The 82844-nt window shown below is 71.0% G+C and carries 75 protein-coding genes, 1 tRNA gene and 4 pseudogenes; 51 read left to right on the top strand and 29 right to left on the bottom strand.

Going from position 1 to position 82844, the window contains the following annotated elements; translation table 11 throughout:
* The first annotated feature begins 108 nt into the window (after window positions 1-108).
* The 5 genes and pseudogenes from AB4039_RS12230 to AB4039_RS12210 all read left to right on the top strand — a co-directional run bounded on the left by AB4039_RS12230 (window position 109) and on the right by AB4039_RS12210 (window position 4783).
* Window positions 109-1644 carry an alpha/beta hydrolase gene (locus tag AB4039_RS12230; protein ID WP_442270700.1) on the top strand — a complete coding sequence of 512 codons (1536 nt, stop codon included), beginning with the start codon at window positions 109-111 and terminating at the stop codon, window positions 1642-1644.
* A 104-nt stretch (window positions 1645-1748) separates the two neighbouring features.
* Window positions 1749-1822 (top strand) — tRNA-Thr (locus AB4039_RS12225).
* A 65-nt stretch (window positions 1823-1887) separates the two neighbouring features.
* Window positions 1888-2567 (top strand): annotated as a pseudogene (locus AB4039_RS12220) (DUF2637 domain-containing protein); the annotation flags it as partial.
* Between the two features lie 444 nt (window positions 2568-3011).
* Window positions 3012-4070 (top strand): annotated as a pseudogene (locus tag AB4039_RS12215) (mobilization protein); the annotation flags it as partial.
* Window positions 4071-4270: 200 nt separating this feature from the next.
* Window positions 4271-4783, top strand: a complete 513-nt coding sequence (locus AB4039_RS12210) for a hypothetical protein (RefSeq protein ID WP_442270699.1) — start codon at window positions 4271-4273, stop codon at window positions 4781-4783.
* Here the strand turns inward: AB4039_RS12210 and AB4039_RS12205 are convergent.
* Genes AB4039_RS12205 through AB4039_RS12195 form a run of 3 tightly spaced genes read right to left on the bottom strand, consistent with a single transcriptional unit; the run spans window position 4750 to window position 7419 of the window.
* Window positions 4750-5223 carry an NUDIX hydrolase gene (locus AB4039_RS12205; RefSeq protein WP_442270698.1) on the bottom strand — a complete coding sequence of 158 codons (474 nt, stop codon included), beginning with the start codon at window positions 5221-5223 and terminating at the stop codon, window positions 4750-4752. The two genes, AB4039_RS12210 and AB4039_RS12205, sit on opposite strands and share 34 nt — an antisense overlap.
* A complete protein-coding gene (locus tag AB4039_RS12200) occupies window positions 5216-6055 on the bottom strand; it encodes a DUF1932 domain-containing protein (RefSeq protein ID WP_442270697.1) in 840 nt (279 codons plus the stop codon). The genes AB4039_RS12205 and AB4039_RS12200 overlap by 8 nt, the downstream gene beginning before the upstream one ends.
* Window positions 6052-7419, bottom strand: a complete 1368-nt coding sequence (locus AB4039_RS12195) for a hypothetical protein (protein ID WP_442270696.1) — start codon at window positions 7417-7419, stop codon at window positions 6052-6054. The genes AB4039_RS12200 and AB4039_RS12195 overlap by 4 nt, the downstream gene beginning before the upstream one ends.
* Before the next feature lie 266 nt (window positions 7420-7685).
* Here AB4039_RS12195 and AB4039_RS12190 point away from each other — a divergent pair, with 266 nt between their 5' ends.
* The 12 genes and pseudogenes from AB4039_RS12190 to AB4039_RS12135 all read left to right on the top strand — a co-directional run bounded on the left by AB4039_RS12190 (window position 7686) and on the right by AB4039_RS12135 (window position 18046).
* Complete coding sequence (locus AB4039_RS12190; protein WP_442270695.1) at window positions 7686-8090, top strand: ATP-binding protein; 405 nt, start codon at window positions 7686-7688, stop codon at window positions 8088-8090.
* Between the two features lie 346 nt (window positions 8091-8436).
* The gene (locus tag AB4039_RS12185; protein ID WP_442270694.1) at window positions 8437-8871 is read left to right on the top strand and encodes an NUDIX hydrolase; all 435 of its coding nucleotides are present in this window, start codon (window positions 8437-8439) and stop codon (window positions 8869-8871) included.
* Window positions 8872-8910: 39 nt separating this feature from the next.
* Entirely contained in the window at window positions 8911-10803 is a 1893-nt protein-coding gene (locus AB4039_RS12180; RefSeq protein ID WP_442270693.1) for a radical SAM protein, read from the top strand.
* Complete coding sequence (locus AB4039_RS12175) at window positions 10800-11432, top strand: hypothetical protein (RefSeq protein ID WP_442270692.1); 633 nt, start codon at window positions 10800-10802, stop codon at window positions 11430-11432. Before AB4039_RS12180 ends, AB4039_RS12175 begins: the two co-directional genes overlap by 4 nt.
* Window positions 11429-12163, top strand: a complete 735-nt coding sequence (locus tag AB4039_RS12170; protein ID WP_442270691.1) for a hypothetical protein — start codon at window positions 11429-11431, stop codon at window positions 12161-12163. The genes AB4039_RS12175 and AB4039_RS12170 overlap by 4 nt, the downstream gene beginning before the upstream one ends.
* A gap of 4 nt (window positions 12164-12167) precedes the next feature.
* Window positions 12168-12815, top strand: a complete 648-nt coding sequence (locus AB4039_RS12165; protein WP_442270690.1) for a hypothetical protein — start codon at window positions 12168-12170, stop codon at window positions 12813-12815.
* Window positions 12812-13678, top strand: a complete 867-nt coding sequence (locus AB4039_RS12160; RefSeq protein ID WP_442270689.1) for a protein kinase domain-containing protein — start codon at window positions 12812-12814, stop codon at window positions 13676-13678. The genes AB4039_RS12165 and AB4039_RS12160 overlap by 4 nt, the downstream gene beginning before the upstream one ends.
* A gap of 113 nt (window positions 13679-13791) precedes the next feature.
* Entirely contained in the window at window positions 13792-13935 is a 144-nt protein-coding gene (locus AB4039_RS12155) for a hypothetical protein (protein WP_194292688.1), read from the top strand.
* A gap of 111 nt (window positions 13936-14046) precedes the next feature.
* Window positions 14047-14958 carry an aKG-HExxH-type peptide beta-hydroxylase gene (locus tag AB4039_RS12150; RefSeq protein ID WP_442270688.1) on the top strand — a complete coding sequence of 304 codons (912 nt, stop codon included), beginning with the start codon at window positions 14047-14049 and terminating at the stop codon, window positions 14956-14958.
* Complete coding sequence (locus AB4039_RS12145; RefSeq protein WP_442270687.1) at window positions 14955-16250, top strand: serine hydrolase domain-containing protein; 1296 nt, start codon at window positions 14955-14957, stop codon at window positions 16248-16250. Before AB4039_RS12150 ends, AB4039_RS12145 begins: the two co-directional genes overlap by 4 nt.
* Window positions 16251-17013: 763 nt before the next feature.
* Entirely contained in the window at window positions 17014-17496 is a 483-nt protein-coding gene (locus AB4039_RS12140) for an NUDIX domain-containing protein (RefSeq protein ID WP_442270686.1), read from the top strand.
* Window positions 17497-17580: 84 nt separating this feature from the next.
* Window positions 17581-18046, top strand: a pseudogene (locus tag AB4039_RS12135) (NUDIX domain-containing protein).
* Between the two features lie 138 nt (window positions 18047-18184).
* Here AB4039_RS12135 and AB4039_RS12130 read toward each other — a convergent pair.
* Window positions 18185-19057, bottom strand: a complete 873-nt coding sequence (locus AB4039_RS12130) for a GIY-YIG nuclease family protein (RefSeq protein WP_442270685.1) — start codon at window positions 19055-19057, stop codon at window positions 18185-18187.
* Window positions 19058-19181: 124 nt separating this feature from the next.
* Here AB4039_RS12130 and AB4039_RS12125 point away from each other — a divergent pair, with 124 nt between their 5' ends.
* The 5 genes from AB4039_RS12125 to AB4039_RS12105 all read left to right on the top strand — a co-directional run bounded on the left by AB4039_RS12125 (window position 19182) and on the right by AB4039_RS12105 (window position 26120).
* Window positions 19182-20498 carry a DNA cytosine methyltransferase gene (locus tag AB4039_RS12125; RefSeq protein ID WP_442270684.1) on the top strand — a complete coding sequence of 439 codons (1317 nt, stop codon included), beginning with the start codon at window positions 19182-19184 and terminating at the stop codon, window positions 20496-20498.
* Between the two features lie 35 nt (window positions 20499-20533).
* Window positions 20534-21271: a very short patch repair endonuclease gene (locus tag AB4039_RS12120; RefSeq protein WP_442270683.1), complete on the top strand. Its 738-nt coding sequence runs from the start codon at window positions 20534-20536 to the stop codon at window positions 21269-21271.
* Window positions 21272-21457: 186 nt separating this feature from the next.
* Window positions 21458-23845, top strand: a complete 2388-nt coding sequence (locus AB4039_RS12115; protein WP_442270682.1) for an ATP-binding protein — start codon at window positions 21458-21460, stop codon at window positions 23843-23845.
* Between the two features lie 3 nt (window positions 23846-23848).
* On the top strand, window positions 23849-25522 hold the full coding sequence (locus tag AB4039_RS12110) for a DEAD/DEAH box helicase family protein (protein WP_442270681.1): 1674 nt from the start codon (window positions 23849-23851) through the stop codon (window positions 25520-25522).
* Window positions 25523-25529: 7 nt separating this feature from the next.
* The gene (locus tag AB4039_RS12105; RefSeq protein ID WP_442270680.1) at window positions 25530-26120 is read left to right on the top strand and encodes a hypothetical protein; all 591 of its coding nucleotides are present in this window, start codon (window positions 25530-25532) and stop codon (window positions 26118-26120) included.
* Between the two features lie 400 nt (window positions 26121-26520).
* Here the strand turns inward: AB4039_RS12105 and AB4039_RS12100 are convergent, their stop codons facing one another.
* The 11 genes from AB4039_RS12100 to AB4039_RS12050 form a co-directional block, all read right to left on the bottom strand.
* Window positions 26521-27420, bottom strand: coding sequence for a hypothetical protein (locus AB4039_RS12100; protein ID WP_266839944.1), 900 nt, complete (start codon window positions 27418-27420; stop codon window positions 26521-26523).
* Entirely contained in the window at window positions 27410-28039 is a 630-nt protein-coding gene (locus AB4039_RS12095) for a flavoprotein (RefSeq protein ID WP_266839942.1), read from the bottom strand. The genes AB4039_RS12100 and AB4039_RS12095 overlap by 11 nt, the downstream gene beginning before the upstream one ends.
* Window positions 28036-29358, bottom strand: coding sequence for a M16 family metallopeptidase (locus AB4039_RS12090; RefSeq protein ID WP_442270679.1), 1323 nt, complete (start codon window positions 29356-29358; stop codon window positions 28036-28038). The genes AB4039_RS12095 and AB4039_RS12090 overlap by 4 nt, the downstream gene beginning before the upstream one ends.
* Window positions 29355-30644, bottom strand: coding sequence for a M16 family metallopeptidase (locus AB4039_RS12085; protein ID WP_442270678.1), 1290 nt, complete (start codon window positions 30642-30644; stop codon window positions 29355-29357). The genes AB4039_RS12090 and AB4039_RS12085 overlap by 4 nt, the downstream gene beginning before the upstream one ends.
* Before the next feature lie 84 nt (window positions 30645-30728).
* On the bottom strand, window positions 30729-30878 hold the full coding sequence (locus AB4039_RS12080; RefSeq protein ID WP_266839938.1) for an LxmA leader domain family RiPP: 150 nt from the start codon (window positions 30876-30878) through the stop codon (window positions 30729-30731).
* A gap of 177 nt (window positions 30879-31055) precedes the next feature.
* Complete coding sequence (locus tag AB4039_RS12075; RefSeq protein WP_442270677.1) at window positions 31056-31958, bottom strand: T3SS effector HopA1 family protein; 903 nt, start codon at window positions 31956-31958, stop codon at window positions 31056-31058.
* A 1-nt stretch (window position 31959) separates the two neighbouring features.
* Entirely contained in the window at window positions 31960-33048 is a 1089-nt protein-coding gene (lxmK, locus tag AB4039_RS12070) for a class V lanthionine synthetase subunit LxmK (protein WP_442270676.1), read from the bottom strand.
* Window positions 33045-34748: a DUF6297 family protein gene (locus tag AB4039_RS12065; protein ID WP_266839935.1), complete on the bottom strand. Its 1704-nt coding sequence runs from the start codon at window positions 34746-34748 to the stop codon at window positions 33045-33047. Before AB4039_RS12065 ends, lxmK begins: the two co-directional genes overlap by 4 nt.
* Window positions 34748-35428 carry an ABC transporter ATP-binding protein gene (locus tag AB4039_RS12060; protein WP_442270675.1) on the bottom strand — a complete coding sequence of 227 codons (681 nt, stop codon included), beginning with the start codon at window positions 35426-35428 and terminating at the stop codon, window positions 34748-34750. The genes AB4039_RS12065 and AB4039_RS12060 overlap by 1 nt, the downstream gene beginning before the upstream one ends.
* A gap of 9 nt (window positions 35429-35437) precedes the next feature.
* On the bottom strand, window positions 35438-36181 hold the full coding sequence (locus AB4039_RS12055; protein ID WP_030228493.1) for a class I SAM-dependent methyltransferase: 744 nt from the start codon (window positions 36179-36181) through the stop codon (window positions 35438-35440).
* Window positions 36182-36270: 89 nt separating this feature from the next.
* Window positions 36271-37281: an IS701 family transposase gene (locus tag AB4039_RS12050; protein WP_442270674.1), complete on the bottom strand. Its 1011-nt coding sequence runs from the start codon at window positions 37279-37281 to the stop codon at window positions 36271-36273.
* Window positions 37282-37568: 287 nt separating this feature from the next.
* On the opposite strand from AB4039_RS12050, the gene AB4039_RS12045 reads away from it, so the two are divergent.
* Complete coding sequence (locus AB4039_RS12045) at window positions 37569-38186, top strand: TetR family transcriptional regulator (RefSeq protein WP_442270673.1); 618 nt, start codon at window positions 37569-37571, stop codon at window positions 38184-38186.
* On the opposite strand, the gene AB4039_RS12040 is transcribed toward AB4039_RS12045, so the two are convergent.
* Together AB4039_RS12040 and AB4039_RS12035 are read right to left on the bottom strand one after the other, a co-directional pair.
* Window positions 38161-39135, bottom strand: a complete 975-nt coding sequence (locus tag AB4039_RS12040) for an NAD-dependent epimerase/dehydratase family protein (protein WP_442270672.1) — start codon at window positions 39133-39135, stop codon at window positions 38161-38163. The genes AB4039_RS12045 and AB4039_RS12040 overlap by 26 nt on opposite strands.
* Window positions 39132-39761, bottom strand: a complete 630-nt coding sequence (locus tag AB4039_RS12035) for a ScbR family autoregulator-binding transcription factor (protein ID WP_266839928.1) — start codon at window positions 39759-39761, stop codon at window positions 39132-39134. The genes AB4039_RS12040 and AB4039_RS12035 overlap by 4 nt, the downstream gene beginning before the upstream one ends.
* Before the next feature lie 120 nt (window positions 39762-39881).
* Here AB4039_RS12035 and AB4039_RS12030 point away from each other — a divergent pair, with 120 nt between their 5' ends.
* The 9 genes from AB4039_RS12030 to AB4039_RS11990 all read left to right on the top strand — a co-directional run bounded on the left by AB4039_RS12030 (window position 39882) and on the right by AB4039_RS11990 (window position 50153).
* Window positions 39882-40856, top strand: a complete 975-nt coding sequence (locus tag AB4039_RS12030; protein WP_266839927.1) for a ScbA/BarX family gamma-butyrolactone biosynthesis protein — start codon at window positions 39882-39884, stop codon at window positions 40854-40856.
* Window positions 40857-41115: 259 nt separating this feature from the next.
* The gene (locus AB4039_RS12025; protein WP_266839926.1) at window positions 41116-41682 is read left to right on the top strand and encodes an NADPH-dependent FMN reductase; all 567 of its coding nucleotides are present in this window, start codon (window positions 41116-41118) and stop codon (window positions 41680-41682) included.
* Window positions 41682-42293 (top strand): serine O-acetyltransferase EpsC, encoded by a 612-nt coding sequence (gene epsC / locus AB4039_RS12020; RefSeq protein ID WP_266839925.1) that lies wholly within the window; start codon window positions 41682-41684, stop codon window positions 42291-42293. The genes AB4039_RS12025 and epsC overlap by 1 nt, the downstream gene beginning before the upstream one ends.
* A gap of 91 nt (window positions 42294-42384) precedes the next feature.
* Window positions 42385-43455, top strand: coding sequence for a PLP-dependent cysteine synthase family protein (locus tag AB4039_RS12015; protein ID WP_442270671.1), 1071 nt, complete (start codon window positions 42385-42387; stop codon window positions 43453-43455).
* A gap of 144 nt (window positions 43456-43599) precedes the next feature.
* Window positions 43600-44931: an MFS transporter gene (locus AB4039_RS12010; protein WP_266839923.1), complete on the top strand. Its 1332-nt coding sequence runs from the start codon at window positions 43600-43602 to the stop codon at window positions 44929-44931.
* The gene (locus tag AB4039_RS12005) at window positions 44928-46163 is read left to right on the top strand and encodes an ATP-grasp domain-containing protein (RefSeq protein ID WP_266839922.1); all 1236 of its coding nucleotides are present in this window, start codon (window positions 44928-44930) and stop codon (window positions 46161-46163) included. Before AB4039_RS12010 ends, AB4039_RS12005 begins: the two co-directional genes overlap by 4 nt.
* Complete coding sequence (locus AB4039_RS12000) at window positions 46163-47494, top strand: ATP-grasp domain-containing protein (protein WP_266839920.1); 1332 nt, start codon at window positions 46163-46165, stop codon at window positions 47492-47494. The genes AB4039_RS12005 and AB4039_RS12000 overlap by 1 nt, the downstream gene beginning before the upstream one ends.
* Entirely contained in the window at window positions 47491-48753 is a 1263-nt protein-coding gene (locus AB4039_RS11995) for an ATP-binding protein (protein ID WP_442270670.1), read from the top strand. The genes AB4039_RS12000 and AB4039_RS11995 overlap by 4 nt, the downstream gene beginning before the upstream one ends.
* A 149-nt stretch (window positions 48754-48902) precedes the next feature.
* The gene (locus tag AB4039_RS11990) at window positions 48903-50153 is read left to right on the top strand and encodes a serine hydrolase domain-containing protein (RefSeq protein ID WP_266839916.1); all 1251 of its coding nucleotides are present in this window, start codon (window positions 48903-48905) and stop codon (window positions 50151-50153) included.
* 63 nt (window positions 50154-50216) lie between these two features.
* On the opposite strand, the gene AB4039_RS11985 is transcribed toward AB4039_RS11990, so the two are convergent.
* On the bottom strand, window positions 50217-51944 hold the full coding sequence (locus tag AB4039_RS11985) for a bifunctional 3'-5' exonuclease/DNA polymerase (protein WP_442270669.1): 1728 nt from the start codon (window positions 51942-51944) through the stop codon (window positions 50217-50219).
* 121 nt (window positions 51945-52065) lie between these two features.
* Here AB4039_RS11985 and AB4039_RS11980 point away from each other — a divergent pair, with 121 nt between their 5' ends.
* Window positions 52066-53238: a DUF2786 domain-containing protein gene (locus AB4039_RS11980; RefSeq protein ID WP_266839915.1), complete on the top strand. Its 1173-nt coding sequence runs from the start codon at window positions 52066-52068 to the stop codon at window positions 53236-53238.
* A gap of 57 nt (window positions 53239-53295) precedes the next feature.
* Here the strand turns inward: AB4039_RS11980 and tatA are convergent, their stop codons facing one another.
* Complete coding sequence (tatA, locus tag AB4039_RS11975) at window positions 53296-53493, bottom strand: Sec-independent protein translocase subunit TatA (RefSeq protein WP_266839913.1); 198 nt, start codon at window positions 53491-53493, stop codon at window positions 53296-53298.
* A gap of 140 nt (window positions 53494-53633) precedes the next feature.
* Here tatA and AB4039_RS11970 point away from each other — a divergent pair, with 140 nt between their 5' ends.
* Window positions 53634-55691, top strand: coding sequence for an FUSC family protein (locus AB4039_RS11970; protein WP_266839912.1), 2058 nt, complete (start codon window positions 53634-53636; stop codon window positions 55689-55691).
* Between the two features lie 118 nt (window positions 55692-55809).
* Entirely contained in the window at window positions 55810-56055 is a 246-nt protein-coding gene (locus tag AB4039_RS11965; RefSeq protein ID WP_030228447.1) for a DUF397 domain-containing protein, read from the top strand.
* A gap of 124 nt (window positions 56056-56179) precedes the next feature.
* On the opposite strand, the gene AB4039_RS11960 is transcribed toward AB4039_RS11965, so the two are convergent.
* Entirely contained in the window at window positions 56180-56689 is a 510-nt protein-coding gene (locus tag AB4039_RS11960) for an ATP-binding protein (protein ID WP_266839910.1), read from the bottom strand.
* 327 nt (window positions 56690-57016) lie between these two features.
* On the opposite strand from AB4039_RS11960, the gene AB4039_RS11955 reads away from it, so the two are divergent.
* The 5 genes from AB4039_RS11955 (at window position 57017) to AB4039_RS11935 (ending at window position 61801) form a co-directional block, all read left to right on the top strand.
* Window positions 57017-57895: a helix-turn-helix domain-containing protein gene (locus AB4039_RS11955; protein ID WP_266839908.1), complete on the top strand. Its 879-nt coding sequence runs from the start codon at window positions 57017-57019 to the stop codon at window positions 57893-57895.
* A gap of 90 nt (window positions 57896-57985) precedes the next feature.
* A complete protein-coding gene (locus tag AB4039_RS11950; protein WP_266839907.1) occupies window positions 57986-59443 on the top strand; it encodes an aldehyde dehydrogenase family protein in 1458 nt (485 codons plus the stop codon).
* 107 nt (window positions 59444-59550) lie between these two features.
* Window positions 59551-60060, top strand: a complete 510-nt coding sequence (locus AB4039_RS11945; RefSeq protein ID WP_266839905.1) for a DinB family protein — start codon at window positions 59551-59553, stop codon at window positions 60058-60060.
* Window positions 60061-60143: 83 nt separating this feature from the next.
* Entirely contained in the window at window positions 60144-60902 is a 759-nt protein-coding gene (locus AB4039_RS11940; RefSeq protein ID WP_266839903.1) for a MerR family transcriptional regulator, read from the top strand.
* A gap of 152 nt (window positions 60903-61054) precedes the next feature.
* Entirely contained in the window at window positions 61055-61801 is a 747-nt protein-coding gene (locus tag AB4039_RS11935) for a DedA family protein (protein ID WP_442270701.1), read from the top strand.
* Between the two features lie 96 nt (window positions 61802-61897).
* Here AB4039_RS11935 and AB4039_RS11930 read toward each other — a convergent pair whose 3' ends face one another.
* Window positions 61898-63535, bottom strand: coding sequence for a threonine/serine exporter family protein (locus tag AB4039_RS11930; RefSeq protein ID WP_266839901.1), 1638 nt, complete (start codon window positions 63533-63535; stop codon window positions 61898-61900).
* 223 nt (window positions 63536-63758) lie between these two features.
* Window positions 63759-64253, bottom strand: a complete 495-nt coding sequence (locus tag AB4039_RS11925) for an inorganic diphosphatase (RefSeq protein ID WP_007264878.1) — start codon at window positions 64251-64253, stop codon at window positions 63759-63761.
* Between the two features lie 183 nt (window positions 64254-64436).
* Here AB4039_RS11925 and dacB point away from each other — a divergent pair, with 183 nt between their 5' ends.
* The 6 genes from dacB to folE all read left to right on the top strand — a co-directional run bounded on the left by dacB (window position 64437) and on the right by folE (window position 71879).
* Window positions 64437-65858 carry a D-alanyl-D-alanine carboxypeptidase/D-alanyl-D-alanine endopeptidase gene (dacB, locus tag AB4039_RS11920; protein WP_442270668.1) on the top strand — a complete coding sequence of 474 codons (1422 nt, stop codon included), beginning with the start codon at window positions 64437-64439 and terminating at the stop codon, window positions 65856-65858.
* Window positions 65859-65897: 39 nt separating this feature from the next.
* The gene (locus tag AB4039_RS11915) at window positions 65898-67043 is read left to right on the top strand and encodes a zinc-dependent metalloprotease (protein WP_266839897.1); all 1146 of its coding nucleotides are present in this window, start codon (window positions 65898-65900) and stop codon (window positions 67041-67043) included.
* A gap of 194 nt (window positions 67044-67237) precedes the next feature.
* A complete protein-coding gene (tilS, locus tag AB4039_RS11910; RefSeq protein ID WP_266839896.1) occupies window positions 67238-68296 on the top strand; it encodes a tRNA lysidine(34) synthetase TilS in 1059 nt (352 codons plus the stop codon).
* Window positions 68297-68363: 67 nt separating this feature from the next.
* The gene (gene hpt / locus AB4039_RS11905; RefSeq protein ID WP_030228417.1) at window positions 68364-68924 is read left to right on the top strand and encodes a hypoxanthine phosphoribosyltransferase; all 561 of its coding nucleotides are present in this window, start codon (window positions 68364-68366) and stop codon (window positions 68922-68924) included.
* Between the two features lie 216 nt (window positions 68925-69140).
* Window positions 69141-71174: an ATP-dependent zinc metalloprotease FtsH gene (gene ftsH / locus AB4039_RS11900; protein WP_266839895.1), complete on the top strand. Its 2034-nt coding sequence runs from the start codon at window positions 69141-69143 to the stop codon at window positions 71172-71174.
* Between the two features lie 96 nt (window positions 71175-71270).
* Window positions 71271-71879 carry a GTP cyclohydrolase I FolE gene (gene folE, locus AB4039_RS11895; RefSeq protein ID WP_266839893.1) on the top strand — a complete coding sequence of 203 codons (609 nt, stop codon included), beginning with the start codon at window positions 71271-71273 and terminating at the stop codon, window positions 71877-71879.
* Window positions 71880-71968: 89 nt separating this feature from the next.
* Here folE and AB4039_RS11890 read toward each other — a convergent pair whose 3' ends face one another.
* From AB4039_RS11890 to AB4039_RS11865, 6 genes are all read right to left on the bottom strand, one after another.
* Entirely contained in the window at window positions 71969-72454 is a 486-nt protein-coding gene (locus AB4039_RS11890; RefSeq protein WP_266839892.1) for a DUF3180 domain-containing protein, read from the bottom strand.
* 58 nt (window positions 72455-72512) lie between these two features.
* Entirely contained in the window at window positions 72513-73121 is a 609-nt protein-coding gene (gene folK / locus AB4039_RS11885; RefSeq protein WP_266839891.1) for a 2-amino-4-hydroxy-6-hydroxymethyldihydropteridine diphosphokinase, read from the bottom strand.
* Complete coding sequence (gene folB / locus AB4039_RS11880) at window positions 73118-73477, bottom strand: dihydroneopterin aldolase (protein ID WP_266839889.1); 360 nt, start codon at window positions 73475-73477, stop codon at window positions 73118-73120. The genes folK and folB overlap by 4 nt, the downstream gene beginning before the upstream one ends.
* Before the next feature lie 131 nt (window positions 73478-73608).
* Window positions 73609-74052 carry a nuclear transport factor 2 family protein gene (locus AB4039_RS11875; protein WP_266839888.1) on the bottom strand — a complete coding sequence of 148 codons (444 nt, stop codon included), beginning with the start codon at window positions 74050-74052 and terminating at the stop codon, window positions 73609-73611.
* A gap of 28 nt (window positions 74053-74080) precedes the next feature.
* On the bottom strand, window positions 74081-74953 hold the full coding sequence (folP, locus tag AB4039_RS11870; protein WP_442270667.1) for a dihydropteroate synthase: 873 nt from the start codon (window positions 74951-74953) through the stop codon (window positions 74081-74083).
* Between the two features lie 412 nt (window positions 74954-75365).
* Window positions 75366-77213 (bottom strand): phosphatidylglycerol lysyltransferase domain-containing protein, encoded by a 1848-nt coding sequence (locus AB4039_RS11865; protein ID WP_266839886.1) that lies wholly within the window; start codon window positions 77211-77213, stop codon window positions 75366-75368.
* Window positions 77214-77365: 152 nt separating this feature from the next.
* Between AB4039_RS11865 and AB4039_RS11860 the strand changes: the two genes are divergently transcribed.
* Window positions 77366-78475, top strand: coding sequence for an alpha/beta hydrolase-fold protein (locus AB4039_RS11860; protein ID WP_266839885.1), 1110 nt, complete (start codon window positions 77366-77368; stop codon window positions 78473-78475).
* Window positions 78476-78554: 79 nt separating this feature from the next.
* Here the strand turns inward: AB4039_RS11860 and AB4039_RS11855 are convergent, their stop codons facing one another.
* A complete protein-coding gene (locus tag AB4039_RS11855) occupies window positions 78555-79526 on the bottom strand; it encodes an ATP-binding cassette domain-containing protein (RefSeq protein ID WP_266839884.1) in 972 nt (323 codons plus the stop codon).
* 151 nt (window positions 79527-79677) lie between these two features.
* Here AB4039_RS11855 and AB4039_RS11850 point away from each other — a divergent pair, with 151 nt between their 5' ends.
* From AB4039_RS11850 to AB4039_RS11835, 4 genes and pseudogenes are all read left to right on the top strand, one after another.
* A complete protein-coding gene (locus AB4039_RS11850; RefSeq protein WP_266839883.1) occupies window positions 79678-80364 on the top strand; it encodes an ABC transporter permease in 687 nt (228 codons plus the stop codon).
* Window positions 80365-80368: 4 nt separating this feature from the next.
* The gene (locus AB4039_RS11845; protein WP_266839881.1) at window positions 80369-81034 is read left to right on the top strand and encodes an ABC transporter permease; all 666 of its coding nucleotides are present in this window, start codon (window positions 80369-80371) and stop codon (window positions 81032-81034) included.
* 40 nt (window positions 81035-81074) lie between these two features.
* The gene (locus AB4039_RS11840; protein ID WP_266839879.1) at window positions 81075-82058 is read left to right on the top strand and encodes an ABC transporter substrate-binding protein; all 984 of its coding nucleotides are present in this window, start codon (window positions 81075-81077) and stop codon (window positions 82056-82058) included.
* Between the two features lie 98 nt (window positions 82059-82156).
* Window positions 82157-82844 (top strand): annotated as a pseudogene (locus AB4039_RS11835) (hypothetical protein); the annotation flags it as partial.

The following is an 82844-nucleotide window of genomic DNA, read 5'->3' as shown; positions in this document are numbered from 1 at the left end:
CGGCACGGGCGTGGCGGCGGGGCCGCCCCCGGTCGGCGGACGGCCGCCCGCCCCGCGGCCGCCGCGCGGGCGCCGACACGGACGGCGGGCAGCACGTAGGCTCGCGCCATGGACACCAGGCGTCTGCTGCGTACCACCGGAACCGTGATCGCAGCCGCCGGGCTGCTCCTCTCCGGCTGCACCTCCGGCGGCTCGGACGCGGCCTCGGCCTCGGCGGTGCCGACCGCGGTCCCGGCCGCGCTGCGCCCGTACTACGAGCAGAAGCTGACCTGGCGCGACTGCGGCGTCCCCGGCTTCCAGTGCTCCACCATGAAGGCGCCGCTGGACTACGCGAACCCCGGCTCCGGGCAGGACATCGACCTCGCCGTGGCGCGCCGCGCGGCCACGGGCCCGGGCAAACGGCTGGGCTCCCTGCTGGTCAACCCGGGCGGGCCGGGCGGTTCGGGCATCGGATACCTCCAGGCGTATGCGGGCATCGGCTACCCGGCCGCCGTGCGCGCCCAGTACGACATGGTCTCCTTCGACCCGCGCGGGGTCGCCCGCAGCAGCCCCGTCGAGTGCCTGACCGGCCACGGCATGGACCGGTTCACCCAGGTGGACCAGACCCCGGACGACGCCGCGGAGCGCGCCGAACTGGTGACCTCGTTCAAGGAACTCGCGGCGGCCTGCCAGGCGCGCTCGGGGCGCGTCCTGCCGCACGTCTCCACGGTGGAGGCCGCCCGTGACATGGACGTGCTGCGCGCGGTGCTGGGCGACGAGAAGCTGAACTACGTCGGGGCGTCGTACGGCACCTTCCTCGGGGCGACCTACGCCGACCTCTTCCCGGCCCGCGTCGGGAGGCTGGTCCTGGACGGGGCCATGGACCCCACGCGGCCCGCGCTGGAGCTGAACCGCGACCAGACGGAAGGCTTCGAGACCGCCTTCCGCTCCTTTGCGAAGGACTGCGCGAAGCAGCCGCAATGCCCGCTGGGGCGGGGCAACCCCGACGCGGTGGCACAGAACCTCAAGGACTTCTTCCGCAAACTCGACGCCCAGCCGGTCCCCTCGGGCGACCCGAACCGCCCGCTGGGCGAGTCCCTCGCGACGACCGGTGTGATCGCGGCGCTGTACGACGAGAGCGCGTGGCCGCAGCTGCGCACGGGCCTCACGGACGCGATGAACGGCGACGGGTCCGGGCTGCTGGCCCTCGCCGACAGCTACTACGAACGCGACGCGGACGGCACGTACGCGAACCTGATGTCCGCCAACGCCGCCGTGAACTGTCTCGACCTGCCGCCGGCCTTCAACGGCCCGGAGGGCGTCCAGTCCGCACTGCCGTCCTTCGAGAAGGCCTCGCCGGTCTTCGGCGCGGGCCTGGCGTGGGCCTCGCTGAACTGCACGTACTGGCCGGTGAAGGCCACGGGCACGGCGAGGCCGCTGACGGCCAAGGGGGCGGCGCCGATCGTGGTGGTCGGCACGACGCGCGACCCGGCGACCCCGTACAAGTGGGCCAAGGCCCTGGCCGGTCAGCTCGACTCGGGCACCCTCCTGACGTACGACGGCGACGGCCACACGGCGTACGGACGCGGCAGCGACTGCATCGACACCGCGATCAACCGCTACCTCCTCCAGGGCCAGCCCCCCGCTGCGGGCAAGCGCTGCTGACCTCCCGGCCATCGCGGTACGGGGCACCCCGTTCGACCCTGTAGACTTGGCGCCGCTGCTGATGAGAGCGTCCCTCAGGGGAAATCTTCTTGTCTTACAGCGGTGCCGCCTTAGCTCAGTTGGCCAGAGCAACGCACTCGTAATGCGTAGGTCTCGGGTTCGAATCCCGAAGGCGGCTCTGTAGAAGCCCCAGGACTCACTCGCCGTGACCTGGGGCTTTTGCTACTTCTGGGATCGGCCGGCGCATGGCCCGCGACCCTGGACGCGTTCATCGTCGCCGGCGAGCTCCTGATGCTCCGCGCAGGATTGCGCCGCGTCACCGACTGGTGGGCGATCGCCCTCACCACCACCGGTTCCCTCGGCTCCATCGCCCCCACGTCGCGGGCGTCAGCGGCACCCGGGGCACCACCACGGTGCCGCTGCTGGACTACGTGGTCGCGGCTGTACCCCCAGCCGCTGCTCTCCTGGCCTTCGGCGTCCTCATGCGCCAGATTCACGAACACGTCGCCTCACCCGCCACCCCACGCCGCGCGGATGCCCGCAATCGCCCAACGGCGCTCTCCGTCCTACTCCCGGAGGCCGAGGGGAGTGCCTTCGACGGTCGACCCGAACCCATGGGGGACGAGCCAGAGGGACCAGGTGCCATCGGCGCCGAGACTGCCGCGGAGCCGGATGATGACCCCCGCGAGGCTGCCGCACCCGCGGCCCCGTCCCGGAAGATCGGGCGACCGACAACCGGTGACCTGGACGACTTCCTCGCGATTGAAGAGAGGCTGGAAGGGGAGCCGACGCTGAAGCAGATGCGGGCGGCCATCGAGGGCGAGGGCCACTCGATCAGCAACGAGCGCCTGGGGAAGGTCAAGAGGGAGCTTGCGGACCTCCGCAAGCAGCAAGCCCTGACCGGAACCACGCCCGGATACTGACCGATATTCACCGCAGGTCAACGCCGGTAAGGCAGGACGGGGACCGTGGCTGGTGACGGCCGCGGTCGGTCCCCGTCGATCACCACGCGATCCCCGTCCCCTCGCCACCGACCCGGTCCCCAGCCCGCGAGCTGTGCTCAACGTTCTCTGCGCCGTGGCAGCCATCCTCCGAATTTCGGGGACCGGCGGCCATCCGGTCAGCTCTCGCTGCCGCGCGCCGCAACTCGTGCCAACACCATGGGCGCCCGCCCTCCGACCCCGTTTGTCCCGCACTGTCAGCCCACCCTCCGCATCGGAGAAGCACCCTGTGACGCTCGACCCGAACGACCCCGATTCCACGCCCTCGCTGAACTCGAAGCAGCCTGGGCAGAAGGCCCATTGGCGGACCGCGTTCGGGATGACGGCCCCTGGCGGAGCCAGTAGCACCCCGAGTCCGACTCAAGGTCGGCCGAGGAACTCCTCGCCTACCTCGAAGCCGACGGCATCACTGTCAAGGCCCGGCGTGGCCCATCCGGAGACCTACTCGGCTACGCCGCCGGCCGCCCCGGCGACCTCAACAAGGACGGCGAACAGATCTTCCACTCCGGCGGGAAGATCGCCCTCGACCTCACCCTCCCCAAACTCCAAGCCCGCCTCGAAGCCGGCCATCCCGAGGAACACCCCACCGCGTGCCGCAACCGGCCCGCCACCGCCTGGCACCAGGCCGCCGAAGCCCTCGACACCTTCCGCACCGACCTCACCGACGACACCCACGCCCAGGCACACATCACCGCCCTCGGCGAACTCCTCGAAGCCACCGCCCAGAAAGCCCCCAACCACCTCCGCACCGAACTGCAGTCCGCATCACAGGCGTTCGCACGGGCCCAGCGCTCGCAGATCCGGGCGGAAGACCGCGCCGCCCACGCCATCCGCAACGCGGCCCGCGACATCGTCCACACCGCCACAGGCCCAGACGGCAGCGCCCTCGCCGCCCTCCTGTGGGCCGGAATCATCGCCGGCCGCTGGCACGAGGCCAATGGGCACGCCCACCAGGCCGACGCCGCCCGCCAGGCCCTCCACCATCTACAGGCAGYCGCCGAGCAAGCCCTCACACCCACGCTCGTCGTACTCGAACAGCGTCAGCCGAGGGAGGAAACCCGCCGCACCCTCGCCCACGACGTACGCGCCGCCATCCCTGACCAGGCCGACCGGGTCCTCACCGACCCCAGCTGGCCCGCCCTCGCCGCCCTTTTGGCCGACGCCGAAGCCCGCGGCCACCCACCCCACCGGCTCCTGAAGGAGGCCGCAGCTCAGCGCGAACTGGGCACAGCCCGCCAACCCGCCCGCGTCCTGATCACCCGCCTCCAGCACACCAGCCGCAACCCTGCCCCCAACCGCCGCGCCGATGCAGCCTGTCGACGCTCGACCTCCACGGGCACCCAGACTCCCACTCACATGGCCAGTAGCCGTCAGCCCGCGGTACCTACGCCTCCTGCGAGCCAGCAACACCAACACCGCCGATAGCCGCGGTCGCAGCCGCCGGGAGCGGCTTCACAGTGCGCCCCGGCGGTTCGCGGAGGCACAGCCGAACAGAGGAGCAGCACCCGATCGGCTTTGACTGAACCCAAGTAGTCGACCGACCAACGCGCGCAAGTCTTGTCATTAGGCGAAAGGGAACAGGCTCTTCCCCTGCTGTCCGACCCTCTGCGGTTACGGTGCCGCCCATGCGCGAGGTCGAATACAAGAGCCACGGCGTCCCACTTGAGGACTACCAGCTCACGCGACGTGACCACCGATGGCAGAAGGAGCTGGAGGGGCTCTGTGACCTTGCCAGACGACAGGTCGATGAACACCTTGCCGAGGTGCGGTCGAATCCCGAAATGGCGGTGCGCCAGCGGGAGCACCTGGAGGAGGTCTGGAAGCTGATGCTGTCGTTCAAGACACCGGAGCACCTGATCATGCGGTGGCGGGTTCGGCTCTACTGCGGGCACATCGCCGAGACCTCGCGTCACTGCGAGAACGCCGAACCCAGCCGCAAGATTCGCTGCCCGGAATGCGGGAAGAATCCCTCGACGATCCTGGCCTTCGAACCCCTAGGACTCGCCGGCGAACCACCCACCCCATCGAGGGCAGAGCCGCCTGCGCCGACAAGACGCACTCGGGCTGATCTAGAACGCCGCGTGGCTGCGCTGGAGAAGGAGAATCAACTCCTGCGGACGGAACGAGGTAAGGGCTGACAGGCCTCCGGTGACCCGATCACAGCGTCGAGGTGCTGTTGCACCGGCTCGAAGAGTCCGTACGGGACGTAGCGCGGGATCTCCGCGAGGGTTGCCCAGGCGACCTCGGCTATCTCGTCAGCGTCCGCAACGTGCGCCGTTCCGCCCACCACCGCGCACGCTGTGTATGACATCAGCCGACCGGTGACGGGGCGGACGCGCTCACCTAGCAGCGTCACCGCGGTTACATCCAGGCCGGTCTCCTCCTTCGTCTCCCGCACAGCGGCAGCTTGCCCCGTTTCACCAGCCTCGACCTTGCCTGCCGGGAACTGCCAGGAGAGTCGTCCCTCCGCCACGCGGCGTCGCACCAGCAGCACCTGCCCCTCGTGGACGACCACGGCAGCAGCGACGGCTTGCTGCTGGACTTCGTCCGGGGAGAGGACTGGTCGCTGCTCACTCACCCTGGCTCCGTAGGTGGGACAAGACGTCGGTGAGCTCTAGGTCGTACCGGTCCTTGTCTCCTTCCCAGCGCGACATCACCGCCACCGCGGCCTCGGCCATGTCTGCTGGTAGACCCGCCGCGCGGAGGGTCTCAGCGATGTCCTCCATCTCCGCTGCCCAACGCCAGGCTCGTGCGGCCACGCTGGGCAGGTATCCGGGGTCAGCGAGGATGTTGGACGCCATCACCTGCGCTTCGGCTGTGAGCTCGTCGCCGACGCCGTGAACATCTGCCAGCGCGTGGGCCACGCCAGCGAGGGTTCGGGCGGCCTTCTGGTAGCTGGCGAACGCCATCTTCAGTGCGGAGGCGGAGCCGCCGCCGCCGCTCGCGCGGCGGACGTGCAACGCGGTGTCCTTGAACACAGGCTGCACCGTGTCCACGGCCTGGGCTTCGCCGGCGAGGTAGAGGCGAGCAGTCCGCTGGCCACCGGGCGGCGGTCCAAAGATCGCCCCGTCGAGGACCGTGGCGCCCGGCCTGATCTCCTCCGCGATTCGCAGCATGCGCTGGGGGTTGATCGCGTTGGCATCCACGTACACCCCGGCGAAGGCGTGGCTGGCGACCGTGGTCGCCACGTCTTCGGCGGCCTGCGGCGGACAGACCGACAAGACGATCTCGCTGCGCTCCAGCGCCTCGCCGAGCGAGTCACACGCGGTGGCACCGGCTTCCTTCGCGCGCCGGTGGGTTGCCTCGCTGCGGCCTTCCGGCACCCACAGCACCTCGTGGCCTGCCGCGACGGCCTGGGCGGCAACGGCCGCGCCCATGGCGCCGGGGTGCAAGAGGGTCACGGTCGTCACTGGCTGCCTCCTGGGGGGAGCTGAGCGGGCATGCGTTCCTGATGAGCAATGATCACCTCACGAAGCCCAATCGCGGCAGGCGATCCGGCCCCGGGGTGCAGCGCGAGCTGACGGCTGAAGTGGCCGATCCGGCGGTCCACGCTCTCGGTGCGACGCCGGGCACTGACCCCGAGGACCGCGTGGATCTGCGTCGCCGCTCCGTCGATGTCCCCTCGGCCCAGCCGAGCCATCGCCAGGTCCATACGAGCCAGGGACATCTCACCGAGACGCTGCTGCTCCGGAGGCGCGGACTGGAAAATCTCCACCGCTTCGTCGGAGCGAGCTTCGGCGTCGCTGAGATGCTGCGTGCCCGCCAGCCACAAGTGCGTGCTACTGGAGTAGAACAGCTGCTTCTCGACGGGAAAGGCCATCATTCCGCCGGGCAACTCGTCACCTTCGACGAGGCGGTCTCGTAGGCGGTCGGCGGCACTGAGGGACGCCAGGGCATCGCTGGCCCGGTTGAGCTGGCCCAAGGCACGCGCCTTGATGCTCTCCAGCCGGATCTGCGCCGTACCGGATTCCGGGGTGAACGCGCTTCCCGAGTCGGCGAGGCGTACGGCGTCTACCGGGCGGCCGTCCCAGTACGCGATGAGCGCCTGGAGTCCGCGAACCCAGGAGCGCAGTCCGTTGTGGCCCGCGAGCTCGCCGAAGAGGAAGGCGGTGCGGGCCTGTGTCTCGGCCGCGTCGTAGCGGCCCAGGTCGAAGCTCGCATTGGCCAGTACGCCACACAGGACGCCGGCGCCTACGTAGAGGTCACTGGTGTACCGCGGTGGCTGACGCCCTTCGAGGAGTTCGAAGGCGCGATCGCGCAGGGCCCGCACCTCGCGGAACAGGGGCCCGACGGGCCGGTTGGGGTACGTGACGACGAGGCGGCGGATATCAGCTTCCAGCTGCTCCAGCGTGTGCGGTCCCACGTTGCTGCTCTCTGCCCTGGCCGCGAACCGCGCCGACTCGTTCGCCGCCGCCATGACCACGTCTTCAAGGCCGTACTCGGATGGATCCACGGCATTACGGTCGTCAGCCGCTGGGTGGTGCGGCGAGGCCGTCGGCTTGGGCTCCGCAGGTTCGAGGAGTCGGGCGGACGGGATGCCAGGGAACATGAACTCCAGGACGCGGCGGGCGACGGTCTGCGGGGTGCGGACCTCCCCGTGCGCGTACCGGAAGAACTGCCGCTTCTCGATCGTCGCGGTCGCGATCGACGGCGGTCCCTCCAGCTCGGCTAACTGCTTGGCCGCCTGCTCGTAGCGCCGTTTGAAGACCTGGTAGTCCTGCCAGCCCCGCTGGTTGATCAGGGTCTGGAAGAGGGTCGGTCCTGATGGCTCCACAGCCGCTCCCTCGTGCCGGGGTCCTTGTCCGGTCTCCACGCTAGACATCAACAGCCATCGATCGAAGATCTGTTGTCGAGAAATCCCGAGTGGACAGCGAATAGACATCGGTTAGGCGCGAAAGGGTGGCGTTCGGCTGCGTTCAGGGCCTCGTTCAGTCACGAGCCACCGGGAACACTTCGTCTTCGCCCCGGCAAGACAGCGGTCCTGCGAGTCCGAGTCTCCGCCGTGGTTACGCAAAGTCAGGCAGCCCAGGAGGCCCGCTCATGGCAGCGCACCACCAGCTCACGTTCACCGTCGCCCGCACGGCTGTCGCCGCCCAGCAGGCACGGCACCACGTCATCGCCGGCATCCGTTCCTGGGGCATACGGCTTGGCGCGGAGGCACTGGACGAGATCGAGCTGGCGGCTGGTGAACTGATCACGAACGCCGTTTGCCACACCGCGTCGGGGCCGATCACCGTCAACGCCTGCCAGGAGGGCCCGGTGCTCGTGGTCGAGGTGCACGACGCGGCGAAGGTCCTGCCGCGGCCGGAACCCCTTGAGCGGGAGCGCCGAGTCTGGCCGTGGCCTGTATCTCGTATCCGTCCTGGCCAACCGGCACGGTGCCGATCTGACGGCCACGGGCAAGCGCTGCTGGGCGGAGTTCGATCTGCCCCAGAGCGCAGGTGATCAAAGGTCGGATCAGGACAGTGGTCGGGTTCGACGCTTGCCCTCCGGTCATGCCAGCGAAGTGTCCAAGCGGGTGGCGGCGAGGGCTCGTACATCGGCAGCAGGCTCGGTATCGCACACCCGAACGAGGGCCAGGCGCCGGACCGCAGCTGCAGCAGTCAGGCGGCCCTTTACAGGCCGACGCATCGACTGAATAACGCTGATTCGACAGCAAGTTGGAGCCCTAGACTCGTGGGCTTCCCCGCGACACCGACCAGCCACAGGCGGCCGGGGGACAAGTAGTTCCCCGGCCCTCTGCTGGGCCGGGCCCACGAATCAGCTCCTGTACCAAGTGGAGGTTGTTGCTATGCCCGAGAAGGTCACGAAGGAGAAAGTCCTCGTCTACGTCGTGCGCGACGGGCGCCTGCTGGTGTTCCGCCACACCGACTACTCCTACGAGGAGGTCGGCATCCAGGTCCCCGCGGGCAGCATCCGACCCGGTGAGACCCCGGATGCCGCCGCTCTGCGTGAGGCCCGTGAGGAGACCGGCCTGTCGGACTTCAAGATCGTCCGCAAGCTTGGTGAGACCGAGTACGACATCAGCCCGTATCGGTTCGAGATCCAGCGCCGGCACGTCTTCCACCTGGAGCTCACCGAGCCGACCCCGGAGCGGTGGATGAGCCAGGAGGACCACGACGGCGAGCAGGAGCCGACTCACTTCGAGTGCTTCTGGATCCCGCTGGAGGCCGCGCACATTCTCCAGTCCGGCCAGGGCGCCCTGCTGGGGCGTTTGTCCGACTAGCCAGTCGTCCGGTCACGGCAGCATAGGAGGGGGCAGCCGATGAACCTCAGCACAGAACAGCGCCACACGATCGACGGGCTCTACCGGAGCCTGGACGCCGATGACGCCGGCACCGCGGTGTCGGTCATCGTCAAGACGCGCGGCGAGACGTGCGACATCGACTGCCTCTACTGCTACGAGAAACGCAAGGAGGCCCCTGGGGGTGCCCGGGTCAGCGCCGACCAGACCAGGCGCCTGGCCGACATCTTCAAGGGCCGCAAGCTCGCCGTCGAACTCCACGGCGGCGAGCCCCTGACGGCGGGGCGGGAGCACATCGGCGAGATCCTCGCGGAGCTGGCCGGCCTGCCGCAGGTCGTCCGCGTCAGCCTGCAGACCAACGGTGTCCTGCTCGACGCCGACTGGCTCGACATGTTCGACACCCTCTGCCCCGACCTCAGGATCGGTATCTCCCTCGACGGTGACGCCCAGGGCAATGCCTGGCGCGTCGGCTACGACGGCAAGCCCGTGTATCCGCGCGTCGCCGCCGCCCTGAGCCTACTGGCGGAGCGGGGCCGGAGTGTCGGTGTGATCGCCGCGGTGACCCCGGCGGTGCTGGGCCGCGCCGAGGAGGTGCTGGACCACCTCGCCGGCTTCGGTTCGGTCAAAGCGATCAGCTTCGTCCCCTGCTTCGACTCCACGATCCGCCGCTCCACGGCCCTGCCGAGCAGGCGCAAGTCGGCCAGCCGACTGCTTCAGCAGGCTGCCGTGAACGAAGCCGATGGCCCGGCCTGGGCGATCCATCCCGACGAGTACGCCCAGTTCGTCCTTGCCGCCACCGCCCATTGGATCACCGCCGGCCACTTCGCCCGCATCAAGCTGGAACCGGCCGTCTCCACGATCCGGCGATTACGAGGTCTGACGACAGGGTTCTGTCACTTCTCCGACCTCAAGTGCGACCACGTCTTCACCCTCTACCCCGATGGCCGCCTCGGAAGCTGCGACGAACTGCCCTGGCCCCAGGCCCGCCTCACCCAGCTGGAGTCCACGGCCGACGAGAACGAGGTGGTCAGCGCCCAGCAGGACTCCCTCCTCCTGGATCAGGGCAAAGCCCTGATGGACAAGTGCACGACCTGCGACTACCGCACCACCTGCGGCGGAGGTTGCATCGCCACCCGCTGGCGCCAGGACCCGGCCGCCGATCACGACGCGTACTGCGACTACCGAATGCGGATGATCGACGGCGTCGCCGCGCTGCTGGCCCAGCCCGGCCATCCCGCTGGCGCCTGGTGCCAGAGCGTGCGCTGGCACCCGCGCACCCCGAACAGCATGCGCAACGTGAACGCCTTCCTGACCAGCTGGGACGCTCCCGACCTCGCCCGAGGCGAAGTGAGGCTGCACACCAGTGAGCACGGAAACATCAACACCGTGGGCCTCGCCGGCGTCCACGAGGCCGACGATCTCACCCCGGCCCACCCGATGTGGCAGGCGGCCATCGAACCCGGCGTCTGGCCGTTGGTCGACACGGTCACCCGAGCGTGGGGGCTCGTCACGTACGACAGCTGCCAGGCCCACCAGTACACCGGCACGAACCTGGCCCCCACGGAGCTGCGCATCGGTCTCCTCGCCCGCGATCGCCAGGAGTACGCCCGTGCTGCTGCGGCCCTGTGCCGGGCCGCCACCTTGGCAAACGCCCTCATGCCCGCAGGCATCGAGGTCAACGTCAGCCGCTCGGAGCTCACCTGCGAGAGCACGGGTACCACGACTCCGGTCCTCGACCTGAGCTTGGACCCCGGCCCGGGTCAGGGATGGGACGGCTACTTCGCCCGCTTGCACGAGGCCGCCGCTGTGCTGGCCGTAGCCCTCGACGCCGAGCGCCCGACGGGCGGCACCACGTGCGCCTGCCCGCTGCCGGTGCCGGTGCCGACGGAAGTCGCTGAAGAGGTGTTGCGGTGAAGCCCGGCGACGCGGTCACCCTCCACCAGTTCCTGGGACGGATCGCCTACTTCCACACCCTGTTCATCGAACCCGCCCTCACCTCCAGCAGGCAGCCCGGAGCGGGCGAGCCGTGCTGCAACCACAAGGACACCGCAGGGGACGGGCGCTCTGACGTTGGCTCGATGCTGGCCAATACCGCTTGGGCAGTCCTGGACGAGATCGCAGCCACCCTCGGCGAGTACCTCCTCCTCTGTCCGGACGCAGGCCACCGGTGCTGCGCGATCTGCCGCGTCGCCGCCGCCAGCGCTGCCATCGCCCAGGCATGGACCGTCACCGAACACCTCGCGTACGACCGGCCGCTGCCCGCAACCGCCCTTCTGCGGGCCTGCCGCACCGCAGCCGCGACCCGTCTCACCCTCGTCTTCGCCAAGCAGCATGGCACCGCGTGCGGCGCTCTGCCCCAGGCCGAGACGGCTGACGCGGGCCTACTACCCGACAGCGACGACCTGCCGTTGATGGGAGAACTCCTCGCCCTGTGGCAGGACCCGTTGGCCGCCACCCGCATCCCGGTCGTCAGCTGGCTCAACCACTGCACGGACCTGAACGACATCCACCGCGTGCTCCAGCAAGGGGGAACAACGAAGTGATCCACATAGCCGAGACCGTCGGCGTCGGAAGCATTGAGAACTTCCTCAGCGACGCCGAGCGGGCCCACCTCGCCGACCTGATGAACGACGTCCTGACCAGCGGCGGCACCAGCCGCTTCGGTGACGAGCGCCGCACCTCCATCCACGAAATCCCCGGCCACAGCCCCGAACAGGCCATGGCCGTCTACGAGCCGGCCGGACGCGTCGAGATCCCCTCGATCCCCGAGGCAGCGGAAGAGCTCCTGGGCGACGCCTTCGAACGCGCCCGGCCGGCGCTCTCTCGCGTCATGCCCTCGATCACCGTGTGCCGTCCGTGGACGTACGTCGAGTACGGCATGGGCCAGCACATCACCAGCCACCTCGACGGCATCGCGCCCGACCCGCTCGCCTGGCCGCGCCAGATCGCCGGCATCAGCGTCGTGATCACCCAGGCCGACGCCGGAGGCGACTTCTACGTCGAGACCGCCTCCAGCGACCGGCTATGGAACGGCAAGGCCCCCGACGCCGCCTCGAACGGCTACGCGGAGGGCATGTGGCTGACCCACGACGGAGCCGACAACTCCGCGACCTGGTTCCAGCAGATGCCCCGCACCCGATGGAGCGTCGCCCCAGCCCCCGGAACGGCCCTGCTGTACGGCTCCCAGCTCGCGCACGGAACCCTCCCGGTCACTGCCGGCCGGGTCGCCAAGTTCATCAGCTGGCTCATCGCCGAGCCCACCGCGGCCGGGTGAGCGCGTGCTCCTGGCCCTGGAAGGCATAGCCGGCGCCGGAAAAAGCACCCTCCGAGACCGGCTCCTGGCCACTGCCCACGCCGAGGGCATCCCCCTCAGCCACATCGGCCAGTTCTCCTGGCTCTCCCACCCGGCCACGCGCACGCTGGTCCGCCTGCGGGCCGGGCACGGGGGCGACGAGCAGGAGGCCATCGAGGCCGCCGCCCAGGACTTGGCCCTGCACTCCCGCTTCAACATCGCCGTCGCCCTCACCGAAGGCCCGGTCCTCGCCGACCGGTTCACCCTCTCCACCGCCTGCCTGCTCGCCCTGCTCCACCGGCAGCCCGTCGGCGCGTACGTCGAGCGCCTCGCCGAGCAAACCCAGGCCCGTCCGCAGCTGACCGTTCTGCTGACCACCGAGCCCGACATCTGCCACACCCGCCTCACTCGACGCCCGACAGAACGCCGCTTTACCGAACACCCTGAGGCCGCCGCCCGGCTGGCCGACCTCTACAACGAGGCCGCCGACGCCTGGACCAAGGCCACTGGCCTTCCAGTGCTGAAGCACCCCTGCACGACGCATACCGACCTCGAAGCCCTGGTCGACGCCTGCATGGAGGACCTCCGCTCGGCCGACAGTCCCACGGCCTCGAACAAGGAAGCGAGCCGATGAACCTGCACCCGATGCATCCCGCAGCCTGGGTCCTCGATCAGCTCCGCACGGACGGCTGGCACGTCAAAGACCTCCTCGCATTCACGCGGGCCAGCACCCTGGTCAAAGCGGGCCGCCCCGGCCAGGAGGACGTCGTACTGAAGGCGGGCTTCGGCAGCAACCACGTCTTGGCCGAGCTCGACCTCAGTGAGAAGCCCGCCGCGTACGGCTTCTACTGGTACGCGCAGATGACCGAGACCGAACGCGCCCTCACCCGCGAAGATTTTCGCCACGAGGCGGAGCTGACCGCAGTCGCCGGAGGAACCGATCACATCGTCCCGCTGCTGGAACAGGGCAGCTCGGAGCGGTTCGACTGGTACACCATGCCGCACTGCGGCGGCGGGAACTTCCGGGCCTTCATGACCTCATCGAAAGACACCGGCAAGGGCCTCAGCATCCTCGCCGACGTCGCCGACGGCCTGGACAACCTGCACCAGCGCGGAATCGTCCACCGCGACGTCTACCAGGAGAACATCCTCATCGACCAGGACCGGGGCCTGATCACCGACCTCGGAGCCGCCCGCCGCCTGTCCACCCCGCGCGGGCCGGAACACCGCGGCCCCGAGGTCCACTGGCCGCCGGAGTACCTCACCGGCTACCACGAGGCCACCCCGGCAGCCGATGTCTTCAGCCTCGCCGTCCTCGTCTACCGCTACCTGTGCGCGGACATCCCCCGCCTGGCCGGCCACACGAACCTGCCTCTCATCCCGGAGCCTCTGCGCAGCGTCGTCGCCACCGCGCTCTCCGACGACGCGAGAGACCGGCCCGCTATGAACGACCTGCACACCGCGCTCCGCAGCGCGGGCGACCTCCACCAGCGCTGACCGACGCGAGGGAGCCCCTCATGCCCAGGGCGAGAGCACCGCCCCGCATCCGGCACCACAGCAGGGCAAGCGCAACGAGCCGAAACCAACGAGACCGAAAGGCGGAACACCCCATGAGCCAGGACCGCATCGCCGACTTCCTCGCCAACGTCGAGGACCTGCGCGGCGAGGACGAGACCGTCCGTACCACCGCCCACACCTCCAGCGTCTCGGCCGAGGGATGGCCGGCGGCCGAGGCGGAGACCACCACCGCCTGAACACCCACAGCCGCCCGGCGCTCTGAGCGCCGCCGGTGAACACACCCGGGGCCGGGCCGCCAGCACCTGCGGCTCGGCCCCGGGCCCACCACCGAACAGGAGAGCCGTCTCATGCACACCCTCGCCGACCTCTTCGACCTCCCGCCGATCAGCCGTCTGCACCACGAGCGGACGCAGCGCATCCACGCGGTCATCCGCCCCGGAGCCCAGCCGCCGCAGCCCAGCACCAGCACGGCGGCCGACTACTGCCTGGCCCACCACTCCCTCGAAGGAGCCGAAGCAGCCGCCCGCGCCAGCGATGCCGCGACCTTCGACTGGTACGTCGTCCACCCCGACGCTGGCGCCACCACCAGCTCCATCCCCACTGCGGTCGGCACACGCGTGGTCGTGGCACCCACACTCTCCGACCTGCCCCGATCCGCGATCTCCGAGACGCCCTACTACGTCCTGGGCCCCGGCGCCGAGGCCGCCCAGCCCCACCTGCGCGGCCTCGCGGCAGACGCGTACGCCAGCGCCGCACGAGCGGGCTTCGGCGATCTGCTCGCCGCGCACGCCGTCGTCCTGTGCCTTCTGCGGACGAAGAACCTCGGCGAGACCCTCGACAGCTGGACGATCAGCCGCCTGCCCGGCACCGTCTTCATGGACCACGTCGACGACCCGGTCGTCCTGGCCCGCGACCTCATCCATGAGGCCGGGCACAACTGGCTGAACGACGCGCTCGCGGCCACGGGATGCATGATCAGCGACACCGCGGACTTCCACTCCCCGTGGAAGCAGACAACGCGGCCGGCGTTCGGCTTCCTCCACGCCTGCTGGGCGTTCCCGCTCACCATGCTGTTCACCGCCCACGCGCTGAACAGCACCACGGGAGACCTGCACCGGTTCCTGGCCGCCTACCTCGACCAGCAGCGAAGCCTCCTCGCCGGCACCGCGCCCGATCATGCCCTCGCTCTGGAGCTGATCAGCGACGATGGTCTCCGCGACCGCCTCGCTGCCGCCCACCACCAAGCCCTCGCCCTGTGAACGCGGGCCGTGACGAGGAGCCCGGCCTGTCCCTGCTGGTCCACCGGCCAGGCGAAGAGCCCACCCTCCTGCACACCGGTCTGGCCAGCCTCGAACACAGACTGCCCATTGGACCGGACACCACCTTCAACGTCGGCTCGGTCGCGAAGCAGATCACCGCCCACCTGATCCTGCTCGCCGCGCGTGACAACCTCTTGCACCTGGACCAGCAGGCCGCGGACCTGCTTCCCCGGCTCAAGATCAGCGATGTCACCGTCGCGGACCTGGTCACCCACCGATCGGGCATACGCGATGCCGAGTCCCTGCTCTCCCTCGCCGGCTTCCGGGACCTCGACCACTACACGGTCGGCGACCTGCGAACCCTCGCCTACCGGCAGGACCAACGCGCCGTCCCCAAAGGCCGCTTCCTCTACAGCAACACCAACTACCTCCTCCTGGCAGAGATACTCGAAACGGCCCACCGCACTACGCTGCCCGATCTCGCCCGGCACCGCCTCTTCGGCCCGCTCGGTATGAACGCCACCCACTTCAAGGCCAACCCCCGCCAGGTCATCTCCGGAGCAGCATCCGCCTACCAGGCCACTACCCACGGCTGGCAGCACACAGAGACACCCGTCACCCTGCCCGGCCCCGGCACCCTATGGACCACCGTCGGCGACCTCGACCGCTGGCTCACCCACCTCCACCAGCACTGGCAGTACGAACACCAGCTCCCTTGGCAGGACGCTCTCGACTACCAGCCCAGTGACCACCAGCCGTACCTCTACGGACCCGGCCTCTACGCCGACACCCGACCTGGCCGAACCACCGTCTTCCACTACGGTCATGAACAAGGGTTCTCCGCCGCGACTCACCTGGACGCGACGGGACTGCGGGTGATTTCCCTGTCTAACAACACCGACGTCGCAGCCGACCACATCATCGCGGCCATCCTGCGGGGCCTCGGAGAGCACCCTGAGCTGGACTTAGAGGGCGTCCTCCGCAGGGCCGCGACCTTGCGACGAGAGCTCAAGGCCGCCGTGCGTAACCAGCATGCCCACCGCGACCGCAGCCTGGACGTCGAGCTCGGTACGTTCTCCTGCGACCAGGCCCCCGGCAGCCTGCGGCTCACCCGGAGCGCCAACACCCTCCACCTGTGGCGCCGAGGAAGCCGAGACCAGCTCATCCAAACGGGGCCGGCAGCGTACGCCGGCAACGGCTACACGCTCACCCTGACCGGCAGCACGGACCAGGTGGACAGCTTCACCCTCGACCTCGACCGCGCCCCCGGACTGACGTACATCCGCCGGTAGCCATCGACTACGAGGCTGCTTCCCGACCTCGCCGCCTCGGACCGGTGGAGAAGCGAACTGGAGAGACTTCCCATGTCTGACCGCTTGGTGATTCCTGGAATCGAGGCGTTCACGCGCGAAGGTCTACCCGCGCCAGCCCAGACCGATGACCGGAACCCTTGGGTGGACGGGGTCTGCTGGCTGTACTGCGGGCAGCGCTGGACACGCGTCTTATGGATCGGACCAGCGAGCGTCGCGGGCATGCAGGCGCCGATGTTCGCGTGCAGCTCCTGCATTGCCGAACTCCACCAGCGGGTGTGGCGATCTCTGCGTCTCAGTAACGAACCTGACCGCCCCAGCCCCCACACGAGCCACCCCGAAGAGGATGAGCACAGCAGTCCCCGCAGCGGCCGGCACCGAGCCCGCACCAGATTCCTGCGCTCATGACTGCGCCCATGTCAACTGAGGCCGTCCGCTGGAACCTGGGCGCTGGTGGGGGGAGTCGCCTTGATGATGAATGTCAGGCCGTAGCCGTCCATCGGGAGAGACATGATCTTGCTGCCAACCGCCACCAGCACGGATATCCACCTGGCCTAGGTGGTACCGCAGGAATCCTCTGCGGCCACGCCATGGGCGTCAGTACCGGGAAGTGTCAGTTTCATCTGGACAGTCCCAGAAGAACTGGTCATCGGCTGGATACGCGGTACCAGAGGTCGGCCGTCCCATCCCGTTGCCGACCCGGCCCGCAGGCTCCGCATCGTGGCGGGTCGCTAGAGTCGAATCCGTGAGCGAGAACGAGCATGAAGCGAAGATGGCCCACCCCCGCATGGCGGCTGGCGCTCTCTTCTTCGACGATGCTGATCGAGTGCTCCTTGTCGAGCCGTCGTACAAGGACTACCGAGACCTTCCCGGCGGATACGTCGAACAGGGTGAGTCGCCCCGACAGGCTTGTGTGCGCGAAGTCCATGAGGAATTGGGCATCAAGCCCCACATCGGCCGCCTCCTCGTCGTCGACTGGGCGCCGAACCTGGGAGAGGGCGACAAGGTGCTCTACCTCTTCGACGGCGGCCGCCTAAGCGCAGACCACCGCCAACAGATCGCACTGCAAGCGGACGAGCTCCGTGGCTACGACTTCCATCGCGCCGAACAGGTGCCAGAACTCACCATCCCCCGCCTCGCGCGCCGAATCGCCGCTGGCATCCAGGCCCGAACGAGCGGTGTGGCTGCCTACTTGGAACACGGACAGTCGCCGGAAACAGGGACCTGACCGCACCTGCCGTCGGCTAGCGCGCCGGCCAATCTGGGCCGCCGCTCGGCCCGCCCATGTGCGACGGGTAGGGGACCGTCGCACATGGGCAGGACTGGGTACTACAACGAACCGGCCGACCGAAGGCCAACACCCTCACCCCGGCCAGCGACCTGCTCGTCGTCGACGACAACGGCGCCATCCTCCTCCAGCGTCGACGCGACACGGGCCAGTGGGCGCTGCCCGGAGGCGCCCAGGGCATCGGCGAGACGGCCGCCCAGTGCGCGGCGCGCGAATTCCTGGAGGGGACCAGGATCGTCGCCGAGATCACCGGCTTCCTCGGGGCGTATACCACCCCCCACCACATCGTGGCCTACGCCGACGGCGAGATCCGCCAGCACTACGAGAGCGCCTCCGTCGGGCGCCGCGTGGGCGGCGAGCCGACGATCGACTACGAGGCCGACGGTGTCCGCTTGTCCAACCCGCAGACCTCGACCTGTACGGCATCCACCCCAGCATGCGCCAGCAGATCGGCGACTGCCTCGTCGGCACGTACCTCTACCTCGGCTGACCCTCCAAAGCCGCTTCCGCGGGGCAACGGTGGACATTGCCCATGATCGCGGCACTCACCACTGCTGTGGCAGGGTAACTCTGCAACTGGTCACGCCCGCATCCCACTTCTGGGGCGGCGTGCGCAAGTTCGCTGACGCTACTCGTCGAAGTCGCTGTCCTCGTCGACCTCGTCCTCCACGTCGTTCTTGCCGGGCTTTTGCGTCTTCGGGGTTTGGTCCGATACGCCCTCGGGGCGGTAGTAGCGCCGAGCGCTGGGGTACGTCGAAGGGCTGTCGTCGTACATGATCGCCCAGCCGAGCAATGCACAGATTTGCCACTTGCCAGTCAGGTGCTGTGCTACGAACCGAAACGCCTCGTCTACGGTCATGTCCTCTTCGGGCACCGTGACCATCTGGTTCTTGAAAGCGGCCGAGTGCTTGAAGCGGAAGTTGAACGGTATGCCTCGCTTGATCTTCCCAAGCACAGCATGGAGCGTCTGCACGCCTGGGGTAAGCCCATCCACCTTGCGTGAAAGATCGGTGGGAAACTCGAGATCGAAGTGAGTGCTCTTGATTGTCGTCCGGTCGCGGTTTCGCCCGGGGTCGTTGTTGCCGAAGCCGCGATTATTCCAGACGATCTTTCCGGTTTCGAGATGCTGCTTAATCAGCATCTTTTCCGGGGACACCGACGAGAGGTCCTCCTCGACAAACAAGCAGCGGAATGAAATCTCGTCGATGGAGACGCCCTCTCGCCCGGATAGTTTGTACAGATGGTTTCCAAGGCGATCTGGGAGTGGTTCGTCCGCCTTGCCCACGTAGGCGAGTTCGCGCTCCTTTCCGGGTTCCTGACGGAAGAGCTGATACACGCCCGCCTTGCTTGGAAGGCCGAGCTTTTCGGCCAACGGGGCGAGAGCGTCCAAGTTCTCCTGGGTGAGGGGCGCGGGCTCCAGGCGACTCAGGGCGGCGTACAGCTGTTTACTCAGCGCCTCGGTGATGCTGAGGCGGAACTGATCGCTGAACTGGCCGGCCATCCGGAGCCCCCATCTTCCATGAAACGCGTGATCGCGGTCACTCTAACCGGTGGTTCGCGAGACTAAGCGTGCCAAGTTGCGGGATGCGCCACGTTGATCGACATTTCCGCGGTATGCTTTGCTCATGTCTGAGCTGCGAGAAGAGCGCCAAGAGGTGGGGACTTGTGTCGAGCTGTTCGCTGGCGGTGGGGGGCTCGCGATGGCTGTGCACTCCGCGGGCTTCCGTCCGCTCCTGGTGAATGAGTACGCGAAGCGGGCGTGTGAGTCCCTGAGGACCAACCCTCCGGATCCCACCGAACCCGAAAAGGGTTGGCCCCTCGTGCCGGGCGACGTGCGTGACGTCAAGTACGCGGACCATGTCACGGAAGTGGTTGATGTCCTCGCGGGTGGGCCGCCGTGCCAGCCGTTCAGCCTGGGCGGCGTCCATAAGGGCATGGAAGATGAACGGAACATGTTTCCGGAGATGTTTCGTGCCATTCGGGAGCTCAGGCCTAAGGCCGTTATCTGCGAGAACGTCCGGGGTCTCCTTCGACCGTCCTTCAAGTCGTACTTCGGTTATATTCTGAACGAAATGCGTTTGCCGTTCGAGACGCGAGGCAAGAAAGCGACATGGGAAGATCACAACGATCATCTCGAAAAGCTGCTCGCTAACGACACCGTTGACCCGTCGAAGCGTTACGTCGTGAGGGAAATTGAGGTCAACGCGGCCGACTATGGCGTACCGCAGATCCGGAATCGAGTGATCATTGTCGCGTTTCGCGCCGACCTCGATGTCAACTGGGACGAGTTCATGCCGAAGGAGACGCACTCCTGGGAGTCGATGATCTACTCCATGCGTGAAGGCGGGCCCTACTGGACGGAGCGCCACAAGAAGGTGACCGCCGAAGTCCGCAAGCGCGTCATCGCCAACCTTCCGGAACTTGACCACGAGGACGAGAAGGTCAAGGAGAAGCTGAAGCTGGAACCGTGGCGCACGTTGCGCGACGCCATCTCGGGAATCGACGAGAACGAGGGGAAGCCGCTTCCGTACGTTACGGAAGCGGATGTCAAGGACAAGCTCCCTGTGGGCGGCATCGCCGACCATATCGGGTGGCCCGGAGCTCGGACGTATGCCGGGCACACGCCGAACGTGCTGGATCGGCCCGCGAAGACCGTGAAGGCGGGTGTCCATGGTGTGCCGGGCGGCGAATCCGTCATGCAGCTCGACGACGTCAACTTTGTCAACGCCGGGGGCGGAGACGGATACCGATACATGACTGTGCGGGAGACCGCACGAGTCATGACCTTCCCTGACCACGTGGTCCTCGACGGACCGCGAGGCGAGAAGATGCGGCAGTTGGGCAACGCAGTACCAGTGAAGCTCGGAGCGGCTTTCGCGCAGGCTGTGGCCGAGGCACTCAGATCCGTGGGGGCTCTGAAGGGCTCGGATAGTCAGAAGTGACCGCTCACGATGGGCAGAGTCGTTGGAAGGACGGGATGCCCTCCGACCGGGCGTGGAAGCCCCGGGCGGGGATGACCAGGGAATCTCGGGCGGTTGAACAGGACCGCGCTGCTGGCGGTCGGCACACGAGGGCGGTCGACGTCGGTGAGGGAAAGTACGCACGTGCGTCGGTAGCGTTGCGCCTCTACAGCAGCACTCGCCGAATCCGCGCCTATCTGCGGTGGTCGCAGGAGGGCGAGACGCGGGAACGATATGTCGGGGAAGTGGACGCGGCGACCCGTGCCGCGAACCTGGCCCAAGCGTGGTCGATAGCGCGTGCCGCCGGATACGTAACCACTGAGACCGTGCCGCCCGGCTCGTGGGCGTCGTCACCGGCCTCCCACGCGGTCATGGCCGCAAATAAGGGGCGGGACACCAAGCCAGAGCTTCTTCTACGGTCCGCCCTTCACCGCAAGGGACTTCGCTATCGGGTCTCCGCGAGGCCGGTAGCGGACCTTCGGCGTACGGCCGACGTCGTGTTCACCAAAGCCCGTGTGGCGGTGTTCGTCGACGGCTGTTACTGGCATGGCTGTCCCGAGCACCATCGACCCGCCACGAAACGAGCCGAATTCTGGCAAGAGAAGATCGAGGGGAACCGCGCCCGTGATGCCGACACGAACGCGGCGCTGCAAGCGCAGGGTTGGGCCGTCTTGCGCGTCTGGGAACACGAAGACCCTGAACTAGCGGCTGAGCGGATCGAACAAGTCGTGAGGGAGCGGGTGGCTGGCACCTGAGTCGCCGATCTTGGTGCCGGCAGACAGACCTCTCACCTTGGCTCATCCCAAGACGTTCGGTAGGAGAGCCCGCCTAAGCCGTTGTGCTAGCAGGACTTGGCCCTGGTGTCAGCGCCATGCGGTATCTCTTGGTGGAGCTGGATGAACTGGGTGTCCTCCGGCCACACTTCAGACGGGAGCAGCACTTTGTCGACCAACGCCGCAGCGGGTCTGTCCGAGGAGATCGACCTCACTCCGTCTCCGCAGCTACTGGAGGCGTTGGGAGACATCCCCTACAAGCCATGGCAGTGTCTGGCAGAGCTGATCGACAACTCCTTCGACGACTTCCTGACAGACCCGGACCGCAGCGAGGCGCAGGAAGTCTGGATCACCTTGCCGAAGCCCAGCGACGACGATCCAATCGTGGGTCTTCTCGACAACGGGCGTGGCATGAGTCTGGAGACCCTACAGAGTGCTCTGAAGGCCGGCTACAGCGGTAAGCGACGGTACGGCAGCTTGGGCCTGTTCGGCATGGGATTCAACATCGCCACGGCTCGCCTGGGGCACCACACCGAGGTCCGGACCACACGGGCTGGCGACCCGGACTGGCTGGTCGTGGAGATCGATCTGCGCCGCCTCGCACGGAACGACAGCTTCAAGACTCCTCTTCGGCGGGAACCCAAGCAGGACATCGCCGAGCACGGCACTGAGGTGATCGTCCGTCGGTTGCGCACCGAGATTGCCGAGGATCTGAAGAAGGCCAACCGGCATGCCTCGGTCCGCGCAGACCTCGGTCGGGTCTACTCCTACCTACTGCGTGGCGAGAATCCGGTTCCCGGCGTTCCAGACGGCCCGATGGCAGGCCGCGGCTTCAGGCTGAAGGTGAACGGGAAGACCGTCTCGCCTAGGCTGCCCTGCGTTTGGTCGGCCTCGCGAACCGTGATCAAGGAAGGGCGGGAGATCGCCGCCATCAGGTCGGTGGAGATTCCGCTCACATCGGCGCTCGCCTGCATGAAGTGCGGACACTGGCAAAGTCCGGACCTCGCCCTGGACCGCTGCGCAGAGTGCGACGGCGAGGACATGCAGTTGCGTGAGCGCCGCATCCACGGCTGGTTCGGGGTTCAGCGCTACCTGGACGAGAGCGACTACGGAATCGACTTCCTGCGCAACGGCAGGAAGATCCGAATCGGGGATCGCTCCCTCTTCTCCTGGGAGAACCCGAACGACGGGAGCCAGATCCCGGAGTACCCGGTGGACATCCCCGCCACTCAGGGGCGCATCGTAGGCGAGATCCACCTCGACCACGTCCCGGTGGGGTATCAGAAGACCGACTTCAACCGGGAGAGCCGAGACTGGCGGCACGCTGTCATCGCGCTGCGCGGTGAGGGCCCGATGCGCCCGAAGAAAGCCAAACTCGCGGGGTACACGGCGAACACGTCACCCCTCGGAGAGATCTTCAAGGGCTACCAGGAAAACCGCCCGGGTACCGGTTGCCTGATTCCCGGCAACGGAAGCACAGCCATCCACGACACGGCCAGGGAGTGGGGTGTGAAGTTCCACTCGGGCCAGCACCCTGAGTTTCTATCGGACGAGATCTGGTGGCAGGCGGTCCTGGCCCACGACGAAGCCCGTGACAATGGTGGAGCGGCGGCGCGGCCTACCGGCGCCAGCGGCCCCTCGCTCACCGGGCGCACCGGATTGACCCCCTTGGGTGGCGACTCGGCCCAGGGCCCTGACCTGGCCGGCGCGATGCCCGTTCCGGCACCCGAGCCCGAGCCTGTGGAGACCGAGGAGCAGCGCTTCGACCGCTACCGGGCTGACTCCCGCCAGGTCTTCGACCTGACGGGAGAGGTGACCCTGCCGCGGCTGGGCCGCAAAGTGGTGAAGGTCTTCGACACGCGCACGCCGCTGTTGGACGACCAGGAGCGGCAGGTTCCCTCACTGGCCCGGATGGGCAAGGGCGTGAACTTGGAGGTGTTCGTACACGGCGAGCACCCGGTGTTTCGTGAGTACGGTCGCGACCCGCGCGATTACGCGCTGATGGAGATCGCCCAGACCCTGCACGCCTTCGAGCCGGACGGACAGAAGGTTACGGCGGTGGCGGCTGAGGTCACCCGGCAGTTCCCCGACCAGCGGGTCACCGAATCAGCGCTGCGCGACCGGGCCGACTCGTTGCTTGGCCGGGTGCGGGAGCTGATGGGCCCCATCGTCGCGCCGATGGCCGACGAGCTGTGGGAGGCTCTGCCGGATGTGGTCCGGCTGCGCGCGGAGCGGGACGCTGGGCGGGCTGACGCCTCTCTGGACTGGCCCACCGTCCTCAAAGACGGTGCCTTCGTTACTCACTTGGACGCCGCCGGCATCGCGGCCATCGTCCGAGCGCGCCCGGCCAGCTTCCTGGACGGAGCAGTGTTCAAGACGTCGTGGGACGGCTGGTCAGACACTGTGGTCAAGGACAGGCAGGTGGCGCAGACCGTGCGGCCCCTGGAGGTCGTCAGTGAGTTCCTGACCGATCCGGGCGGGAAGACTCGTCTGGAGCTGTCCTTGGCGCGGATCACCTTCGACATCCTCGACCAAAGTGTCGCCGGGTCGGTGTGAGCGATGGCCACCTCATTTACGGCTCCGGACTTCCTGCGTGCGGTAGGTCCATTCGGCTTCACCCGTCAGGTGGAGCGGCTTGCACTCCACCTGGGTTTCACCAACGTCGTCAACATCGACGGTGCGAATGACCAAGGAGGCGACGTCCTCGCAACCCGCGAGGGACGCCTGTGGGTGTTTCAGGCCAAATGGAAGGCGGGGGCAGCGGTGCCGCCCGGCGCCATCGACGAGGTTCTGGAGGCCAAAGCCCACTACGGCGCCGACCATGCGGTCGTAGTCACCAACAGTCGCTTCGGCCCGCTCACCCGGAAGCGCCGCGACAGCCTCGCGACGGTTGGAATGCGAGTCGAGCTGTGGTCGGGGCAGGAACTGGCTGACCTATACGCGGACGATCGGTTCACTGCCGACCGACTCCCGGCTCGCACACTGCGCCCCTACCAGAACGAGGCATTGCGGACGGTCATCAGCGACCTGGACGGAGCCGACCGGGCCTTGCTCGTACTCGCCACCGGCCTTGGCAAAACAGTGGTCGGCGGCGAGGCCATCAGCCACCACCTTGGCGAACGCCCAGAGGACAAAGTGCTGGTCGTCGCCCCGGCCAAAGACCTCGTGGAGCAACTTGAGCGGGCACTGTGGCACCACTTGCCCAAGACAGTGCGCACGCAGCTATTGACCGGCGATCACCGTCCTGACGACCTGCGCGGTGTCACCTGCGCTACTACCGCCAGCGCTCTCAGCTACGCCCGCGCCGGCTACCGTCCCGCACTAGTCATGGTCGACGAAGCCCACCACGTCGCCGAGGACGGGCAACTTGCCGAGCTTCTCGACGTACTACACGCCAGTCGGCAGTTTGGGGTCACAGCCACCCCCTGGCGGGGTGACCGATTCGACATCCGTACGCGGTTTGGCGAACCCAGCTACACCCTCGGCATCGAGGAAGGCATGAGGCTGGGCTACCTGTCCGAGGTCCGCTATCGGCTTTACGCGGACAACATCGACTGGGACTTCGTTCGTGGAGTCAGCGACCATAGCTACTCGATCAAGGACCTCAACGCCCGCCTCTTCCTCCCGGAACGGGACGAAGCAGTGCGCGATCAGCTGATGGAGGTCTGGGCACGTACTCAGCAGCCCCGCGCGGTCGTCTTTTGCCGCACCATCGAACATGCCGAACGGCTGGCGGCGCTACTCACGGAGGTGCCGCAGTGGCGCGGGGCACTCGCCGTTCACGCGGACCTGAACAAACGCGAGCGGCAGTCCCGCCTCATGCGCTTCCGCAGTGGTAAGACACCGATCCTGACAGCCGTCGACATCCTTAACGAGGGCGTTGACATCCCGGACGTGAACATTCTCTGCTTCGCCCGGGTCACGCACAGCCGTCGGATCTTCGTGCAGCAACTGGGCCGCGGCCTGCGCCTGAGGCCGGGTAAGTCCTATGTGGAGGTCTTGGACTTCGTCAGCGACATCCGGCGTGTCGCCGCTATCTTGAACATTCGCCAACAGATCGCCGAAGACGAGATCGAGACCTTGCGCCTGGCGGAGCGCGGTACGAGCTTCGACTTCACTGACCAGCGCGCGGAGAGCCTGATGCGCGAATGGATCGAGGACGCGGCCAGCCTGGAGACCTCGTTGGAGGAGAGTCGCCTCCAGTTTCCGGACCCGGCCGCCTTTGGGGGATGATGCAGCGATGAGTGACATCGACGAGGAGATCCGTCGCGAGGTGATCGCCGAGATCTACCGGCAGGTTGATGACCTCGACTGGGATGGCATGACTCTCCGTGCGCGCGCGGATTGGTACGTACGCTGCATCGACGATCCACTCATCGGTGGCAAGCTCATGCGCTTCATCGAACGCGATCGGGTTCGTGTGTGGGTCAAGGACGGACCGATCAAGGAACTGCCTCGTGCCCGCCACGGCATTGGCCCCTACGCGCAGTTCGCCGTTAGCCGCTACCCCGGAATGGAGCAGATCGCGCACCAGGCCATCGGGCCGGATTGGCTCGCCGACCCCGAGACAGTGGACGTCAAGCCCAACCGCTGCTTGGTCCGTGGGCCAGAAACGAAAGCCTTGATGATCTGGGGGCCGGCGGCCAAGCTCGCCGACCTTGTATGGGCTGCGATCAACGCCCGTGTAGACGGGGGAGCCGAACCACTCATCGTCGTTACCTCCCCACAGGGAACACGCCTCAGCGAGGGCGAGAAGCTGCGGCATCGACTTCTTGCCAAGGAGGCAGGGATCGAGCTGCGCCACATAACCCTGCGACTCGCACGCGTGTGATGGCGACGACCACCTGACATGTTTCGGCTGCCGGAAGCCTGGTGGCACAGCGCCCCTAGAAACGTCTGCGCCTGCGGTCGAATCAGACCGGTGTGCGTGAGCGCTGCGTGAGCGGACGGGGTGGCACGGGGTGGATTGGGTGGCATGCGTGGGCCGGGCTGTACCTTCCTGACCTTGGGAAACAGGATTCTGTGGCATGGCCCGGCACCAGCTGGGATGATCTTGTGGGGCCTCGTAATGCGTAGGTCTCGGGTTCGAATCCCGAAGGCGGCTCTGTAGAACCCCCAGGACTCACTCGCCGTGACCTGGGGGTTTTGCTTTTTCCGGCTCAGGTCGCGACGCTCCCGAAGCGTGCGCGGACCGGTGTTCCCCTGACGTTCCCGGTGGGGACCGGCCTCGGTCAGATCCGGCCCGTGTTCGGTTCCAGCGGCGCGAGGACGGTCCGGCCGTCGTCGTCGACCAGGGCGGCCAGGGTGTCGGCGTAGGCGGTGACGCCCTCGCTCCAGCCGACGTTGCCGGCGAAGTCCAGCAGGTGTGCCATGCGGCGCAGCGTGGCGCTGCGGCGCAGGAGTGTGTTGTCCGGCGTGTGGCCGCGGGCCGTCAGGAAGGCTGCCGCCATGGTCGTGAAGGGTGCGGCCGTCGAGTCGCCGGGGAGGTGGCGGGCCGCCACGTCCGCCATCTCCGCGAGTTCGCCCAGCAGCCAGCCCGCGTCGTGTTCGGGCCTTCCGCGGGACAGGGTCTCGCCGGTGAGCAGTACCGCGTGACGGCCGTCCGGGGCGGGCACCGTGAGGCCCAGGGACGGTTCGCCGTGGAGCAGCACGTCCCCCGTGGTCCCGGGGGCGGCCGCGCGGCACCACTCGGCGAGGGTGTTCAGCCGCGTCGGGCCCATGCGGTCCGTGCAGAGCCGGTGGAGCCGGGCCGGCCCTTCCTCTTCACCGCCCGCCCGGAGCCACCGGGTGAGGCGCGCGAGGGCGGGTGGTGGGCCCGCGGTGTCGAGGGGCCCGGTGTGGCCGTTGATGTCGGACAGGGCGTGGCCTACGGCGCTCATGGCCGGGGCCAGGGGAAAGATCACGGGAGCGGGCGGCCAGACCATGCGGGCCAGGGACTTGGCGCCGGGGGCCGTGTACGTGGCCGTGTTCCCGTCGATCGTGGCCGGCGCCGTGTTCCTTGAGGAGACGACCGCTCCCGTCGCGGTGGCCGTCGTTCCGGCCGGGTGTGTCCGGTGCCAGAGGAAGAGGCCGTCCTCCGTCGTGAAGATCCGGGTGCGCAGGTGCTTGGTGCCGTACTCGTCAACCAGCATGGGTGCCGTCCGTTGCCGTGAGGGCCGCGCGCCTGCGCGCCAGTGCGTCGATCACCACGGGCAGGGGCGGCGGCACGGCGGCGTCGTCCCGTCCGGTCGTGATGCTGCGACCGGGGGTGGGGGGGACGACCACCACGTTGGGCCGGCTTCCCAGCGTTTTCAGGTGCTGCCGCAGGGTGATGTTCTCTTGGCCGCCCGGAGGCAGTGCCGGAGCCACCGCGATGGGGGCCCGGGTGCACTGCAGGGCGAGCATGGCCGGTGTGTCGCCCATGCCCGTGGCGAAGCGGGCGATGAAGTTCATGGTGGCCGGATAGACGATCACCGAGTCCGCCCACTGGGCCAGTTCCACGTGCCGCGCGGTGGGCGTGGCCTCCTCCGGCCACACGTCGAGCAGTACTTCGGTGCCGCCGAGGGCGGCCAGGGCGGCCCGGCTGACGAAGCGTTCGGCGCTGCGCGTGACGACGGTCCGGGTCCGCAGGTGGGGGTAGGCCGTCCGCAGCCATCCCACCCAGGTGGGCAGATGGGCCACGTGGACGGCACCCGTCCCGACGAGGAGCAGCCGTTCGGCGGTGAACTCCGGGGCGGGTACGCCGCCGGCGGGGGCGTGCCGGTCGTTCATGTCAGGTCTCCTGTCGCCACGAATCCGAAGCGGGCCAAGGACGGCCCCACCGCGGCCGGGTCCGCGAGGACGACGCCCGCCTCCGGGCCGGGGCCGAAGAAGTCCCGGCAGGCCGCGGCGACCTCGTCCGCGGTCACTTCGAGGAGTTGACGGGGATAGTCCTGGATCCAGCCGGTGCCCACGTCCCAGCAGCACAGGGAGGCGAGGAGGCTGGCCAGGTCGGACTGGGAGGCGGTGGCGGTCAGCAGCGATCCCCTGAGGTACGTGCGGGCGGCGTCGATCTCCCGTCGCGTCGGCGGGGCCTCCACCAGGTTCGTCAGCTCGGCGAGGATCTCGGAGACCACGAGGCCGGTCGATCCCGTCCCGCAGACCACGTCGGTCACCGTGGAGGGGGAGCCGAGCGTACGGTCGAACCGCGACAGCGCGTGGTAGGCCAGGCCCCGCCGCTCGCGGACGTTCGCCACCAGCCGGGACGAGAAGTACCCGGCGAACACAGCGTTGGCCACGGCCAGCGCGGGGTACCGGGGGTCGCCGAAGGACACGGAGCGACAGGACAGGGCCACGTGCGACTGGGCGGCTCCGGGGCGCGGGACCAGCCGCATGCGATCGGCCGGCGCCGTCCCGGGTACGGGGGGCTTCGCGGTGCCGGAGGGCAGGCCGGAGAAGGTCCGTGCCACCGCGTCGGCCGTGGAGTCGGCGTCGATGTCCCCCACGACGATCACGCGGGCCTCGCGGGGCGACAGGCACGTGCGGTGGGCCTCGTGCACGTCGTCCGCAGTGAGGGCGGACACCGTGTCGGCCGACGGCCACGCGTCGAAGACCGCCATGTCGCCGTAGCGGGCCCGGTTGAGCTCGCGCAGGGCGATGCGCTGGGGCTGGGTGCCCAGGATCGCCAGGGCCTGGGACAGCCGCTGGCGATCCCGGGCGAGGCGGTCCTCGGGGACGGTCGGCGCGGCCAGCCACGAGGCGAGCAGGCCGAGCATCCGGTCGAGCTCGGCGACGGGCACGTGTCCGACGACGGTCAGCCACTCCGCCATGCGCTGCGCGTGCGGCCGGCCGGTGGTGAGGGCGGTGTCCCAGGGAACGTCGTGGCCGCCCGACCGCACGGTCCCGGTGAAGGCCGTCGTCGTGAGCAGCTCGACCGCCACCGACCGCAACGGGTCGCCCACCGACAACGGGACGAGGACGCGGACCTCGACCAGCGGAGCGCCCTTCCTGGGCACCGCGAAGATCCGCAGTCCGGAGGGCAGGTGCCGTTCGACCACGCGGGGGAGGGCGAGGGGCTTCTCGGGATGGAGCGGAGGCAGGGGCCTCGTCACCGCGTACCTCCGGCATCGCGCGGGTGGACCAGGAGTGCGGCGGGCCTGCTGTCGGCCAGCCCGGCGGCCGCGTTCCGCACGGAGCCGGCGTCGAGGGCCGTCAGGGCTCCGGCGAGGTCCATTGGCAGGGACGGCTCACCGTGGAGCAGGCAAGAGGCTCCGACCGCCCGCGCGAAGGCGAGGACGTTGTCGTGCTTGCGGTGCCACCGTGCGACGGTCGCGCCTACCACGGCGGCCACTTCGCGGTCGGTCGGCCCCGGCCCCGCGAGGTTCTCCAGCGCCGCCTCGATCACGCCGGTGACCGCCCCTTGCCCGGACGAGGGGTGGCGGGCCGTCATGACGAAGGTGTCGGGATCACGTGCGTCGAACGGTCCGAAGAACCCGCACTGGGCCGTGGCCGTCGTGAGGTCGACGCCGCGGGCGAGCGCTCGCTGCTGCAGGTGTCCGGACGAGCCGCTCAGGAGCGCGGCCAGGGCGATGTGGCCGAGGTAGCGGTCGCGCCCGGTGCCGGGATCCGGCAGGCGGTAGCCGACGGCCGTGGCCGGCAGAGGGGCCTGCGGGTCGGTGTATCCGCCGTTGCGGGGTTCGGACGGCCACGGCTCCGACAGATCCTGCGGCGCCGCCGTCGGCCGTGCCGCGATGTCGCCGAAGTGCCGGATCACCCATTCCAGCGTCCGCTTCGGATCGATGTCTCCGACCACGGTGAGCACGGCGTTGGACGGTGCGTAGTAGCCGTCGAAGAAGGCGGCGCACTCCTCCAGCGTGGCACGGTCGAGATCGATGAAATCGCCGTAGCCGTTGTGGGCATTGGAGAATTTCCGGTAAAGCACCGAAGGGAGGTTGGTCCAGGGAAATCCGCCATAAGGGCGGTCGTGGACGTTCAGCTTTATTTCTTCCTTGACCACCGCCACCTGGGTGTCAAGGGAATTCTGGGTTAGCCGCAGCGTCCGCATTCGGTCCGCCTCCAGGAACAGCAGGCGTTCGAGGGCCGATGCGGGAGCGATCTGGTAATACTCCGTGTAATCCTGGCGGGTGGATCCGTTGGCCGTTCCCCCCGAGCTCTGCACGATGGTGAAGTGCTCGGACCGTCCGACGTTCTCGCTCCCCTGGAACATGAGGTGTTCGAAGAGGTGGGCGAATCCGCTGCGCCCTTCCGGCTCGGACCGGAATCCCACGTCGTAGTGCATGCACACGGCCGCCAGAGGGGCCGTGCCCCGTCGGCAGAGCACGACGCGCAGGCCGTTGGGCAGCGTGAAGCAGGAGGGAGCTGCGAGTTCCTCCGGCATGACGTGGCAACTTTCTGTTCTGGCGGGGGCCCGGGCGCCGTCCGTCGGACGGGGCCCGGGCCACTGGCCGATCGGCGCTGGAGGTCAGCAGCCCCAGCCGACGGTGATGGTGATGCAGATCTCCGACGAGGTCACCGTGGTGGTGATGGCCGGCGCGTCGGTGGCCTCGGAAGCGGCGAGCTCCTCCGGGGTGGTGTAGGCGGCGTAACCGGCGATGAGTTCCATGGAGTCCATTTGGATTCCCCCTGAGTAAAGGTTTTGACCGGCGCTTTCCCGAGTGGGTCACCGCCGTTCTGACGTTTCTCAGTAGATCACCTTCCGGAGTGCCGGAGATCAACTTGTGGGCCGCGTCACGGAGTCGGGGTGCTACTTAGGAAAGTTGGGCCGGATATTGAGCAAAAGCAGCGCTACTTAGGGAAGTCGAGGGGAATCTGCATTCCGGTAGAGCGCCTCGTGGTCGATATTGGCGGCGGCCAGCTGCTCCCGCAGGCAATCGTCGAGAGCCCGGCCGCTCCCGTCGGCGTGCTCCAGCAACGCGTCCGCGACGGCGGCGGCGCGGTGCTGGCCGAAGCTCATTCCCCGCATGCCCGGCCTCGTGTCCTCGGGCTCCCAGGCGACGGCGATCCCGGGTGCCAGTTCCCTGGCGAAGGAGGAGGTGGGAGCGGCCGGGTGGGACGCGGTGGGGCGCGGTACCGCGTCCGCCACCACCGAGGCGGCGTGCCAGGCGTCCTCGCCCAGATAGACCACCAGGCCGTCCCGGCGCGGGAACAGCCGGCGGGACGAGGTCACCTTGGCCCGGTAGGGGACCCCTTCGCGTTCCAGCGCGCGCAGCACCTCGCCCCAGGTCTGTACGGCCTCCTCGGGGGTGCGGACGTGTACGTACACCCTGAGCAGCGGGCGCCGGGCCGAATGCCCCCGGGAACCGTCGACGAGGAAGAAGCCCGGGGAGAGGCCGGGACGCCGGGCGGGCATCCTCACCCTCGTCCCCACGACGTCCGGTTCGGGTACGCGCACGCGCACGCCGTCGACCAGTACGAGACCGTCGCCGTCGAGGCGGGCGGTGGCCATCGTCGTGTCGTGCGGGGTGGCCGCGCCCAGTCGTTCCTCCAACCACGGGTCCCGGTAGGTCCGGGGCCGGTCCTCGCCGAAGGCGTTGCCCACGTGGAACGTCTCGTAGAGCGCGGTGATCAGTTTCTGGCGGAGCTGACCGGCCGTGTCGGCCGTGATCGGGCGCTCGCCCACGTGGGCGCTGCGGGTGCCGGGGTGCACGCGCACGTCCGACAGGAGCGTCGCGAGGTCGGGGAAGTCGTCCATCTCAAGCCTCCAGGCCGAGGACGGTGGTGAACTTTTCGGGATGCAGCACGGCGGAGCGACCGATCCCGGCCGCCGCGCGGTCGAGGGCGGTCAGCCGTGGGCGCTGTTCCGCGGAAGCGAACATCCGGTCGACGAGGTGCCAGCCGGCGAAGGCCGTCGCCCTGACCGGCAGACCGGGGTCGGTCACCGCGGTGGAGGCCCGGTAGCCCTCCCAGAAGGCGACGTTGCGCGTCCGCAGCCTGTTGAGCTCGGCCACGCCGCGTCGAACGATGTCCTCGTGGGAGAGCCGGGGGCTCGGGCCGCTCAGCTCCGCGTCCTTCGCCGGGATGTCGAGCACGGCGCGGTGCAGCCATTCACCGATGAAGGAGCCGACGTCCCGGGCGGGATCCGCCCTGCGGAACTCCTCCCAGTCGCACAGGTGGAGCCGTCCGTCGTGCAGCAGGAACTGGTCCAGGCGCAGGTCGCCGTGGACCGGGGTCACCGCTGCCGCCGCCTCCGCGGCGCGCAGGCGGCGCAGTGCGAGGGTGAGCTCGCCGTCGCTTTGCAGCATCCCCCAGGCTTCCAGCGAGGCACCGCTCGCCTGGGTGTGGTACGCCAGGGGGAGCGACTCGAAGAACTCCAGCGGGGGGAGGAGGAGCGGGTCCGGTTCCGTCGTACCGGCCGCTTCCGCGGGAAGGGCGTCCGGCGCGAGGGCGTGCAGCGCACCGATCATTTCCCCCGCGCGGTGGGCGAGTTCGTCGTCGAACTGCTCGTCGCTCGCCAGGTCGGACCCGGAACGGGCCCCGTCGAGCCACTCGAAGACGATCAGCAGTTCCTCCTCGTCCCAGCCGAGGCACTTGGGCGAGGGCAGCGGCCGCTCGCCCGCGACGGCCGTCTCCTCGTAGGCGCGTTGCCGACGGAAACGGCGGGCCGCGTCCGGTTGCCTCCCGTCCAGCTGTTTGACGAACACGGCGCTTCCGGTGGTGGTCGGCCCCACCGCGTTGCGGTTGCGGCCCATGGGCGATCCGCCCTCCCGGGGCAGCAGTCGTCCGAGCCCGAGCCGTTCCAGGAGGTCCTGCACGGCGGGTGATGTCGCGAGTTCGTCGGTCATTTGAGCCTCGTGAGGAGGTAGGCGCGCAGTCTTCTGCCCGCGTGTCGATGGGGTCGATCGGGCAGTGCTCCGTGCAGCCGGTGGGCCGTGCTCCGGGCCCACCACATGCCCGCCGCGCCCACCGCGAGCAGCCAGACGACGTGTCCGGCGCCGAGCTGGTGATGGCGCTGGACCACGACGAGCACCGGTGCCGACAGCACGATCGCGGCCAGCGGTCCGCGCGCGTACCAGAGGCCTGTCTGGAGCACGGCGGTGTTGCCCATGGGCGTGTCCGTGCCGATCAGCAGGTGGCCGGGGACCGCGCCGCGACAGGAGCTCACCAGCGCGGCCCCCACCACGGCGGGAACCGCCGCCAGGAGCACGGCGGTTCCGGGTGTCCACCGGCCGGTGAGTCCGGCCACGGCGCCGCCCGCGCCGAGCCAGCCGAGCAGGAGGACGCAGGGAACGCAGGCGTGCCACAGCGCGAGCGCCCGGAACGCGTAGGGGAGGTTGGCGGAGCGGCGGGTGTCGTCGCTGTCGATGCGGGCCGGCTCCGTCAGCTGCGCGGCCGCCAGGTACTCCACCACGAGGGCGGCGGCGCACAGGGGGACCTGCCAGTCCGGCCGCGCGTGGGGTACGGCGGTGCCCAGGGCCAGTGCCGCGGTGCTCCAGAGGGCCGCCCACAGCAGTCGTCCCGGTGCCCGCAGCAGCCCCGTGGCGTCGCGCCAGGGCACGATCAGCCACCTGCTGCGGGGCACGGGCAGGCGCAGGAGGGGCCTGGCCCGCCGCCCCCGCGTGCCGCGTGCCGCGGAACGGGCCTGGCGCAGGTCGAGGGAGTAGACCGACGCGGCGACCCGGGACGCGACGGTGGCACGGTCGCGCAGGGCCTCCGCAGGAATGTCCGGCGTCGCGCGGCGGGCGGTCAGCAGGGCGGCGAGCGTGAACGCCGCGGACAGGACCGTCCCGGGGATCCAGCCCGGTGTGCGGTGCCCCGCCGCGGCGACGAGCGGCTGGGCCGCCCATCCCCAGGGGCCGGACCACAGCACCAGCGAGCCGTGGAGGTCGTCCGGGACGCGCAGCACCGCGAACGCGCAGAGCGCCAGCGAGCCCGCCGCGAGCGCCCAGGTGACCGCGTGGACCAGGGAACCGTGCCGGGCGACGGCGCGGTCCCAGCGTTCGACGAGCAGCCCGGCGGCCACCGCCGTCAGCGCCGTCGCCACGCCGGCCCACGCGCCGGCGGCGGTCGGCGCCAGCCAGGCGGCGGAACCCGCGAGCGAGGTCAGGTAGCCCAGCAGTCCGCCGCCGACGAGCCCCACCACGGCCGCCACGAGTGCGGACGCGTAGAACCGGGGCAGCAGGAGCGGCCCGCGCAGGACGGGCAGGGGCAGCAGCCAGGAGACGGTCGGCAGGTCCACGAGCACCGGGCCCCGCCAGACGGCGCTGCGGGCGACGAGGAGCGTCACCAGCGCCAGAAGCGCCGGAACGGTCACCGGGAGGCCGGCCAGCAGGTGAGCGGAGGCACTGCCGTGCCAGTCCCCCCGCCGGCCGGACCCGGCGGCGGCGATCAGGAGCGGTACGCCCCAGAAGGCCGCCGCCAAGGCGACGCAGTACAGCACGAAGACGTTGCTCCTGCGCTTGCTCCGACGCGTCGCGGCGCGGGCCTCGTGCAGGAACGCCAGCGTTTCGTCCGTGCGCCGCAGCGTGTCGGCGTGGTCGGACATCACCGGTCCCCCCCGACCGGTGCCACGTCGGCCCGCCCTTCCTCCAGCGTGAGCACGTGGTCGGCCACGGCCGCGGCCAGCACGTCGTCATGGGTGGCGAGCAGGATCGCCGCCCCCCGCCGCTTGTGGGCCGAGAGCCGCTCCGCCAGTTCTCCGCGCGCCCGGGAGTCCAGCCGCTGTTCGGGCTCGTCCAGCACCAGCAGGTCGTGCGGCCGGACGAAGGCCGAGGCGAGGAGCAGGGACTGCGTCTGCCCCGACGAGAGCGCCGAAGGACGTGACCGGGCGTGGTCGGTCAGCCGGTGGTCGGCCAGGACCAGGTCGACCGCGGCGTCGGCACGGCGGCCGAGTCCGTGGCCGACGGCCACCAGCATCAGGTGCTCACGCACCGTCAGGTCCGGATAGTTCGAACCGGCTTCCATCACGGTGGCCACTCGGGCGCGGGTTCGGGGCGAGTCCTCGTGCAGGGGCTCGCCGTCGAAGAGGACTTCGCCCGAGGTGGGCTGCTCGCGGCCGCAGGCCATGCGCAGGAGGGTCGATTTCCCCGATCCGTTGTCCCCGACCAGTACGGTGCACTCCGCCGGCGCCAGCCTCATGGTGACCGCGCGCAGCACGCTCCGGTCCCCGTAACTGCGGCTGACGTCCGTCAGCTGGAGCAGGGTGCGATTGCGGGTCGCCTTCATGTCCAACGCCTACTTCGGGTCTTCGATGGCCTCGTACACCGAGACGTGACGGTGGCTGTTCGCGTCGAAGGCCTCTCCCCGCCAGCCGCCCCGACGCTCCACCAGCCGCAGGCCGGCGATGCGCGCCATGAGATCGATCTCCGTGGGCCAGGCGTAGCGAATGACCTCCTGGGTCGGGCGCGGCACCCCACCGTCGACCACGGTGTGGATGACGAGGATCAGCTGGCGGTCACGCATGACGTGGGTGCTGTCGATCATCACCGAGGTGGGGGAGAGGTAGCGGGTGCTGGTCTTCTCGCCCTCCTGCTGGTGGAAGGCGCGCGGTTCGAACGCCTCGATGACCACGCGTCCGCCGGGTGCCAGCTGCTCGCGCATCCGCTGCATGCACTGGAGCTGGGCCTCGGCCGAGGTGGGAGCGAAGAAGGTGTTGAGGGCGATGAAGACCAGGTCGAACTGCTCGCCGGTGCCGCCGGTGGTGAAGTCCGCGGCCGTGGCGGTGACCCGTCCGTGCGGGTCGCGTGCCGCGAGCTTCTCCAGCATCTGCTCGGAGCCGTCGATGCCGTGCACCGTCAGCCCGCGCTCGGCGAGCGGTATCGCTATCCGGCCGTTGCCCACGCCGAGTTCCAGGACGCGGCCGCCCTCCGGGGCCAGCTCGGCGAGGAAGCCGACGGCGTCGGCGATGTCCGGCGACGCCGGCGGGTACATCAGGTCGTACACGTCGGCCAGGGCGTCGTACGTGGTGGGAGATCCCATGGGTCTTCTCTTTCGGAAGGGTGTGGACGACGGCGGTTGGCGGCGCCGTCCGGCACGGGTGCCGGACGGGCGCCGGGCCGTCGGGTGGTCTACGCCGCCGCGGGCAGGGCGGCGAGGTGGTGGGGAAGGCCCGTCACGGGCTGCCGGCTGTACGCGTAGGCGGCCGAGACGAGCGTCATGTGGTGGTGCCAGCCCGGGAACGACCGGCCCTCGAAGTCGGCGAGCCCGAGATCGCTCTCCATGTACCGCACGGCCTCCTGCGCGAGTCTCAGGGTCCGTGTCAGCGCGAGCAGCTCCTCGGTCCGACGGTGCGGCATGTTGGTGAGCCAGGTCCGGTCCGCCGGCCGCCCCGGACGGGTGCGGGTGGCGAAGGCGCGGTACGGGGGCTGCCCCTGGTCCGCGCGCAGGGGCCCCGGCAGCACCGTCGCGGCGCGTGCGAAGGCCAGGTGCCCGGGGACCGCCACCACGAAGTCGTGGCCGCGCAGGGCGAGGCCCCGGACGAACGCCTCCGCGCCGGCGTGCGAGGACACGTCGGCCACGATCGGCACCGCGGGCAGCCGGGTGTGCGCGGCCAGCGCGTCCACGAGGCCGAGGGCCTGCGCCTCGGCGGGCCGGTGGGCGACGCCGTCCGGGATGCGGACCCGACGTCGCCGGGCGGGATCCCCCGTCCAGCACTCGGGCAGGTACAGCGCCCAGTCGACGGGCAGCGCCTCGCGCTCCCCGGCCAGGAACAGTCCCGTGCCGACCTGCCCGTTGACGGACCGTCCGTCGATCGGGCTGAAGCGGCGGTGCACCCCGCACGAGTGGTCGCCGCGCTTGCGCAGGACCACGTCGTCGAGCACCCAGGCGCGGGGTGCAGTGCGCTCCTCGGCCCACCGGACCAACTCCCGGCGGACAGGTTCCCAGTCCCACGGACTGGCGTTGACGAACTGGTGCAGTGACTGGAAGGCCGTCTCCCGGTCCGATACGGCTGCGGCGAGCCGCCGCACTGTCTTCTTGCCGGATGTGCCGAGCAGCCCGCGCAGGTAAACCTCGGCCCATCGACGCTGGTCGGTCCGGCGCAGGCTGCCGAAGGTGGCCTCGGCGAACACTGAGATCATGCAAAAAGAATAGCGAACGTTCTGTTTTTTTCTAGGGCTGCTCTAGGCTGGTGCACTACTTCGGCAAGTCGCGCGGTGAACCGCCCATTGACGCTCGGTCAGCCGTTCCGAAGGCTCCGGATACGTGGAGAAACCGGCGCGTTTTAGGCAACTAGGCCTTGCCTGATGGGCGCGGCGTTTCGCACGCTGGCCCCACGGGCGTTGCAGGCGGCGCCCCACCCAGCGCACGACGCCCGCGCACGACATCCACGCGCGATCGGTCCGGGTTTGGCGACATCGGAGAGAGCATGGTGCAGCAGGAGAGGGCGGTCCGGACGCGCGGCATCGCCGTACAGGCAGCCGCTTCGGAGTTCTACCGCGCCGGTTACGGCGGGACGTCGCTGAAGGCGATCAGCAAGGCCGCGGGCATCTCCATGGGCGCGGTCACCTTCCACTTCGACAGCAAGGCCGAACTCGCCGAAGCCGTCGCCGAGGAGGGGTGCTCGGCGGTGCGGTCGGCGCTCGACGAGGCGGCCGACCGCCGCCGCGGAAAGGCCCTGCTCGACCTCGGGAACCTGATGCTGGAGCTCGCCCGCCTGCTGCGGGACGACGTCACCGTGCGCGCGACCGCCCACCTCGCCCGGGAGCTGCCCGACATAGAGGACTGGACCCCCCTGTGGCACCCCGTCGTGGCGGAGCTGGCCCGTGAGGCGTACGACAAGGGCGAACTGCAGGCCGCCGCCGACGCGGCGAGCGTCACGGCGCTCGTCGCGCACCTGGTCCGGGGGGCCGAGGCGACGCTGCGCGGCACGCACGCGGACGGGCCGGGCGGGGTGGTGGACCAGCTCCAGGGCATCTGGCGCCTCGTCCTCGACGGGATCGGCGCGGAGCGCCAGGCCCTCACCCCGGGCCCGCCCCCGGCCTGACCCCGGGCCCGCCCAGGGCCCCGCGGTACCAGGGCGCCGCCGACGCCAGGCGTGCCACCGGCCCCGGGCCCGCGGGGCAGTCCGCCACGCGCCACACCTCGTCGCTGCGGTACCAGTGGTCCCGCGCCAGCAGGGAGAACTGCCGCTCGCTCACGGCTCCCGGTGTGGCCCGCAGCAGACGTAGGCACTCGTCCCACGGCAGGTCGGTGTCCACGGACGGAAACACGCCCAGCTTCGCCAGCTCCGTCAGCATCTCGCCGGTGCGCACGGGTGCGGGATGGCCGGCGTGGAACACCCGCCCGGCCGTCGCCCCACCCCCGGGGAGGACGGCGAGGGCGGCGACGAGCCGGGCCAGGTCGGTGACGTCCACGACGGAGAGCAGGCCCCGGCCGCCGTCCCAGCGCGCGGGCACCCGGTCCACGAGTTCGGCGAGGGCGGGAACCACCCAGCGGTCCCCGGCGCCCACCACCAGTCCCGGCCGCAGCACGGTTGCGCCGGCCGCCAGCGCGTGCGCCTCTGCGGCCAGCCGGGTCCGGCTGGTCGCCGACACGGGAGCCGGTACCAGCTCGCCGACGGCCGCGCCCCGGTGCGGCCCGGGACCGTACACCGCCGCGGTGGACAGGTGGACCACCCGCCCGGTCCCGGCCCGGACGGCCTCGGCCATCAGGGCGGCCGTACCGCGGACGTTGACCGTCTCGCACAGGGCCTCGTCCGGGCTGACCACACCGGCCAGGTGCAGCAGCGCGTCCGCGCCCTCGCACACGCCGGCCAGGGACCCGGGCCGCGCGAGGTCCGCCGGGACCCACTCGGCGCCGCCGCCCGCACCGGCTTCGGGGGCCCGCCGCCCGACGGCGCGGACGGACACGTCCCGTCGGCGGACGAGTTCGCGGAGCACGGAGGCCCCGATGAAGCCCGTCGCACCGGTGAGCACCACCCGCAGCGGGCTCACGAGGTCCCGGGCCGGTCGGGCTCGGGCGTGGCGCGCAACTGCGCCAGTGTCCGCGGGGTGGCGATGCACGGCAGGAAGTACTTCCACAGCGCGGCGATCCGCTGCGGGAGGTCCGCGCGTCCGGTCGCGATCTGCGAGAACAGCTGAGTACCGCTGTACGCGCCCACCAGGACCTGGGCGAACTCCCGTTCGTCGACGCCGGGCCGCAGTTCGCCCCGCTCGCGCGCCACGAGGAGCAGGCCGTGGAACTGCTCCACCCACTGCTGGTACGCCGTGTCGTCCTGGAGGCCGAACTCGCCCTGCTCGACGGCGAGGCGCACGCCGGCCCGGAACAGGACGTTCTGCTGGAGCTCCCGGCCCACGTGGAAGGTGATGTCGATCAGCCGCTGGAGCCCGTCCTCGCCCGGCGGGAGCTGCACGTAGTCCCCCTGGGCCAGCATCACGCAGCGGGCGAGGTCCTGCTTCGACTTGAAGTGGAAGTACATGCCGCCCTGGGTGACCCCCGCCCGTCCCATGATCATGCTGATGCTGGCGCCGTGGAACCCGAGTTCGTCGAACGTCTCCGCGGCGGCGCGCAGGATCGCCTCCCGGGTCTTCAACGCACGGTCCTGCTTCAACTCCGCCATGGATCACACCGCCGGCACTCGACAAACAAAACGAACATTCTCTATTTTACAGAGGGGCCTCCGTCGACCGTCAGCTCGGGGGCCGCACACGCACGCACGCAAGTGCACGCAAGGGGGAACATGCTCGTCACCGCCCATGGGCCGGCACCCGCCGGAGAGCCGGTCCTGACCACCACGGTGCCCAGGGAATACGTCCACCGCGCCGCCCTCTCCGAGGTCTTCCTCACGGGCTGGCAGCGCACCGGCACCCACGCCTTCACCATCACGGCCCAGTGGCCGCGCAGCCACAGCTTCTACACCGCCACGGCGGGGCTGCACGACCCGCTGATGCTGTGCGAGACCGTGCGCCAGACCTTTCCGCTGCTGCTCCACACCGCGTACGGAACCCCGCTCGGCCACCAGCTGAGCTGGTCGCGGTTCAGTTACGCCCTCAACCCGCACGCGCTCCAGGTCGAGCGCACCCCCGCCGAGCTGGAACTGCGGGTCACCGGGTCCGAGTTCAGTGAACGCCGGGGCATTCCGGCCGTGGTCGCGCTCGACATCGCCGTCTTCCGCGACGGCACGCAGATCGCCGTCGCCGACACCCGGTTCGGCTGCATCGCGCCCGCCGTCTACCGGCGCGTCCGCGCGGACCGTGCGGACCTCGCGCGGGTGTTCGCCGCGGTCCCCGATCCGATCGCCCCGCTCGACCCCGCGACGGCGGGCCGGGAGAACGCCCGCGACGTCGTACTCGGCCGCTCGGACACCCCGGGCCGCTGGCCCCTGCGCGTGGACGCCACCCACCCCGTGCTCTTCGACCACCCCGTCGACCACGTCCCCGGCATGCTCCTGCTGGAGGCCGCACGACAGGCCGCCCACGCGGTGCGCCCCTCGGGGGGAGCGGTGCTGCCCACGTCGATGGACGTCACCTTCCACCGCTACGTCGAGTTCGACTCCCCCTGCTGGATCGAGGCCCGCCCCCACCCGTCCCCCGGAGCGGCCCCCGGGGCCTTCCGGATCGATGCCGTCCAGGACGGGGAGGTCGCCTTCAGCGCGGAGGTCACCGCCGTGCCGCCCCCGTCCCCGACGCGCCCGGCGGCGCCGCCGCCCGCCTGACGCCGGCTCCGGCCGAGCCCCAGGTCACTCACCGTGACCTGGGGCTTTCGCGTTCCCGGATGCCGCGCGGCGTGGGAGAGCGCATGCCGGACACGGCGACGCACCCGTGTGTGGCGGGTGCGTAGCGGGGGTGGGGCGCGTCTCCGCCGGGGTCCTAGTGGGGTTCGAGTCCGGCATCGGGACCGGCTGGCACCGTTGCGTGGGGGACGCGGGCCGCTCGGAGGCCTGTCGGCCGGGGCCCGGACGAAGGAGTTCTGTGGTGAAGATCGTTTTGATGTCGGGCAGTACCCGTCAGGACTCGGTGAACGGCGCCGTGCTGGCGACGGTGCGCCACATCCTGGCGGGGCTGCCGGGTGAGCACGAGAGCGTGTCGCTGGCCGTGGCGGACCTGCCGTTCTACGAGGCCGGGCTGGAGCGGTCGGGCGCCTCGGCGGCGGTGCGCGCGGCCCAGGAGCTGGTCGCCGGCGCCGACGCGCTGTTCATCAGCACCCCCTCCTACAACGGCGAGATGCCGGGCGCGCTGAAGAACGCGCTGGACTGGCTGTCCCGCGGCATCGACGGCCCGAGCGCGCTGACCGGGAAGGTGACGGCCGTGGCCAGTGCCTCCCCCGGAGCGCGCGGCGCCCTCGACGCGCAGGCCGGGCTGGTCGGCGTACTCGCCCGGTGCGGTGCGCGGGTCGTGGAGCACGAGCCGGTCGCCGTCGCCGGGGCGGGCGGGCAGGCCACCGAGGACGGCCGGTACACCGACCCGGAGCTCGTGGCGCGGCTGGAGAGCCTGACCGGCGCGGTGCTGGCGGCGGTCGACGCGGCCGAGGTGCTCGTCTGATGGCCGGTGACCGGATAGGGCTCTTCCGGATCATGAAGGAGGACCTGGAGGTGGTGGTGGCGCGGGACCCGTCCATGCGCAACCGCCGCGAGGCGCTGCTGCACGCGGCGCTGCCCGCGCTGTGGTCGCACCGGGTCGCGCACCGGCTGCACCGGCGCGGGATGCGGATGACCGCGCGGATCATCGCCTGGTACGCCCGCCGCGGCACCGCCGTGGAGATCCACCCCGGTGCCGTGCTCGGCCGGCGCGTGTTCATCGACCACGGCGCGGCCGTGGTGATCGGCGAGACGGCGGTGGTCGGGGACGACGTGACCATCTACCACCAGGTGACGCTGGGCGCCGTCGGGTGGTGGAGCGACAACGCCCGCCCCGAGGGCGAGCGCCGCCATCCGGTGGTGGGCCGCAACGTCGTACTCGGCACGAACGCGACCGTGCTGGGTCCCGTCACCATCGGCGAGCACGCCGTCATCGGCGCACAGGCGCTGGTCAACAAGGACGTGCCCCCGGGAGCGCGGGTGCTGGCGGCCACCGCCGTGATCAAGGCGGTCGGCAAGGAGCCGGAGCCCATGGAGGACCTGTACGCCGTGACCGCCTCGGCGGGCTCCTGGTAGCCCCGTCCGCGTTCCGGCCCCGCCGGCGTACGGCCGTCCGTACGACCACCCGAACCAGCAGCCGTACGAACCGACTTGTGAGGATCCAGACGTGGAAAGCAGTGAGAACCGCCGCATCGCCGACAGCATCGAGGACCTGATCGGGTCGACCCCGCTGATCCGCCTGCGCTTCGAGGACACCGCCCCGGGCACCGAGGTGCTGGCCAAGCTGGAGTCCGCCAACCCGATGTCCACCAGCAAGGACCGGGCCGCCCTGTTCATGCTGCGCGCCGCCGAGGCGCGGGGCGACATCACGCCCGGCAGCGGCACCGTCATCGAGGCGACCTCCGGCAACACGGGCATCTCGCTGGCCGCGCTCTGCGCCGCCCGCGGCTACCGCTGCGTGATCGTGCTGCCCGACAGCGCCACCCGCGAGCGGGTCGCCCTGCTCAAGGCACTCGGGGCGGAGGTCGTGCAGACCCCGCGCGACACGGGGTACTCCGGCGCGATCGCCAAGGCCGAGGAGCTGCACGCGTCGATCCCCGGGTCCTGGTTCCCCTGCCAGCACGAGAACGCCGACAACGTGCGGGCGCACTACGAGACCACCGGCCCGGAGATCTGGGCCGACACGGCCGGCCGCGTCGACGTGCTGGTCTGCGGCGTGGGCACGGGCGGGACCCTGACGGGCATCGCGAAGTACCTGAAGGAGCAGGACCCGACCATCCGGGTCGTCGCGGTCGAGCCGGAGAACTCGCCCGTGCTCTCCCAGGGCACCGGCGGCCAGCACCGGATCCCCGGCCTCAACGGCGGCTTCGTGGCCCCGACCACCGACGTCGCCCTGATCGACAGCGTGGTGACCGTCTCCGACGAGGACGCGATGACCGCCGCCCGTGGGCTCGCCCGCCGTCAGGGCGTCTTCGTGGGGGTCTCCTCCGGCGCCGTCGCGCACGCCTGCGCCCGGCTGGCCGCCCATCCGGACTACATCGGGGCCTCCATCGTCACGGTGCTGCCCGACACCGGCGAGCGCTACCTCAGCCTCTGGGAGGAGGACGAGGCGGCGGCCGGCTCCGCCACCTCCAGGGACGGCGTGGTCAAGCCCGTCACGGAGCAGCACGTCGCCGGGAAGCCGGCCGCCGGAAAGGCCGCCGCCGGACAGCCCGCCGCGCTGACCGTGCGGTCCTGACCCCCTCCGCCGCGGGGCCGGCCTGCGCCCTCCCCCTTCGCAAAGGAACCCAGACATGCCGGTGACCGCCCAGCACACCGAGCCCGTCCCCGTACCCGCCGAGAGCGCCGGCCCCGCCGGCGGGGGGCGCGAAGGGGCCGCGGCATGAACGTCCGCGACCTGCACCCGAACATCAAGCTCAGGCTCGGCGTCGGATTCGTCCAGCGGCTGCTCGGCATCATGCTGATGCCGCTGATGGTCATCCACCTCGCCGGGCTCTACGGGGCGGCCGCGGCCGGCGTGCTGACCATGGTGGTCGCCGCCGCGGGCATCGCCAGCAACTTCCTCGGCGGCCACCTCGCCGACGTCCACGGCCGCAAGCCGCTGATGGTCGCCGGCGAGGTCGGCGCGGCCCTCACCTTCGGGCTGCTCGCCCTGGCCAACTCGCCCTGGTGGCAGTCCGGGGCGGTGACCTTCGTCCTCTTCCTGCTCAACACCTGCCTCGCGAGCGCGGCCACCCCGGCCGCCGACGCGATGATGATCGACGTCTCCACCCCCGAGACCCGGACGCTCGTCTACACGATCAACTACTGGTCGATCAACATGGCGTTCACCGCCGGCGCCCTGATCGGCGGCTTCTTCTACGGCGACCACTTCACCCTGCTGCTGACCGCCGCGGCCGTACTGTCCGCGGCGACGGCGCTGGTCGTCCGGTGGTGGATCGCCGAGAGCGCCCCGGAGTCCGCCAAGGAGCAGGCCGCCGGCGTCGCGGCGATGCTCCGCGGCTACCTCGCCGTCTCCCGGGACCGGGTGTTCCTGCGGCTGGTGGGTGCCGCGATCCTCACCCGGGCCGTCGAGGTCCAGATCGGCTACTACATCGCCGTCCGGCTCGCGGACGAGTTCCCCGAGCAGGCGCTGGCCGGCCTGGAGCGCTGGTTCCCGGCGGTGGACGGGGTCGCGATGCTCGGCATCCTGAGGGCGGTCAACACCGCGCTGGTCGTCGTGTTCGCCCTGTTCACGGGCAGCATGTTCCGCCGGCTGCCGGACCGGGTCCGGCTCTACGCGGGCATCGCCGTCTTCACCGCCGGGTACATGGTCCTCGCCGTCAGCAACAGCGGCTGGATCCTGATCGCCGGCGCGGTCGTGTTCACCCTCGGGGAGATCATGAACGTGCCGGTCAAGCAGGCCATCCTGGCCGACCTCGTCGACCCGGTCGCCCGCACCAAGTACCTGGCCGCCTACGGCCTGGTGCCGCGCATCGGCCTGCTCGTCGGCTCGCTGTGCGTGACCGTGGGGGCGTTCCTCTCCCCGGTCGGCATGAGCCTGCTCTACGCAGCCGCCGGCCTCGGCGCCGTCCTCGTCTACCGCTCCCTGCTGCCGCTGCGCGAGGCCCGCCGGGCCGCCGCCGGGCAGGACCCCGCTGCCGGGCAGGACCCCGCCGCCGCGGACCAGAACCCGCAGGCCGCCGCGCCTGCCCGGAACGGAGCCACGTCATGACCCACCCCCGCACCGCCGGCCGGCTCCTGATGGTGATGCCGTACGAGCAGCTCGTCCGCAAGGCCGTCGAGGCCGGTTTCCGGGTCTGGTCGGTCTGGGACCCGAAACTGCGCACCGCCGCCTACCTCGACCAGGTCGCGGCGCACTCGGAGGAACTGCTCCTCACCGACTTCGAGGACGAGGCCGCGCTGCGCGCCCTGGTGGCCCGCGCCGCCGAGGAACACCGGGTCCAGTACGTACTGCACCTGGGCAGCGAGCGGAGCATGGCCCCGGTGGTCGCCGAGGCGGAGGCGCTGGGCCTGTCCCCGAACAGCGCCGACTCGGTGCGGCTGCTCAACGACAAGAACGCCATGCGCGGCCTCCTCAACGCGGCCGGCGTCTCCGTGGTCCGCGCCCGGGAGGCCGCCGCCCTCGCGGAAGTCGAGCCGCTGCTGGCGGAGTTCGGGCTGCCGGCCGTGGTCAAGCCCACCAACTCCGCCGGCAGCCGCGGGGTCGCGCTGGTGCGCACCGTCACAGACCTGGCCGAATGGACCGAGCGGGTCAAGGCCGCCGGCATCGAAGGCCCCTTCATCATCGAGGAGTTCCTGGAGGGCCCCGAGTTCAGCGTGGAGACCCTGAGCGTCGGCGGCGCGCACCAGGTCGTCGGGATCACCGCCAAGCAGACCAGCGGGCCGCCCGGATTCATCGAGACCGGGCACGTCCATCCGGCCCCGCTCGACCCGGCCGGGGCGGAGGCGATCCGCTCCACCGTCACCGCCCTGCTCGACCTCTCGGGCTTCGCCTTCGGCCCCGCCCACACCGAGGTGATCCTCACTCCGGCCGGGCCGCGCGTCGTGGAGTCCCAGGCCCGGCTCGGAGGCGACCGGATCCCGCTCCTGGTGGAGGTGGCCACCGGCTTCGACCTGGAGGCCGCGATCTTCCGCGGGCTGGCCGGGGAGGACGTGCGGGCGCCCGCCGCCCACCGGTACGCCTCCGTCGGCTTCTTCCGGCTGCCCGCGGGACGGCTGGAGTCCGTCGAAGGCCTGGACGAGCTCAGGGCCCTCGACCACGTGCACGCCGTGCACTTCCCGTACGGACCCGGTGACGTCCTCCCGCTCACCACCGATTCCGGCACCCGCCACGGCTACGCCGTCGTCGACGCCCCGAGCCCCGCGGAGGCCGCCGAGCGCATCGCCGCGGCCCACGCGGCACTGCGCGCCCGGACCACCCCCACCCCGAAGGAAGCCCTGTGATGACCGCGCCGACCGCGCAGACCGCGCCCGCCCCCGCTCCGAGCGCCGCCCCCGGCGACCGGACCGTGCTGCTCGTCGGCGGTACCGACCAGCACCTCGAACGGGCCAAGGACCTGGGCGTACGCGTGGTCCTGCTCCAGCACCCCGACAAGGTCAACGCCTTCCAGACCGGGCTGGCCGACGTCCTCCTGATGATCGACTACACCGACTGGGCGACCGTACGGCCGCTCGCCGACGCCGCCCGCGAGGTCTGGGACTTCGACACCGTCGTCTCGCTCACCGAGGGCGGCCTGGACATGGCGGCCCGGCTGAACGACCACTTCGGCTTCCCCGGCACCCGCCCCGAGGTCAGCCGCCGCATGCGCAACAAGTACCTGATGCGGCAGCACCTGAGCGACCACGGGCGGCTGTCGATCCACTGGGACCGGGTCACCGACCGAGAGTCCCTGGACGCCTTCGCCGGGCGGGCCGGCTTCCCGTTCATCGTCAAGCCCACCGACGCCACCGCGAGCTTCGGCCTGATCAGGGTGAACGGCGCCGGGGAGCTCGACGCGGTGTGGGAGAGGATCGAGGAGCTGCGCGGCCGGCGCACCGACCGCGGCTCGACCCTGTACACGGTGAACGAGTTCCTGATGGAGTCCTACCTCGACGGCCCCGAGTTCAGCGTGGAGGCCCTCAGCTTCGCCGGCCGCCACGTGGTGGTCGCCGTGACGGAGAAGCTCGTCGACGACACGCACTTCGCGGAGCTGGGCCACGCCCTGCCCGCCCGGCTCGCACCGGGGGACCACGCCCGGATCACGGCCGCGGTCGCGGACTTCCTCGACACGATGGGCGTGACCGACGGGCCGAGCCACACCGAGCTGCGCCTCGGATCCCGCGGCCCGGTCGTCATCGAGTCCCACAACCGGGTGGGCGGCGGCCACATCAACGAACTCGTCGAGGCCGCCTACGGGATCGACCTCATGGGCTACGGGATGGCCTGGCCCCTGGGCCTCGTCGAGCCGCTGGCCGGGCCCCCGGCGGCCCGCGCCGGGGCCTGCACCCGCTTCGTGCTCCGCGACCCGGGGACGGTCACCGCCGTGTCGGGCGTGGAGGAGGTCGCCGCCCGCGCCGACGTGCTGGCCGTGGAGGTCTCCGTACGTCCCGGCGACCCGGTGCGCCCGCTGCGCGACAACTGGGACCGGCTCGGCTTCGCCGCCGTGACGGCGGCCGACACCGACGCGGCGATCGCCCTCTGCGAGCGGCTCACCGCGCAGATCCGCATCGACGTCGACCCGGTCGCCGGGGCCGCGCAGGACCCGGCCGCCGCCCTCGCCGGGGCGGCGGCGTGACCGCGCTCGTCCTGCACCGCTTCCCGCTGGACCCGTTCCCGTACGACCGGTGGCTGGCCGAACTCGACGGCGGCGTCGTGCTGATCGCGGCCCGCGACCGGATCGAAGGGGGCGGCGAGCGGGTCCCGGACGGCCCCGGGGGCTACCGCCGGCTGGAGGTCCTCGACAGCTTCGACGACGAGGAGCGGCTCGACCGGCTGGCCGAGGACCTGGCCCACGCGTACGAGGTCACCCACGTCATCGCGTTCCACGAGGCGGACCTGCTCCGGGCGGCCCGGCTGCGGGAGAAGTTCGGCCTGCCCGGCCAGCTGCCCGACGGGGTCCTGCCCTTCCGGGACAAGGTCCTGATGAAGGAGCGGCTGCGGGCGGCCGGCATCGAGGCCGCCCCGTACGCGCTGCCCGCCACGGCGGACGGGGCGCGGGCCTTCACGGAGGAGCACGGCCTGCCGGTGGTCTTCAAGGCCCGCGACGGTTTCGGCTCCGTCGGGCTGCGGATCGTGGGGACCGCCGGGGAACTGGAGGAGTACCTGGCCGAGGCCTACGCGCCCGCCGCCGGTCCCCGTGAGGACCTCCTGGTGGAGGCGTACGTACCGGGCCGGATGTGCCACGTGGACGGGGTGGTCGTGGACGGACGCACCGTCATGGCCTGGCCCTCGCAGTACCAGTACGACCTCGCCTCCTTCCAGGCCGATCCCGGTGCCCGGGTGGACCTCACCCTGGACCCCTCGGACCCGCTGACACCGCGCCTGCTGGCGCTGGCCGAGGAGGCCCTCGGGGCGCTGGGCGGGCCGGCGGACCATGCCTTCCACGCGGAGGTCTTCCACACGCCCGACGACCGCCTCGTGGTCTGCGAGGTCGCCGCCCGGCCGGCGGGGGCGCGCGTCCGGGACGTGCTGGACGCGGTGTTCGAGGTGCACCCCGTGGAACTGGCGGCGCGGGCCCACACGGGACTGCCCCTGCCGGCCCTGGCGGGGCTCCCGGCCGGGCCGGAGGGCGGGCGGCTGCAGCCGGTCCGCATGGCCGGGCAGGTCCTGATGATGAAGCGGCCCGGCACGGTCCGCGCCATCCCGGTGATCCCGGAGGAGCCCTGGGTGCGGTTCTACGGGGTCTTCGCCGAGCCGGGGGAGGTCCTCGCCGAGGCCGCCCTCTCCTCGGACTTCCTGGCCGCGGCGGTGCTCTCGGCGCCGACCCGGCAGGAGTGCGAGCGGCGCCTGCGGGCCCTGGGGACCCGTTTCGAGACGGAGATCGTGATCGACTGATCCCGGCCCGCGGCCCGCCCGCCCCGGCCTCGCCCCCTCCTTCCCCGGCCCCTTCCCCTTCCCGGTCCCGCCGCCCCTGCGGTCGCTGGGGCCGCGAGGGCGGGGCTAGCGTGGGGGAGGGGCGGCGGCGCACGGGCAGGAGGCCGGGCATGACGACACGGTGGCGCAGCGCGGCGGTCGCGGCCGCCGCGGCGGGTCTGGTGGTGGTGCCGGTCGGCGTCGGAGCGGGCTACGCGCGGTACGCGGACGCGCCCCCGGCGGTGGCGGCGGCCCCCGCGGCGACACCGGCTGCCACGCCCTCGCCGACCCCCGCGGCCGACGGGTTGCCGAAGCTCACCCCCGAGGTGGCGGCGCGGCTGGACGCGGCCGTGCTGAAGGTGCTGCGGGAGGCCAGGGTCCCCGGGGTCATCGTGGCCCTCTCCGCCCCCGGCAAGGGCGAGTACGTACGGGCCTTCGGCGTCGCCGACAAGGCGACCGGAACGCCCATGACACCCGGTCTGAACATGCGGATCGGCAGCGAGACGAAGACCTTCACGGTGACGGCCCTGCTGAGACTGGTCGACCAGGGCAAGGTGGGCCTGGACGACCCCATCGGCAGGTACGTCGCGGGCGTCCCGAACGGCGACCGGATCACCCTGCGCGAGCTGGCCGGCATGCGCAGCGGGCTGTTCAACTACTCCGAGGACGAAGGGTTCTTCAAGGCCCTGACGAGCAACCCCCGGCGGAACTTCACGCCGCGGGAGCTCCTCGCGTACTCCTTCGGGCACCCCGTGGACTTCGCGCCGAACGCCAGGTTCGAGTACTCCAACACCAACCTGATCCTGCTGGGGCTGGTGGTGGAGAAGGTGACCGGGAAGAGGCTCGCCGACTACATCGACCAGCAGGTGGTCAAGCCCGCCCGGCTGACGCACACCCTCTTCCCGACCGGCGCGGAGTTCCCAAGTCCGCACGCGCACGGCTACACGGACCAGACCGCCAACGGGAAGACCGGGGACGCCACCGACTGGAACCCCTCCTGGGGCTGGGCTGCCGGAGCGATGATCTCCGACCTCCCCGACCTGCGGAGCTGGGCGAAGACCCTGGCCACCGGCACCCTGCTGACCCCCGCCACCCAGGCCGAGCGGCTGAAGGTGAGCCCGGCCGGTGACCTCCCGGACACCGGCTACGGCCTGGGCATCTTCAACGTCGAGGGCTGGATCGGCCACAACGGATCCCTGCCCGGCTACCAGTCGCTGACCGTGTACCTGCCCCAGGAGCAGGCCACCCTGGTCGTCCTGCTCAACACGGACACCGACTCCGACGGCGCCGAGCCCAGTGCCCTGTTCGGTGAGGCCATCACCCGGGTCGTCACACCCCAGCACCTCTTCAGGCTGCCCCCGCAGCCCGTCACGGGCCACTGAGGGACCTCGGGCCGCGCAGGGGCTGTACGAGTTCGCGGCGCCGCCGCCCCGGTCGGAAACGGGTCATTTCGCGTCGGCGTAGCACTCCACGACCGCGGTGGTGAAAGGGAAGCGGACCGGGGTGTCGCCGAAGGTGAGGCGGCCCGCCCGGTCGGCGGCGGCCCGGATCGCCTCGGCGACGGCCGGCGCCTCCTCGGCGGGACAGTGCACGATCACCTCGTCGTGCTGGAAGAACACCAGCTCCGCGCGCATCCCCGCCGAGGCGAGGGACTGGCGCAGCGCGGCGAGCATCAGCAGGGCCCAGTCGGCGGCGCTGCCCTGGACGACGAAGTTGCGGGTGAAGCGGCCCCGGGCGCGGGTGTCGGCGGAGGCGTAGCTCGGCGTCCAGCCGTCCGGGCGGCTCCCGCGGTCCGGGCGGCCGGTGCCGTCCGGGAGGCTCCCGGAGTCCTGGGGGAGTCCCGCCTCGCCCCCGTCGTCCTCGGCGGCGGTCACGGGCGGCGGACAGGTCCGGCCGAGCCAGGTCCGCACCAGCCGGCCCTCCTCGCCCGCCCGCGCGGCCTCGTCCACGCAGGCCACCGCCCGCGGGAACCGGCGGCGCAGCGCGGCCAGGTTCTTCAGGCCGTCGCCGGAGGTCTGCCCGTAGACCGCGCCGAGGACGGCGATCTTGGCCTGCTCGCGGTCGCCGGAGAAGCCCCGGCGGGATACGGCCGCGTAGAGGTCCTCGGCGCGGCCCGCCACCTCCATGAAGGCCGGGTCGCGGGAGATCGCGGCGAGGACGCGCGGCTCCATCTGGTCGGCGTCGGCCACGACCAGCCGCCAGCCGGGATCGGCGACGACCGCCCGCCGGATCACCTTCGGGATCTGCAGGGCCCCGCCGCCGTTGGTGACCCAGCGGCCGGTGAGGGTGCCGCCGGGGAGGAACTCGGGGCGGAAACGGCCGTCGTGGACCCAGTCGGCCAGCCAGGACCAGCCGTGGGCGGTGTAGATCCGGTACAGCTTCTTGTAGGCGATCAGCGGTTCCACGGCCGGATGCGCGAGCTCCTGGATCTCCCAGCGGCGGGTGGAACGCAGTGTGATCCCGGCCTCCGCGAACGCCTTGATGACGTCGGCCGGCAGGTCGGGGCGCACGCGGCGGCCGAACGCGGCGGAGACCTCGTCGGCGAGCGCGGCGAGGCGGCGGGGCTCGCCGCGGCCCGCGTAGCGCTCGCCGAGCAGCTCGGTCAGCAGGGCGCGGTGGACGTCGGCCCGCCAGGGCAGGCCGGCCCGGTGCATCTCGGCGGCGATCAGGAACGCGGCCGACTCGGAGGTGGTGAGCAGCCGCATCCGGTCGGGGTGGGCGGTCGCGGCGAGGCGGCGCGCCTGGTCGGCGTGGACGGCGAGCAGGGCGTCGAGGGAGACGGGGACGGCGGGCCGCGGGTCGAAGAGGGAGTCCTGGGTGCCGGGCTCGGCGGCGCGCTGCGGGGGGTCGGCGGGGACGGGCGCGTCGTTGAGGCGCGCCCAGGCGGCGGCCGCGGAGCGGGGCTCGCCGAAGCGGCCCTCGTGGCCGAGGAGCAGCAGCTCGGCGTCCTCGACGTCGTAGCAGCGCTCGACACGGACGCCGGCGGCGAGCAGGCGGGGGTAGACGGCGGCGGTGGACCGCCAGATCCAGCGGGTCGCGGCGGGGGCGGCCCGGACGGCCTCGGCGGGGTCGCGGACGCGCAGACGGGGGCCGGTGGCGGGCGGCACGGGCGCGGCGTGCCACCAGCCGTCGCCGTCTTCGGCGAGGGCCCAGGGGCCGGGTGCGTCGCTCACGGGTGCGAGTGTCCCACCGGGGTCTGACAAGGGCCTTCCCGGCGCGGCCGGGCCGCGGGGGCGGGGCCGCGCGCGCCGGGAGCGGACCGGCCGGGCGCGGGGGGCATGTCAAGCTGAAGGGGTGAGTGAGTTCGCCGCAACCGTTGACCGGGCCTTCGCCGCCGCCCTCTACGCCCAGGACGACGCCGGGCTGGACACGGGCGCCTCCGTGCTCGCCGCCGAGCCCGCGCGGTGGGGCGGGGTCGGGCGCGAGCTGCTCGCGCGCGGGGAGGCGTACGTACGGCAGGCCTGGGAGCGGGGCTGGCAGCCCGCCGACGTGCTGCGGCTGGTCCGCCGCGACCTGGACGAGCTCCACCTGCGGATCACCGCCGACCTGGTGGCCGCCGAGGCGCGCCGCTACGCACGCCTCCCGGAGCGGTGGACCGACGCCGAGGTCTGGTGGGACGAGGACGGGGCGTACGCCGAACAGCTCGCGCGGCGCGCCAAGGCGGACCGGTTCACCCTGGCCACCGCCGTCCTGGAGGTGCTGCGGCTGCTGGTGCGGCTGCCGTCGATCGAGCCGGTCGGCCCGCTCCCCGGCGACCTCACCGAGCAGACGCACGCGCACATCGAGCCGCGGATGCTGGGGCGGATCCGGGCGCTGCTCGCGAAGGCCGAGGCGACGACGTACCCGGAGGAGGCCGAGGCCCTCAGCGCGAAGGCGCAGGAGCTGATGGCCCGCCACACGGTGGACGAGGCGCTGCTGGCCGCGCGCGGCGGCGGCCCGGCGCAGGTCCCGGGGGCCTGCCGGATCGGGGTGGAGCCCCCGTACGAGGAGGCCAAGGCGGTGCTGCTGGACGCGGTGGCCACCGCCAACCGCTGCCGGGCGGTGTGGAACAGCGGCTTCGAGTTCTCCACGGTGGTCGGCTTCGAGAGCGACCTGGAAGCGGTGGAACTGCTCCACACCTCGCTGCTCGTGCAGGGGACGGCGGCGATGACCCGGGCCGAAGCGGCGCAGCGGGCCGGCGGGCGCAAACGGACCAAGACCTTCCGGCAGTCCTTCCTGCTCGCCTACGCCAGCCGGCTCGGCCGCCGTCTGGCGGAGACCGCCGAGCACACGGCCACCGAGGCGGCGGACAACCTGCCCGCCCTGGTGGCCCGGGACGTCGCCGTCACCTCGCGGGCCGACGAGATGTTCCCCCGGACCACGACGACCCGGCTGCGCGGCGCCACCGACCACGCGGGCTGGGAGGACGGCACGGCGGCCGCCGACGCCGCGCACGTGGGCGCGGGGCGGCGGCCCTCGCTTCCGTAGCCGGACGGACGGGGCTGCGCGGACGACGGGCCGGCAGGCTGGCCGGCTGGGACCTCCCTAGGCGGCCGGGGTCTCCGGGCGGGGCTCCGGGCGGGCGCCGTCCTCGGTGCGCATCGCCCGGGCCTCCGACTTCAGGATGCGCGCCGACTTCCCCAGGGAACGGGCCATGTCGGGCAGCTTCTTCGAGCCGAACACCAGCAGGCACACCACCAGGACGATGATCAGGTGCCAGGGCTCAAGGCCATTGCGGAGCATGTGCGTACCCACCTTTCGGACGACGGCCGGACCGTGACTTCGGCCGGTTGATGATCCGTCCCATGGAACAGCGGGGCAAGGGCTGCGCACAAACCTGAAGAAACCCTGAAGAAACCCTGAAAACGGCTACGCTCGACGCCATGAGCTGGCTCCGGGCGCTGAAGGACACCGCCCGCTCGGGCATGACGGTGGAACGGACCCGGCTGGAGCCCCTCGTCGCGGTCCGCGCCGCCGCCGGGCTCGCGCTCGTCATCGGCTTCGGGCTGGCCTTCCTGGGGCCCGGGGCGGCCGCCAGTTCCGCGTTCGGCGCCTTCACGGCCGCCATCGCCACCCTCCAGCAGAGCTGGCGCCCGCGCCCGGTGCTCGCCCTCGCCTCGGGGCTGACCCTGGCCGTCTCCACCTTCGTCGGCTACCTGGTCGGCTCCTCCGCCACCGGGCTCTTCCTGCTCCTGCTCGCCGTCTGGACCTTCGTGACGGGGCTGCTGTGGGCGGCCGGGCCCACCGCCGGGATCATCGCCTCCGGCAACGTCGCGATCATGCTGGTCACCGTCACCCTGCCGACCTCCGTCGCGCAGGCCGCCGGGCACGCCGCGGTGATCGCCGCCGGAGGGGTGGTCCAGGCGCTGCTGATCGTGCTGTTCCCGGTCCGCCGCTGGGGCGACCGGCGCGACGCCCTGGCCGACGCGCTCGCCGCCGAGGCCGACTACGCCCGCCGGCTGCGGCAGGACCCCGCCGCCTCCTTCGACCCCGTGCCGCTGATGAAGGCCCGGGACGCCGCCGCCGTCACCGTCCGGCAGGCCCGGCGGCGGCCGGCCGAGCTGCACGGGGCGCGGGGCCTGGCCGAGCGGATCCGGCCCGTGCTGGCCTCGCTCGCCGACCCGGCCGTCGGGGCACCCGCGCAGGGCCCGGCCCGGGAACGGGTGCGGGAGCTGCTCGCCGCCGCCGGGACCGTGCTGGACGCCGCCGCGCACGCGATCCGCCACGGGGACCCCGTACGGCTGCCCGCGCCGGCCCTGTCCGTGCTCAAGGCCCCCGACCTGCCCGACCTGCTCGGGGGCGCGCCGCTGCGGGCCGCGCGGCGGCTGGCCGCGCTGCTGGAGGACGTCCTGGAGACGGCCGGGCCGGGGTCGGGGCCGGGGTCCGGGCGGATCGCCGACCCGGCCGAGTCGATGCTGCGGCCCACGCTGCCGGAGCTGGTGCCGCTGGTGGGGAGGGCCGTACGCGCCGAACTGCGTCCGGGGTCGCCGGTCCTGCGGCACGCCGTGCGGGTCACGGCGGCGGTCTGCGCGGGGTACCTGATCGGGAACGCGCTGCCGTTCGGGCACGCCTACTGGGCACCGATGACAGCGGTGATGGTGATGCGGCCCGACTTCACCCAGACCTGGTCGCGGGCCGTGGCCCGGTTCGGCGGCACCCTGGTCGGGGTCTCCGTCGCGACGGCGATCGTGCAGCTGGCGCAGCCGGGGATGTACCTGTCGGGCGCGCTCGCGGTGGTCAGCGCGGGCCTGATGTACGCCCTGATGCGCACCGGGTACGCCGTCGCGCAGGTCTTCGTGTCGGCCTACGTGGTCTTCCTGCTCGGCATGGGCGGCGCCCGCTGGGACCAGACCGTCCCCGACCGGATCGCCCTCACCCTGATCGGCGGGGTCCTGGCGATGGTGGCGTACGCCGTCTACCCCGCCTGGGAGACCCCGCGGCTGCGGACGCGCCTCGCCGACTGGCTGGCGGCCGTAGGACGGTACGCGGCCGCCGTGCTCGGGCAGTACGCCGATCCGGCCGGGGCCCGGCGGGCCGACGTGCGGGAGGCGCTGCTGGCGTCCCGGGACGCCCGGATCGCCTGGCAGGAGGCGCTCGTGCGGGCGGCGGGGGAGCCGGTGCGGCACCGGGGGCTGTCCCGTGCGGCCGCCGACGGGGCGGGGGACGCCCTGGCGGCGCTGGGCCGCCACGCCATGCTGTGGGAGGCCCACCTGCCGGACCGGACCCACGCCCCGGTGCCGGGGGCGGCGGAGCTGGCGCGGGCCCTGCGCGAGGCGACCGAGGCGGGGGCGAAGGCGGTGCGGGAGCGGCGGGTCCCGGAGTGGGAAGGGGTCCGCGGACTGCTGCCCGACGGGAACGCCCCGGAAACAGCCGTTCTGCGCGGGGCCGGGGAGCAGCTCCTGGAGGCGCTGGACGAGGTGTCCGAGGCGCTCCGCCCGTAAAAAGTGATCAACAGTGACCGGTGCGGCACCGCCCGTGCACGTGCATCTGCCCATGCATGCGCTGATGAACACAGCTATGATCCGGTGGAGTTGACATCTGCACTATCGGGGGCTTCCTGTGGACCACGCGTACAACGGGATGGCAGCTGCAGAACTCGCTTCCTTGTATGAGCTGACCTGGCAGAAGAGCAGACACAGCAACTCGCAGGGATCCTGCGTGGAGTTCGCCAAACTGCCCGGCGGCGACGTCGCCATGCGCAATTCGCGCTTTCCCGACGGCCCGGCGCTCGTGTACACGCCGGCCGAGATCGAGGCGCTCCTGCTGGGCGTCAAGGACGGGGAGTTCGATCATCTGATCGGCTGATGGAACAGCGCACTCGATCGAGCCATGCACGTGCACTGGCCGGGACTGATCGAAACGATCAACCCCGGCCAGTTGTCCCGTTTGTGACGTTGTATTCCCCGGCGGCGCGGACCCGTCGGGAGGGTCAGTCCTGGAGCATGAAGAGCGCCCAGACGACCTTGCCGGTCAGCCTGCCCGCGAGCGGGTGCCAGCCCCAGTTGTCGCTGTAGGCGTCCACGAGGAACAGCCCGCGCCCGGACTCCAGGTCACAGTTCTCGTCCGTCCGCTCCGGTGCGAACGCGCCGCCCGGCCGCTCCTCGCTGGGGTCGCGCACCGCGCACACCAGCCGGGTGCTCCACCGCATCAGGTGCAGCCGCACCGAGCCCTCGGGCTCCCCGGCGCAGCCGCGCGCGTCGTCGGGCAGGGCGTGCCGCAGCGCGTTGGTGACGAGTTCGGACACGACCAGGGAGACGTCGTCGAAGCGGTCGTCCAGGTCCCACTGGGACAGGGTGGACCGGGTGAACGAACGGGCGCCGCGCACCGCCTCGAAGCGGGCGGGCAGGGCGCAGGAGGCGGACCCGGAGACAGCCGTGGGGTCGACCGGGGGCAGCCCCTGCCGTAACGGCTCTAGCACGGTCGATCCATTCGTCCCCATGCGAGGCACTCCCGGGATTCGCGGACGGCGCGGCGGCTTTGTCCGAAGAGAACTGCGGGGTGGGTCCGGCGCCGGCGCGAAGAGCACGCAGGTGCGCGGCACCATCGTTCCGAATGGCGAAGCCGGATGCAAGGGCAGATGCACGTGCACGCGCCGGACCTGTCCACTCCCGTGACGGTTCTTGCTCATTTCTTCCTACGCATACTTACGGACTTCTTTTCCGGGACGACGGATTCCGTTACAGAACGAGTACGGTCCGATGCGTTTTGGTGGCAGACTCTCGCCCCGGGGTACGGGGGCCCACGACGCACACGCGCAGACATTGCGATGGGGAGGGCAGGACTAGTGACCGCAGAAGCCAGCGGTTCCGTGGTGCGCCGCATCCTCCTGGGCTCACAGCTCAGGAGACTCCGAGAATCCCGCGGCATCACCCGTGAGGCGGCCGGCTACTCGATCCGCGCATCCGAATCGAAGATCAGCCGCTTGGAGTTGGGAAGGGTGAGCTTCAAGGCCAGGGACGTCGAAGACCTCCTGACGCTCTACGGGGTCACGGACGGCGCGGAGCGCGAGTCCCTGCTGGGGCTGGTCCGGGAGGCCAACGCGGCGGGCTGGTGGCACAGTTACGGCGACGTGCTGCCCGGGTGGTTCCAGACGTACATCGGACTGGAGGGCGCGGCCTCCCTCATCCGCATCTACGAGGTGCAGTTCATCCACGGCCTGCTCCAGACGGAGGCGTACGCACACGCCGTCGTCCAGCGCGGCATGCCCGGCGCGGGCTCCGCCGAGATCGACCGCCGCGTGGCGCTGCGCCTGGAGCGCCAGAAGGTCCTGGTCTCCGAGAACGCGCCGGTCTTCCACGCCGTCCTCGACGAGGCCGCGCTGCGCCGCCCCTACGGCGACCGCGACGTGATGCGCGGGCAGTTGGAACACCTGATCGAGATCAGCCAGCGGCCCAACGTGCACCTCCAGGTGATGCCCTTCTCCTTCGGCGGGCACGCGGGTGAGAGCGGAGCCTTCACCCTGCTGCGCTTCCCCGAGTCCGACCTGCAGGACATCGTCTATCTGGAACAGCTCACCAGTGCCCTCTACCTGGACAAAGAAGAGGAAGTGGGGCAGTACTCGCGGGCGATGGAGCGGCTTCAGGCTGATTGTCCAGACCCTGACAAGACGCGTGATCTCCTGCGTGGACTGCTCCAACTGTCTTGATCCGCACGTACTATGACGTCTGATCAGTGCATGACTGACCGATCGGTCTCCGGTGCAGCGCACGGGTGCGCGCTCGCAGTAAGGGATGGCATGTCGATATTCACCGACCTGGCTCACCAGTACATCGACGGCGAATGGCTGGCCGGCACCGGTTCGTGGGACATCATCGACGTCAACCCGTACAACGGGGAGAAGCTCGCGGCCATCACGGTGGCCACCGTCGAGCAGGTGGACCGGGCCTACCGCGCGGCCGAGCGGGCCCAGCGCGACTGGGCGGCCGCCACCCCCTACGCGAGACGCGCCGTCCTCGAACGCGCCCTGCGCATCACCGAGGAACGCCACAAGGAGATCGTCGAGGCGATGATCGACGAGCTCGGCGGGACCCGTCCCAAGGCCGAGTACGAGGTCCACCTCGCGATGGAGTTCCTGCGCGAGGCGATCCAGCTGGCCGTCCGTCCCGAGGGCCGCATCCTGCCCTCACCGGTCGTGGGCAAGGAGAACCGGGTCCAGCGCCTCCCGGTCGGGGTCGTCGCCGTGATCAGCCCCTTCAACTTCCCCTTCCTGGTCACCCTGAAGTCGGTCGCCCCGGCGCTGGCGCTGGGCAACGCCGTCCTGATCAAGCCGAACCAGAACGCCCCGGTCGCGGGCGGCGGGATCATCGCCAAGATCTTCGAGGACGCGGGGCTGCCCGCCGGACTCCTCAACGTCCTGGTCACCGACATCGCCGAGATAGGCGACGCGATACTCACCCACCCCGTCCCGAAGGTCATCTCCTTCGCCGGGTCCGACCGCACCGGCCGCCACGTCGGCGCCGTCGCCGCCCGCCACTTCAAGCGGACCGTCCTGGAACTGAGCGGCAACAGCGCCCTCGTCGTCCTCGACGACGCCGACGTCGACTACGCGGTGGACGCGGCCGTCTTCAGCCGCTTCGTCTTCCAGGGCCAGGTCTGCATGGCCGCCAACCGGATCCTCGTCGACGCCTCCGTGGCCGAGGAGTTCACGGAGAAGTTCACCGCCCGGGTCCGCGCCCTGAAGACCGGCGACCCCCGCGAGGCCGACACCCACATCGGCCCGCTGATCAACTCCTTCCAGGCCGACGCCCTGACCGCGCTCGTGGACCGCGCCGTCGAGTCGGGCGCCCGGGCGCTCGTCCGCGGGTCTACGCGCGGCAACCTCGTCGAACCGACCGTCCTGGCCGGACTCCCCGAGGACTCCCCCCTGCTGGGCCAGGAGATCTTCGGCCCCGTGGCCCTGCTGGTGGTCTTCGACGGCGAGGAGGAGGCCGTGCGCATGACCAACGCCACCCCCTACGGGCTGAGCGGGGCCGTGCACACGCGGGACGTCGAGCGCGGTGTCCGCTTCGCGCAGCGCATCGAGACCGGAATGATCCACGTCAACGACTCCACCATCGGCGACGAGCCGCTGACCGCCTTCGGCGGCGAGAAGGCCTCGGGCCTGGGCCGCCTCGGCGGCGAGGCCACGGTGGAGGCCTTCACCACCCAGAAGTGGATCTCGGTGCAGCACGGCCGGACGAACTTTCCGTTCTAGGGCCCCATAGAGGACACTCCCTGACCGCATTGCTCCGTAGCGTGGTTGCCGTCAGCAGGAAAGACGAGCGACGCGGGAAGCGCCCCGCACGGAAAAGGCGGTCGGTCATGGCTCACCCCACCGAAGAGATCCCCGGCGACGAGCGCGGGACGCTCCTCCTCTTCGTCGAGAACCAGCGCGAGGCGCTGCGGCAGGCGGCCCGCGGGCTGACGGAGGAGCAGGCCGCGAGCCGTCCCACCGTGAGCGAGCTGTCGTTGTCCGGGCTGGTCAAGCACGCGGCCGAGGTGGAACTGAACTGGCTGCGGATGGCCCAGGGCAAGCCGAACGAGCACGGGCGGGCCCCGCAGGACTGGCACGAGGGCTTCCGGCTGACCGAGGACGAGACCACCGCCTCGGCGCTCGCCTTCTGGGACGGGGTCAAGGAGGAGACGGACGCCTTCGTCGCGTCCGTGCCCAGCCTGGACGACTCGTTCCCGCTCCCGCCGGCGCCCTGGTTCCCCGACGCCGAGGTCTCGGTCCGCTGGATGCTGCTGCACCTGGTGCGCGAGTTCGCCCGGCACGCGGGCCACGCGGACATCATCCGGGAGTCCCTGGACGGCACGAAGGCGATGGGCTAGCCGGTCCGTCCGCGAACGGACTTGCACCTCACGCGGCGTGAGGACCCACAGTGGAGGGCGTACCCAACCAGAGGAGCGGAAAGATGGGCTACTCCGTGGGCCAGGTCGCCGGTTTCGCCGGAGTGACGGTGCGCACCCTGCACCACTACGACGAGATCGGCCTGCTCTCCCCGAGCGGGCGCAGCGGGGCGGGGCACCGGCGGTACGACGACGCCGACCTCGACCGGCTGCAGCGGATCCTGTTCTACCGGGAGCTCGGCTTCCCGCTCGAAGAGGTCGCGGTCCTGCTGGACGATCCGGAATCGGACCCGAGGGAGCACCTGCGCCGGCAGCACGCCCTCCTGACCGAACGGATCGCCCGGCTCCAGCAGATGGCCAAGGCCGTTGAGCACGCCATGGAGGCGAAGAAGATGGGCATCAACCTCACGCCCGAGGAGAGGTTCGAGGTCTTCGGGGCCAAGGACCCCGAGCAGTACCGGGAGGAGGCGGAGCAGCGCTGGGGCCACACCGACTCCTACGCCGAGTCGCAGCGCCGGGCCGCCTCGTACACCAAGGCCGACTGGCAGCGGATGCAGGACGAGGTCGCCGACTGGAGCGCCCGGTACGCCGCGCTGATGGAGTCCGGTGAGCCCTCCGAGGGCGGGGCCGCGATGGACATGGCCGAGGAGCACCGCCTGCACATCACGCGGTGGTTCTACGACTGCCCGTACGAGATGCACACCTGCCTCGGCGACATGTACGTCTCGGACGAGCGCTTCAAGGCCTTCTACGACGCGATGCGGCCGGGCCTCGCGGAGCACCTGAGGGACGCGATCACGGCCAACGCCGTGCGCAAGGTGTAACCGCCCCGTCGCCGTGCGGTGGCCGCGATCTCGCTCACACGACCCCCTCCGGGCCTGGAACCCGGCGGGGGTCGTGTGCGTTGATAATTGAGACCAGCTTCTTGTCGCCCCCCACCGCCGACACCCCCCTGATCCAGGAGAGCCCGGAACTCGTGTACACGCTTGCGCTCGGCCCTGAGTGGCTGTCCCCGGAGTACCTGATCGGGCATTTCGGCCTGATCGGCATCCTGGTCATCGTCTTCGCGGAGTCCGGCCTCTTCGCGTTCCTGCCCGGCGACTCCCTGCTCTTCACGGCGGGCCTGTTCGCCGCGAGCGGTGACATCAGCCAGCCGCTGTGGGTGGTCTGCGCGCTGATCGTGGCCGCCGCGATCCTCGGCGACCAGGTGGGCTACCTGATCGGCAAGTTCTTCGGCCCGAAGCTCTTCAACCGGCCGAACAGCAAGGTCTTCAAGCGCGAGAACCTGGACGCCGCGCACGAGTTCATGGAGAAGCACGGCCCCAAGGCGATCGTGCTGGCCCGTTTCGTGCCGATCATCCGCACCTTCGCCCCGATGGTCGCGGGCGCCGGCGCGATGAGGTACCGGACCTTCCTGACCTTCAACGTCATCGGCGGCATCGCCTGGGGCGCGGGCGTCACCTGCCTCGGCTACCAGCTCGGCCAGTTCGAGGTCATCAAGAACAACGTCGAGCCGATCTTCATCGGCATCGTGCTGATCTCCGTCATCCCGGTGATCTTCGAGGTGATGAAGTCCCGCAAGGAGAAGGCGAAGGCCGCCGCGCAGGCCCCCGCGGCTCCGTACGGCACCCCCGCGGCTCCGTACGGCGCCCCCGCTGCCCCGTACGGCGCCCCGGAGGATCCGCAGGCCCCCGGCCAGCGCGGGCGGCACGCCAAGCGCTAGACGGCCCGCCACGGCCCCTCGTACGCCCCGGAGACCAGCTGTCCCCGGGGCGTTCGCGTACCCGGGGACGGGCCCGCGGGGAACGGCCCGCGGGGCTCAGAAGCCGCGGGTGCGCTTGGCCGCCCGGCGTTTGGCGGCGCTCTGCGCGCCCGGGATCCGCATGAAGAGCCGGGAGACCTCCGACCCCAGGTTCACCCCGATCGCGATGGCCAGGGCGATGGCGGCGGCGTTGACGAGCGAGGCCAGCCCCGCGTCCAGCCGGTTCTCGGCGATCGACAGCAGTCCGTAGTACGTCGCCGAGCCCGGCAGCAGCGGTCCGATGGCCGCCGTGACGTAGGGCAGGGCGGAGGCGAAGCGGTAGCGGGAGAAGAGCTGCCCGAACAGGCCCACCAGCCCGGCCGCGATGGCCGTGGACGGTACGGGGGGCAGCTCGGCGGCCCGCAGCGCGCCGAAGGTGACCCAGGCGACCCCGCCGTTGAGCGTCACGATCCACACCGTCGAGCGCTCCTGCTGGAGCAGGATCGCGAAGGTGAACACCAGGACCATCGAGGCCAGGATCTGGAGCACCGGCCGGCTGGGGATCTGCAGGATCTCGTCCGGGTTCGGCTGGGCGCCGAACTGGAGGCCCACGTAGAGCACCACGAGCACGCCGACGATGATCCCGATGAAGAGGTACATGACCTCCAGCAGGCGGGCCGAGGCCGTGATGTAGAAGCCGGTCAGGCCGTCCTGCACGCCCGCGACCAGGGCCCGTCCGGGCAGCAGGGCGAAGAGCCCGCCGGTGATCACGGCGGAGGCGCGGACGTCGATCTCGGCGATCTTCAGGGCCACGCCGATGGCCGCGGGGGGCATCGCCGCCACCACGAACTGGTAGAACTCCGGCAGCCCGCGCCCGGCGCAGTACCAGGCGAGCCGGTCGCCGAGGACGGCGCCGAGGGCCGCGCAGAAGAACACCGTGACCCCACCGCCGACCAGGACGGACGCGGCTCCCGCCAGCAGTCCGGCGGCGGCCGTGAGCACCCAGGTGGGGTAGGGGTGGCGGTTGCGGCGGATCTCGGCGAGGCGGCGGTAGGCCTCCTCCAGGGAGACCTCCACCTCGTGCGCGCTGATGTCGTCCACCAGCCGGAAGACGGCGGCCAGCCGGGTGTAGTCCGTGCCGCGCCGTCGGACGGTGCGGTTCGCCGAGACCGGGTTGCCCACCAGGGAGGGGTGGTAGGTGATCGACAGCATGGTGAAGGTGACGGTGGGCTCGCAGCGGTCCAGCCCGTAGGAGCGGGCCACGGCCAGCATCGCGGCCTCCACGTCCTCGGCGCCCTCGCCGCCCGCGAGCAGCAGCTCGCCGATGCGCAGGGTGAGGTCGAGCACGCGGCCCACGGCCGGGCCCGACTCGGGCTGCTTCTGGGCCGGCTCGGGCACCGGGCGCACGTCCACCGGCATGCGCAGCATCAGGCGCATGCGGTCCTGCCAGGGGGAGTCCTTCATCCGGGAGACCGGGAAGCCCGGACCGGGGGTGTAGGCCGGCGGGGAGTGCTGGGCGCTGTAGGTGGCCGGGGCGGCGAAGGCGGAGCCCTCCGGTCCGGGGGGCGGGGCCGCCATGCCGTCGGGGACGGCGAACTCGGAGGTGGGCTGGTCCTCGACCGGGACGTCCGGCTCCATTCCGGGCGGGGGAGTGAAGGCGCTGTGCGCCTCGTCGGACACGGGTTTCCCGTCCGCGGTCCCTTCGGCCTCCGCCACGCGTCCTCCAGCGCCCGTGATCACCTGCGGGTACCAGTATGCGGAATCGTTTCCTCCCTCGGCACGCGCAGCCCCGCCCGCGCTCGCGCCGGGGCGGAGTCGGGGGGCGCCGCCGCACCGGACCGGGACGCGACGACGGGCGGTACCCCCGCCGGGGGTACCGCCCGTCGTCATGTCGCGGGACCGGGGACTCAGCCCGCCGGTCCGGTCACCGAGCCGTGGCTCAGTGGTGGCCGCCCTGCGCCTCCAGGCGCTTGAACGAGGCCTCGATCTCGGCCTCGGCCTCGGCGCGGCCGACCCAGTTGGCGCCCTCGACGGACTTGCCCGGCTCCAGGTCCTTGTAGACCTCGAAGAAGTGCTGGATCTCCAGGCGGTCGAACTCGGACACGTGGTGGATGTCGCGCAGGTGCTCGACACGCGGGTCGGAGGCCGGCACGCACAGCAGCTTGGCGTCGCCGCCCGCCTCGTCCGTCATGTTGAACATGCCGATCGCGCGGCACTTGATCAGGCAGCCCGGGAACGTCGGCTCGTCAAGGATGACCAGCGCGTCCAGCGGGTCGCCGTCCTCGCCGAGGGTGTTCTCGACGAAGCCGTAGTCCGCCGGGTAGCTGGTCGAGGTGAAGAGGCGACGGTCCAGACGGATCCGGCCGGTCTCGTGGTCCACCTCGTACTTGTTCCGCGAACCCTTGGGGATCTCGATGGTGACGTCGAACTCCACGTCCTGCTCCTCCATGATCAGCTCTGGCCCTGTGCCGGAGCTTGATTGCTTCGGGACTGCGATTGATCCAAATGCGTGCGCGTCCGGCCCAGCCCTGCCGGGTGGGGTGCCATGCTCGCGGCAAGACGCAGTGGTTAAGTGTCCCTCACGCATATGTGTGATCGCGAAAGGGGCTGGTCCGAGGTGCCATTGATCAAGACGTGGCAGCTCACCGCGGGGTCGGCCGTGGCGGGCCTCGCCCTCGCGGCGGCGGCGGTGGCCACCACCGGTCCCTGGGACTCCGGCCAGCGTAAGGCCGAGCGGGACAGGGCCGCCTCCTGGATCCACCTGGGTGGCACAGATCACGCGGCCGGAGGCCTGCCACAGGCCGCGCCGAGCGCCCCCGGGGTGCTCGCGGGGATCGGACCGCGCCCCGCGAACGCCGCGGGCGCGGCGCCCGACGCGCTCGCCGGGGCGCTCACGCCCCTGCTCGCCGACCGCGCCCTCGGGACCGTCCGGGCCGCCAGCGTCGTCGACACGGCCACCGGACGGGTGCTCTTCGAGTCCGGCTCCGGCGAGGCCATGACCCCCGCCTCCACCGTCAAGATCGCCACCGCGAGCGCGGCGCTGGCCGCCCTCGGCCCCGAACACCGGATCCGCACCACCGTGACGCCCGGAGCGGGCCCCGGCCAGATCGTCCTGGTCGGCGGCGGCGACCCCTCCCTCACCGCCAAGAAGAAGAGCCCCGCCGGATCCGGCGGCAGCCTCGTCGCCCTCGCCGCCGACACCGCCCAGGCCCTCAAGGCCGCCGGCACCGCCTCCGTCACCCTCGCCTACGACGACTCGCTCTACACCGGCCCCGTCGGCCACCCGATCGGCCGCAACGACAACATCGCCCCCGTCACCGCCCTGATGGCCGACGAGGGCCGGCCCGACGACTCCACCTCCGGACCCGTCACCCGCTCCGAGGACCCCTCCCAGGACACCGCCCGTGCCTTCGCCGCCCTGCTGCGCGACCGCGGCATCACGGTGAACGGCGACCCCGCCCGCGCCAAGCCCCCCACCGGGGCCCAGCCGATGGCCACCACCCTCTCCACCCCGCTGGCCGGACTCGTCGAGCGGATGCTGACCAACAGCGACAACGACATCGCCGAGGCCCTCGCCCGCCAGACCGCCCTCGCCACCGGCCAGAACCCCGGCTTCGAGGGTGCCGAGAAGGCCGTCTCCGGCAAGCTCGCCTCCCTCGGCGTCGACGTCACGGGCTCCCGCTTCGCCGACGGCAGCGGCCTGAACCGGGCCGACAAGGTCACCACCCGCCTCCTGACGGGCCTCCTCGCCGCCGCTGCCGACCCCCGCCACCCCGAGCTGCGGCCGGTCCTCACCGGGCTGCCCGTCGCCGGCTTCACCGGCACCCTGCGCGCCCGCAACGCCGGCACCTCCCCGGCCGCCGGCCTGCTCCGCGCCAAGACCGGCACCCTCACCGGGGTCAACTCCCTCGCCGGGACCGTCGTCGACCCCTCCGGGCGGCTGCTCGCCTTCGCCTTCCTGACGGCGGGCGCCGCGGACGGCTCCGCCGCCGAGAAGGGCCTGGACAAGCTCGCGGCCGCCGTCGCCACCACCTCGTAGGGGGATCCCTACGGGCGCCGGTCCACGTACGGTTGACGCATGACGAGCATCGGTGGTGCCGAGATGGTCGACTGGAACCTCGCGGTGGCGACCGCGACCCGGCTCGTGCGGCCGGGTCCCGAAGTCAGCCGCGACGAGGCGCGGGCCGTGGTGGCGGAACTCCGCCGGCACGCCCGGACCTCCGAGGAGCACGTGCGCGCGTTCACCCGGATGATGCCCGAAGGCGTCACCCTCCCCGACACCCCCGTCCTCGTCGTCGACCGGGCCGGCTGGGTCAAGGCCAACGTCGCCGGCTTCCGCGAACTGCTGGGCCCGCTGCTCGGCAAGATGCAGGACCGCCGCGCCGCCGCCCCCGGCGGCGCCGTCCTCGGCGCGGTCGGCGGCAAGGTCACCGGCGTCGAGCTGGGGGTGCTGCTGAGCTTCCTGGCCTCCCGCGTGCTCGGCCAGTACGAGACCTTCGCCCCCGGCGCGCCCGAACTGCCCGGCGTGGCCCCCACGGGCGGCCGGCTGCTCCTGGTGGCGCCCAACATCGTGCACGTGGAGCGCGAGCTGGAGGTGGCCCCGCACGACTTCCGGCTCTGGGTCTGCCTGCACGAGGAGACGCACCGTACCCAGTTCACCGCCGTGCCGTGGCTGCGCGCCCACCTGGAGGGCGAAATCCAGACGTTCCTCGGTGCCACCGAGCTGGACCCGTCCACCGTCCTGGAACGGCTCCGCGAGGCCGTCCAGTCCTTCTCCGGCGCCCGCCCCGAGGGGGAACGCGGGGACGAGGGCCGCTCGCTCGTCGAGCTCGTCCAGACCCCCGAGCAGCGCGAGGTCCTCAGGCGCCTCACCGCCGTGATGTCCCTGCTGGAGGGGCATGCCGACTTCGTGATGGACGGGGTCGGCCCCGACGTCGTCCCCTCCGTCGCCGAGATCCGCGAGAAGTTCCAGCAGCGCCGCGCCGCCGGCGCGGGCCGCCTCGACGCCGCCCTGCGCAAGCTGCTGGGCCTCGACGCCAAGCTCCGCCAGTACCGCGACGGCGAGCGCTTCGTACGCGCCGTCGTCGGCCAGGTCGGCATGGACGGCTTCAACCGCGTCTGGACCTCGCCGAACACCCTGCCCACCAAGGCCGAGATCGCCCGGCCCGCGGACTGGGTGGCGCGCGTCCACGGCAGGGGGAGCGTGGGGAGCGAAGAAAGGTGACGCGGGGGGCGTAAACATGTCTCACTGGGGGAAGCAGCGTCACCCTTCCGAGGGACCGTGGGCCGTGGAAGGGCGTGCGATGCTCGGGGAACGGCTCGGTTCTGTCACCATCAACGCACTCTGAGTGACGAACGGCTCCCCCCGCGCGACACCCTCACCCTCCGAGCATCCGAACTCCACGAAGGGCACCGGACATGGGTCCCCATCCTGCGGTCGCGGCGATACGCCTGGCGGTCCGCCGCGTACTCCACGACGTCCTCACCGACCTCACCGACCTCACCCGCCTCCCCGGCACCCCGGCCGACGGGAGCCCCCGCCCCGCCGCCGGCACCCCGCCGCTGGTCCTCGTCGCCTGCTCCGGCGGTGCCGACTCCATGGCACTCGCCTCCGCCCTCGCCTTCGAGGCACCCAAGCTCGGCATCCGGGCGGGCGGCATCACCGTCGACCACGGCCTCCAGGCCGGCTCCGACCTGCGCGCCGCGGAGGTCGTCACCCGCATGACCGCGCTCCGCCTCGACCCGGTGGAGTCCGTCGCCGTGCGCGTCGGCCGCGACGGCGGACCCGAGGCCGCCGCCCGCGACGCCCGCTACGCCGCCCTCGACGAGGCCGCCGACCGGCTGGGCGCCGCCGCCGTGCTGCTCGGCCACACGCGGGACGACCAGGCGGAAACCGTCCTGCTGGGCCTCGCCCGCGGCTCCGGCATCCGCTCGCTCTCCGGCATGGCCGAAGTGTCCGGAGGCCCCGGCCGCACCCACCGCTACCGCCGCCCCTTCCTGCAGATCGACCGGCAGACCGCCCGCAAGGCGTGCATGGTCCAGTCCCTCCCCGTCTGGGACGACCCGCACAACATCGACCCGGCCTACACCCGCTCCCGGCTGCGCCACGAGGGCCTGCCCGCCCTGGAGAAGGCGCTCGGCAAGGGGGTCGTCGAAGCGCTCGCGCGCACCGCCCAGCTCTCCCGGGACGACGCCGACGCCCTCGACGCCTGGGCCGCCGACGCGGAGGCCGGAGTGCGCGACGAGGACGGGCGCCTGGAGTGCGCCAAGCTGTACGCCCTGCCCCCGGCCGTCCGCCGCCGGGTGCTGCGCAGGGCCGTGGTCGCGGCCGGATCCCCCGCGGGTTCCCTCTTCGCCCGCCACATCGAGGAAGTCGACCGCCTCATCACCGGATGGCGGGGCCAGGGCGCCATCAATCTGCCCGGCCGCGTCGAGGCCCAGCGGCAGGGTGGCAGACTTGTCATCCGGCAGGGCTGATTGGTGCTGAAACACGGCTGAGTCCTCCGGGGGCACCCCCCCGGAGCCCCGGCCGACAACGAAAGTGATGCGGGTGGACGAGAAGGACATGGGCAGCGACCTCCAGTCGGTGCTCATCACCAAGGAAGAGATCGACGCGAAGCTGGCCGAGCTGGCCGCGAAGATCGACGCGGAGTACGCGGGCAAGGACCTGCTCATCGTCGGTGTGCTCAAGGGCGCCGTGATGGTGATGGCGGACCTGGCGCGCGCCTTGTCCACCCCGCTCACCATGGACTGGATGGCGGTGTCCTCCTACGGCGCCGGGACCCAGTCCTCGGGCGTCGTCCGGATCCTCAAGGACCTGGACACCGACATCAAGGACAAGCACGTCCTGATCGTCGAGGACATCATCGACTCGGGCCTGACCCTGTCCTGGCTGCTGTCGAACCTGGGCTCCCGCCAGCCGGCCTCCCTGGAGGTCGTCACGCTGCTGCGCAAGCCCGAGGCCGCGAAGGTCGCGATCGACGTGAAGTGGGTCGGCTTCGACATCCCGAACGAGTTCGTCGTGGGCTACGGCCTCGACTACGCGGAGAAGTACCGCAACCTGCCGTTCGTCGGCACGCTCGCCCCGCACGTCTACGGCGGCTGAACCCCCCGGCCGGCGGTAACGTCGGCCGTCCCGCCGCTTGGGCCCCCGGGGGAACCTGGGGGCGGTTCCCTGCGTTGAGCGGGGGGAGAGCGGATCTGTCAGCCGTCCCACGAGGCCGCGGGTGACAATACAGGGGTACATTCCGAAGAACAGTCTTTACTCACAGCTGCATTTACCTACGGGCAGGAGGGACGGGGTGCCTGGCGCCCCGTATGGATGGACGTGAAGCGATACTTCCGTGGGCCGGTCATGTGGATCGTGCTGGCCGTCCTCGCCGTGGTCGTGTTGATGAACGTCGTCGGCTCCGGCGGCGGCTACAAGTCGGTGGAGACCAGCGAGGTCATCAAGGCGATCAACACTGGCCAGGTGGAAAGCGCCAAGCTGACCACCGGTGACAGCCAGATGATCAAGATCGAGCTGAAAAAGGGCCAGAAGCTCGGCAACAACGACGGCACCAAGTTCCAGGCCAACTACATCGGGGATCAGGGCGTTCAGCTCGCCCAGAACCTCCAGACCAAGTACGAAGCCGGTCAGATCCCTGACGGATACTCCGTCACCCCGGACAAGACCAGCCCGTTCCTGAGCGTGCTGCTCTCGCTCCTGCCCTTCGTCCTCATCGTCGTCGTCTTCCTGTTCCTGATGAACCAGATGCAGGGCGGCGGCTCCCGGGTCATGAACTTCGGGAAGTCCAAGGCCAAGCTCATCACCAAGGACACCCCGAAGACGACGTTCGCGGACGTCGCGGGCGCGGACGAGGCCGTCGAGGAACTCCACGAGATCAAGGAGTTCCTCCAGGAGCCGGCGAAGTTCCAGGCGGTCGGCGCCAAGATCCCCAAGGGCGTGCTGCTCTACGGCCCGCCCGGCACCGGCAAGACCCTGCTCGCGCGTGCCGTCGCGGGCGAGGCGGGCGTCCCGTTCTACTCGATCTCCGGTTCCGACTTCGTCGAGATGTTCGTCGGTGTCGGTGCCTCGCGTGTCCGTGACCTGTTCGAACAGGCCAAGGCCAACGCGCCGGCGATCGTCTTCGTCGACGAGATCGACGCCGTCGGCCGGCACCGCGGTGCGGGTCTCGGCGGCGGTCACGACGAGCGCGAGCAGACCCTCAACCAGCTGCTCGTCGAGATGGACGGCTTCGACGTGAAGGGCGGCGTCATCCTGATCGCCGCCACGAACCGGCCCGACATCCTCGACCCGGCGCTGCTGCGCCCGGGCCGCTTCGACCGGCAGATCGCGGTCGACCGGCCCGACATGCAGGGCCGTCTGGAGATCCTCAAGGTCCACCAGAAGGGCAAGCCGGTCGCTCCGGACGTCGACCTCTCGGCCGTCGCCCGCCGCACCCCCGGCTTCACCGGTGCCGATCTCTCCAACGTCCTGAACGAGGCGGCCCTGCTGACCGCCCGCTCGGACATGAAGCTGATCGACAACCACATGCTGGACGAGGCGATCGACCGCGTCGTGGCGGGCCCGCAGAAGCGGACCCGGATCATGTCGGACAAGGAAAAGAAGATCACCGCGTACCACGAGGGCGGACACGCCCTGGTCGCGGCGGCCTCCCCGAACTCCGACCCGGTCCACAAGATCACGATCCTGTCCCGCGGCCGGGCCCTGGGTTACACCATGGTCCTGCCCGACGAGGACAAGTACTCGACCACGCGCAACGAGATGCTCGACCAGCTGGCGTACATGCTGGGCGGGCGCGCGGCCGAGGAGCTGGTCTTCCACGACCCGACCACGGGCGCGGCGAACGACATCGAGAAGGCCACCGCCACGGCGCGGGCCATGGTCACGCAGTACGGCATGACCGAGCGTCTCGGTGCGATCAAGTTCGGCGGCGACAACACCGAGCCGTTCCTGGGCCGCGAGATGTCGCACCCGCGGGACTACTCGGAAGAGGTCGCGGCGCTGGTCGACGAAGAGGTCAAGAAGCTCATCGAGACCGCGCACAACGAGGCCTGGGAGATCCTGGTCGAGAACCGGGACGTCCTGGACAACCTGGTCCTCGCGCTGCTGGAGAAGGAGACGCTGAACAAGGAGCAGATCGCCGAGATCTTCTCCACGATCGTGAAGCGTCCGGCCCGTCCCGCGTGGACCGGCTCCTCCCGCCGCACTCCTTCCACCCGTCCGCCGGTGCTCTCTCCCAAGGAGCTCCAGCTGACGAACTCCGCCAACGGCACCTCGGCGTCCGCCGCGTCGCCGGTATCGACGGAGAAGGGCATCGAGGTGGCCCCGGAGGACCGCCCCGAAGCCTGACCCACCCGGAATGGAAGCCGCGCCCCCCAGGTTCTAGCCTGGGGGGCGCGGCACATTTGTACGACCCCCGCGTGTGCGGACAGGAACGAGGATGAGATGACCGACCCAGTGACCCTGACCGGTGGCGAGGGCACGATCGGCGAGTTCGACGAGAAGCGCGCCGAGGCGGCCGTCCGAGAGCTCCTGATAGCGGTCGGCGAGGACCCGGACCGCGAAGGCCTCCTGGAGACTCCGGCGCGGGTGGCGCGGGCGTACAAGGAGATATTCGCCGGGCTGTACCAGAAGCCCGAAGAGGTCCTGACGACGACGTTCGACCTCGGCCACGACGAGATGGTCCTGGTGAAGGACATCGAGGTCATGAGCTCGTGTGAACACCATCTGGTGCCGTTCCACGGCGTGGCGCACGTGGGGTACATCCCGTCCGTGGACGGCAAGATCACGGGCCTGTCCAAGCTGGCCCGCCTGGTCGACGTCTTCGCCCGCCGCCCCCAGGTCCAGGAGCGGCTGACCACGCAGATCGCCGATTCCCTGATGGAGATCCTGGACCCGCGCGGCTGCATCGTGGTCATCGAGTGCGAGCACATGTGCATGACCATGCGCGGGGTCCGCAAGCCCGGCGCCAAGACCATCACCTCCGCCGTCCGCGGCCAGCTCCGCGACCCCGCGACCCGCAACGAGGCCATGAGCCTCATCATGGCGCGCTGAAGCCGTTGGCGGCCCCGCGGTGGCGTCGGCCGGGCATCCCGGAGCCCCCGCCGGCTCCGGGAGCGGCTGACGGCCCACCGGGAGGGGCCTCAGGCGGCCGCCGTGGCCTTGGTGGGGTCCTCGTCGTCCGGGAGCTTCAGGACGTGTTCCAGGAAGAGGGCGGCCGCGATCACGGCAGCGCCCGCGAGGACGCAGCCACCCGCGTACCAGGCCTGGTCCCTGCGGGCGGGCACGTCGAGGGAGTCGGTCAGCAGGAAGACGCCGACCCCGCCGTACATGCCGGCCACGAGGGCCGCGACCAGGGCGCTGGCCTGGCCGAAGACCACCGCACGGGCCGCCATCAGCGGCTCCACGCCCTTGGCCCCCGGCCGCCGCTCGCGCTGGGCCTTCAGCCGGGCCCGCATCGACAGGGCCGTCGCGAACAGTACGGCGGCGATCACCGCCAGCACGATCGGCGCGGCCAGCGGGACGCCCGGCAGGGTCCCGTAGGCGTTCCACAGCCGTGCGCCCGCCCAGGACAGCACCCCGGCGATCACGAAGATCCCCGCCAGGACCGCCGGCCTCAGTTGCTTCACTTGCCCGTTCCCCACTCTCGGTGACTGGCCCCCATGGCCCTGAACAGGCTACTAACGACTACTCCGGGAGGCGGAGTTCCAGGTCGGGGCGCGGCGTGAGCCCGGTCCGGCCGATTTCGGCCAGCAGGGCGGCCACGGGGCCGTGGCCGGGGAGCGTGGCCTCGGGGTCGATGTCGTGCCAGGGGGCCAGGACGAAGCCGCGCTGGTGGGCACGGGGGTGCGGCAGGGTGAGGACGGGGTCGTCGGAGACCACGTCGGCGTAGGCCACGATGTCCACGTCGATCGTGCGGGGCCCCCAGCGCTCCTCGCGGACGCGGTCGTAGGCCTCCTCGATGGCGTGGGCCCGCTCCAGGAGCGAGGAGGGCGGCAGGGTGGTCTTCACCGCGACGACGGCGTTGAGGTACGAGGGCTGCGAGCCGGGCTCGACGCCCCACGGCTCGGTCTCGTAGACGGGGGAGACCGCCTTGACCCGCAGGCCCGGCGTGTCGCCGAGGGCGTCGACGGCGCCCTGGAGGGTGTCCAGGCGGTTGCCGAGGTTCGAGCCGAGCGCGACGACGGCCCATTTGGGGTTGGACAGGGTCGTGTCCGCCGCGTCGACCGCCTCGACGACGGAGGCGGGTACCGGCTGGACGGTGGGGTCGCTCTGGGCGTTCAGGCCGTTGTTCATGCGCGGCTCCGGGTGATCGTGATGGTCACGTCGTCGAAGGGGACGGTGATGGGTGCGTCCGGCTTGTGGACGACGACCTCCACCTGTGCCACCGCTTCGTGCTTCAGGCACTGCTGGGCGATCCGCTCGGCGAGGGTCTCGATCAGGTCGACCGGCTCTCCCCGGACCACGTCGACGACCTCCTCGGCCACGACCCCGTAGTGCACGGTCTTGGCCAGGTCGTCGTCGGCCGCCGCGGGGCGGGCGTCGATGTGCAGCACGAGGTCGACGATGAAGGTCTGGCCCTCTTCGCGCTCCCGGGGGAAGACGCCGTGGTGCCCGCGAGCCTTGAGGCCGCGCAGTGCGACACGATCCACGCGAATCACTCCTGCTTTCGTAGGTGCTTCCGGTCCCGGGGCTCCCCGGGTCCATGGGCCTACGCCGAGTGCGGTCGGCGTCGTCCGCCTTCGAATTTACCTGCGACGGACCTCCGTCCCCGCCGTTGGGGTCAGTCGGTGCCCTCTTCCTCCTCGTCATCGGAGTCCGTGAGGACCGGAGAACCGTGGTGGGACCAGAGCCGCCAGCCCTCCGGTGTGCGTCGGAACACATTCGTGGCGACGACCAGCTGACCCACCAGCGGACCCAGTTCCCCGGCCTCCCCGGACGGGCCGCCGCTGAGGATGTTCTCGGTACAGGTGACCAGGGCGGTGTCGCCTATGAGGGCCACCTTGGTGTCGGTGAGGAAGAACTGGATGTACTCGGTGTGGGACATGATCAGCGCGTACGAGCGCAGCACCTCGCCCCGCCCGGAGAGCACCGGCCATCCCGGGTGCACGCAGGAGATCTCGTCTTCGAGCCAGAGCGCCGAAAGGGCGTCGAAGTCCCCCCGCTCCATGGCCTCGTAGAAGGTCGCGTTGACCTCTTCGACGGCTTCGATGTCGGTACGGCTCACCGTGCCCCTTCCCAGTTCCTCCGGTGGGTCACAGTGCCCCTTCCACGGCGCGGGCCACCCGAACCGCGTCGGCGGTCGCCCGTACCTCGTGCACCCGGACGGCCCAGGCGCCCTGGTGGGCGGCGATGGCCGAGACGGCGGCGGTGGCGGCGTCCCGCTCGCGGGCGGGAGGCGGGGCGGCGTCGGCGGCGCCCGCCAGGACCCGGCCGAGGAAACGCTTCCGCGAGGCGGCGACCAGGAGTGGAAAGCCGAGCTCGCGCAGATCGCGGAGGTGGGCGACCAGGGCCAGGTCGTGCTCGGCGTTCTTCGCGAAGCCGAGGCCGGGGTCGACGACCAGCCGCTCGGGGGCGATGCCGCCGGCGACGACGGCGTCGATGCGGGTCCGGAGCTCGGCGGCGACCTCGCCGAGGACGTCCTCGTAGACGGCGAGGCTGTTCATGCCGTCGCTGAACCCGCGCCAGTGCATGACGACGAACGGCACCTCGGCGGCGGCCACCGCCGGGATCATGCCGGGGTCGGCGAGGCCACCGCTGACGTCGTTGACGAGGGCGGCGCCGGCCGCGACGGCCTGGGCGGCGACGGTCGCGCGCATGGTGTCGACGGAGACGGTCACGCCCTCGGAGGCCAGTCCGCGGACGACGGGGACGACGCGGCGCAGTTCCTCGTCGGCGTCGACGCGGGAGGCGCCGGGGCGGGTGGACTCCCCGCCGACGTCGACGAGGTCGGCGCCCTGGGCGWCGAGGTCGAGGCCGCGCTTGACGGCGGCGGTGGTGTCGAACCAGCGGCCCCCGTCGGAGAAGGAGTCGGGGGTGACGTTGACGACGCCCATGACCCCGCAGCGGTCCCAGTCGGGCAGCCCTGTCACCAGGCCCCTGGAGACGGGCCCGCGGTTGGTGTTCATGGTCCCAGGGTAGGGCCCCTGCCCTTGCCCTGGCCGGGCGGTGCGGTGGGGGTGGCCGGCCCTGCACGGCCCGCTCCCGGCCCACCCTTCCCCAGCTCCCCGGGGCTGCGCCCCGGGACCCCTTGCCGGGGCTGCGCCCTGGGCCCCCTTGCCGGGGCTGCGCCCTGGGCCCCCTTGCCGGGGCTGCGCCCCTGGGGTCCCTTGCGGGGGCTGCGCCCCTGGGCCCCCTTCCCGGGGCTGCGCCCCTGGGTCCCTTGCGGGGGCTGCGCCCCTGGGCCCCCTTCCCGGGGCTGCGCCCCTGGGTCCCTTGCGGGGGCTGGCGTCCTGGGGTCCTTCCCCGGGGTGGAAACGAGGGGGACATGGCGGTGGGGCCGGCGCTGCCCGGGGCAGTGCCGGCCCCACCTGTGGCGGGTCAGGCCGCCTGGATCTCGCGTTCCTTCTGGGCCGGGACCGTCGCGTGGTCGTGGGCGCAGGTGCGGACCGGCTTGGGGCCGCGGCGGCCGGCGAACAGGCGCGGCAGGGCCAGCGTCACGAAGCCCTCGGCCTGCATCACCGCGAAGCCGATGCGGGGCAGGTCGCGGGTCTGGCGGTAGACCATGAAGCGCGGCTCCCAGCGGGGGCGGAACTTCGCGTTGAACTTGTACAGCGACTCGATCTGGAACCAGCGCGACAGGAAGACCAGCAGGCCGCGCCACATCCGCAGCACCGGGCCGGCGCCGATCTTCTCGCCGCGGGCCAGTGCCGAGCGGAACATCGCGAAGTTCAGCGAGACCTGCTCGATGCCGAGCGACGGGGAGGCCTCCAGGGAGGCCACGATGAGCAGCTCGTTCATGCCGGGGTCGGCGGCGCGGTCGCGGCGCATCAGCTCCAGCGACATGCCGTCCTTGCCCCACGGGACGAAGTGGAGGACGGCCTTGAGGTCGCCGAACGGGCTGGTGTCGCCCTCCTCGACGCGGTGGGCGGTGGCGATGAAGCAGTCGCCGTCGCCCTCCTCGCCGACCCGGCCCAGCGCCATGGAGAAACCGCGCTCGGTGTCGGTGCCGCGCCAGGCCTCGGCGGCGCCCCGTACCCGCTCCAGCTCCTCCTCGGTCAGCTCGCTGACGCGGCGGACCTGGGTGGTGTAGCCGTTGCGCTCGATGCGCTTCACCATCTGGCGGACGTTGCGCATGGGGCGTCCGGAGAGGGAGAAGTCTTTGACGTCGACGATCGCCTCGTCACCGAGTTCCAGGGCGTCCAGACCGGTCTCGCGGGTCCAGACCTCGCCGCCGGTCTCGCTGCAGCCCACGACGGCAGGGGTCCAGGAGTGGGCCTTGGCCTCCTCCATGAAGCGCTCGATGGCGCCGGGCCAGGCCTCGACGTCGCCGATGGGGTCGCCGGAGGCGAGCATCACGCCGGAGACGACGCGGTAGGTGACGGCCGCCTTGCCGCTGGGGGAGAAGACGACGGCCTTGTCGCGGCGGAGCGCGAAGTGGCCGAGGGAGTCGCGGCCGCCGTGCTTGGCGAGCAGCTCGCGCAGCTTCGCCTCGTCGTCGACGGTGAGCCGGGCGGCCGGGTGCTCGGGGCGGAAGGCCAGGTAGATCGTGGTGACGGCGGTCAGCATGCCGAGGGCGCCGAGGGAGTAGCCGACGGTCCAGGAGACCCGCCCGGCGTAGTCGACGGGGCCCTCGAAGCCGAAGAGGCCGTAGACGACGTGGGTGATCTGCTCGTACAGGCTCGGGTGGCCGACGACCTTGCCCGGGTGGACGTTGACGATCACCAGGCCGAGCCCGATGGAGCCGGCGCTCATCAGCACGAAGTTCGCGAGCGCCTTCCAGCGGCTGCGCGGGTCCGGCAGGGCCTTGAATTCACCCTGGTGGCGTACCAGCAGCGCGAGGAGCACCGCCGAGATGACCACGCCGATGACGGAGTGGCGGTACGCGAACTGCGCCACGGCGCCGGCGGGCAGCAGGATGACGGCGGCCCGCCAGGCCCGGCGCTTGCGGCGCTTGAGGCCGTGCGCGAGCAGCAGGATGAGGACACCGGCGCTGATGGCCAGCGCGGCGGCGAAGGGGCCCACGGAACCGGGCAGTACTTCGGTGACCGCGTGGATCCGGCTGTGACGGAACCGCGGGAAGACGCCCGCGGCGATGTCCAGCAGACCGACGATCATGACGGATGTGCCTACGAGGCCGGGGACGGCCTCCGGTCGTGGGCCTCGGAGGATTCGGCTGACCCGCTTCGGAACCTGTCCGGACTTATCGCCATCTATCCTGCTAGACATCGCTTCCCGTTGCTCCGCGAGAGATCATGTGGCCGAAGGCCGCGACAGCCTCCGGTGTGTGGTGCGTCCACTAGGACGACATCGAGGAGGAGCGGGTTCACTCTTCCGTCGGAAAAATCTAGTCCTGCCATCAGAAAGTCGACTGACTGCTCATGGGTCTCACCAGTAATACGGTTCTGGTCCTGGCCATCATCGCCGGTGTGCTGCTGTTCGGGGTGACGGTCTGGTTCTGGCCGAAGCTCTCCGGCCGCTCCTGGCGCTCGGTCTCCGGCCGGATCGGCCTCCTGCTCGCGACCCAGCTCGCACTGTTCTCCGCAGTCGGTCTCGCGGCCAACAAGTCGTTCCTCTTCTACGGTTCCTGGGCCGACCTGTTCGGTCAGGAGACGTCCATCGGCAAAGTCGTCGACCACTCGATGAGCAGCAAGGACATCAAGGTCATCGACAAGCAGAAGCTCGACGTGCCCGGCGGGGGCAAGCCGCAGGTCGGTGGTCAGATCCTGAAGGTTGCCATAACCGGGCAGAAGTCAAAGATAACGAGCCCCGGCTACGTGTGGCTGCCGCCGGAGTACTTCCAGCCGCACTACAAGGAGCAGAACTTCCCCGCGTCGATCGTCCTGACGGGTTACCCGGGTACCGCCGAGAACCTGATCAAAGGGCTGAACTACCCCATGACGGCCTTCAAGCAGGCCAAGCAGGGCAAGATGAAGCCGATGATCCTGGTGATGCTCCGGCCGACCATCGCGCCGCCGCGCGACACCGAGTGCGTGGACATCCCGGGCGGTCCGCAGACCGAGACCTTCTTCGCGCAGGACCTGCCGCAGGCCATCCAGGGGACCTTCCGGGTCGGCAAGAAGCCGCAGAACATGGGCTTCATCGGGAACTCCACGGGCGGCTACTGCGCCCTGAAGATCGCCGCGCACCACCCGCAGACCTTCGGCGCGGCCGTGGGCCTGTCCGCGTACTACAAGGCCGCCGACGACGCGACGACCGGTGACCTGTTCCACGGGGACGACAAGCTGAAGAAGCGCGCGGACGTGCTGTACAGCCTGGACAAGAAGCAGCCGACCGGTACGTCCTTCCTCGTCACCACCAGCGAGAAGGGCGAGGACAACCTGAACGACACCAAGAAGTTCATCAAGCTGGTCAAGGGCTCGGACCGGGTCTCCTCGATCATCCTCGACAGCGGTGGCCACAACTTCAACACGTGGCGCCGCGAGATCCCGCCGATGCTGGTGTGGATGAGCGGTCGTACGCAGGCCTGATCCCCGGGGGACAGGTGCAGGGCCCGGCTCCGGTCGGGCCCTTTTCGTTTTCCGGCGCGGGGCGGCGCGGCCGAGGCCCCTACGCCCCGTGCGCCCCTTGCAGGTCGGCCCGGCGCAGCGCCCGGTGGACGCCCTCCGGGGTCAGTACGCCGGCCAGCGCGCCCGTGTCCGGATCGGTGACCCCGATCCGCCCCGAGTCCTCCTGGAGGAGGGCCGCCAACGCCTCGCGCAGCGAGGCCCCCAGGGCCACCGCCGAGGCCGGTGCCGGGCCGTTCGCCGGGGTCAGGTCGGCCGTCTCCACGTGGGTGACGGCGAGGCGCTTGAGACCGCGGTCCGCGCCGACGAAGGAGGCGACGTACTCGGTGGCCGGCGCGGCGAGCACCTCGGCGGGCCGGGCGAACTGCTCGATGGTGCCGTGGCCGTAGACGGCGATCCGGTCGCCGAGCCGGACGGCCTCCTCCAGGTCGTGGGTGACCAGCAGGATCGTCTTGCGGACCGTCTTCTGCAGGGTCAGGAACTCGTTCTGGAGCCGCTCGCGGACCACCGGGTCCACCGCCCCGAAGGGCTCGTCCATCAGCAGCACCGGCGGGTCCGCGGCCAGCGCGCGGGCCACGCCGACGCGCTGGCGCTGGCCGCCCGACAGCTGCTCCGGGTAGCGGCCCCCGTAGACGGCCGGATCCAGCCCCACCAGTTCGAGCAGCTCGGCCGCCCGCGCGCGGGCCCGCGCCTTCGGGGTGCCGGTCAGCCGGGGCACGGTCGCCGTGTTCTCCAGCACCGTCTTGTGGGGGAACAGCCCGACCTGCTGGATGACGTAGCCGATCCGGCGGCGCAGCGCGACGGGGTCCGCGGCGGCGATGTCCTCGCCGTCGAGGAGGATCCGGCCCGAGGTGGGCTCGATCAGCCGGTTGACCATCTTCATCGTGGTCGTCTTGCCGCAGCCGGACGGGCCCACCAGGGTGACCAGTTCGCCCTCCGCGACCTCGAAGGACAGGTCCTCGACGGCCGTCGTCCCATCGGGGTAGCGCTTGGTCACATGCTCGAATCGGATCACCCGGCCATCCTCCCGTACCCGGAGCCGGGATGTGTGAAGGGCGTGTTGCCCGCGTGCGAAGGAATCCGGTCATCGCCCGCGCCGGGGGTTATGGTCGCTCGTGGTGGTACATCCGAAACAATGTTCGTGTGGTGATGAGGGGGTGAGGAGCGTGACCGGGCAGAGCTGCCTCGTGGCCAACGACTGGATCTGCTGGGACTACGTCAGCTCCCGCGCCCAGGAACTCACCGACGCCACCGTCGAACACGTCTGGATCACGGGCGTCTCGGTGCTCATCGGCATCGCCGTGTCCGTTCCGCTCGCGCTGCTGGCCCGCCGCGGCCGCCGCTGGGCGGCCCCCGTGCTCGGGCTGACCACCCTCTTGTACACGGTCCCCTCGCTGGCCATGTTCTCGCTGCTGCTGCCGCTCTTCGGGCTCTCGGCGGCCCTGGTGGTGACCGGTCTCGTGCTGTACTCGCTGACCATCCTGGTGCGCAACGTGCTGGCCGGCCTGGAAGCCGTCCCCGAGGACGTACGGGAGGCCGCGCGCGGGATGGGCTACGGCCCCGCCCGGCTGCTGTGGCAGGTCGAACTGCCGCTGGCGCTCCCCGCGCTGCTCGCCGGGGTGCGGATCGCCACCGTCTCGACCGTGGCCCTGACCACCGTCGGCTCCATCGTCGGCAAGGGCGGGCTGGGCAACCTGATCGCCCCCGCCGTCAACAGCTCCTTCAAGGCCCAGGTGCTCACCGCCTCCGTGCTGTGCGTACTGCTCGCGCTGGTCGCCGACCTGCTGCTGCTCGGGGTGCAGCGACTGCTGACGCCGTGGACCAGGGCCGCCCGTTCCGCGAAGGGGGCCTGAGGCCGTGGGCGTGCTGGGCAAGGCCGGCGACTGGCTGGCGGACGGAGCCAACTGGTCGGGCGAGAGCGGTGTCTGGCACCGGCTCGCGGAGCACGTGTACGTCAGCGGGATCGCCCTGGCCATCGCCTGCGCGGTGGCCCTGCCCGTCGGGCTGTGGCTCGGCCACCTCGGCAAGGGCGGCGCCCTCGCCGTCAACGTCTCCAACGTCGGGCGGGCCGTCCCCGTCTTCGCGGTGCTGGCCCTGTTCATGGTCTCGCCGCTGCGCAACGCCGGCTACCTGCCGACCGTCGCCGCGCTCGTGCTGTTCGCCGTGCCGCCGCTGCTGACCAACGCCTACGTGGGCATGCGCGGGGTCGACCGGTCGGTGGTCGAGGCCGCCCGGGGCATGGGCATGTCGGGCGGCCAGCTGTTCCTGCGGGTGGAGCTGCCGCTCGCGCGCGGCCTGGTGATGACCGGGCTGCGCTCCGGCGCCGTGCAGGTCATCGCCACCGCCACGATCGCCGCGATGGTCGGCCAGGGCGGCCTCGGCCGGATCATCACCGCCGGCTTCAACACGTACAACACCGCGCAGGTCGTGGCGGGGGCGCTGCTGGTCGCCCTGCTGGCGCTGCTGGTGGAGGGCGTACTGGTGGCAGTGGACCGGCTGCTGCTGCGCACGCCGTCCCGCTGAACCCGTGACCCCCGTCCCCACCCCGAAACGGAGTACCTCCATGAGCAAGTCCACGCGTGTCCTCGGCGCGTCCCTGGGCGTCCTGGCCCTGACCGTGTCGCTGGCCGCCTGTGGCGGCGACAGCCTGGAGAAGACCAAGGACGGCGGCTCCTCCGCGGCCGCCCCCGCCGGGGGCGGCAAGGGCAAGCTGGTGATCGGCGCGGCCGGCTTCACCGAGTCCAACGTCCTGGCCGAGCTCTACGCGCAGCTGCTCCGGCAGGAGGGGTACGGCACCTCCGTCACCACGGTCAGCAACCGCGAGCTGTACGAACCCTCCCTGGAGAAGGGCGAGATCGACGTGGTCCCGGAGTACGCGGCCACCCTCGCCGAGTTCCTCAACGCCAAGGTCAACGGCAAGGACGCGCCCAAGGACAAGCCCGTCGCCTCCAGCGACGTGAGCGCCACGGCGGCGGCGCTGGACAAGCTCGCCGCCCCGCTCGGCCTCAAGGCCCTGCCGGCGGGCGAGGCCGTCGACCAGAACGCCTTCGCCGTGACGAAGGAATTCGCCCAGAAGAACAATCTCAAGACCCTTTCCGACCTCGGAAAGTCCGGGCTGAAGGTGAAGATCGCGGCTGGTGACGAATGCTCCGTACGTCCCTTCTGCGCACCCGGGTTGGAGAAGACGTACGGAATCCAGGTTTCCGGGATCGACCCCAAGGGCGTCGGCACCCCGCAGGCCAAGCAGGCCGTCAAGGACGGGGCGGACCAGCTGGTGCTGACCACCACCACCGACGCCACGCTCGACGGCTACGGCCTGGTCCTGCTGGAGGACGACAAGAAGCTCCAGAACGCCGACAACCTCCTGCCGGTCGTCAACGCCAAGGACGCGGGTTCCCCGGACGTCGCCAACGCCCTCGGCGACCTCACCAAGGTGCTCACCACGGCCGACCTCGTCGAGCTGAACCGGAAGGTGGACGCGGAGCGGGCGAAGCCGGCGGACGTCGCGAAGGCCTATCTGGAGTCCAAGGGCCTTCTGACGAAGTAGCAGTTACGGGATTGAGGGGAAATCGTGGGGTAACCGCCCGGCAAGAGATTGCCGGGCGGGTATCCCGCGCGAGGTCCACGCCCTGTAAATTTCAGGCCATGCCCCGTGGACGCCACCGCAATCCCGAACCCCTCCACCGTCTTCTCGCGCCGTGCGCCGTCGCCGGGGTCGGCGTGGCCAGCGCCGGTGCGGCCTGGCTGCTCGCGGAACCGCTGCCGCTGAGGCTGCTCGTGGCGCTCGCGGCGGCCGCGGGCGTCGGGGGCGCCGCGCTCATGCGCTCCTGGGACCGGGCGGCCGGCCGCCGGGTCGCGGAGCTGGCCCGCGAGCGGGTCAAGGACGAGTGGAAGACGGACGAGCGGATAGCCGAGCTCGAATCCGATCTGGAGGAGGCGCGCGTCCTGCGCGCCAAGCTCGACACCAAGCTGCGGGCCAAGCGCGTCGAACTGGCGGGCCTGCGGGGCGAGCACGCCGCGCTGCTGCGCCGCTACGCGACCGCCGAGACCGAGCGCGCCAGCGCCCTGGAGAAGCGCCGGCTGCTCGCCATCGAGGCCGCCGGGGCTCCGGCGGCCGGGGCGAAGGAACTGCCCGCGGTCTCGCAGGAGCGCACCGGCAGCGGAGCCCCCACCCCCGTCGGCTACGCGCGGGCCAACGCGGCGCTGGTCGCCCTGCTGCGCAAGGCGGAGGCGAACGCCGCCGGCGCCGCGCCCAAGGCCCTGGTACCGGCTCCGGCCGCCGGCACCGGTGCGCGCCCCGCCGCGGGCACGGCCGCGGCCCCCGACGCCGGCG

It is taken from the genome of Streptomyces sp. M-16 (assembly GCF_052114405.1).
Taxonomy (GTDB): Bacteria; Actinomycetota; Actinomycetes; order Streptomycetales; family Streptomycetaceae; genus Streptomyces.
Note: the sequence above shows the minus strand (reverse complement) of the source record. Positions and strands in the feature narration are given on the sequence as shown.

Excerpts from the sequence above, each read along its gene's own strand:
- AB4039_RS12230 (WP_442270700.1), top strand. The coding sequence starts at position 109 with ATGGACACCAGGCGTCTGCTGCGTACCACCGGAACCGTGATCGCAGCC.
- AB4039_RS12210 (WP_442270699.1), top strand. The coding sequence starts at position 4,271 with ATGCGCGAGGTCGAATACAAGAGCCACGGCGTCCCACTTGAGGACTAC.
- AB4039_RS12190 (WP_442270695.1), top strand. The coding sequence starts at position 7,686 with ATGGCAGCGCACCACCAGCTCACGTTCACCGTCGCCCGCACGGCTGTC.
- AB4039_RS12185 (WP_442270694.1), top strand. The coding sequence starts at position 8,437 with ATGCCCGAGAAGGTCACGAAGGAGAAAGTCCTCGTCTACGTCGTGCGC.
- AB4039_RS12180 (WP_442270693.1), top strand. The coding sequence starts at position 8,911 with ATGAACCTCAGCACAGAACAGCGCCACACGATCGACGGGCTCTACCGG.
- AB4039_RS12160 (WP_442270689.1), top strand. The coding sequence starts at position 12,812 with ATGAACCTGCACCCGATGCATCCCGCAGCCTGGGTCCTCGATCAGCTC.
- AB4039_RS12155 (WP_194292688.1), top strand. The coding sequence starts at position 13,792 with ATGAGCCAGGACCGCATCGCCGACTTCCTCGCCAACGTCGAGGACCTG.
- AB4039_RS12150 (WP_442270688.1), top strand. The coding sequence starts at position 14,047 with ATGCACACCCTCGCCGACCTCTTCGACCTCCCGCCGATCAGCCGTCTG.
- AB4039_RS12130 (WP_442270685.1), bottom strand. The coding sequence starts at position 19,057 with ATGGCCGGCCAGTTCAGCGATCAGTTCCGCCTCAGCATCACCGAGGCG.
- AB4039_RS12125 (WP_442270684.1), top strand. The coding sequence starts at position 19,182 with ATGTCTGAGCTGCGAGAAGAGCGCCAAGAGGTGGGGACTTGTGTCGAG.
- AB4039_RS12120 (WP_442270683.1), top strand. The coding sequence starts at position 20,534 with ATGCCCTCCGACCGGGCGTGGAAGCCCCGGGCGGGGATGACCAGGGAA.
- AB4039_RS12110 (WP_442270681.1), top strand. The coding sequence starts at position 23,849 with ATGGCCACCTCATTTACGGCTCCGGACTTCCTGCGTGCGGTAGGTCCA.
- AB4039_RS12105 (WP_442270680.1), top strand. The coding sequence starts at position 25,530 with ATGAGTGACATCGACGAGGAGATCCGTCGCGAGGTGATCGCCGAGATC.
- AB4039_RS12100 (WP_266839944.1), bottom strand. The coding sequence starts at position 27,420 with ATGCTGGTTGACGAGTACGGCACCAAGCACCTGCGCACCCGGATCTTC.
- AB4039_RS12095 (WP_266839942.1), bottom strand. The coding sequence starts at position 28,039 with ATGAACGACCGGCACGCCCCCGCCGGCGGCGTACCCGCCCCGGAGTTC.
- AB4039_RS12085 (WP_442270678.1), bottom strand. The coding sequence starts at position 30,644 with ATGCCGGAGGAACTCGCAGCTCCCTCCTGCTTCACGCTGCCCAACGGC.
- AB4039_RS12080 (WP_266839938.1), bottom strand. The coding sequence starts at position 30,878 with ATGGACTCCATGGAACTCATCGCCGGTTACGCCGCCTACACCACCCCG.
- AB4039_RS12075 (WP_442270677.1), bottom strand. The coding sequence starts at position 31,958 with ATGGACGACTTCCCCGACCTCGCGACGCTCCTGTCGGACGTGCGCGTG.
- lxmK (WP_442270676.1), bottom strand. The coding sequence starts at position 33,048 with ATGACCGACGAACTCGCGACATCACCCGCCGTGCAGGACCTCCTGGAA.
- AB4039_RS12065 (WP_266839935.1), bottom strand. The coding sequence starts at position 34,748 with ATGTCCGACCACGCCGACACGCTGCGGCGCACGGACGAAACGCTGGCG.
- AB4039_RS12060 (WP_442270675.1), bottom strand. The coding sequence starts at position 35,428 with ATGAAGGCGACCCGCAATCGCACCCTGCTCCAGCTGACGGACGTCAGC.
- AB4039_RS12055 (WP_030228493.1), bottom strand. The coding sequence starts at position 36,181 with ATGGGATCTCCCACCACGTACGACGCCCTGGCCGACGTGTACGACCTG.
- AB4039_RS12050 (WP_442270674.1), bottom strand. The coding sequence starts at position 37,281 with ATGATCTCAGTGTTCGCCGAGGCCACCTTCGGCAGCCTGCGCCGGACC.
- AB4039_RS12045 (WP_442270673.1), top strand. The coding sequence starts at position 37,569 with ATGGTGCAGCAGGAGAGGGCGGTCCGGACGCGCGGCATCGCCGTACAG.
- AB4039_RS12035 (WP_266839928.1), bottom strand. The coding sequence starts at position 39,761 with ATGGCGGAGTTGAAGCAGGACCGTGCGTTGAAGACCCGGGAGGCGATC.
- AB4039_RS12030 (WP_266839927.1), top strand. The coding sequence starts at position 39,882 with ATGCTCGTCACCGCCCATGGGCCGGCACCCGCCGGAGAGCCGGTCCTG.
- epsC (WP_266839925.1), top strand. The coding sequence starts at position 41,682 with ATGGCCGGTGACCGGATAGGGCTCTTCCGGATCATGAAGGAGGACCTG.
- AB4039_RS12010 (WP_266839923.1), top strand. The coding sequence starts at position 43,600 with ATGAACGTCCGCGACCTGCACCCGAACATCAAGCTCAGGCTCGGCGTC.
- AB4039_RS12005 (WP_266839922.1), top strand. The coding sequence starts at position 44,928 with ATGACCCACCCCCGCACCGCCGGCCGGCTCCTGATGGTGATGCCGTAC.
- AB4039_RS12000 (WP_266839920.1), top strand. The coding sequence starts at position 46,163 with ATGACCGCGCCGACCGCGCAGACCGCGCCCGCCCCCGCTCCGAGCGCC.
- AB4039_RS11990 (WP_266839916.1), top strand. The coding sequence starts at position 48,903 with ATGACGACACGGTGGCGCAGCGCGGCGGTCGCGGCCGCCGCGGCGGGT.
- tatA (WP_266839913.1), bottom strand. The coding sequence starts at position 53,493 with ATGCTCCGCAATGGCCTTGAGCCCTGGCACCTGATCATCGTCCTGGTG.
- AB4039_RS11970 (WP_266839912.1), top strand. The coding sequence starts at position 53,634 with ATGAGCTGGCTCCGGGCGCTGAAGGACACCGCCCGCTCGGGCATGACG.
- AB4039_RS11960 (WP_266839910.1), bottom strand. The coding sequence starts at position 56,689 with ATGGGGACGAATGGATCGACCGTGCTAGAGCCGTTACGGCAGGGGCTG.
- AB4039_RS11955 (WP_266839908.1), top strand. The coding sequence starts at position 57,017 with ATGGGGAGGGCAGGACTAGTGACCGCAGAAGCCAGCGGTTCCGTGGTG.
- AB4039_RS11950 (WP_266839907.1), top strand. The coding sequence starts at position 57,986 with ATGTCGATATTCACCGACCTGGCTCACCAGTACATCGACGGCGAATGG.
- AB4039_RS11945 (WP_266839905.1), top strand. The coding sequence starts at position 59,551 with ATGGCTCACCCCACCGAAGAGATCCCCGGCGACGAGCGCGGGACGCTC.
- AB4039_RS11940 (WP_266839903.1), top strand. The coding sequence starts at position 60,144 with ATGGGCTACTCCGTGGGCCAGGTCGCCGGTTTCGCCGGAGTGACGGTG.
- AB4039_RS11915 (WP_266839897.1), top strand. The coding sequence starts at position 65,898 with ATGACGAGCATCGGTGGTGCCGAGATGGTCGACTGGAACCTCGCGGTG.
- tilS (WP_266839896.1), top strand. The coding sequence starts at position 67,238 with ATGGGTCCCCATCCTGCGGTCGCGGCGATACGCCTGGCGGTCCGCCGC.
- hpt (WP_030228417.1), top strand. The coding sequence starts at position 68,364 with ATGCGGGTGGACGAGAAGGACATGGGCAGCGACCTCCAGTCGGTGCTC.
- ftsH (WP_266839895.1), top strand. The coding sequence starts at position 69,141 with ATGGACGTGAAGCGATACTTCCGTGGGCCGGTCATGTGGATCGTGCTG.
- folE (WP_266839893.1), top strand. The coding sequence starts at position 71,271 with ATGACCGACCCAGTGACCCTGACCGGTGGCGAGGGCACGATCGGCGAG.
- folK (WP_266839891.1), bottom strand. The coding sequence starts at position 73,121 with ATGAACAACGGCCTGAACGCCCAGAGCGACCCCACCGTCCAGCCGGTA.
- AB4039_RS11865 (WP_266839886.1), bottom strand. The coding sequence starts at position 77,213 with ATGTCTAGCAGGATAGATGGCGATAAGTCCGGACAGGTTCCGAAGCGG.
- AB4039_RS11860 (WP_266839885.1), top strand. The coding sequence starts at position 77,366 with ATGGGTCTCACCAGTAATACGGTTCTGGTCCTGGCCATCATCGCCGGT.
- AB4039_RS11840 (WP_266839879.1), top strand. The coding sequence starts at position 81,075 with ATGAGCAAGTCCACGCGTGTCCTCGGCGCGTCCCTGGGCGTCCTGGCC.